This is a genomic window from Roseivivax sp. THAF30 (genome assembly GCF_009363575.1).
Taxonomy (GTDB): Bacteria; Pseudomonadota; Alphaproteobacteria; order Rhodobacterales; family Rhodobacteraceae; genus Roseivivax; species Roseivivax halotolerans.
On the sequence record NZ_CP045389.1, the window covers coordinates 3,363,518 to 3,477,916 of the forward strand.

Consider the following 114,399-nt stretch of genomic DNA (forward strand, 5'->3'; position numbering starts at 1 on the left):
CGCTGGGCGCGGATCCCCGCTTCAAGATTTTCGTTGCGCAACGTCCGACTCGCCCGCGGCGCTGAATCAGGCTAGGGCCACCCCCACCTATTCCGAAGAGGCCAGAGAATGAGCTTTTCGATCGAAGGCAAGACGGCCATCGTGACCGGCGCCGCGAACGGCATCGGCCTCGCCATCGCGCGGCATTTCGCGTCCAAGGGTGCGAACGTGATGTTCGCCGACATGGACGAGGCACGGCTTGCCAAGGAATGCGGCGAGCGCGACGAGACCGACAACATGCGCTATTTCGCGGGCGATCTGCGCGAGAAACTGACGCTGGCCAACCTTCTGTCGGCAACGCTCGATGCGTTCGACCGGGTCGATATCCTCGTCAACGGCTCGCGCCAGGTGATCGAGACCGATCCGTTCTCGATGGATGACGACAGCGTCGAGATGATGCTCCAGCAGAACCTGATGACCGCGATGCGCCTGTCGCAACTCGTGGCCCGCCGCATGATCAAGCAGGGCGAGAACCAGGAAGACGGCCAAATCGGTGCGATCGTGAACCTGTCATCCATTGCCGCACGGCGCACCCATCCGCAGCTCATGGGGTATTCGTTGGCTTGTGCGGCGCTCGACCAGATGACCCGATCGATGGCGGTTGCCTATGCCCCCGAACGGATCCGCGTGAACGCGCTGGCCTTCGGCTCTGTGATGTCCTCAAGCCTCAAATCGACCCTGAAGGATCATCGCGACTACCGCAGCGACATCGAGGAGCATACGCCGCTCGGCCGCATCGCCGCGCCCGAGGAGCTGTCCGAAGCGGTGCAGTTCCTCTGCTCGGATTCCGCCAAGTTCCTGACCGGTCAGATCATGACGGTCGATGGCGGTCGCACCCTGCTCGATCCAGTGAACGCCCCCGCGCACTGACCGTTCTGTCTTGCTCCCCGGCCTCGCGCTTGGCATCACGTGGCCAGCACAACGCAGAGGGGACGCAATGACCGAAGAGCTGACATCCCAGCGCGCCCGCGCGGCAGAGTGGTTCCGCACCCTCCGCGACGAGATCGTCGCCGCCTTCGAGGCGCTCGAGGCCAGCCACGATGCGGGGCCTTACGCCGAAGCGATCCCCGGCACGTTCGAAGTCACCGAAACCAAGCGCCGCTCCGATGACGGCTCCGACGCGGGCGGCGGTCTGATGAGCGTCATGCGCGGCGGCCGTGTCTTCGAAAAGGTCGGCGTCAACGTCTCCGAAGTCTACGGCACGCTCGGCGAGCGGGCGCAAGCGGCCATGGCCGCGCGCAAGGGCATCCCCGGCATGACCGAAGATCCGCGCTTCTGGGCCTCGGGCATCAGCCTGGTCGCGCATATGCAGAACCCGCATGCCCCGGCCGTTCACATGAACACCCGCATGTTCTGGACACCGCATGCCTGGTGGTTCGGGGGCGGCTCGGATCTCAATCCCTGCATTGAGTACGACGACGACACCGCGCATTTTCACGCCCAACAGAAGGCGCATCTCGATCCGCACGGGGCCGAGCATTATCCGCGCCTGAAGGACTGGGCCGACGAGTATTTCTACATCCCGCACCGCAACCGCGCTCGCGGCGTCGGCGGGATCTTCATGGACGATCACTGCACCGGCGACTGGGAAGCGGATTTCGCGCTGACGCAGGATATCGGCCGCGCCTTCCTGCCCGCCTATGTCCCGCTCGTGGAAAAGCGCCGGGCTCAGGAGTTCACCGAAGCCGACCGCGAAACGCAGCTCGTCCATCGCGGACTCTATGCCGAATACAATCTCGTCTATGACCGCGGCACGAAGTTCGGCCTCGAGACGGGCCACGATGCCAATGCGGTCCTGATGTCCTTGCCGCCCCTGGCCAAGTGGATCTGATCCCCCTCTTTGGATTGGCAAAAATACCGCGGAGAGCGCGAGAGGCAGCGCCTCTCGCAGGGCGCGGGCCTGCCCGCGCCCTTTCTCAGACCTCGCGCCACTCGCCGGGCGCGAGCCTGTCCAGTGTCCAGTCCCCGATGCGCCAGCGCACCAGCCTCAAGCACGGAAGGCCGACCGCCGCGCACATGCGCCGGACCTGACGATTTCTACCCTCGGTGATGGTGATCTCGAGCCAGGCATCGGGCACCGACTTGCGAAAGCGCACCGGCGGATCGCGCGGCCAGAGATCGGGCGCGGCGATCTCGCGCGCGGCGGCGGGCCGCGTCGGCCCGTCCTTCAGCGCAATGCCTGCGCGCAGGGCCTCCAGCGCCTCGGCACCGGGCGTGCCCTCGACCTGCACGAGGTAGCTCTTTTCCCGCTTGAATTTCGGGCTCGCGATCCGCGCCTGCAACGCACCGTCATCGGTCAGAACCAGCAGCCCCTCGCTGTCCTTGTCCAGGCGCCCGGCGGGATAGACGCCCGGCAGATCGATGAAATCGGACAGCGTGGCGCGGGGGCTACCCTCGCTGCCCTTGTCGGTGAACTGGGACAGGCAGTTGTAAGGCTTGTTGAACAGCACGATGCGAGGACGCGCGGGACGGGGCCGTGGGGCTCTGCGGGGTTGCGGGCTCATGGATCGGCGCGCCTCTCTTCAAAGAAAGCGCGGAGGAGCATTTCCGCCTCCGCCGCCCCGATTCCGTCATAGATTTCGGGTCGATGGTGACATTGCGGATGCGAGAAGACCCGTGCCCCATGCGCGGTGCCGCCCGATTTCGGGTCCGCCGCGCCGTAATAAAGGCGCGCGATCCGCATATGGGCAATGGCGCCGGCGCACATCGCACAAGGCTCGAGCGTGACGTAGAGATCGCATCCCGTCAGCCGTTCCGATCCCAGGATCCGAGCGCCCGCGCGCAAGACCAGCAGTTCCGCATGCGCCGTGGCATCGCCAAGCTCGCGTGTCCGGTTGCCATCCCGCGCGATAACCGCGCCATCCGGGCCGATCAGAGCCGCGCCGACAGGCACTTCGCCCCGCGCCATTGCGGCGCGGGCTTCCTCGAGCGCGATATCCATGTGACTGCGGAAACTCATGGCTCCGTCCTAGCGCGGCACGCGGGCGATGGACAGGGCGCGCAGGCCGCGCTAAGGCCGCGTCATGACCGAGACACCCCCCGGAGACCGCATCGCCAAGGTGCTTTCGCGCGCCGGCATCGCCTCGCGCCGCGAGGCCGAACGTATGATCGCCGAAGGCCGCGTCGCGGTGAACGGCAAGGTGATCGAGCGCGCCGCCTTGAACGTCACGGCCAAGGACCGGATCGAGGTGGACGGCAAGCCGCTGCGTGCCGCAGAGGCGCCGCGTCTCTGGCTCTACCACAAGCCCTCGGGCCTCGTGACGACCACCAAGGACGAGCAAGGCCGCACGACGATCTTCGACGAATTGCCCGACGATCTGCCGCGCGTGATGAGCGTGGGACGGCTCGACCTCAATTCCGAGGGCCTGCTTCTGCTGACCAATGACGGCGCGATCAAGCGCCAGCTGGAATTGCCATCGACCGGCTGGCTCCGGCGCTACCGGGTGCGCCTGAATGGCAAGCCGACCGATGCGACCTTCCAGCCCTTGCGCGACGGGCTCGAGGTCGAAGGCACCAGGTTCCAGCCCATGATCGTCACGCTCGATCGCCAGCAAGGGGCCAATGCCTGGGTGACGGTCGGTCTTCGAGAGGGCAAAAACCGCGAAATCCGCCGCGCGATGGAAGATCTTGGCCTGAAAGTGAACCGGTTGATCCGGATTTCCTACGGGCCGTTTCAGCTCGGCCAGATGAAACCGGGCGAAGTCCACGAAATCCGCCCCCGCATCATGCGCGATCAGCTTGGACTGGACGAAACGCCAGGCCACGGCGATCCGAAGACGAAACAGGGCCCCGGCAAGCCCCGCGCGACACGGAACCGGCGCACTCGCCCCAAAGGTCGTTAACTACGACTTCTAACGTCGCGAGATTTCCCGCCCCGCGCCGCGTTTTCGCCTGCTTTCGGCAGGAAACCCGAGGGTATGTTGATCACCGTCCTCGCCATCGCGATTTTCGCCCTGTCTTGTTACGTCGTGCTACGCAACGCCCCGATGGTTGCCTCGGACACGGCGCAAACCTTGCGCGCGATGCTCGCCCGTCAATCTGACGGGCACTGGATGCGTCGCGTGGCGCTGACGGCGCTTTACCTTCTGCTTTTCGGCCTTTTCGTCATCCAGGTGCTGCGATGAGCGATATCTCCGACCGTTTCTCGTCGCACTCGGCCAGCTCCAAGGGACAGGGGGAGGCGATGGTCCTCATCCTCGCCGCCTGCCCGCTACTCTTCTGGCTATTTCTGGGCTCGACGCGAGCCGCGATCGCGGCCGTCGTTTATGTCGGGCTTCTGGCGCTCGCCGCTCGGCTCATCGCCAGGGGGCGGCGGCAGGAAGCCAAGTATAAAGCCGCTTCCGTCGCGCGACGGCCACGCGTGCCGCGCAAGCTGATCGGCGAGGCGCTGATCGGGGTGATCGCGCTTCTGCTCGCCGCGCATCAATTCTCGACCTGGACGCCGCCCGCACTCATCGGGACGATCGCCTTCCTTCTCAGCCTCGCAGCCTTCGGTCTCGATCCGTGGCGGGACAAGGGCTTCGACAATCCCGATTACCTGGCCGAGCGCGCGGCGCAAGCGACGCTCGAAATGGCGGATACGCGCATGACCGCGCTTGTCGGCAGGGTCGCGGCCCTCGGAGAGCACGATCTTGCCCTTCGGACGGAAGCGATCCGCAGCGCGATCCTGCGTATGATCCGCGTCCATGCCCTTCGCCCGCAGGAGTTTTTTGCCCTCAAGAAACCCCTCGAGAAATTCATCGATCTTGCCGAAGGCGAAGTCGATGCGCTCGAGACAGGCTGGAAGACAGATGCACCAGGCGCCGCTCACCGCTACATGACGCGAATCGCCGCGCTCTCGGACGGTTTCGAGACTCGTGCACGCAAATGGCGAGCCGAGCGGCAATCGGATGCATACGCTCTGGACGCCGATCTGCTGCTCGACCGGATGGAGCAAAACCGCGCTGCCTGAACAAGTTGCGGCATTCCGTCTAGTAAGTGTCATGTCGAATCTCTAAGTTCTGGTGCGTGTCCAAGGCAAAGGGGGCGCGCATGGCAAGCTCTGGCTTTCAGAAAACCGCATTCGTCGTTTTGCTGATCCTTCAGGTCGGCGTCGCCTTCGGCTGGCTCGGGGGGCTTTGATCGAATGGCCGAACGCTTTGGCGGACGTTACAGCCCTGAGGGCAGGCCGGACGGCGGCAAGGGCGCCCCGCCCGCCTACGAGGCCGCGCGGGTCAATCCGGTCGGCGCACGGGCCAACATGATGTTCCTGCCGCCGGTGGCGCTGGCCTTCGCCTCGCTCGGCGCGGGCGCGACCGGACTTGTGACGGGCCTGGCAGGGGCGGGCATCTGGGCGGCAGGCGCAGTCGTGCTGCGCGAAGGCCTGAAGGCCGAGGCCGAGTATCACGCCCGCAAGATCGCACGCCGCCCGGCGCTGCCGCGCAAATACCTCGCGGCAATGCTTGCGGCCATCGGAACGGGTCTTGCTGCCCTGACGCATGGCGGCGGGCTGATCGAAGGGGCGCTCTTTGCGATCGCGGGCGGCGGTCTGCATATCGCAGCGTTTGGCGGCGATCCGATGCGGGCCAAGGGGCTCGAACATGTGGACGCCTTCCAGCAGGACCGCGTCGCCCGCGTCGTCGACGAAGCGGAGGAATATCTCGCCGCGATGGCCGAAGCTGCCCGCCGAGCGGGTGACCGCGGGGTAGAGGCGCGCGTGGAGGGCTTCCAGACCACCGCTCGGAAGCTGATCCGCACCGTTGAGGACGATCCGCGCGATCTGACCGCAGCGCGCAAGTATCTCGGCGTCTACCTCATGGGCGCGCGCGATGCGGCGATGCGCTTCGCCGACATCTACTCGCGCAGCCGCGATGCCAGGGCGAAGTCCGATTTTCTGGCACTTTTGGACGACCTGGAGAGTTCGTTCGGCAAGAAGACCGAAACACTCCTGATCGATGCCAACAGCGATCTGCAAATAGAGATCGACGTGCTGAGAGACCGGCTCAGCCGGGAAGGTGTGATGCTCGATCGCCAGGCGGATTAAATTTCAAAGAGGGATTAATGACATGTCCGAACAGGTGCGTAACAAGGCGATAGAGACCGAAGCCGAAGTGCAGGAAGTGAGCGAGGCGACTTTGCCGATGCCCAGAAATGCGGATGACCTTGTCGCGCTCGACAAGGCCGACGCCCCCGTTGCCGAAGAGATCCGTGCCCGCATGGACGAGATCGATTTGAGCGACACGAATTCCATCGTCTCCTTCGGCTCCGCCGCGCAGGGCGAGCTGCAGGAAATAAGTCAGTCGATGCTCCAGGGCGTCCGCAACAAGGATGTGGGCCCCGCGGGCGACAGCCTGCGCGGCATCGTCACCACGATCCGCGGCTTTTCGGTCTCCGAACTCGACGTGCGCCGCAAGCGGGCCTGGTGGGAAAAGCTTCTGGGCCGCGCCGCGCCCTTCGCAAAGTTCACCGCGCGGTACGAAGAGGTGCAGGGCCAGATCGACCGGATCACCGACGACCTTCTCAAGCACGAGCACACGCTTCTGAAGGACATCAAGTCGCTCGATCTGCTCTACGACAAGACGCTGCAATTCTACGATGAGCTCGCGCTCTATATCGCTGCTGGCGAAGCCAAGCTCGCCGAACTCGACAGCACCGACATCCCCGCCAAGGAAGCCGAGGTAAACGCCGCGCCCGAGGACGATCAGGTGATGAAGGCGCAGGAGCTGCGCGATCTGCGCGCCGCGCGCGACGATCTCGAGCGCCGGGTCCACGATCTGAAACTGACGCGCCAGGTAACGATGCAGTCCCTGCCCTCGATCCGGCTGGTGCAGGAAAACGACAAGAGCCTTGTGACCAAGATCAACTCGACGCTCGTGAACACGGTCCCCCTCTGGGAGACACAGCTTGCCCAGGCGGTGACGATTCAGCGCTCCACAGAGGCAGCGGCGGCCGTACGCGAAGCCAATGATCTCACGAACGAGCTGCTGACCTCGAACGCGCAGAACCTCCGCGAGTCCAACAAGATGATCCGCGAGGAGATGGAGCGCGGCGTCTTCGACATCGAGGCGGTTAAGAAGGCCAATGCAGACCTGATCGGAACGATTCAGGAAAGCCTGCAGATCGCTGACGAGGGCAAGGCCAAGCGTGCCGCTGCCGAAGAGGATCTCAAGAAGATGGAAGCCGAGTTGCGCGACACTCTGGCCTCGGCCAAGGCGCACAAGACCGGCACCGGCGAGACCGCCGCGACCTCGGTTCCGGCTGGCTGAACAGGTGCGGCGCGGGGCGGGATATCTGGGCTGGATTGCGGGCGCCGCGCTCGCGCTTTCGGGCTGCGCGATGAACGACGCGCAGCCCACTCCGCCCGGCACGCCGCCGCAGGCCCGGCCCGACCGGCCCGCGCCGGAACCCGCTCCCGCCCCGCCGGCAGAACCCTCTGCACGGAGCCTGGAGCTTGCAAGCTACTACGCGCGCATCGAAATGGACCTCGTGGGTCAGGGCCTTCTGAGGACGGATGGCGGCGGCGTCGACACGCCCGTGACCGACACCCAGCTCGCCCGCAATTTCGAGCAGATCGCGCTGGCCGAGGAGTATCGCCGCGGCGCGGGTCTTCAAAGCTCCGGAGGAGAGCTTGGTCCGATCAAGAAGTGGCGTCAGCCGATCCGCGTCGATGCGGAGTTCGGCGCGTCGGTGCCGGAAGAACAGCGCGCACGCAACGAGGCCGAGCTGTCGCGCTACGTCACGCGCCTCGCCCGTGTGACCGACCACCCGATTTCGATGAACGAAAACCGCGCCAATTTCCATGTTCTCTTCATGTCCGAAGATGACCGCGCCGCCATTGCGCCCCGGGTCAAGGCACTGGTGCCAGACATCGACCCGGCGTCGCTTTCGGTCGTCAACAATCTGCCGCGCGCGATCCACTGCCTCGTCGTCGCATTCTCGGACGAGCCGGGCGGATATGCCTATGGCAAGGCCATCGCCATCATCCGGGCCGAGCATCCGAACCTGCTGATGAAATCCTGCATCCACGAAGAGGTTGCCCAGGGCCTTGGACTTGCCAATGACAGCCCGTATGCGCGCCCGTCGATCTTCAACGACGATGATGAATTCGCGCTCCTGACGCGGCATGACGAGATGTTGCTCAAGATCCTTTACGATCCGGCCTTAGAACCCGGCATGTCCCCCGACATCGCCCGCCCGATCATCCGCCGCCTCGCCACCGAGCTTGCAGGCGACCGGATCGCGAGCGCCGGAGCAAATTGATGCCTATGACCGCCTTGGAGTAACCCATGCCCATCTTCGATTTCCTCGCCGGACAATTCATCGACGTCATTCACTGGACCGACGATACGCGCGATACGATGGTCACCCGCTTCGAGCGCGAGGGGCACGAGATCAAGTATGGGGCGAAGCTGACCGTGCGCGAGGGCCAATCGGCCGTTTTCGTGCATGAGGGCCAGTTGGCGGATGTCTTCACGCCTGGGCTCTACATGCTCGAGACGAACAACATGCCGATCATGACGTCTCTCCAGCATTGGGATCACGGCTTCCGCTCCCCCTTCAAATCCGAGATCTATTTCGTCTCCACCAACCGCTTCACCGATCTAAAATGGGGCACGAAGAACCCGGTGATGCTGCGCGATCCGGAGTTCGGACCGGTGCGTCTGCGCGCCTTCGGCACCTACGCGATCAAGGTCACCGATCCGGGCCTCTTCCTGACCGAGATCGTCGGCACGGATGGCGAGTTCACGCGTGACGAGATCTCTTACCAGATCCGCAACATCATCGTGCAGGAAGTCAGCCGCACGCTTGCGTCCTCGGGCATTCCCGTGCTCGACATGGCGGCCAACACTGCCGATCTCGGCAAGCTCGTTGCCGCCGAGGTGTCGAAGACGCTCGCGACTTACGGGCTCGTCATGCCCGAGCTTTACATCGAGAACATCTCGCTGCCGCCCGCGGTCGAGAAGGCGCTCGATGCGCGCACCTCGCGGGGTATCGCGGGCAATCTCGACGAGCACATGAAATGGCGCGCCGCAGAAGCGCTGGCAGAAGGCGGCAGCGCGGGCGGCGCGATGGGAGTGGGAATGGGCGCGGGCCTCGGTATGCAGATGGCCGAAGCCGTTTCAGGTCGGCGTGGCCCCTGGGGCACCGCCCCCGCTCCGGTGCAAGGTGGGGGCCCCGCGGCGCCCCCGCCGCCTCCTGCCGAAAAGGTCTGGCACATCGCCGAGAACGGCGAAACGCAAGGCCCGTTCAGCCGTGCGCGGCTCGGCCGGATGGCGAGCGAGGGAAGCCTCACGCGCCAGACCTATGTCTGGACCGCGGGTCAGGACGGCTGGATGCGCGCGGAGGACGTGACCGAGCTCGCGCAGCTCTTCACCGTCATGCCGCCGCCGCCCCCGGCGCCTTAAACGCCAGATCACGCTGCCTTTGACATTGCATCGCGAGACTGCCTTGGCGAAGGTGCGGCCACGCTCTGCCGAGGACTGACTGCCGTGACCATCGAGGATCATCGCTTTCCCTGCGACCAATGCGGCTCGGACCTGCGTTTCGATCCGGCTGCGGGGCAGCTTGTTTGCGGCCATTGCGGCAATGCGGAGCCGATCGAGGATGGCGGTCCGTGGGCGGGCGGCATCAGCGAGATCGACTTCGACCAGGCGCTCCGCAACCTCCTTCCGATCCAGGACATGGAGGTTACGCGAGTCTCCTCCTGCCCCAATTGCGGAGCGGAGGTGGAGTTCGACCCCGAGGCGCATTCCGCCGAATGCCCGTTCTGCGCGACGCCCGTGGTCAAGGGCACCGGCGAGAACCGGCATATCAAGCCGCGCGCCCTGCTGCCCTTCCAGCTCTCCGAGGATGCGGCGCGCGATGCGATGATCGCCTGGCTCGGGCGGCTCTGGTTCGCACCGAACGGCGTGCAGGAATATGCCCGCAAGGGACGGCGGATGCAGGGCATCTACGTGCCCTACTGGACCTTCGACGCGGACACCAAGTCGCGCTACCGGGGCGAGCGCGGAACGGTCTATTACGAAACCCGCCGCGTCATGCGCGACGGCAAGATGACGACCCAGCGCGTGCAGAAGGTGCGCTGGCGGCCCGCATCGGGCCGGGTCGCACGGTTCTTCGACGATGTGCTGGTTCTGGCTTCCACGTCCTTGCCGAAAAGCTACACCGAGGCGCTTCCGCCGTGGGATCTGTCGGCGCTCGAGCCGTACAGGCCGGAATTCATCGCGGGATTTCGGGCGGAGGCCTACACTGTCGATCTCGATCAGGGCTTCGGCGAGGCACGCGCGGTCATGGACCGGCAGATCCACCGGGACGTCAAATTCGACATCGGCGGTGATCGTCAGCGCGTCCACAATGTCGAGACCGAGGTCAGCGCGGTGACGTTCAAGCACATCCTGCTGCCGGTCTGGATGGCGGCCTACAAGTTCCGGGGCAAGACCTATCGGTTTGTCGTGAACGGACAGACAGGCCGGGTCCAGGGGGAACGGCCCTACTCGGCCTGGAAGATCGCGCTTGCGGTCATCGCCGGTCTGGTCGTGGCCGCCGCCTTCGGATATGTCGCGGCCGTCTACGGCTGAGTGCGAGGAGGCTACGCCCGATGATCCTGTGTTGCGGAGAAGCGCTGATCGACATGTTGCCGCGTGAGGCGCAGGACGGCTCCCCGGCCTTCGCCCCTTTCGCTGGCGGGGCGATCTTCAACAGCGCCATCGCGCTTGGCCGGCTTGGCGCGCCGGTCGCTCTGTTCACAGGCCTCTCGACAGACCTTTTCGGCGAGATCCTCGTGCGCGAGTTGGAGAACAGCCGCGTTGAGACCGGGCAGCTTGCGCGCTCGGACCGGCCGACGACGCTGGCTTTCGTGACATTGACCGACGGTCAGGCGAAATACGCATTCTACGACGAGAACACTGCGGGACGGATGCTGGACACATCCCATCTTCCGGAGCTGTCCTCCGACATCGATGCGCTTCTCTTCGGCGGTATCAGCCTCATCGCAGAGCCTGGCGCGGAGACCTATGCCGCCCTCGCGGCACGCGCCGCGGGCGACAAGCTGGTGATGCTCGACCCGAATATCCGGGCCGGTTTCGTCCAGGACGAGGCCCGGTATCGCGCGCGCCTCGATGCGATGCTGGCAGGTGCGGACATCGTGAAGCTTTCCGACGAAGACATGGACTGGCTCGGCACCGATCCCGAGGCACTCTTCGCGATGGGCGTGGCTGTCGTTCTCATCACGCGCGGCGCGGACGGCGTCGATGCGATCACACCCGAAGGCACGCGCCGCATCGCCGCCGAACCCGCGCAGGTCGTCGACACGGTCGGCGCGGGCGATACGTTCAATGCAGGCTTCTTGGCGGGGCTCCATAAAGATGGACTTCTGACCCGCGCGGCATTGCGCGACGCATCGCTTGAACTGCTGACACCGGCCGTGGCGCTTGGAACGAAGGCCGCCGCGATCACGGTCAGCCGCGCCGGTGCCAACCCGCCCTGGGAGAGCGAGCTGTGAGAGCTCTGCTTCAGCGGGCAACGGAAGCTCGAGTCGAGATCGACGGCGCGGTGATCGGGGAGATTGGCGCGGGCCTTCTTATCCTGGTCTGCGGGATGAAAGGCGACACGGACGAGATCGCCGATACGCTCGCCCGCAAGGTTACGAAGTTGCGTCTCTTCCAGGATGAGAACGGGAAGACCAACCGCGCGATTTCGGATGTCGAGGGCGCTGCGCTCGTGGTCAGTCAGTTCACCTTGTCGGCGGACACGAAACGCGGCAATCGCCCCGGCTTTTCCCAAGCCGCCCCGCCAGACGAGGGACAACGGCTTTACGAGCGGTTCGCGGCGACATTGCAGGGCGAAGGCGTGCCAACAGCAACCGGCCGGTTCGGTGCCGATATGGCCGTGCACCTCGTGAATGACGGCCCGATGACGATCTGGCTGGACACTGACGATGGGAAAACGCAATAGCGATATTGCGTTTTTGAATCGAAACAATCGCGTTTGTGCATAAATCGCAGTCGCTATCCAGACGTTGCCCTTACGGCAGTTCGCGGAGTTTTACACATCTGACATGATTCAGTGTCAGATGTGTCTGACACTCAAGATGTAGTGCTCCGTTGCGTTTGAACCCTAAATAAGCGCAGCCCAATATGGTTACGCAAGGTCGTTATCCGCGAAAGCTACAAGATCGGGTTGTGGACAAGTCGGTGGGAAAAATTCGCCGCTACGGTTCGCGCAGCGCATCTTTCGTCTTGTACAAGGGCTTCAAAAGGTAGGTGAGCACGGTTTTTGCGCCGGTCATCAATTCCACCTGAGCCAGCATACCGGGCCGTAGCGCGATCCGCTCCTGACGCTCGGACAAGGCCGAGCGATCAATGGCGACGGTCACCTTGTAGTGCGGCTCTGCTTTCGGGTCGCGCTCGTCGCGGAACGTATCGGCAGAGACGACCCGCACCTCGCCCTGGAGCGCGCCCCAGATCGTGTAATCATACGCCGACAGCTTGATCGTCGCGGCCTGACCGGGCCGAATATTCGCGATATTCTCGGGCGCGACACGGGCCTCGACGAAAAGCGCCTCTTCCCGCGGGATGATCTGCAGGATCTCCTCGCCGGGGCGGACGACCCCGCCGATGGTCGTGATCGACAGCTTGTTCACCACACCGTCCATCGGGCTCGTCAGTTCGGTCCGGTCGAGTTGGTCGCGCGCGGCGGCAAAGCCCTGGCGCAAGGTCGCAAGCTCGCGCAGCGTCTCGGAATGCGCCTCGGCGCGCGCAAGCTCGGTTTGCGTGACGATCTCCTCGTAGCGGATACGGGCATCCGCATGGGCCTTGCGAGCGCGCGTCACCTCGATCAGCGCGACGACACCCTTGGCATAGAGGTCTTCCATGAGCTTTCGCTCCGCCGCGGCTTCGTCGAGAACGCGGCGCGCGCCATCGGTTCGGCCCAGATAATCAGTTTGTCGCGCGGACAGAAGCTGACGCTCGGCCTCGGCCATGTCCGGGCTCGCCGCGACCAGTCTTTCGGGCAAGGCCAGGTCGCTTGCGCCGTCGATCTCCGCTTCGAGTCGCAGACGCCGCATCTCGAGGGCGGTGATCTGTTCGGCAAGGTCGGCAACGGAGGCTTCGTACTCAGCGGCGTGCAGCCGCGCGAGCACGTCGCCGCGGGCAACCGCATCGCCCTCCTTCACCAGAAGCTCGGACAGGATGCCGCCTTCGAGGTTCTGGATGATCTGGGGCCGCGAGGAGGAGGCGAGCTCCCCCTCGGCCCGCACGATCTCGTCGATCCAGGCGAGCGAGGCCCAGATCAGGAAGATCAGCACCGCCGCCGCCGACAGCCAGATCGTCAGCGACGGACCGCGCAGACGCGTCCCGAGCTCACCGCGCAAATCGGTCGAGGCAAGCGCCATCAACCCTCTCCTTTAGCGGTGCGGGTGAGGTGGGCCATCACCTCCGCGCGCGGGCCATCCACCGCGACCCGGCCATGCGCGAGGATCGTGACGCGCTGCGCCAGAGACAGGATCGGCACGCGGTGCGTCGCGATGATCGCGGTCCGGCCCGAGAGCCATTCGCCCAGCCGCGAGATCAGCGTCGCTTCCAGCGTCTGGTCGAGCGCGGCGGTTGGCTCGTCGAGCAGGCAGATATCGGGATCCTGAAGCCAGAGCCGAGCCCACCCGACGCTTTGCCGTTGCCCCACCGAAAGCCCGCTGCCGCCATCGCCGATGGGCAGGTCGAGCCCGGAGGGATGGGCCTTCACGAATTGCCCCAGCCCCGCAAAATCGAGCGCCGCGTAAAGCCGCGCGTCATCCGCCTCCATCCGGTCGAGCGAAAGGTTGTCGCGCAAGCTTCCCTCGAAGAGCCGCACATCCTGGCCAAGATACCCGATGCCCCGTCTCAGGTCGGCCGGATCGATCTGGGCCATCTCCACCCCGTCGAGCATCAACCGTCCTTCGGCGGGCGCATAGAGACCCGACAGAACGCGCAGGAAGGTCGACTTGCCCGAACCATTCGCGCCCAGAACCGCGAGGGTTTGACCCGCATTGACGGTAAAGCCCGAGAGATCCAGCGCGGGCGCGGCCTCCCCGTATCGATAACTCACGCCCTTGAGGTCATAGCGCCCTGCGAGGCGCGGGCGGCGCAGGTAACGGCGGGCAGGGCGGCGGTCCTGCTCGGCTTCGGCGATACCGTCCAGCATCGTCAGCGCCGTCTTCACGTTCGACCAGCGCGCAAGGATGCCCGACAGCTGCGTCAGCGGGGCCAGCGTCCGCGACGTCAGTATGCCCGTCGCGATGATTGCGCCCACGGTGAACTCGCCTGCGAAAACAAGGTAGGTGCCCGCGATCACAGCGATCACGTAGGTGCCTTGCTGGATTGCTTGCGCCCAAACGGTAAGGTTCGCGGCGAGACGACGCTGCTCGGAGCTTTTCAGGGATTGCAGCGCGACAAGCTCTTCCCAGGCGCGGGCAAACCGGGTCTCGGCCCGCGCGCCCTTGATCGTGTCGAGGTCGCGCACGACCTCTTGCAAGAGCCGAGACTGGCGCACGCCCGCGCCCTGCATCTCTTCGGTCAGGCGCATCATCCGCCGCTGCAGAAACACGCCCGGCACCACCATCAGGATGCCGCCCGCGACCAGGACCCAGACGACCTGCCCGGCGATGGATGCAACGAGCGCGAGGAACAGCAGGATGAACGGAATGTCCGCCAGCGCGCCAACGGTGGAGGCGGTGAAGAACTCGCGCACCGATCCGAATTCGCGCATGGCCGAGAAGAGCTGCGAGGGGCTTTTCGCCGCGATCTCGGAGCGGAGCCCCAAGAGGCGGCTCATAAGGGTCGATTGAACGCCAAGCTCGATCTGCCGCCCCGCCCCGTCGAGAAGCTGAGCCCGCGCGGCCTTCAGGCCGCCTTCGAGCATCAGCGCGAGCCCGGCCCCGGCGGCGAGCACCCAGAGCGTTGCCTCGGATTGATGCGGGATCACCCGGTCATAGACCTGCAGCGAGAAGAGCGCGACCGCGACCGCCAGCATGTTCGCAACGAAGGAGCCGACGGCGACCTCGGCTAAGGGACGCTTGAACCGCGCGAACTCCGACCAGAACCAATGGCCGGGACGCGGCGCAGCTCCAAGCGTCTCTGCGAGCTTGGCAAGCGGCACCGCGCCCGTGAGCATGACGCCCGCGAAATGCGGCTCGAATTCAGCGACGTGGATCTCGACCCGGTGATCGCGAGCCTCTGCCTCGTAAAGCGTGACGGTGTCGGGCGTGACCTTGAGAACGAGCACGGCCTGACCGGAAGTCATCAGCGCGATCGCGGGCTCTGACCGCTCAGTCAGATCGCCCGTGACCTGCGCGGGCGAGAGACCGGCGGCGCGCATCCCGGCGGCAAGCGTGTCGGGGCCGTAGAAGTCCGCGCCACCATCAGCCTCGCGAAGCGCCTCGACGATGTCCGCCTCGGCGGCCTCCACGCCGCGCTGACGCGCGTAAAGGCGGATCAGGCCGGCGCGCGTCTCTGCACGGCCCGATCCGCGCGTCACCCGCTCGCGTGTCGCTCCTGTCGTCTCGGCCGCCACCGTCTTGGCACGCGTCAGGGCTATGACCGGCGCGGCCGTCACACACGATCCCCGGCGGCGAGACCTCCTTGAAGTGCGGCGAGCCGCAGCTCGGCCCGCGCCAGCGCGTATTTCAGCGTGATCGCCTGGGACATCGCATCGGACCACGTCTCGTAGACACCGACGACCTCCATCACCCGGCGTTGCCCGCCTTCATATTGGCGCTGGAAAAGATCGAGATTGCCCTTGGCCTGCTGCGCCAGCCCCTCGGCTTCACTGAGCTGACGGCGGGTCGCTTCGATCTCGCTCGTCAGCCGCGCGACTTCGAGACCATGATCCTCCTGCGCGGCGATGATACGCTCTTCGGCGGCGGTGATATCGGCCTTGCCGGCTTTCAACGACGCGCCCGTGCCAAGCCCGAGCCCGTTCGGGATCGCAGCCGAAAGACCGCCCTGCCCGCTGCGCGCGCTGAGTTCTGCCGAAAGACCGGGCAGGAAGCCCGACCGCGCGATCTCTGCCTCCGCTGCGACGCGAGCCTTTTTGGCTCGTGCCGCGAGCACCGCAACGGGCGGCGCCGATGCGGTCGCGCCACTCAATGCGCCGATCCCGTCCGGTGCCGCATCGGGCGCAAGGCGTTCGAACTGGGCTTTTGCCTCAATGGCGCTGTCTCGGGCGCGGTCCCGGTCGGCGGCGATCCGGGCGAGTTTCTGCCGCAAGACGGTGAGATCGGAGGGATTGGAGACGCCCCCTGCCACCCGCTCGGACATGATCCACTCGAAATGGGCCATGTCCTTGTGCGCGCGCTCGAAATGAGCGGCGGCCTGACGGCCTTCCTCGGCATCGAGGTACAGCCCGATCGCCCGGGCCACCCGCTGATCCGCGCTTTCGACGAGGCGCACCGCGGCGGCATCCACCTCGGCGCGGGCAAGATCGCGCTCGGCGCGCTTTCGGCCATTATCGAAGAGTACCTGGTTCACGACGAGATCGGCGGCGAGATCCCCGAGCGAGGTCAGGGACACGGTCGGCCCGATCGTCGGCAGCCAGTTCCGCCCGGCCGCCGTCTGCCGCAGGCGGGCGGCTTCGAGTTCCGCCGCTTCCACCTGCGCGCCCGAAGAGAGCGCGGCCGCCGCGATACGGTCGTAGCTCGAGCCTGGAACAAAGCCGCCGGACCGCGCCGAGAGCGCCTCCACGATCCCTGGCGCGGCGGGTGTCGTGGCCGGGGCTTCGGGCCCCGGCGATGCGGCAAAGCGTGTTGCGACCTCGGGAACCGGCAGACCCGCACAGCCCGCCAGCGTGGCTGTCGCCACCAGCAAGACTGCCGCGCGCTGCCCTGTCCGTCGCTTCACGTCCGACCTCTTTCTTCGCCGATGGTTGGCGTCAGATGACGACGTTGGTGATGTCGTCCTCGATCTTCACGACCGCATCGCCCAACGAATAGACGTTGAAGGTCTCGCCGTTTTCGGTGACCTGTCCCGCCGCCTGCGCGCCGGTGATCGTCACGGTGTCGTCGACGCCGCCGGTGATCGTCAGCTCGTCGGTCCCTTGCGCGAGCGCGGTGATCTGCGCCTCGGTCAGGGTGAGCTGGCTGTCCTCGGCAAATTGCAGGTCGATCGTCTCGATCTCGAACGCGCCGAGTTGGCCCGCCAGCGCATCGGTCATGCCGACCTGGTTTGTCGCAGGATCGTCGACCACGTGGAAGGTGCCCGCAGTATTCCCTGCCGCGTCCGTCGCCGTGACCACGAGGTGCGAGCCGTCCGGGACCGTTTCGGTGAAGAAATACGAGGTCTCGCCCCGGTTCGGGACATCGAAGGCGTCATAGCCGACGTCTTCGACGCCGCCTGTGCCATCGAGATGCCCTATATAGACCGCATCATCCGTGCTCTCGAGCGACACGCCCGTGAGACCGGAGTGATTACGGGTGTAGTCCGTGACCTCCGGCGCATCGGAGGCCTCGGTGTCGAAGGCCAGCGCGCGTGTCTCGCTGCGCGTGTTGCCCGCCGCGTCAGTGGCCGCGATGGTCACATCTTGCGAGAGCTCGCCTGACGGCAGCTCTGCCGCCGCGAAATCGACGTTCCAGTTGCCGCCGGCATCGACGCTTGCGGCATGGGTGACGCCGTTGAGTGTGACAAGGACCGTCGAGCCCGGCTCGACCTGGCCCGTCAGCGTGAGGCCCTGGGCCGCTTCGGCGGCGTTGACCACGTCATCGCCCGCCACTGGCGACGGCGAGAAGCCGAGCGTCTCGACCTCGGTATCCACCTGGAATTGCGTGCTCGTTTCGCTGGTATTTCCTGCCATATCGGTCGCGACGATCGTGGCCGATGCGCCATAAGTGCCAGATGCGACTGTGCCGGGCCCGAAATTTGCGGACCAATTACCGTTGCCATCCACGTTCGCGGTGCGCGTGACACCGCCAATGGTCACGGTGACGGTGCTGCCCGGTTCGGTCGTTCCGCTAAGCACCACGCCATCCGCCATCTCGGCCGCATTGATGACGCCGTCGCCCTCGACCGGAGCGGCGGAGACGCCGAAGTTCTGCACTTCGGTGTCGACGCGGACGCTGTCGGTGCGCGTCAGGGTGTTGCCAGCACTGTCGGTGATCGTCGCGGTGATCTCGGCAGTATAGGTTCCGGCCGCGATCTGGCCGGGAGCGTAGTTCGCAGTCCAGACCCCGTTGGGTCCGGTGATGACGTTCATGGACACGCCAGCCATCGTGACGGTCACGCTCTGCCCCGGCTCGGACGTGCCGGTCAGGGTCACGCCATCGGAGGCTTCTGCCGCGTTGACAACGTCGTCTCCCTCCACCGGCGCTGCACTGATGGTCAGCGAGCCGGCATCGGTGTCGACCCTCACGTCCTGGGTAATGGTGTCGGTATTGCCGGCGCGATCGGTCGAGCTGGCGCTGATCTGGTAAGCACCGGTGCCGGACGGAATTTCGCCGGCGGCATAGTCGACCGACCAGCTTCCATCTGCGGCCACGTTCGCTGCGCGCGTGACGCCTGCGAATGTGACGGTCACGGTCGCGCCGGGCTCGGTCGTTCCTGTCACGGTCAGGCCCTGCGAGGCCTCTTCGGCGTTGATCGTCGAATCCGCGCCGCCCGCCTGCGAGGTGAATGCGAAGTTGGAGACCAGAGTGTCGACGGCGACGCTGCCGGTTGCCGTGGCCGTGTTGCCCGCCTGATCGATCGAGACTGCCGTCACATCCAGCACCGTCTCGCCCTGCGGCAGGTCGGACGCGGGGTACGTGACGGTCCAGTTACCATCATCGTCCACCGTTGCGGGGAGAGTAACCCCGCCGAGCGTCACATCGACGCTCGAGCCCGGCTCTGCCGTGCCGGTCAGGGTCACGCCACCTGCCGCTTCGCTGCCATTGACCGTGCCATCGCCGCCCACAGAGTCCGTGTCGGCCGTGACAGAGGTGACCGTGTCGATCACGACCGTGCCTGTCACCGAACTGGGGTTACCTGCGGCATCGGTCGCTGTGACCGTGACCTCCTGGCTGTACTCACCTTCCGGGAAGACCGTCTCGTCGAAGGTCACCGACCAGGTGCCGTCCGTAACGGTCGCGTCGTAGTCGGTTCCGTTGATCGTCACGACAACGGTCGAGCCTTCTTCGACATTGCCGGACAAAGTGACACCGCCCTCATGCACTTCGGCGTTGATCGGACTGCTGGTGCCGTTCTGGATGTCCACCTCGGGTGGGGTCACATCGATATCGTAGGTCGCGCCAGTCAGATCGGTGACCGTGCCATCCGCTTCGGTCACGACCGCCGTGACCGTGTAGTTGCCATCCGCGGGGAAATCGTCGCCTTCGAACGCGACCGACCAGGTGCCCCCCTCGTTGGAAACGGTCTCGAGCGTCGTCTCGCCGACCGTGACCTCAATGGTGGAGCCGGGCTCGGCCACACCGGAGACAGTGATCGTCTGCTCGGCATCGCCGTAGATCGTCGCGGAGGTGCCGGCATCGTCGATCGCGGGTTCGATCCGGGTCGGGCCGTTGTCACCGCCACCGCCGGAGCCGCCGTCATCGCCGCCGCCGATCACCCCGGCGCCGATAAGCGCCGCGCCACCCGCCGCCGCAGCCGCAGCACCGGTTCCACTGGCAAGCGTCGTACCGAGAAGCCCGGTCGCCAGCATGGAAACTTCGCCGTCCTCGGCGTCGCCCAGCGCCACGTATCCGGTATCAGAAGCCGTCAGACCGTCATCGTCGAGGAAGATCAGCTCGTCATGCGGGCTCCACTTACCGAAGGTTTCCTCGACCCCGTAAGTGGCAAGCAACACGCCATCGCCCGCATCGGTCAGCACGACCTCGGAAATCCTGCCATTCGCGCTGAGAAACAGTCGCGCGCCTTCAACCTCGAAATAATCCTCGATCAGGATCACTCGCCCGTCCGAAAGCGTGATGAGAAGATCGCCGCCTTCGCGCGTATATCCGCGCAGCGAGGAAGGCTCGAGGTTCAGGGAGATCGAGTGGCCCGGCTGGGCCTCGATAGCGAAGAGATCACCATTGACCGTCGCTGCGTCGAACTGCACGTCACCCGCAGGGGTGCGTACAGCGAAATCAATCGCTTGCATAATTATCACCGCTCTTGCCTCTGCTCCGACGCTCTTCGGCGCCTTTGCTATTATTGCAGGATGTATACAGCGGCTTTGCAGGTGTGGCTACACAATGTTGCCCAATTCTTTTAACCTAGGGTTGAGCCGGGCCGGATCTGTGACTGTGACCCCACACTCCGGACGATCACGAAACGTCAATGCGAGCCGCTTTCAGAGCAGCGGCCGCAGGCTCGGCTTCTCTTCGACCAAGCCGATTTCCTCGAGCGCTTCGATATCCGGAATGGACAGGCGTCCTTCGCTCCAGGTGGCGAGTTGCTGCTCGCGAAGCCGGGCGAGCGTCTTGTTGGTATGCACCAGAGACAGTCCCAGCGCATCCGCTAGGTTCTGCTGAGTGTAGGGCATCGGCACGGTGATCCCATTTCGCATGTTGATCGCCTCGAGACGGCGGTAGAGCCGTGCGAAGGCCCACGCAACGCTTTCCGTTGCGGATTTTTGTCCAATAGTTGCAAGAGCTTCGCCAAGAAACCGCTCTTCCGACGCGGCGATCCAGGTCACATCGAACGCGCGCTCGGCATGGTTTCGGAACAATGACCAGAGCTCCGAGCGGTTGAAAACGCAGAGCGTCATATGCGTCGTGGCCTCGACTGAATGGGTCATCTGCCCCATGACACCCGCCTGCAACCCGATGAGATCACCGGGCAAAACGAAGGACAGAACTTGCTTCTTGCCGTTCGGCAAGAGCTTGTAGCGCAGTCCGAACCCCGACAACGCGGTGAAGAGTTGCGGCGATGTCGAGCCCTCGGACAACAGCGGCGTGCCCGATTGAACGGACATCTCCCCGATCTTGAACCGCTCCATGAACGCGACTTCCCGTTCGCTCATCGGCTTGAACAGCGGCAGCTTCCGGATCGGGCAGTTCGCGCATCTGGTTGCCATTCGGCCCCCGGTCATTTCGAATTTTCGTGAATGCGTATGTCACAGTTTAATGCGCCGCTTGCGCGATTGTTCCAGAAGGCATGATAGGCAGGCCAATCCGCCGTCCGCGACATGCCGCGCCGGACCGGCGGAAACGAGGGGAACCTGCCTCGGAAACGCACGTTGTTTGGGCGTCCAGAATACAGCCGGAGTGTAGGGCTCCGGCCAGGAATCGAAGGTAGTCAGCCAGTTGTCAGGCTGAGGGGCCACGGCAGCTGGTGCCTTCGAAGCGCAAGGGTCGCATCCCGCCGGTGCGGCCCTTGTTGCGTTCCAGATCAGGACGCTTTGAGCAAGTCCCGCACGATCGGCTGCTTGCGCGGCTTCGTGGAGAGAGACATCAACAGCGCGGCAAGATCCGCCTCGGCCACCCGCTTTGCGGCCTGTTTCGGTGTGAACCAGCGGCGCTTGCGCTCGTCACGCTCTTTCCAGCGACGCTTCAGACGTTCGACGATCATCGGGTAGACCCGCACGTGGCAGGGCACGATGCTGCCGTCGTCCATCACCTTGGCATATCGATACATCCCGATTGCGTCGTTGCCGATATGACCCAGAACGCCAGCCTCTTCGAGCGCTTCGATCTCTGCTGCACGCCAGGGCTTTTTGCCGTCCATCTCCCAGCCCTTCGGCATAACCCAGCGACCGGAGTCGCGGGAGGTCACCATCAGGACTTCGACACTGCCATCTTTCTTGAACTTCAAGGGGAGTGCCGCGATCTGCTCACCGATACAGGGCATCTTTTCACCGTGCCTTCCACAGCTCCAAAGCTAGTGATCTGAAGGCTAATCGTCAACTTTTCCTGACAAATCCGGCTGTAAATCGAGGCCGTATCCGTGGCGGAGCGCCGCGAGAAAAGGCGCTGGAGTCAGCACGTCGCGCTCGGGGGCTGGATCGAGACTGAACGGCGTATAACCGCCAAAGCTCCAGCGCCACGCCGAACCGTCCCAGATCAACAGCGCTTCGCCTCCTGGTCCTTCGCAGAAAGCGCCCCTCGGCAGATCGAATGGCCGGACCCGGGCCCGTGGCGCGTCGCTCGTCCGTGCCGCATGCAGGAGCATGTCCATGTCGGCGGCGCGCGGCGCAGGGCCAAGCTCAGGGAAGGCCAGCGCCATTGCGGCGCGGAAGCGAAGAAAGGCAGCGCGGCGGCATTCCGCGCAAGGACGATGCCCTGCCGCGATCGCCACGGCCTCATCGGAAAAGAAAAGCTCGGTATAGCTCTGCTTGGCCATGACCTCGCGATGCCGCTCCTTGAAGTCGAGAACACATGAGATCCACGCCTTCCCGCGCCAGCGCGCTTTGCCGAGACGCTTGTCCGGCCCGTGCAACCTGCCGCGATTCCCCATCAGCCGACCGCGCGCAAGATCGGCAACGATCTCGCCCCACGGCGTCACTCGATTCTGCAGGGTCACCTGGCACCTCCACTCAAAAAGCCGCCCCGGAAGTAAGCTGCGTCAGACGTCCGAGACAGATCTCATCCTCAGCGTAACCGACTTGGGACCATGACCGAGGCCCGAATGGCGAAGCGACCGTGGAACCGCTGACCCCCTCGCATGCCTGCCGGCGCGACCCCGGCCCTCTTGATTCAAAATGAGCCGGTTCTTGTCGAGAGAGACACCCCCAAGAGGAGGCCGCTTAGCCCTTCGTTAGCAAGTCGCATGGTAGCGAACCTTCGGCACGTATTGAACGAATACAGGAAGGGCGTCATGCAGCCACATACCGCAAGCCTGAACGTGGGTGGAATCGGGCAGGCCCATGAGCGGCTTTCCGGCACCCCGATCAATTGGCCGGAGCCAGACGGCATCGACGCAGCTGGCCTTCAATTGCTGATTTCTGCTGTGCGCTCCGGCCATGCCATACCCGAGCGAATTCTGCTTGCGGACGATGTGAAGCAGCAGGCAACGCGCCTATGCATCGAATGGCCCCCTCAACTGCCTGCCAAAACCGTCCCGGAGGCCGCACCATGACGCGCACGGTTCTCGTCGTGGACGATTCTCCATCCGTCAGGCAAATGATGGCAAACACGCTGAAAGGGGCCGGTTTCGTGGTTGTGACGGCCGCGGACGGGCAGGAAGCGCTCGACGTCTGCGGTCGGCTTCGTCCTGATGCAGTGGTCACCGACCAGAACATGCCGCGGCTGGACGGAATCGGCTTTTGCCGCGCGTTCCGGACGACGCCGCAGAACCTCGGCGTCCCGATCATATTCCTGTCGACGGAAAGCGAAGACGCCATAAAGCAGAAGGCGCGCGCTGCCGGCGCCATCGGCTGGATGATCAAGCCCTTCGACCAGGCAAAGCTGCTTGCAGTGATCAACCGGGTGCTCGGCGCATGACTGACGAAGAGCCGAATGCCATCTTTCGCAACGAGGCGGAAACTCTGGTCGAGACACTCGAAGAGCGATTGCTGCGGTTGGAAGCAACGCCGGGCGACGCCGACCTGATCGATGCAGTCTTCCGCGATCTCCATACGCTCAAAGGCTCCGGCGCCATGTTCGGGCGGCACGACGTTGCCAATTTCTTGCACGGGTTCGAAACGGCGTTCGAGGCTGTCCGTGAGGGCCGCGCGAAGGTGAGCGAGCAGTTGATCGCGATCAGCTTGGCCGCGAAGGATCACATTGCCACACTGCTGTCGAAGCCCGGTGCCGATGGCGGCGATGCCATACTCAACCAACTTTCGGTCTATCTGGAGCGCACCCCGGAAACGCCGCAGGACAGCCGCCTCTGGCACCTCACCTTCAAACTTGCGCCAGATACGCTCGCGCTCGGCGGACGGCCAGAAGCGATCATCGACGACCTCCGCAGTCTCGGCTTCCGCGATATCCGCGCGCTTTTAGGGGATGTCCCGCCGCTTTCGAAGATCGACCCGGAACGTCTCTATATTTCATGGGAGGCTTGGATCGATCGGGACATCGGCCGTGACGAGATCCTGACGGCCTTTCTGTTCCACGAGGATGGGCTCGAGCTCACGTTGGCCCCTCCCATCGAGGAGGCGACTGCGCGCGATCTCGAGGATCCGAAGCCTGACTCCACACGCAGTCCAGCAAACGGACGCGGCGGCGCGCTCATGCGCGTTCCTGCGGAACGGCTCGACGAAATGATGGACAGGGTGGGCGAACTGGTGATCGCAGAGGCGAGGCTGCGCGAAGCCGCGGCGCGCATAGGCGAGAGCGGTCTCTCTTCGATCGTCGAGGACATCAGCCGCCTCACATCCGGTATGCGCGAGACCACGATGTCCGTACGCATGACGCCCATCTCTGCGATTACCGGCCGATTCCGGCGCCTCGCGCACGATCTGGCGGGGAAATTGGGGCGGCATTTCGACTTCGTGACCGAAGGAGAAAAGACCGAACTCGACAAGACCGTCGTCGAGCGGCTGGCAGAGCCGCTCATGCACATCATTCGAAACGCCGCCGATCACGGCTTGGAGGATCCATCGCTCCGCAGCGTTGCCGGAAAGCCCGCGATTGGGACGATCCGCCTCGAGGCGCGCTACGCCGGGGCCGAGGTGCTGATCTCTCTGTCGGATGACGGTCGGGGGCTTGATCGCGAAGCGATCCGGAAGCGCGCCGTCGAACGCGGGCTCATAGCCAGCAACGCCACTTTGTCCGACGAAGAGATCTTCGGCCTGATCTTCGAGCCAGGCTTCTCGACGGCCGCCGAAGTCACGGATCTTTCAGGTCGTGGGGTGGGCATGGATGTCGTGCGGCGGACCATCGACGAACTGCGCGGCACCGTGGAGGTGTCCAGCGAACCTGGCTATGGCACCTCTGTCAGCCTGCGCCTGCCCTTGACGCTCGCGATCATCGACGGTCTGCTCGTCGACCTGGCGGGTGAACGGTTTGTCCTGCCCCTTGCGGCAGTGCTGGAGATCGTCGAACTGCCGGCGGAACACGGGCATCCAACCAGCCGCAATGCCTTCCTCGACATCCGAGACACGCTGGTGCCGTTCCTGCGTCTGCGCGACCTTCTCGAGAGTCCGGGTGAGCCCGCCCCGTTCCAGAAGGTCATCGTGGTGTCCAGTGCCGACGGCCGGGTCGGGCTGGTCGTCGACCGGATCATCGGGTCGAACCAGACCGTCATCAAACAGCTCTCGCCACTGCATTCGGGGCTCAAGCTGTTCTCAGGCGCCACGATCCTCGGCGACGGCGGCGTGGCGCTGATCCTCGACATTCCCCAGCTCGTTCATCGCGGGCGCTGCCTTGCAGAACGCGCGCAGGAGGCCGCATGACGACCCATCCCCAAGACACCGACGGCAACGTCGATCTGGTCACCTTCCGGCTCGGCGGAGAGATCTGCGCCGTACCCGCTTCCCAGCTGCGCGAGGTGCTTGAGCCGGTCGCGATGACGCGCGTTCCCGGTGCGGCGGAGTTCGTCGCGGGTCTCATAAACGTACGTGGGACGGTCGTCCCGCTCTCGGACCTGCGCGTGCCTCTCGGGATGCCGCGCGAGCCTGCAGGCGAACACGCTCGGATCATGGTCATGGACATCCCGGTGTCGGGCCAGTCCTGCGTCGTCGGGATTCTCGCCGATGCCGTGCACGAGGTGACCCGTCTCGACCCCGAGAAATGCGAGCAGGTGCCGACAGTCGGCGCACGCTGGCCTCAGCGCTTCGTCAGCGCTGTCGGGCGCTGGAAGGGCGATCTCGTCACGCTGCCCGATCTTGCCACGATCTTCGAAGATTTCCTGGACGGCTTCGACGGCCGGACAACGCTCACTGGCGCCAGGCGCGCCACCAAGATCCAAGAACCGGAGAGAGCCTGATGCGCTTCACGATCAAGTTGAAACTGACCTCGGTCTTCATCGTCCTCATCGGCGGCTCAGCCCTGATAACGCTGATCGCGCTGTCGGACCTCAGCACGTTGAGTGGCCGCCTGAACGCCATCGTGTCGACCGATGCGGAACGTGTGCGGCTGGCAGGGACCCTCGCAAGCGACCTTGTGCGTAACCAGCGGGACCTTCGGAACCACATCCTTGCGGACGCCACGGCGGCGAAAAGGGAGATCGAGCAGTCCATCGTTGACCGGCGCGTCGCTCATGACGCGAACTTCGAGAAATTGAAGACGATCGCGACAGAAGAGGGCCGCCAGGTGCTCGAAGCGTATCTCGAGCTGCTCACCGCGTTCCGGGAGACGGCCGACCAGGCGATGAAGCTCTCTATCGTGGGCAATCAGGCCGAGGCCGTCAGACTCGCCGAAGAGGATGGCCGTGCGCTCTGGCTGCAATTGGAGGAAAAACTGGAAGCGGTCATCGAGAACAACCGGGCATTGATGACCGAAGCCGGTGACGGCGCTGCCGAGACCTATATCGAAGCCCGCAACACCATCATCGCACTGATGGGCATCGCCGCCCTCGTCGGCATCGTCGCGGCCACCTGGATCACGCTCAGCATTTCGAGGGGACTCGCGAGCGGGGTCAGGCTCGCGCGCCAGGTCGGGGCAGGAGATCTGCGCGAAACTGCCGACCTCCGCGGCAACGACGAGGTCAGCGATCTGGTCGGCGCGTTGAACGAGATGGTCGAGAGACTGCGCGGGATCGTGGCCGAGGTTGGCTCCAACGCGGGCAACGTCTCTGCCGGGGCGAGCGAGATGGCCTCCACGTCGGAACAGCTGAGCCAGGGCGCGACCGAACAGGCGGGCTCTACCGAGGAGGCGTCCAGTTCCATGGAGCAGATGGCCTCGAACATCCGGCAGACGGCGGAAAACGCCGCGCAGACCGAGGAGATGGCCCGCAAATCCGCGGCCGATGCCGAGGCCTCCGGCACAGCAGTGTCTGACGCGGTCGTTGCGATGAAGACTATCGCCGAGCGCATCATGGTCGTTCAGGAGATCGCCCGGCAGACCGATCTGCTCGCGCTGAATGCCGCGGTCGAGGCCGCGCGAGCCGGCGAACACGGACGCGGCTTCGCGGTGGTCGCTTCCGAAGTCCGCAAGCTCGCCGAACGCAGCCAGACGGCGGCCGGCGAGATTGGAGCGCTCTCGGGCGATACGGTGCGCGCCGCGGAGCAGGCCGGCAAGATGCTCGGCGATCTCGTGCCCAACATCGAACGGACGGCGAAGCTTGTGAGCGATATCTCCGGCGCCAGCCAGGAACTCGCCACCGGCGCCGACCAGGTCAACATGGCGATACAACAGCTCGACAAGGTCACCCAGGAAAACACGTCCGCCTCTGAGGAGCTGTCCTCTACAGCCGAAGAACTCGCCTCGCAGGCTGAACAGCTCCGCGCGGCCATCGCCTTTTTCCGGGTGTCGGGCGAGGCCGCCGCCCAGCCTATGCCGGTCGCAGCGCCCGCAGCGAAGGCGCGAAAGGAAAAGGGCGGCGGCTTCGCCTTCGACCTGTCGACGCTTGAAGACGACCTCGACGCCGATTTCGTCCGCCGCGGCAAGGTTGCCTGAGCGGTGGATGCCGAAGTGAGAATGGCAGCTTCCGAGAGAACCGGCGTGGTGCTGACTTTCGGCCTTGCGAATGCGCTTTTCGCGCTGCCAGTGGCGCCTGTCGTGGAAATATTGGACGCGCAGCCAGTTGCACCACTTCCGAATGCGCCGGCACATCTGCTTGGCCTGATCGACCGGCGCGGTGTCTCGGTTCCGGTGGTGGATCTGCGGCTGCTCATGGGCATGCCGCCGCGTGCTGACGATCCTGATACGCGGATTGTCGTGCTGCGCCCCGACGCGGAGGAGGCCTCACACATCGTCGGGCTGCGGCTGGATCGCGTGTTCGAGGTGACGGAGCTTGATCATGCAGAAAGTGCGCCGCTGCCCGAGGCAGGTCTGCTCGGTTGGGACGAGGCAATGGTCTCGGGCATCGGCCGGCGCAACGGCGCTTTCATCTCCGTCCTTCGCCTGATGGGGCTTTTCGAATCGCGCCTCAAGCAGGGTGAAACCCCTGTGATGTCCGCGACATGAGGGATCTTCTGCCCGAAAGTGCCACATCAACGCGGGCGTCCGGGCTGATCGAGCGCTTCCGCTCCATCATGGAGACCCGGACCGGGATAAAGCTGCCCGCGTCCAAGGCGCTGATGATCGAGTCGCGGTTCCGCAGGCGCATGACCGAAGGGGGCTACCGCTCGCTGGAGGAGTATCTCGAGTTCCTGCTCGACCAAGGCGGACTGGCGCGGGAGATGCCGGAGATTATCGACGCGCTCACGACGAACAAGACCGATTTCTTTCGCGAGGCGGCGCATTATCGATACCTCATACAGCGGATCGTGCCCGAAAAGCTCGCGAAGTCGCGCACACCCGTCCGCTTCCGTCTCTGGAGCGCCGCGGCCTCCACCGGAGCCGAAGCCTGGTCTGCCGCCATACTCTTGGCCGATGCGGCCCGGAAGGAGCCGCGACTATCCTGGGCAATATACGGGACGGACATTTCCGGCCGGGTGATCGCGATAGCCCGGAGGGCGATCTACCCCGATGCCGAACTCGCTCCCGTTCCACCGGAACTCGCACGCGATTATCTCATGTCGGGAAAGGGGCCACGGGGCGAGACGCTTGGCCGGATCGTGCCGGAAGTACGCGCCCATGTCCGGTTCGAGACGATGAACCTGATGGATCGGCCCTACCCGGTGGAGCACGATCTCGACGTCGTCATGCTACGCAACGTTCTCATCTATTTCGAGCCGGAGGTTCAGGCGCGCGTGACGGCGGAATGCAGCCGCCATTTGAAGACCGGCGGCTATCTTATCGTCGGCCATTCGGAGTCCATGACAGTCGGCCATCCGAATCTGGTGCAGGTCGCACCTGGAATTTTCAGGAAGGAGGACGCTCTCTGATGGCGCCGATCCGCGTCTTCATCGTCGACGACAGCGCATCCGCCCGGCGCGCGCTCTCGGATCTTCTGGGCGGTGATCCCGGCATTGTTGTCGTGGGCACGGCCACCGATCCGTTCGACGCCGCATCGAAGATGCGCGCCGAATTGCCCGATGTCCTGCTCCTCGACCTCGAGTTGCCGCGTATGGACGGGCTCACCTTCCTGCGAAAGATCATGGCACAGCATCCGCTCCCGGTCATCATTTGCTCGAGCCACACTGAATCCGGCTCGCGTGCGGCACTGAAAGCGCTGGAGATCGGAGCCTGCGACGTCATCGGGAAACCGGACCTGTCGACCCGCGCGGCCCGCGAGGAGGCGCAGGTCCTGCTCTGCGACGTCGTGCGCGCCGCCGCCCAGATCCGCAGCCGGACGGGCCCGGGGCGGAATGCCGGTCGCGGTGGCAAGACGGCCGGGCCTTTTTCGGCCGGCCCCAAGCTGACGGCGGACGCGATGCTGCCACCGCTGCTGCCAGGACACAGGGCACCCGCCAATATGCAGAGGATGATCGCCATCGGCGCGTCCACTGGAGGGACCGAGGCGCTGGCGCGTCTCCTGCCCGGACTGGCCCCGGATATGCCCCCGGTGGTGATCGTGCAGCATATGCCCGAGAAATTCACGACCGCCTTTGCCGCCCGCCTCGACGGCCTGTGTTCGGTCCAGGTGCGCGAGGCGCGGAACGGCGACCGCGCCGAGGTCGGGACAGTCCTCGTCGCGCCGGGGAACAGGCACCTTCTGGTGCAGCGCCAAGGACGGGGGTACCGGATCGAGATCCGCGAAGGTCCGCAGGTCTCACGCCACAGGCCCTCAGTCGATGTCCTTTTCCGGTCGGTCGCTTCTGCATCGGGCGGCGCGGCGATCGGGTGCCTCATGACCGGCATGGGAGACGACGGCGCGCGCGGTCTCTCCGAGATGCGCGGCGTCGGCGCGCGGACCTTGATCCAGGATGAAGCGAGTTCGGTCGTCTGGGGCATGCCGGGGGAAGCTCACAAGCTCGGCGCCGCCGAACAGATCGTGCCGCTTAATCGCTTGGCCGTCGAGCTTCGGCGGCTCAGTTTCGAGAAAGGCGCGGCATGAGCCTTGAGGATGCGCGACGATATCTGTCCTCCACCCGGTTGCGGGCCCTTCTCGCCATGATCGAGACAGTGTTCGAGGATGCATCGGCCTGTCTTTTCGCGGCGCAGGCGGAAATAGTCGGTGTGGCGTCAACGGTCGAGACGATCGAGGCCGCCACCGGGCCGGCAGGACAGGAACGTCTTCTGGCGGATACGGAAACGGCGCGTATGCACGTCAACCGTGTCGCCGGCAGGTTCGACTACCTTGCGCAGACAGGGTGCGAGCTTGGACAACAAGCCATGGATCTCCAAAGGCTGTTGTCCGATCAGGCCGGAGACCTTCGCATGGCGAGCATCTTGGCGATCCAATCTCGGGTCGTGAGCGTCAGCGTGGTCGACCATGCGGAAACTCTCTCACGATTTTCAGACACGGCGAGGCATCTGTTGTCCCATGCGGAAACGATATTTGCAGAGCTTCGGACCACGCTCCTGAAGAATGAAGAGGTCCTGAAGGCGACAAGCTTGAAGCTTCAGGAAATGCATCGCCGCGCTCTTGCACTGACCGAGCATGCAGACCGGATGAGCGCGTTGGTCCGGCGCGTTTCCGAGGAACGCGTCATCTCGGATCTCGCGGCAGGCACGCGTGGCGCGGTCGGAGCGACTGATCGAGCGCTTGAGGCGGCGATCCCGCGGTTGCAAGCCGGAGACACGTTCCGGCAACGCATCGAGCATGTGGCCGCAATTGTCGAGATCGCCGACGCTTCGGAGAAGCAGCTCGGGTGCCGCCTTGGCGATCTTGCTGCCCTGCAACTCGCTTCGGCGGCCGAAACGGTGCGGAGCGAGATCGCGTCTACGCTGTGTGCCTTCTCTGACATCTCGGATCATCGCTCAGCCTGTTTCGCGCAACTCCGTGATCTTGCAGCTTCCGAGAAGATGAAAGCTCTCGTCGATATGTCCGGCTTGGCACGCGACTTCGTTGCAGGGCTCGAGGACCTGGAGACTGACCGGACCCACCTCGGCAGCGGTATGGCGGCCGTGGCCGCGCGCTATGCGGAAGCAAGCAAAAAGACGGAAGAGCTGGTAGAAATCCAGGAGCAGATGCATCTTTTGGGTGTCAACGCGACACTGGTCGCCGGGCGCGCGGGAGAAGATGGCTTCGCCATGATGGAGATTGCCCGACAATTGCGCGATGCCACGACTGCGATCGGCCAGCGCACGCGAATGATCGCAGAAAAAATGCACCTCCAGCAGCTCGCCGCTGAGCTTTTCAACACGCCGGGCGAAATACCGGCCGATGCCGACAGCGTTGAGGCAGTTTGCGTCATCACGCGTCACTCAGACAATTTGAGCGACGCTCTTCACCGTGCAATGCAGATCGCCCAATCCAGCGGCACCTCTGAAATCGACGAGGCGGCCAAGCTTCTGACAGACTTCGTTTCGAATGAAATCATCCGTCTCAATCTTCCGCCGACCCCACCGCAATTCGCGATTGCACCGGGAGACTTGGGGGCCGTCGACGAGATCAGATCACTCTATACCATGGCGTCAGAGCGCAACTTGCATGATCACGTCATCGGTCAATCGCCCAGCCTCATCGAAGATTCGACGAAACAGTCCGAGGATGCCGTGCTCGAGGATGTCTTCTTCGCGTAGGATCTTCCTCTGGCGGTCATCTTCGCGTCTCGGTCGGATAGGCGTTCTGAAACGCGTTTCTTCAGCTTTGGAGGAGCGCGCGCGAAGCAGATCAGAGCGCGTCATGAGGCATCTGAGGCAAAAAACCGGCAAATCGCCCTGCAAAGCAAGGCAAACACATCTGAAGCGAGTTCATCCGCAAGGCCGAGACCGCCAGAAATGGTCCGTTACATGACATCTAGGGGGAAATTGGCGGACCGAGGAGGATTCGAGGCGCAGAAAACTCACCTCTAACCTATTGTAATAATTACATATCGTGAATTTGCGTCATGCAAAATGTCATGCAAAATGTCATGCACGAACCAGCCTCTCGATTGATCCACGAAGATGTAAGTCCCTTTTTCTTTGTCACCGCCCCGCCGCAGAGCCTACCGTTGTGGCACTAGACGCACCAACAGGCCTCTTATGACCACCAATTACCAGCACGACGTAGTGATCTATGACGGCGAACCCATGCGCATCGTGAAACCCTACGGCGTTCAGACTTGGCGGGACAGTGGGGAGGATCATCGCGCGCATTACGACTTTATCGGCCACGACCACGACATTCCGCGATACCGTGTACGGTTCGGGGTCGAACGCGACGGCGAACTGCTGCAATTCCTGCTTGTGGATGGCCGAGATCACGCCGAAATAAAGCCGATCATCCTGACTGGGCCGGAAGGCGTGGAAGCGCATAAGCGCGCGCTACAGGCCGACTGACAAGCCGCATTACCCAAACACCTGACACCTAGCGTCTCGCCCCGGCGGGCGTTGTCTTTTTGGCCGTCCAGCGCCCGTGGTGGCAGGCGAACCGACAGGCCAGCACTTGCCCCCGCTGACGCGGGCTTTGCTGAAAGCAGTCACCGAATCGTTTCGCTTGACCGAATCACGGAAAACTTGATTGTCAAGTCAATTTGTGTTATACAATGAAATAGGGTGACACACGCATCATGCGGACCTCACCCCATCCCCCAATATCATCAACGAAAAGAGGCCCCACGACCATGGGCGAACTGTATCTTTCATCCCACCAAACTTGCGAGGCGCTGGGCATCACCGACGCCGACTGGCGCTGCCTGCGCCGTGTATTCCGTCCTCGGATCGAAACGATCCAACCGCGCCGGTCGGCGCATGGGAAGCTGTCCGCGATGTACGCGCTGTGCGACGTGATCGCCTTTGCCGAGACGCTGCCTGGCCTCCTTTCGGTCGAGGCGGAACTTGAACTGCGCGAAGTCGCAACCCCAAACATCTGAGGATCAAGCACATGACGAACGAACAAGAGATCAAGCGCCTCAAGCTGGCCATGGCGGTTGACGACCACCTGCGCGCCACTGTCCACCACAAGGGCGCGCGCGACATCCTCGCCGCCGAGATTGCGAACACGCCCAGCGGTCGCGCCCACGTCGTCGGCACGGCGAAGGCACCGGGTGCCGTTGAGTTGGCGCAAGAGTTGTGGGCCACGCGGACCGGGCAACAATTGCGCGCCATTCTCGCGCAGAACGAAGTGGCAGAGGCCAACGCCTATGCGTCGGAGAGGGACCGTCAGCTTGCCGCTATTCTGGCAATCGAGAACGATGCAGAGCGCATCAACGAGAGCCGCCGGACCGGGATCGGCATGCCGGGGCCGAGGCTGTGAGCAAGAACGCGTCAGAGCCATCGCTACCGCTGACTAACCGGCGGCACGAAAGGTTCGCCCAGAGCCTCGCCGCCGGGAACACTGGACAGCGCGCGTGGCAGCTTGCATCACGCCCCGACGATCCTGACTCCCTCGAAGACGCCGGGGCGCGGTCATCGGCACACAGGGCCAGCAAGCGCCCCGAGATCGCCGCGAGGGTTCGGTGGCTGCGTCAGCAGCGCGCCGGGGACATTGATTGGTCGGAAGGTCCGCCGTCCAAACAGGACCTCTCCGAGATGCTGGAACGTGTCACGGTTGCCTACATTGAACTCTTCAAGAAGGCCGAGGCGGCGGGTGCGAAGGCGTCCGACCTGACGAAGATCAAGCGCGCCATCGGCCTTCATACAGGGCGCGCGGCAAGGGTTTCCGAACTGCGCCCAGCGCCGACGCGGGAGACTTCCGAGATCGACCTGCAAGGGCCGCTGACGCGGCTTTACGTCTGCGAGTGCCAACGGTGACAGACTCCTCCAACGCCGCCCTGACCTTGGTGGTCCAGTCCAGCTTGGCCAGCCTCGAAACGGCGCTGGGCGACATGGACCGGCACCCTAAAGTTGCGCTTCGCCTAGCCCTTGACGAAGCCGAGACACTTTCGAGCGCAACCACCCGCCTCATCAAGTTGCTGGAAGAATCCCCGGACCCGGAGCGGGTATATGATGGGGGCCGCCCCACCGGACCGACCTGCGACATTGAAGCGGTCGCGGACCTCCTATCAAGGCTCCGTAGCGCCGCCGCAGGGGCCTGTCCTGAGTGTGGCGGCGTCATTATGCCCGAAGACGCCTAAGCCGCTCCACTGGCCTCGTGTGGTCTGTGCGGGCGTCCCGCCCGATGCGGCGGTCCTCCGAGATATTGAACAGGGACCCCTGCGTCAGCAGGTCCCCGCCCAAATGCTGCATGGCCCCTCACATGCGACATACCCGACCCCCGACACACAACGAAACGAGGATAACCACGATGGTACACTGAAAATGATCGAACTTACCGACCGCGAGAAAAGCGGAACTTTTTTGGCCCTCCTGCGGGCATGGCAAGTCGCGCCCGAACTTGCGACTTCGCAGGACGTGGCGCGGCACACGACCGCCAAGGTAATCGGCCTGCACCTCGACGATGCGGCACCGATTTTCGCCGCAGCGACGGTGTTGAAGCTGGCCCGCGAAGCGATGATCGCAGCCGGTGCGCAGCACAAGTATTGGGCGGTGGACATGGCGGCGTTGGTGGCGCTTGTCGGGTCCGAGCAAGGCGCGGTCCTTGCCGCCGGTTGTGCCGGGTTCTGGGCGTCAAAGGCGTCTGACGGGGCGGTTGAATGGTCCGACTGCGCATCCGTCGGCGGACCGCGCAATTTGATCGACGTGGCAGAGTTTGGGGGTTGCAGCGATGCCTGAGCAACAACGCCGCGCGCTCTATCTCGACAACAGCTACATCTTCCGCACAAGCGGCGGCGTCGAAACCGACCCCGACTGGGGAGTCGTCCTCTGCGCCACTTGCGTAAAGGGTCGGACCTTCAAGCGTCCCGGTGATCTGCGGATTTTCTTCAAGGCCGTCGGTGTCCCCGACGACGCACTGGACAGGCTGTGCGAGTATTACCTTCCCGCTGGGAAGTCGCCCATGGAATGCAAGTCCTGAAAAAATAACACCGTGCAACTACTGCGGAACGAGGTCCTTTTTCTGACCAAGTCTCCGCAACGCGCGCGGACTTCGCCGATACTTACCACACCAAAAAGCAGAAAAGGCCGCGCTCCCCCAAGCTGTAAGTGCGCGACCTTTTCCTTGATCGAAACCAACCGCTTGCGGCGGATCGTCTAGTTACGTGTATATCACATCTGGGCGTCCGTTGCGAGTTTCTGACACGAACGGAACGCCAGAATATGACCGCCCACGACCCCACCCTACACGCCCAGCCCTCCACCCAAAATTATGACTTCTGGCCGGATGCGACCGTTTACGGCTCCATCGAAAGCGATGAAGCCCAAAAGGTCCTGGACTCATCCATCGCTTGCTTGATGGCTTCCTCACATCGGACCCCCGGCCATAAGTGGGAACGTGCCGAGTCGACGGTGCGCGAGCTGTTGGACGGCCTGTTGGGGTCGCACCCTGTGCGTAGGAACAAGCACGGGCGCACCATCGTCTATTCGGACGCGCAGATGACCGGGAAGACGGTGAACGGACTCCCCTACGCATACCGCCTCAAAAAGCACATCACGGCGATCTCTGCTGTCACTATCGACGTTGACGGGTCAGACAAGGCAACGGCAGTGCGCGACCGGTTGATCGCGCTTGGCCAATTTTCAGTGATCTACACGACCCACAGTCACGCAGCCAAGAGGACGGTCGCGGGCGACCGGTTCCGCGTGGTCGTCTTTCTTGAGACTCCCTACGTTCTGCCGATGGAAGATGCAGCCCGCCGTCAGGCTGTGCGCGAATGGGAAAACCGGTATGCCGGTTTCGCAGAGTTGTTGGGCCTTTCTGAGATCGACGCCAGCGGAATGCGGTTGCAACAGATCATGCACCCACCGGGGCGTCCGTCCGAAGACGCGGAATTTCTGCACTTCATCATCGCGGGCCGCGCGCTGCGCTGGGAAGACATGCCAATGGGCGATGCGAGCAAGTACAAGAAGCCCGGCCCGTCATTCACCGGAACCCGGACGGCTGCAAAGGCCGATTCCGCGCCCGCGATCCTGTCGGATGGGTTCGACTTGCGCGCTTGGTTCGATGAAGCGGGGGAAACGTTTCTTTTGACCAGCTTCCTCGACTATCTCGGCTGGGATGATCGCGGCGATGCCGGGAAAGGTCGGGTGATCCTTTGCCCTAATGACGCAGCCCACACGGACGCCGGGAACGAGGAAGACACCGGGTGCTGGGCGTGTGAGGCGGAGGGTGCAGACGGCGAGTCTTTCGTCATTACCTGCCAGCACAATAGCTGCTCCGGGGTTCACACGTGGGACATGATTAAGCTGATCGAAGACTCCATCTTGGACGGCACCTTCGCCCTGCCGGACGGCTGGGACACGCTTTCGACGATGCTCTGCGATGAGTGTCTCCATGTTAGTGTGGTCGACGGCGAAGAAATTGTTTTTGACCCTGCCGACTTCGGGGCGCGGCGGGAAATCGAGATCGAGTTTATCGGGTCCGTACACAAGGCGAAGCGCGCATTGAAGGGTGTTGTGGAAGACGGAAACGCCGGCGAGGTAGATTTTGCTGCGCTCTACGCTGGCGCGGAGAAGGCGGGGAACAAGATCGCAGTGGTCCAGCATCTTGATGCGGCGCTGAAAGAGCACTTCGACGCCAACACGGCCAAGCGCTTGAAGAAGATGGGCAAGGATATGCTGGCCGATGAACGGTCCGCTTGGGGGCAGCGACAGGCGGCTCAGCGAAAGGAAGCCGTCGTGGAAGCGCTGGCCGATCCGCAGCCTGCCAACGTCTCGCTTGATATTGCCGAACCGCTTGGGGACACGCTGGCCGAGGCGCTTGGCACCCTCAAGCACCGCTTTGTTCTGGCGGATGTTGCAGGCAAGTTTAGGGTGATCCGCCGCCCCGACCTTGCGGCTCTGCGCGACAATGGGCGGACGTTGAAGAGCATCTTGATCGCCCAGACCCCGGAAGACTTCATCAATTTTCACAAGAACCGGAGGGTCAGGCTTATCACCGATGAAGGGGTGCAAGAAGTATCCCCGGCGGCGGAATTTCTGGCCAATGAAAATCGGAAGTCCGGGGTAGTCTTCGAACCAGACGAAACGCGCCTCGGAGATAACGAGTTCAATCTCTATGCGGGGCGCACCTTGGAAGCGGACCCCGACGCCTGCGGTCTGCGCATCGCCCATTTCATCTGGGATGTGATCTGCGACCGGCGGGATGATCTCTTCCGCTGGTTGATCTTATGGATGGCTCACAAGGTCCAGCGACCGGGCGAGAAACCGCAGTCGGCGGTGGTGGTTTGGGGCAAGGGCGGGTGTGGCAAGTCCACACTTGGTTCGATCTTGGAACGTCTGTCGCACCCACACTGCCGGACGCTTGATAAGAGCGAACACGTCGTCGGGCGTTTCGCTGGCGAGCATCTTGCTACCACTATCTGCGCGATTTGCACCGAAGCGGCCTTCGCAGGCGACCCGAAGGTGGCCCGCGAGTTGAAATCGCTTGTCACTTCACCCGAAATCCCGGTGGAGCCAAAGGGCCTCCCGGTGATGCAGATGCCGTCCTTCCTGCGGCTCTATTTTGACAGCAACAGCCCTCACGCGGTGCCTATCGAGGGCAACGGGTCGGAACGGCGGTATCTCGTGATGAAGGTCGCCGAACGGATGTTTGTGGACCTGGAAGAGCCAGAAAGCGAACGGGTGGACTACTGGCGTGACCTCTACGCTGCGATCAACGGGCCTGAGATGGGTGGGTTCCTGCACGCGCTTTTAAAGATCACGCCCGAAGACCTTGGACTCAAGTGGGACGATGTGCGCCGTCCGCCCTCGACCCCGGAACGCGACGGGATGAGGTGGCAGTCACTGCGTCCTGCTCAGCGTGCTTTGGCCCTGATTCTGGAGGCGGGTGAGATTGAATTGATGGGCGCGGACTTTGCGCAGACCCACACGTTTGGCCCGGACGAACCGATCCGGTTGCCCATCGCTGCGCTGCGCGAGTATCTGGTCAGCAAGGGCAATCGCCACAACGCCAACGATAATGATCCTGAGGCGCTGGCCTTGGAGACGTTTGCGGAAATCGTGGCGGGTGATCTTCGGATGGTAACGACTGGGCGCGGGAAGCTGACGGGAATGATTGATGGAAAGCCCGCGTCAGCGGGCAACGACAATGTCCGGTGGATCGAGTTCCCGTCGCGCCGGGTGATGGTGGAGGAGATCGCTTCCCGTTTCAATCGTCCTAGGCCCGATGTCAGCGATTGATCCACCTCCACCAGCCTCCAACAACCTCCAAGGGGCGTGGAGGCTGGAGACCCTTTGATTTTATGGCTCAAACGGCCTTTTCTCTATCAACCTCCACAACCTCCAAGATTTTAGGGGGGTCAAGAATTTCCTTGGGGACACACACGATTGTTTCAAAATGGGTGTGTCCCCCCCGCCGGAAAAGTGGTGAAAACCTTGGAGGCATTGGAGGTTGTAGAGGTAAACAGTGCCTGTACATCCCTCGGATGGCAATCTTGCTCGAAATCAGCTTTGCCGCTCGAGTCCACCTTCGCCGCAACATCTGCCTGCGTCGATCTTGCGTCAGTATTCTGGCCCATCCACGAGTGTCACGGCAGAAAAATTTTGGTCTGACCAGCGCAGGTTTGTTTTTGGTGGAGCGCGCTCGGACGATTCAGCAGCCCAGAGCCGGCAAAACGCCAACACCAACACGCGTGCTTCGATTCCCTTCAACTGCATGGTCTGCCCATGCACCACCGCCGTGACAAAACCACCGCCAAGACTGCACCGCGCCCTCTCACTAGGCACGAGCCATACTATAGGCACAAGGCAGGCAGAGAGATTCCCAAAACATCAGGTCATTTCCGCTTTTGACACCATCTCACTGATTCTTGGCGCGATTGGGAAAGCTCGATGCGCATCATGTCCTAGACGGTGGCTTTGCGGGACGGAGCGGGCCTTCGCTGCGGTGTGCACGCAGGCCGATTTCGGCGAATCCCTCTACCTTCATGCCTTGGAGACTGGATCAGACGGCAAGGCTGGCATCGGCCAGCAAGTTGCATTCTAAATCCGCCGCGCTTGGCGGCAGACCACCAACCGTGGTTTATTGGATGAGTGAATTCCGACGCCAGAGTAGCTTGCCACACGCGGGAGCCTGCCCAACAATTTAGGAATAGCTTACATGACGCATCCAACCCAACCGCTTTCTCTACACAGGGTTGTTTATGGCAGCCTGAACTCCCGTCAGAAGGAAACCTACAACTTTCACCGAGTGGCCGGGCGGCTAGCTGAGTATGGCTATAACAGCATCTTGCTCTCGGACGACTGGTTGGGGGCGGATTTCATTGCCTATCACAATGACGGAGAGCGGTTCTATCGGGTGCAGCTCAAGGGGCGGATGACGATCGACGACAAGTATATCGGCAAGGACCTATATATCGCTTTCGTCGATGATAATGATCGCGTTTATGTCTATCCGCATGATGAGATGGCCAATCGGATCGAAGCCGCCGGCAAAGTCAACTCCTCCGTTTCTTGGAGTAAATTCAGATCATACTCATGGCCCACCGTTCCCAAGTGGCTGCGCGAGCTGCTGACCGAATTTGAGGTGAAGCGATAATTAGGCCGCTACCCCCGTTTCCGTCACCAAACCAACGCATGCCTCACGTCGGGTTCCTCGGACGATCACGTTTCAGCTGCGCATAGGTCAGTTTGGCTCGATCCGACCCTTCGCCGCAAGTGCATGAAGGTCGCCAGGGCGCACAGAACTGCCAGATCAATACATGCGTTCGTCCGTGATCTCCTGATGGGTCGCAATTCCGGCAGTTGCCAAGAAGTCTTTGAGACCCTGATACTTAGTTCTGAATTTGGGTGCCTTGATCACCTTCGGACTGAACTGGAAACCCAACTCAGGAACCCGCATGTCATCATTCTGCCGCCAGAACAGCGGCGACAAGAGGCTCAGCAATGTGTTGGCGGTTGTCATTAGACCCGTGGTCTCTCGGGTGTGGGCATTAATCGCCAACCGTAGCGAGCCCAAAGCGACATCGAGAACGCTGGGAAAGTGGGACTGCCCAATCGCAGAGTAGTGGAAGCCACAAATGTTGGCGAGACGTATTTCCGGGGTATATGGCAAACCTGTTATGCCAACAGTAAACTTGTCGCGAAGATGAGCGTCGATGGCGTTACCCTCATCATTGAAACGGTCGATCAATACCAGCCCGGCCCCACCTAAGCGGTTCAAAATACAATCAAAGTGATAGCAGACAGTATTGATGCCGTTACGGCGCGCAGCGTCTGGATTTGTGGCAATGTCGTGCAGGATCACATAGACGACAAGGCGAGCCCCAAAACGAGCAGCCACCTCAAGCACTTCTTGCTTCAACGCAATAAACTGCTCATGCGTGAAGCCTTCCGGACCCGGATTGAATTTAAGTAGATAGTCACGCGGAACATCGTGTCTTGTCCGCAATTCATCAATTTCCGCCGAAAATTCTTTGGCAGTCGCGCCATTAACAATTAGGCCGCCGTAAATCAGGAAGTCACCCGCCCGGTCTTCGAGGTTGGTTTCGTCGCAGTAGAAAAGGTGCAAACTGATTCCTCCCAAGCGGTTGTCTCGCAATGGTAGGTTAGCTCTCACACGTTGTCTCCATGTCTCGGACGCACGGCTCCGTGGCGGTGCACTCGAAATCCATCATTTGCCGCGTTGCAGAAACTTGGTTGAGTGGGCTCGAAGCGGACTTGCGGCGCTGCAGCGAAGCTATCGTAGCGACAGGCTCTCCGGGATCGAAAGCGACCCGGCATAGCGCCATCTTGGAAGCTACTTGCCGACGCGAGATCGAGTAAGCATTCTGGTCCAATGCGCAATCGAACCCTTGAGGTTGTGGGTTGTACGAAGCCGTTTTGACGGGAACAGGATTCTTATCATTGGCGGCGAGCCTACAGTGGGTAACAGGCAGCGCTTCTGCAAATTCTTGCGGCCATAGCGCACCACAACCGTCTAAGCACAACGAGTTCAGACCAAGCGCGGAGTCGCTTCGGCACGACTGAGCACAAGGTCGCTGCTTGACCGGCTGACCGTCGCACCGCCTCAACGTGATAATCTTCACAGGATCTCGAAGCGTGTGAGTGAACCAAGCTGTTTCGCGCATGTGAGCGATTTTTCATAATGATACCACGTTTTCTTGAAAGCGGCCTTATTTGCCAGAAATGTGGCCGGTGTGCTGTGACCAAAAGAATTTCTGTCCGGTCTCCGCAACGCAGTCAGCGGTATGGCATAACGGTGAAGTCGTTAAACGCAAGAAGGGAAACAATCCATGAATATCATTCGGCTTCCGGTAGAGCAACGCTCACCAATCTGGGTCTTGGAGTCCAACATCGCATATTTCACTTGGAGCGCAATTGACGGTCTGGACGTGTGCCTCGGGACCGGGGAACGGTTCGAATTGGACATGGATTTCAGGATCGATCGTATCCACGAGTATATTACGGAACAGAAGCCAATCAACGAACACAAGGAGCAGTAGCCGAGCCCCCTACTTGGCTTTGGCCGATTTTGAGTCTGTGCCAGCCCGCCGCTTGAATTAATCAAGTGGCGGGCTGTCCGATTTGGGTAAACCCGGACCGTACACCTTCAAACGCCCCAATTGTGTCCGATTAGACTTGCCGAATCAGTTATCTGACACTACCGTTTTGTCGTACACTCGAAACTGACAGGTCGGACGGAAGGATAGCACATGGCGGAGAAAATCGGTTACGCCCGCGTCTCATCGAAGGGACAGAACATCGAACCTCAGATCGACGCGCTGACGCGCGCAGGCGTCGCCTCTGAGCACATCTACGCGGAGAAGGTCACTGGCACCAAGCGTGAGGGCCGCAAGGAACTCGAAGCGCTCCTACACCGTGGCCTGCGTCGTGGTGACAAGCTGGTGGTCACTCGCCTCGACCGTTTGGCGCGCAGCCTGCGAGACCTGCAAAATATCGCACATGAGTTGCGTGAACGCGAGGTCGATCTGGTTGTAACGGAGCAAGCCATCGACACCAGCAGCGCAGAGGGTCGGCTCTTCTTCAACATGCTTGGGGCTATCGGCGAGTTTGAGACCGAACTCCGCAAGGCTCGCCAGCGCGAGGGGATCGACGCCGCACTGGCCAAAGGCGACGACAGCCCGTTCAAGGGCAGACCGGCCACTATCCGGCGGGCAGACGTGGTGCAGGCGGTGCAAGATCACCCGTCTAAGGCCGCAGCAGCTAAGGCCCTTGGGATCAGTCGTGACAGCCTGTATCGCTACTTAGGACAAACTAACGAGCACGAATCCATCGTCTAACGTCGCCTGCTTCTCGATCTCGACCAGAAAGCCCGCTACGGCCATCGGCGGGCATTTCTTTTCCGCGACCAATTGGCCACCCCGCGTGACCTTGCCAGCGAGACAGCGACGGCCCGCGTCAGCGGGATCGGCCTGCTCCAAGGACTGTCAAACACAATGTCAGGGACCCGACCTTGGGGTACGGTTTTTTCCAATACATCCCCACAGGACCTGTCAACCTGCCATTAGGCGCAGTGTCAGCCTGTCAACGCTCGAAGAGTTCGACAGATAAGGTGCCTAGCCAGACACCACGTGCTTTCCCAGGGTCTTTAGTCCAAACAGCGCCTGAGCAATTCTCCCTCAAAGTCGGTTAGCCGATTAGGGAATTCTGTTTCAAACGCTCTTATAGTCTCACGTGCTTCGCGGAAATCCTGTTGCGGCAGATCGGACGCTAACCGTTGAATAATTGGAACGGGCACTCCAAACTCATCCAGCGCCCTCAAATCACCAGGAATGAACAATCCTTGAAGTTGGGCCGCGTAAACCCGATAATCCACCTCCCCCGTACCAATAACGGCATCCACAACGTCATTGAATGCGCGAAGAACTTGCGGGAAGGAATACTCCGCTCCGCGCATAAAGTTAAAGCAACGGTCAATTTCGGCCTGCGCCTCAAGCCCCGTGCCGGAAACGAGACCGTCCATGAATTCACGAATCGAAGAGCTTTTGCGAAGACGATTTGCAAAATGAGCAACTTGACGTGCGCTTCTTAGCCCGTGTTTGCTGAAACGTAAAATACTCCACGGCAGTTCGAAGGTTGCCTCCACCTCTTCAAATTCCGGGATGCCTTTCCAACGCAGAAGTGACTCCTCATTGCTCAACTCTTGGCGAACCATCTCCGCAAGGGAGTTCAACTCATCGACACCGAATTCTGCCCAACGCGCCAACACCTGAGGCGGCAACTCACTGGAGCGAATGATTGCCTGTTTCCGGCGTCGGGCGGGGTCAGACAGTATGTCGTCTTCTAACTGCATGAGAAGCTCTGGCCGCATCATTTCGTCCGGATTGAACAGTGGGACGTGAACTTCGAATTGTTCCGGTACCGGGGGTGGATTGTAGAGGAAAACCTTACCGATATTGTGTTTGAACATCCTCCCCGCGCGGCCTTTGATGTTGTCGAACGTAAAGCGATCCAACTTCGACGTATTGATGTTCCGGTCATAAATGAAGACGTTCTCCGCAGCAGTGTTGATGCCTTCGATCATTGAAGAAGTGCAAACGATAGCGGCGAGGTCTCCATCGTTAAAAAGACTTATCATCAAGTGTGCAATGGAGCGTGGCACCCGGCCATGATGCATTCCGATACCCCGTCTGACGCCTTTAGCTAGGAACCATTCCGGATGAAAGTTCTCGGCAAGCCATTGCGAAAGCTCCGCCGTGAAATCTCCTTTGCGGGACAATCTTGTCCCCAAAAGTTTTTCCATGAGCCGTGAAGCAGACGGGGGTGACTGGACATAGATCAAAGAGTTTGTTCGGCGGACTGACCGAAGGTCTTTCACCAATTGCTTTACGCTTGGGCCGCTTCCTGTCCTGTCGATAATGTCAGCAGTCACAGGACTGTAGCGAGTGCGAACAAATTCGACATCATCTCGGAATGAATTCGCGTTGGGAACCTCGTCGATTGATGGGCCGAGGAAGTAGATTTGCTTCGCGGTCTTACCGTAACGTGCGAGGATCGTATTGAGTGCGAGCGAGCGTTCATCACTGCGCTCAAGGTCTAGCTTGTAGAATTCGTCGATTACAAACAGGTCGATACCTTCTATGCGTTCCCGCTCAAGGAGTCGTTCTTGAGTGCCGATGTATATCGCGAGCTTTTGCGTTGGGATTTCGTTCGTTCGGGTGATGACCTGATACGCTGGGAAACGCCTCTCCATCCGGCGTCGGAACTCATCTAGCAAAGCGATAGTTGGGACCACTGCCACGACGGTAGACGGACGCTTCTGCGAAATCAACGCGTCGATGAGAAGGCTTTTCCCGAAGCTGGTCGGTGCAGACAAAATGATGCTCTTGCCTTGAGCCAGCTTGTTAAACACCAAGGCTTGCTCGATATGAAAGACGTAGTCTTTCATTCCAGGAACACGCATCGTTTCGGTTGCCAATTGGTCCCGCCAACTCCCCTTCTCGCCGATGTAAGGGAAAAGTCCTGCCTCGCGAAGGATGGCGTCAATCATCATCGACGACCCCTTGAGGCAAGTCTCAAGCTCATCCCGTCTGTCTAGCATTCGGATGATGAGGTCCAGCGCCGTCGCGGTGTCGGAGTCCGGGGACTGGAAGTAATAGGCGATGGACCGTAGAAGCCTGAAGACCTCATCGCCGTCTTTGAGATCATCGGAGATCGCTTCTTTGATTTGTTCCGGCGTCATAGGAGATTTTGAACGCGCTCATTGAAGTGCGTTTCCAACTTGGTCTTACAGTCCAGCGGGACAAAAATGAGAACGAAGCGGACCTTGTCCGGCACTCTTTTGTCAAAGTAATTCTTGCATTTCTCGAGTTCCTTCGTGACCGAAGTAATATAGTCTTCGTCCCGCGATGCTGCGCCCTTCGTCGCATCGAAGTCTGCTGCAATACAAATCGGAACGACTATCCGGTCTATGATCTTGTCCAACGAAGTCTGATCAGCGAATAGCCAAGTTAATTCATCCACATAAGCCGCACTTTCCTCTACCTTCGGGCCGATCAGTGCCTTCATTTCCTCAAGGAATTCGGCATCCCAAAGAGGTTCAATCGACTTAAATGCCGATTGGCGTGCTTCTCTGGCGCTCCCATAGAGCTTCGCTTCGCCTAGCCACAGCTCAAGTTGACCCGTCTCTGCATTCTGCAAAACATGAGCCATGTCCACGCTTGTTACGCTGTCATTGCTCCGCATCTTGTAGAACAGGCGGGCGACGAAAGGCGAAGTGTCGTATTCTTGACGACACAGCGCATGTAGTAAAATTTCGCCAATTTCTCCGCGTTTACTAGGATCAGATACATCAAAAACACGGCGACACGCCTTTCCAATCATTTGCATCGGATCGCCGAGCAGAGCACGGCGCTCCTGGGATTTGAGAGCCGCGTCAGGAAGCCAGTCGAATAGATGATCCGACAACTTCTTGTACCGCCAACTTCCAACTTCAAAATCCGGGCATACAGCAATAGACGAGTGGTCGCCTGTTAAATCCACAATGCATTCTAAGAGCTTGGTAGGTATTGGAAACTCGAACGATGGAATTGGCTGGTTCAACTTCGGAGGTTCCTTGCTACTCTGTCTGACACAGTCTAACTACTTTTGGTTGTAGGTAAACGGTTGCGGGATCTTTAGCATCAGCCTTAGCGCGGTCCGCCAATCCACGGCCATACGGGGCCCTCTGAGATAAACGCATCACGAATCCACCCCACTTGACCTTGCCAGCGATGCGACGAAGACCCGTTTAGTGGGATCGGCCTGCGATAACGTTCTTCGAAGGCAATAGTCAGGGGACCCCAAGGGTAGGGTAGAGTTTCCTCGACGAACCCCCACAGGACCTGTCAGCTTGCTACAGTTCGAAGTGTAAGCCTGTTAGCGCTCGCGAACTCAAAGCAGACAGTCTAGCGCGAGGCTTCGATCAGAGCTATCTCACCGGGACTCAGATCGTGCAAACGGTAGACAGTAGCGTTGATACTGTCCTCGAGTTCCGCGATTTCTGCTTCGTGGGTCATCACTTCATCGGCCAGCCGGATGACGTCGTTCATGATGTGATCGTCGGCGCTTAGGCTAATCTTCTTCAGTTCTGACGCAAGTTTTTTGCCCGTTATCCGGGCTGTCACTTCGGTTCGGCTGGCCAGAACCTTCCATTGGGCAAGAATGAACGGGGCCTGTTCTGGTGCCGGGAAAATACCGGTGATTGCGGGTATACCATCTATCAGAAAGCGGAGTTCGCCCCGTTCCAGCATCGCCGACAAGGGCACTCCCGGTTTCAGGTTATACTCCAGCGCGGCGTGTCGCGCCTCCAGCTCTCTTGCAAGGCGTTCCTTCGCCCAATTGCGGCGCTCCGCACCGATCAGTCGTTTCGGCGCGGCGTCTTTCAACTCTTCAAGATCGGGCAGATCGGGGAATAGCCAATCGTCCGGGCGAGGCCGGATGCGGACAGAACCCATGCGGCGCGCGATGTCGTCCAAAGCCTGCCGCAACTGGTCATGCAAGTCTTGAAGGCGTTCGCCGTCACGAGCCAGCGCCGCACTATCTTCCCCCTCCGCGACCGGGATCGGCAGATACTTGATGAACTGCTTGTTTGCCTCGAAGTATCCGTTGTCCTTTGGCTTGGCGGTCTTGCGGAAGTAGAAGTCGCAGGGCTTTGCGTTCAGCGCGCCCAACGTGCCCCACAGGGAAACGCCCCGCGCTGGCATGATGCCGTTCACTCGGACGTTGTTGATGTAGAACGCGCCTTCGCTATCCGCCGAGACCTGCATCGAATTGACCGTTTGGGCGACCAGTAGCTTTGGCTCCTCTTGAATTCCAATGTTCTGGTTTCGCCCGAAGCGATACCATTCGTTGTCGTCAAATTTGCTGTCTTCCCGCTTTCGAAGACTACCCTCATACGATGTCAGATATGCCCAGGCATTCGGAAACTGTGAGCTCATCGCGCTGGCTGGAATGAGAGACGGGCGGTTTCCGCTGACATCGTATGGAAACAGAAGGTGCGTATCGGTCTGAGGCGTCAGGTAACGATTGGCTTCCGCGCCCGATACGAGCGGCTTCATGATTTCGTCTTCGATCTCTACCATACGCCCGCGCCTTTCGCCTTTCGGGGGCTTTTCCTCGTAGCGGTTCGGCCCAAGCCGTTTAAGGTGGTAAATCTGGTCGCCGCTGGTCTGGATGCCAACGAAGATGTTCCGCGACACGGAGGGATCATCCAGCCGCACACCGTTTTCGGTCAGCTTGTCGATTAAGTCACGTTCCGCGCCTGTCACAAGTAACCAACGATCTCCGAACGTCAGACGATCATAGGGCAAGCGGATGTCTTCGGCCTCCCATGGGCTTTCTGCCACGACACCATTTGGAGCCTTCACAACCGCCACTTCGTCATTGGGCCGTTTGGAAAAGAACATGAGCGCGGTGTAGACCGTCGCTTCATCGAAAATCTGGTGCGACCCGAAGTCGATCCAACCCCAGAGGTTGCGCCCCTCTTCGATCACTCCGCGCAGCCCTGCACCGTATTCGTTCATCTGCCAAACAGACGGAGCGATGTAGCCCAAGCGCCCGTCCTCGTTCAAAAGGTCAATGCCCTTTTCCACGAAGGGCAGATACAGGTCGAAGTTTCCGGTCTGGGTGCTGCAATAGGCCCCGCCTTCTTTGGGTGGCTTTTTCAGGTGCGCCGCCATATCGGCGTGAACTTTGCGGAAATTCTGGAGCTTGACGTATGGGGGGTTGCCCACGACAGCGTCAAAGCCGCCCTTTGCTTCCACGCCTGGAAATGCCGCTTGCCAATCGAAGGCGTTGATGCGCTCCACTTCGTCGTCGGAGTAGGGCGCAAGACCATCGTAGAACTCAGGCCCGATCAGGCTGTTGCCATCCCGGATATGTGCATCCAGCGATGACAGCGGACGATCAGACCGGGCCGTGTGTAGCCATAGGGCCAGTTTGGTGATCTCTACCGACGCAGGATTGATGTCTACGCCATAGAGGTTCCGGCGCAGGATTTCACGCACCGCGCCATCCGTCCAATCCTCTTCGGCCATCCGCTGACCTAACTGGCGGCGCACGTCGCGCAGGGCTTTCCATTCGTCCAATAGGTATCCCAGCGTCGTGATCAGAAAGGCCCCAGAGCCACAGGCCGGATCAACAATCCGAATGTCGCGCAATTCTGCTTCATAGGCTTCCACAGCCTCAATTGTTGGAAGGGCTTCCCGACGCTCTGACGGCCAGCCACAAGTGGCTTTCATGTCTTTCAGGCGTCGGCCCACGGTTTCATCCACAATGCGCTCTACGACCCATTCAGGCGTGTAGTAGACGCCATCCCGTTTGCGCTTGCTTTCCTTGTTGACCGACATGCGGCCTTCTTCTTCGGCTTCAAGGATTTCAAGTTCGGTGATCGACTGCTCAAAGATGCGTCCCAATGTGTAGAGGCCGATGCTGCGTTCCGGATCACTCTTGGCAGCAAGGGTCGTGCCTTCGTTGGCAACCCCTTCACCCCAGCTAGAGGCATAGTTGTAATTGGCGGACAAGTAGAGCAGCGTCAGGGTGTTGGCGGCAAGGCTGGCCTCGTTCTGTCCCTGTCCACGTTCACAGAATACCGAATTGGGAACCTGTAGGGCTTCAAGTTCCGGGTCAGCCGCGAACAGGCCGCCATTGAACTGGTTGATCTTGTGATCTCCGAAGGCACGGCCATCGTTCATGGCCCCAAACAGGCGCAGAAGCCATTGCCAGATGTCGTTTCCCTTGGGGTCAAAGTATTGATCATCGGCTTCGCGGATCAGGTAGTCCCGGAAAAGCTGCGGCGGAAAGCCCAAAGCACGCCCCATGTCTTCACAGAAGAATACGAAGATCGCGCGGTCGAGTATTTTTTGCGCCAGCCTGACTAGCCGCCCCTTTGTGCCTGGAAAGCGATCAGTGCCGGGTCCATTGTGTTCCAACAAGGTCCGGTAAAGGTGTTCACGGAAGGCGCGGTATTCCGCATAGAAACGGTTTTCCAACTCGTTCTGCCGGAACCGCTGTTGCCCGATGAGCGACAGCAATTCTGACCGCCCGCTGTTTCCTTGAACGATCAGCGTATCGCGGTGGAAGATGCGGTAGAACAGGAAACGGTCGAAACGTCCCTCCTCTGTCTCGTCCAGAAGGGTTGCCCGTTGCAGCAAGTCCTGCCGTTCAAGGGCAAAGCTGATAAATTGTCGTTCGCCCCGATCAGCCCAATAGAGCCGGAACTCGTTCATGTCAGTGACAAGCGCCCAAGTCGGTATGATGGCCTCGTAGCCGAACATGCCCTTGCGACTTGAAAAGAGGTAGTCGAGACCCTGCTTTACAGGGGAGCGTGAGTTGCCTTTGCGCTTCTGTGGTGCGTCTAGCGCGCTCTTGATGTCCTTGAACTCGACAAGAACTTGAGGGATAGGGTTGCTCCCATCCGGCGTAAAATGCCCAAGTGCCGCGTCCGCCTCGCCCGTGCCACCACGCTGGCCAGCACCAGCGACGGGGAAAGCGGGATAGAGCGTGTAGGCGCTTTCGCCGCCAGCCTGACCCGCTTGCACGTAATCCCATGTAGCGTGAAAGAACTCTTCCAGCAGCGCGGACTGCGCGGTCGTTTCCTTGTGAATGTCACGGTCCGCCCAGCGTTTGAGCCGGTCGAAGAGTGCGGCTTCCTCGTCACTGTCTTTGAACGTTTCGTATTCATGCGCCCAGACAGATCGCAGAAACGATCTTGATATGAACGTGTTTTGCAGTTCGCCCATTACGAGAATCCCTGACGGACAGCCCTACTGTCCCGAACGGGATGTCGGATCACTACGACTATCTTGGCTTTGGCGCTGATTCACAAGTGTTCTCAGGATCATAGGAGTGGCGGCCCGCCCATCGAGGTCCATTCATGAGGCGCGATGGAGCCTCACACAGAACACATTTGAGATCCGCAACGCCGCGTCAGCGGCTGTATCACTGAGTTCATGCAGACCACCCGCCCGACCATCGACCAAATCGAACTCGCGATGATGAAGATCGCCCAGACACTGCCCGACAATCCGGCGCTGGGGCTGATCTGGTCGCGCCTCGAAGCGATCTGGACAGAGGCAAAGGAAGGTCAGGACCGGCAGACAGCCGAACAGGCTAGTGCCGCCGCATGGTTGGCCTCACGTCAGAACGATATGGGGGCCAAAAGATCGGCCATGCCTTGAAGTGGCAGGCCTTTGCCGTAGCGCTCACGGTTAATGTCGTGGCCCATGAGGTCGGCTTTCACCCGTTCCGGGAAGTTGGCCGACAGCATCCTATCCTCGAAAGAGTGGCGCAGCGAATAGATAACGTGATCTTCTGACTCCATTAGGCCATTGGCGCGCATGTATTTTAGCTGCGCCCCCGACAGCGACGAAGGGTTATCACGATACCGAGGGAACCCCTGCGGGTGCGCCCGCGCCGCTTCAAGCGCCACCCCCACAAGCGGAATATCGCGGTTGGCCCGCTTGGTCTTAATCACCCGACCATCCGGCCTAATCTGAATGTGTGGCACGGTCGACTCCAACGCGATCCGTTCCGGCATGAGAGTCGCGACCTCTGAGGGCCGCGCCCCGGTGTTGAGGCAGATTAAAAGGATAGCCTTCGCTTCATCGTTCAACCCGTCCAGCGCGCCCGGAGCGAGGATCACGTCTTTGATCCAGTCAGACGAAAACGGCGGCGGCGAGACTGGATCGACTTTCGGCAAACGCCAGTTGCGTTTCGGTATAGGCAGAACAAGGTCTAGCCCCAGCGCGTCGATCACCGTGTGAAGTGCGTTGGTCAGCTTGTCGAAGTCTTTGTTCGCGGTATTGGGCGTCAACCCTTCGAGGTCCACACGCTCTACCCAATAAGCGCGAAATGCTATGAAATCCTCGCGTCTCAAGTTCGCAATCGCGGTGTCACCGTTGACGTCGATCCACCGGTTTAAGGCCCGCTTGAAGGGGTTCCCCCATTTGCGAATTTGGTCCTTGCTCTTGCCCAACCGCCGGTCGGTTGTCAGCTTGTAAAACTCATCCCAAACCTCCGACATAAGCAAAGGTGGTTCCTCTGCCGTCCCCAGCAGCGCGGCGGTTTCGTCGTGATCGACGCGGCCTTCCGTTGACGTGATCGCAGCAATACGCGCTAGCAACTCTTCATCTGGCAGGGCCGCAACCTCTGCGACCGGCAAATACGAGAACCCCCGGCCCCGCGCGACCTTCCGCACGGCCTCGAACGCTGCACGGGCGTCGGCACCCCGCCCATCCAGTTTGGCCTGCCAGTGCTCACACAGTGCCTTCCAAACATCCTTCGCCCTGTCTTTCGCGTCGGAATGACTATCCGTCTCAAGTGAAATGGACACTAGTCGCTTGCGGGTGTCGACTTCTTTGAAGCGTTCGGGGATACGCCGCACCAGATACCATATTTCGCCCCGTTTGGTCAGCTCCACCTCTTTGGCCACGGGCGAATCTCCTATCGTTCGGCTTTCCTTTCATACCCGGATGTCATGCAAAATGTCATGCAAAATGGCATGCAGCGGAAGAAGCCAAAACAGACAGATCGCCATAATTTCTTGGCTATTCAGGGGCTTATATGGTGATCGAGGGGGAATTTTGGCGGACCGAGGAGGATTCGAACCCCCGACCCCCTGATTCGTAGTCAGGTACTCTATCCAGCTGAGCTATCGGTCCGTGTCCGGGCGATCTATCCGGCGTGCCCAGCGATTGCAAGAGCCGCTTGAGGGAAATTTCTAACGCAGCTCAGTAGTCGCCCATCGGCAGGCAAATGCGGAAGAGTGTGCCGTCTGTGTCCGACCGCACCAGTTCCAGCGTGCCGCCATGCCCCTTTACCAGCTCGGACACGATGGCGAGGCCCAAACCTACGCCGCCCTTGCGCGCGCTGCCCTGAAACGCTTGAAACAGGAATTCCTTCGCCTTGGGCGGCAAACCCGGGCCGGTGTCGCAGACCTCGATGATCCAGTCGGCCTCGCCCGACCTGGCAGAAACCGCGATCTCTCCGGGCTGGCCGCTCCCGGCGATGGCCTGCCGGGCGTTCCGAACGAGATTCGAGATCATGCGATGCACCTGCTCGGGATCGCCCCGAATGGAGAAACTGGCCGGAACATCCGCCGACAGCGAGACATCGTCGTCACCGATGGCAAGCCGTTCGGCCTCGAACACATCCTCGACGAGTTCGGCGAGGTTGAAGCGGGTCATCGTCGGCGAGGGTTCCTCAGCCCGGCCGAAGGCGAGCGTGCTCTCGCAAAGGCTCACTGCGCGCTGAATCGAATTCACGAGCTTGGGTGCCATGCGTTTGACTGTCGGATCCTCCGACGCTTCGATCCGGTCCGTGAAAAGTTGTGCCGACGTCAGGATGTTGCGCAAATCGTGGCTGACCCGTGCCACGGCGCCGCCGAGCTGTGCCAGACGCTCTTTCTGCCGCAAGGATTGCGTGAGCTGCGTTTGAAGCGATTGCAGCGCCTCCTGGGCCTCTCGCACCTCCGTCACGCGCGATGTCGGCTGGATGATCCGGCGGGTATCTTCCGGCGAGGCCGCATAGGCCTGCATGTTCCGCACAACCGATTTGATCGTCTTCACCAAGAGCTGGCGCACCGCGATGAACAACAGGCCCGCCGTGATGACGGAGATCACCAACGACAGAAACAGGATGCGCACACCATATTCTATCATCTCTGCGCGGAGCTCGGTCGTGTCCATCGTCACTTCGATGAGAAGCCCCGCCTCGCGCGAAGGACTGCCTATGACACGCACGAGCGCGGGCTCGGGGTCGAGGAGTCGCTTCACCGCATCCATGATCAGCATCGGCGGGCCAGCTTCGCGCAGATCGTAGGTCTTCTCGATCTCGCCCGGCATCGGCGAGGACAGGACGAGCTGCCGCGCCGCATCGCGCCTCAGGACGATGTTGAAGACACCCGCGTTCAGCAACAGCTCTTCCTCGAGATCGCGATCGATCATGTCGTCGGCCAGAAGCGCGAGCGAGGCGATCTGCGCCCGCTCGAGCCGGTCGAAGAGGTAATCCTGGCGGAAACGGGCAATGGACGGGAAGAAGATAAAAACTTCCGCCAGCATCACGAACAGCACCGTGAGTATCAGAAATCGACCGGATAGCGTTCGCAGCATGAAGTTTGGCGGGCCCTCGAAAGATCAGGGCAGGTAGCGCTGCACCAGACGGACCACACGCTTTACTGCCGAAGAGTCGAACAACTTGGGGGAAAAGTAGGCTCCGGCCACCCTTTTGTTAAGCTCTCCATATGTCGGATACGGCGAAACCATGTTGGTGACCGCTTTCATCTTCACGCCATTGGCGATGGCGAAGGCCCAGAAATTGATATGCTCGCCCGCCTGGTGACCCACGATCGACGCGCCGACAGGCTTGCCGCCCGACACCATCACCTTGACGAACCCGTCGGTCAGCCGCTCGGCCTGCGCGCGATCGTTTCCGTCGTAGTCGAAGCGCACGACGTCGAGCTTCGGTCCGTGCCGCTTGCGCGCCTGTGCTTCGGTGAGGCCGACCTGCGCGAGCTCGGGCTCGATATAGGTCACCCAAGGCAGATGCGCTGTCTTTGCCTTTGCCGGCAGGCCGAAAAGCGCGGATTGGACGACAACGCCCGCGTGGTAACCCGCGACATGGGTGAATTGCAGCCCGCCGGCGGCATCGCCGATCGCGTAGACCCGCTTGTTCGTCGTGCGGAGCCGGTCGTCGACTTTCACACCGGTCCTGGTGGTCTTGATCCCGGCTGTATCCAGGTCGAGCCCGTCCGTATTGGCCCTCCGCCCGACCGCCACCAGAAGGTGCGAGCCTTTGAAGACGCGGCCATCCTCGGCCTCGACCTCGATCGCGCCTGCGGCGCCGCGCACCGTGGCGGCCTTGGTGTTCTCCTCGATCACGAGCCCTTCGCCGCGCAGCCGCTCGAGCGCAATGGCGGCGAGTTCGGGATCATCCTTGCCGAGCGCTTTCTCGCCCTCAAGCACCGTCACCTCGGAGCCGAGACGCCGATGCGCTTGCGCCATCTCCATGCCGATCGGTCCGCCGCCGATCACGATGAGATGCGCGGGCTTCTCGCGCAGATCCCAAAGAGATTCGTTCGTCAGGTAGGGCACCTCCTCGAGGCCGGGAATGGGCGGCACGAAAGGGCTCGAGCCGGTTGCGATGACGATCCGCCGCGCGGTGATCCGGGCATCCCCCGCCTCGACCGTATCCTCGGAGACAAAGCGGCCGTGTTCGCGGATGACGCGCACGCCGAACCCCTCGAACCGCTCCTGGCTGTCATGGGGCGCGATATTCGCGATGACGCCGTGCACATGGTCCTTGACCGCCGCATAGTCGATCTCCGGCTCGGCGGAACCGATGCCGTAGGTCGCCGCGTGACGCATCTCGTGGGCGATCTTGCCCGCCTTGATGATCGCTTTCGAGGGAACGCAACCGTAGTTCAGGCAATCGCCGCCCATCTTGTGCCGCTCCAGCAGCGTGACATCCGCGCCCATTTGCGCCGCACCCGCCGCGACGGAAAGACCGCCGGAGCCTGCGCCGATCACCAGAAGATCTGTCTTGATCGAGTTCATCTTACAGCTCCTTCTTGCCGCGCACGGCTTTCAGCACGATGGGCAGCGCGGCCAGCGCGCAGAGCCCCAGGATCGGAAGCAGGATATGCGGCTCGAAAATGATTCCGAGATCCGGCGTCTCGCCCCGCTCGAAGACCTGGCCAAGCCCAGCACCGACCGAAGTGTAGACCACCGCGCCCGGAATGATGCCGAGGAAGGTCGTCACCGCGAAGCGCCAGAGGGAGACACCGACAAAGGCCGGCACGACGTTCGCCACGAAAAACGGCACGGCGGGAACGAGGCGGATCAGGAAGAGCATCTCCCATTGCGTCTCGTCGATGCCGGTCTTGATGCGGCGCACGAGACCGTCAGAGGCGTTCATCTTCTCGGCCATCTTCTCGCCGAAACCCCATTTCGCGGCGGAAAAGATCGCGGTCGCGCCGATGGTGGCCGCCGTCACGTTGAAGAGCGCACCGGGAAAGGTCGCGAATAGAAAGCCGCCCGTCAGCGTCGCGATGGTCGCGCCGGGCAGCGAGAAAGCGACGATCAGGATATAGGCCGCCATGAAGACCAGAACCGTCGCGACATAATTCTCGTCGCGAAACGCCAGGAGCGCCTCGCGATTCTCTCGTAGAGTGTCGAATGTCAGGTAGTCGCGCAGCGTGAAGGCCCCGACCGCCGCGACCAGAACGATCGCGATCAATGGCAATTTGCGGACGAGCGCACTCGATCCCTTGTCGCGTTCAGTCATGTCGGTCTCCATTTCGAGGCCCCCTCGTGCATGTTGCCTGCCAAGGTACATGCGGCCGCGAGGTGCCGGGCGACAGCGCCTTCACGTCGCATTGATCGCAAGGCTGCAAAACCCCTGCCGTCGCGATGGTTTCTGTAACAATCGGCGCGGTTTTGTTGCACGGGCCAACCGCGTCTGACATGCAAGCCGAGCCGCGCAAGAAATCGCGTCGCCAGGTCAAGGCGGCGTTTGACTTGATCGCGCATCTTGCCTATAGCGCGGGCTTCAAGAGATTCATCGGCCCCGAGGCGTCGCGCCGCCGGGCCCGAGACGACGGAGACAGACACATGTCGAAACGCACGTTTCAACCCTCGAACCTGGTGCGCAAGCGCCGCCACGGGTTCCGCGCGCGCATGGCAACCAAGGCCGGCCGCAAGATCCTGAACGCACGCCGCGCACGCGGCCGGAAGCAGCTGAGCGCGTAAGCGCACCCTGCCTCGGAGACTTATTATGACGCCGCCGAAGGCCCCCGACCCTCAGGACGGGACATCGCCTTCGGCGGCTTTGTCATGCGCGGACGCTCCGACGATCACCACGATCAAGCGCCGGGCTGATTTCCTGCGTGCCGCTCGGGCTGACAAGCAAGGCACCAAGAGCATGCTGGTGCAGGGCAGGATCCGTGCGCCCGGCGAGCCCGTGATCCGCCTTGGCTTCACCTGCTCCAAGAAAGTCGGCAACGCGGTTGCCCGCAACCGCGCGAAGCGGCGCCTTCGGGCCGCCGCGCGCGAGGTCGTGGCCGAATTGGGCCGTCCGGGATGGGATTATGTCCTGATCGGCAAACGCGACGTCACCGCCGAGCGACCCTATGATGCGCTCAAATCCGATCTCGCCTATGCCCTGCACCAGTTGCACGGCAGGGCCGAATGAGCCCCCTCGCCCGCATCGTTGCCCTGCCCGTTCACGGGTATCGCCTCTTCCTGTCGCCCTGGCTCGGACGCTCCTGCCGCTTTGACCCGACATGTTCGACCTATGCGCTCGAAGCGCTCGAAACCCATGGCGCGGTGAAAGGCGGCTGGCTCGCTCTCCGGCGCATCGTGCGCTGCCATCCCTGGGGCGGCAGCGGAATCGATAACGTGCCGCCGCGCCGCAGGCGATAAAGCACCGCGAGCCCACGTTCCCGAATTTTCCTCTAGGTAAAGCTGTCGCGGCAGTGTATGTCGCGCTGAGGATCACCCCACAGCAACGAAGGAGGGGCCATATGTTTTATGCTTTTGACCTCTCCCGCACCGGAGTGTCCTTCGCGCGATCGTTTACCGGCATCCGCCAAGGGTAAACCACGCGCCTGGCAGGCCATCCCCGCCCGCCAAGCTTCGATTTTTCAGCACAGATAAATCCTGCCGCGACTCGACGTCAGACATCCGTCTTGCCCGCGCGCCGTTTCAAGGGAGCCCGCTTTTGGCGGGAGCGCCATGACCAACATTCATTACCTGACCCCGGTCGATACCCGGACGGAGACTGAAATCGACCGCATCATCGCTCGGCATGGGTTGCGGCGCGTTCTCTTGAGGACCGCGGCCAAGGCGTTCGGGTTGAAGCGGCGCAAAGCGCGGCCCATCGCTGAACACGACCTGCCCGCCTACCTGCGCGCCGATCTGGGGCTTGGAGACGGAGCGCCGCGCCCCGACGCCGTCAGGCGCGATATCCAAACCAGGCTTTGGCATAGATGGTAGACCGATAAAAAACGCCCCGGCGCACAGCCGGGGCATTGATCCGTGCAGGACAGGCAGCCCTCAGGATTCTGCCATCTCGACGATGCCGCACGCCACGCGGCCGCCTGCACCGGCCTCGGCCTGATAGCTGTCGGCGTTCTCGTGAATGATAAGGGCAGAGCCGTCGTCATCCATGATCGGCGCGGTGTCGCCGTCCATCGTCAGATGCGCCGCATGGATATCCGCGCGCACCTCGCCTGCATCCGAGGCAAAGATGTTCGGCAGATCACCGGCATGCGCCGAATCGCCGGCGAGCAGCCCGTGCTCGGACCCGTCCGGGTTGTAGTGGTCGCCAGCAGAGGTGAAATCACCCTCGCAGGCTCCGGTCTCGTGCAAATGGAAGCCGTGATAGCCGGGCTCCATGTCCGAGGCGGAGACGCGGAGCAGAAGACCTTCGGTCGCCTCGAAGATCTGCACCTCACCGACCTCCGCGCCATCGGCATTGACGAGCATCGCCATCGCAGCCGGGCTCATCTCGCCTGAAGCATCGCTTTGCGCATGGGCCATGCCAGCGGCGAGCGCAGCGGCGCAGACAAGGGATCTGGTAAACATGAATCTCATCTCCTCATTAAGATAACTCGGACCCAACAACGTGGCGCAGCCTGTGTTCCCATTTCGCTCTTCGCTTCCCTTCGCCTGCGCCTTTTGGCATGAGAGGCGACATGTTCGACAATGCCGATGACATCCATCCGCTCTTCGAGGGCGCGCCGAAATCGACGGAGTTCAAGAAGCTCCGCAAACGCATCGTGCAAGGCGTGCGCGAGGCGGTGGAACACTACGGCATGGTCGAGCCGGCAGCAGAAAAGCAGAAATGGCTCGTCTGCCTGTCGGGCGGAAAGGACAGTTACACGCTTCTCGCGGTCCTGCATGAGTTGAAATGGCGCGGACTTCTGCCGGTCGAGCTTCTGGCCTGCAATCTCGACCAGGGACAGCCCGGATTTCCCGCGACGGTTTTGCCCGAATTTCTTGAACGCATGGGCGTGCCGCACCGGATCGAATACCAGGACACCTATTCCATCGTGAAGGAGAAGGTGCCGGCGGGCCGAACCTATTGCGCGCTCTGCTCGCGCCTGCGCCGCGGCAACCTTTACCGCATCGCACGCGAGGAAGGCTGCACCGCCGTCGTTCTCGGCCATCACCGCGACGACATCCTCGAGACGTTTTTCATGAATCTCTTTCACGGCGGACGGCTTGCAACGATGCCGCCGAAGCTCGTGAACGAGGAAGGCGATCTCTTCCTCTTCCGCCCGCTCGCTCATGTCGCGGAAGCCGATTGCGAGAAGTTCGCCCACGCGATGAAGTATCCGATCATCCCGTGTGACCTCTGCGGCAGCCAGGACGGCTTGCAGCGCCAGCAAGTGAAGCAGATCCTCGACGGATGGGAGCGCAACAGCCCCGGACGCAGGCAGGTCATGTTCCGCGCGCTGATGAACGCGCGCCCGTCTCATCTTCTGGATCCCAAGCTCTTTGATTTCGCCGGTCTCAGCATCGGCACGCCCAAGGAGCAGGAGGCGGAGCCGGAGATCCCCGAGCTGCGTTAATCGGGTCTTCAACGAATCGCGCCTAGTGTCGCCCGGAACAAATTGGAAACATCCAAGGGCCGGCTTTCATGTGGGAACAGATCGCGCGACGGATACGTGTGGCATGGCGCGCGCTCTTTCGCCCGCCGGCCGCTGAAGACGCGCGTGGGGGCCCGGGCCTGGAGGCAAAACGTATCGTCGGTGTGGACGGGTTTCTTTCTCGGGCGGACCTGCTCTGGTCGCGGCCTGGCGGCGCGGGCCTCGTGCCGACCTGTGTCATCCTGGAAATACGCGGACTGGCCGAGGTCGCGACCGAACTTGGCCAATCCGTCTTGCGCGATGCGCGGACACTCTGCCGCGACCGGCTCACCGACATGCTCCGTCCGCATGACGTTGTAGCACTGATCGGGGATGTCCGCTTCGCCATCGCACTGGCCTTGCCCGCCGATCAGGCAAAGCTGTTCGGCCGCCGCGTCGAGGCTGCGCTGGACGAGCCGCTGACACTCTCCGGGCAAAAGTTTCGCCTGTCCGCACGTCTCGGGATCGCGTCGGCACCCGGCAGCAGGCCACCCGCTGCCGATTGCCTCGCCCGGGCGGAGGATGCGCTCGACCGGGCGCTTGTCCGCGGCAATCAGGCCGTCGCCGTCTGGACCCCCGGCATCGCGCGCGACATCGAGGCGCGCCGCGATCTGGCGCGCCAGTTGGCAACCGCGCTCGAGGCCGGTGAAATCGTGCCGTGGTTCCAGCCGCAGATCTGCACCTCCAGCGGACGGGTCAGCGGGGCGGAAGCTCTTGCTCGATGGCAGCATCCCGAACGCGGCGTGCTCCCCCCATCGCAGTTTCTCGATACGCTACAGCGCTCCGGTCGGATCGAGCGCCTCGCGCGGACCATGATCACCGGCACGCTCGAGGCGCTGGCCGCCTGGGATGCCGCGGGGCTCATCGTACCCCGCGTTTCGATCAATCTCGGCGCGGCAGAGCTGACCGACCCCACGCTCGTGACTTACTTGAAATGGGAGCTCGACAGGCACGGGATTTCTGCCGACCGGCTCGCGATCGAGATACTTGAGACCGTCGTGGCAGATATGCGCGACAACGCTGTGACCGGAACCGTGCGGCAACTCGCCGGGATCGGCTGCGGCATCGACCTCGACGATTTCGGGATGGGTGCCGCGCCCCTGACCACACTGCGTGCGCTTCCGATCCAACGCATCAAGCTCGACCGAAGCGTCGTGGCTCAGGTCGACCGCGATCCCGCGCAGCGGCGCATGGTCACGGCCCTTCTCTCACTCGCTGATCGGCTTGGCCTCGAAACTGTCGCCGAAGGGGTGGAGCGCGCGGCGGAACATGCTCTACTGGCGCAGCTCGGATGCGATCACGTTCAAGGCTTCTGCATCGCCCGACCCATGCCCGCGCAGAAGTTCGCGGAATGGCTGCCCGCCCATGAGGCCCAGATCATCAAGGCGCCGCCTCTACCGCGCCGCGCGTGACCGGGCCAAGCCGGCAAAACGCGGTGCCATGGTTGAGCCGCGTGCCCGGCGCCCGGCGCACGCACACGGCCGGCAAGGATAACAAGACCAATGGCACGAGGCCGCGAAGACCTCCGGCGCGCCGACCCGGCGCGTCTTCACAATGGCGCCAGACCCGCCGCTCACCCTGAATCGACTTGACCTTCGGCGGTCCGGGCTGTTGAACCCGACACCACTTGACATGACAGTGTGGGACCGGTCCGACATGGACAATCAGAACAAGAACCTCCTCATCGCGACGGCACTCAGCTTCGCCGTGATCCTCGTATGGTTCCTGCTGTTCCCACCGCCGGAAGAGCCGATCGACCCGAACGCGACCGCCACGCAGGAGACTGCCGACACGGTTCAGGACGCACCGGACACGGCCTCCGTTCCCGATGCCGCGCCCGGTGACGGCACTGCGACCACCTCCGACACCGCGACGGCGAACGAGACAGCCGAAGATGCGCCGCGCATTTCCATCGACACGCCGCGCCTTGCAGGCTCGCTGTCCCTCCGGGGCGGACGGATCGACGATCTGCAGCTCAAGGATTACACCGAAACGATCGAGCCCGACTCCGAGATCGTTCACCTGTTCAACCCGGTTGGCGGCGGCGAGGCCTATTACGCGCTCTACGGTTGGGCCCCCGGCTCGGGCCTTTCGGCAGCAGACGTGCCCGGCCCGAACACCGACTGGCAGATCGCCGAAGGCGAGACGCTGACCGAGAACGACCCGATCCTTCTGGAATGGGAAAGCCCGTCTGGCCTTATCTTCAGACGCAAGATCGCGGTCGATTCCGACTACATGTTCACCGTGACGCAGTCAGTCGAGAACCCGACCGAGGGCAGCCAGCGCCTCGCGCCCTACGGCATCCTCGCCCGCCACGGCGAGCCGGTGAATGCGAAGAACTTCTTCATCCTGCATGAAGGCGGCATCGCCATGACCGACGGCGAGCTGACCGAGATCGGCTGGGGCGACATGACCGACCTGCCGGCGGAGGGCGGCGCGCAGGCCGAACGCTTCCAGGTGAACAATAACGGCTGGATCGGCTTCACCGACCACTATTGGATGGCGACCCTCATCCCAGAGCCCGGTAGCGGGTTCCGCGCCGCTGCGAAATACGATGCGGGCCGCGATATCTACCAGACCGAGGCCGTGCTGCCGACGGTCGAAATCGCCGCCGGTACAAGCTCCGAGGTCACGACCCAACTCTTCGCTGGCGCGAAGGAATGGGAGACGATCCGCGAATACCAGAGCGGCGGCATTGAGCGCTTCGTCGACTCGATCGACTGGGGCTGGTTCTTCTTCCTCACCAAGCCGATCTTCGCCGCGTTGCACTGGCTGAACGCGATCATCGGAAACATGGGCGTCGCGATCATCGCGCTCACGCTCGGCATCAAGGCGCTGCTGCTGCCGCTGGCCTACAAATCCTACGTCTCCATGGCGAAGATGAAAGAGCTTCAGCCGGAGATGGAGAAAATCAAGGAACGCGCCGGCGACGACCGCCAGAAACTCCAGCAGGAGATGATGTCGCTATACAAGAAGGAAAAGGTGAACCCGGCTTCGGGCTGTTTGCCGATCCTTCTTCAGATCCCGATCTTCTTCTCGCTCTACAAGGTGATCTTCGTCACGCTGGAACTGCGCCACGCCCCCTTCTTCGGCCCGTTCCAGGACCTTTCAGCCCCTGATCCGACATCGATCTTCAACTTCTACGGTCTTCTGCCCTGGGGCGCGCCGCCCGAAGGCTCGATCATGGCGCTGATCTTCATCGGTATCCTTCCGCTGCTTCTCGGCGTGTCGATGTGGCTGCAGCAGAAGCTGAACCCGGCCCCGACCGACCCGACGCAGGCGATGATCTTTGCCTGGATGCCGTGGGTCTTCATGTTCATGCTCGGCAGCTTTGCGAGCGGGCTCGTGGTCTACTGGATCGCCAACAACACGATCACCTTTACCCAGCAATACGCGATCATGCGCAGCCAGGGGTATAAGCCAGATCTCCTGGGCAACATCCTGTCGAGTTTCAAGAAGAAGAGCTCGGACGAGACATGACCGCACGCGTCGCCTCGCTCTGGCGGCATCCGATCAAGGGTGTCGGCCGCGAAGAGGTGACGGAGACGTTCCTCGAGCCGGGCAGCACCATGCCCGGCGACAGGCTCTGGGCCATCGCGCACGAGGCGGCCGAGGATGCGGCGCTAAGCGGCAAGTGGGCGATGTGCCGCAACTACCTGCGCGGGGCAAGCTCTCCGTCGCTGATGGCGGTGACGGCTGAATTGCAAGACGACGGACAGCTATCCCTGTCGCACCCGGATGCCGAGTCAATCACCCTCGATCCGGCGCGCGATGCCGAGACGCTTCTCGCGTGGGTTGCGCCGCTAGTCGCTGAAGGCCGGCCAGCCCCGAAGGCGGTCGTCCGCGCCTCGGAGCGCGGCTTCACCGACAATCCCGATTTCACCGTGACGATTTGCAACGCCGCCTCGCACCGCGCGGTCGAGCAGCGTGTCGGACGCACACTTTCGCCCCATCGCTGGCGCGGGAATATCTGGTTGGACGGGCTCGCCCCTTGGGAAGAATTCGACCTTGTCGGCCGCGAGATCCGCATTGGCGAGGCGCGTTTCAAGATTGGTGAGCGCACGGGCCGCTGCCGCGCGACCGAAGCGAACCCTGACACCGGCCTCCGCGATGCCGACACGCTCGGCGCGCTCCGCAGCTGGGGACATACGGACTTTTCGGTACAGGCGAGCTGCACCCTACCGGGGCGGATCGCCACCGGCGATACAATGGTGATCCTATGAGCCTGCCCTTCCCCGCCGCCGAAGAGCCCGATCCGCAGGTCGCCGAAGATGCGCGCCGCCTCTTCGCGGGCGGCACGGACTTCCTCAAGGGCGTCGTCGCGATGGACGGCCTGCCGCCGAGCGATCGGGCCGAGGTCTGCTTCGCCGGGCGGTCCAACGTCGGCAAATCTAGCCTCATCAACGCTCTGACAGGGCGCAAAGGGCTGGCGCGCGCGTCGAACACGCCGGGCCGCACCCAAGAGATCAACTTCTTCACCCTGGGCGAAAGCCACTACCTCGTGGATCTTCCGGGCTACGGCTATGCCAACGCGCCGCTGCCGGTTGTCGAGAAATGGCAGCGCCTTCTCAAGCAGTACCTGTCGGGCCGCGCGAACTTGCGCCGCGCCTTCGTGCTGATCGACGCGCGGCACGGCGTGAAGGCCGTCGACCAGGAAATCCTGACGCTTCTCGACAAGTCCGCCGTCACCTTTCAGGTGGTGCTGACCAAGACCGACAAGGTCAAGGAGAAGGACCGCGCGCGTATCCTCACGCAGGTCCGCGAAGCGCTCGCCAAGCATCCCGCCGCCTATCCCGAGATCGTCCTGACCTCGTCCGAAAAGGGCGACGGCATCCCCACGCTTCGCGCCATCGTCGCAAGCCTCGCCTGAGCCTCGCGCTCTTGCACGCCGGAAGGCAAGGCCCGATAACCCACGCAGACCCCTTTTCCGGGACCGCAGATGAAGACGCAGGACATGAACAGAGACTGGCACGCCACCGCCCGCACCCTTTCAGAGGCGCTTCCCTACATGCAGCGCTATTCGGGCGCTGTGGTCGTTGTGAAGTTCGGTGGCAACGCGATGGGCGACACCGCGGCCATGGCCGAATTCGCCCGCGACATCGTTTTGATGCGGCAGGTCGGCATCAACCCGGTCGTCGTGCATGGCGGCGGACCGATGATCAACGAAATGCTCGAGAAGCTCGGCATCGAGTCGAAATTCCTGCGTGGCAAGCGCGTCACCGACCAGGCCACCGTTGACGTGGTCGAGATGGTCCTGACGGGTCTTGTGAACAAGCGTATCGTGCAGGCGATCATGGATGAAGGCGGCCGCGCGGTCGGGCTCTCGGGCAAGGACGATGATCTCATCGTTTGCGAAGCCGACGATCCCGAACTTGGCTGGGTCGGGCGGCCGATCGAGACCAACGTTCAGGTGCTGCGCGACCTCATGGGCGCGGGCATCATTCCGGTGATCGCGCCTGTGGCGACCGGCATGGACCCGGCGGAAACCTATAACGTCAATGGCGACACCGCTGCGGGCGCGGTCGCGGGTGCGCTGAAGGCCGACCGGCTTCTGCTTCTGACCAACGTGCCGGGGGTGAAGGGCGCCTCTGGCGAGATCGTGACGGCGCTCACCCCCGAAGAGGTGCGCGCGATGATCGAGGATGGCACCATAGCAGGCGGCATGATCCCCAAGGTCGAGACCTGCCTCGATGCGCTGGAGCGCGGTGTGCGCGGCGTCGTCATCCTTGACGGCACGGTGCCGAATGCCTGCCTGCTGGAGCTTTTCACCGAACACGGTGCGGGCTCGCTCATCCGGCACGCGAACCTTCCCAAACACGGGGCGGAGTGACCTCATGCGTCGTCTGATCCTCATGCGCCACGCCAAGTCCGACTGGCATCAAGGGCTCGAGGATCACGAACGCCCGCTCAACAAGCGGGGCCGGGCCTCCTGCACGGCGCTTGCAGCCTGGCTCCGGGAAACCGGGCTGACGCCGGATGCGGCGCTTCTTTCCTCGTCGATGCGGACGGTTGAGACGTTCGGGCGGCTCGATCTCGACTGCGAAGTGAGGACGACCCGCGCGCTTTATCTGGCCGAGCCGGACGAAATCGTCGCGGAACTGCGCGAGGAAACCGCCGAAACCGTTCTGCTGATCGGGCACAATCCCGGTATCGGGATCACCGCGGGCGATCTTGTCGCGGAGGCACCGAGCCATTCTCGCTTCGCCGATTATCCGACCGGCGCGACGCTGGTCGCTGAGTTCGATATCGATGCCTGGTCGGAGCTGACCCTCGGCACGGGCCGGGTCGTGCATTTCGCGATCCCGCGAGAATTGCCGGGCATGGAATAGAAACGGGCGCCCGCGAGGGCGCCCGTTCACTCTGGCAAGACGTCTTTGTCAGTGGCCGAGGATCTGGCTCAGGAACAGCTTCGTCCGCTCGTTCTGCGGATTGTTGAAGAACTCTTCGGGCTCGTTCTGCTCCACGATCTGGCCCTGGTCCATGAAGATCACCCGGTTCGCGACCTGCCGGGCAAAACCCATCTCGTGCGTCACGCAGAGCATCGTCATGCCTTCCTCGGCAAGCTCCACCATCGTGTCGAGCACTTCCTTGATCATCTCGGGATCGAGCGCCGAGGTCGGCTCGTCGAAAAGCATGATCCGCGGCTTCATGCAGAGCGACCGGGCGATCGCGACGCGCTGCTGCTGACCGCCCGAGAGCTGGCCGGGATACTTGTCCGCCTGCTCCGGGATCTTCACCTTCTCGAGGAAGTGCATCGCGGTTTCCTCGGCTTCCCTCTTGGGCGTCTTTCGCACCCAGATCGGGGCCAGCGTGCAGTTCTCGAGGATCGTGAGATGGGGGAAGAGGTTGAAGTGCTGGAACACCATCCCGACCTCGGAGCGGATCGCGTCGATGTTCTTGATGTCCGAGGACAGAACAGTGCCATCCACCTCGATCCGGCCCTTCTGGTGCTCTTCCAGCGCGTTGATGCAGCGGATGAGCGTCGACTTGCCTGAGCCTGACGGCCCCGCGATGACGATCCGCTCGCCGCGATAGACGGTCAGGTCGATATCCCGCAAAACGTGGAACGAGCCGAACCACTTGTTCATGTTCTCGATCGAGATCGCGACCTCGTCAGAGACCTGCATCTGACCCGGCGTGACGGAGGGGGTCTCTAGGGCTGTATTTGTCATTTGGATGCTCCCTTACCGGCGGTCCGTGGACAGCTCTTGTTCGAGCCACTGGGAATATTTCGAGATGCCGAAGCAGACGACGAAGAACAGGAGCGCGGCAAAGCCCAGAAGCTCCCAGTAGACGCCATTCCACTCGGTGGAGGCGAGGATCGGCCCGCGGATCATGCCCACGAGATCGAACATCGAGATGATCGAGACGAGGGTGGTGTCCTTGAAGAGGCCCACCGCGACGTTGACGATGCCCGGGATCGAGATTTTCAGCGCCTGCGGCAGGATGATCAGCCGCATGGATTGCGCGTAGTCGAGCCCGAGGCTGTCACCGGCTTCATACTGGCCCTTCGGCAGCGCGGCGAGGCCACCCCGGATCACTTCGGCAATATAGGCCGAGGCGAACATCGTGATCATGATGATCACCCGGAGGATCAGGTCGAAATTGGTGCCCGGCGGCAGGAAGTAAGCCAGGACCACGTTCGCCACGAAGAGAAGCGTGATGAGCGGCACACCCCGGACGAACTCGATGAAGATGATGCAGATCCACTTGATCGCCGGCATGTCCGATTGCCGCCCGAGGGCCAGCGCGATGCCGAAAGGAATGGAGAGCGACACGCAGACCGTTCCGAGAATGAGGTTCAGCATGAACCCGCCAAGGTTCCGCGACGCAACCGGCTCGAGCGCGATGATCCCCTCGGTCGGTACGATGCCGATCACCCACCAGAAGACGAGAGCCGCGAGGATGCCGCCGAAGAAACCCATCGCGAAGCTCTGCGCGACGAGGCGGGAATAGACCACGTAGCCTGCGACGAAGCCCAGCGCGGCGAAAACCGGCACCAGGATCGAGCCGCCCCAGATCAGCCAATAGGCGAGGAACGGGTAGATTGCCGTGAAGACCAGCATCTGCGCCGGGAAGCGCTTGCGGAAGAGCACCGGGGCGATGGCGATGAACAGCAGCAGGAAGGCCAGCGAGGGACGCCAGTACAGCTCCGACGGGTACTGGAAGCCGAAGAGAAGCTGGTTCCAGCGCTCGGTCAGCACCGCGAAACAGCCGCCGACCTGCCCATCGAGGATCTCCCGGCACGCGCGGATCGAAGGCGCATCCCAGATGCCGTTGGCGAACCAGGGCAGCACCGAAGAGATCAGCCACCAGATGCACCAGAGCGCAGCCAGCGTGAGGATCCCGTTGGGGATGGTCGAGAAAAGGTTCTCCCGCATCCATTTGACGATGCCGCGCTCGGTCGTGGGCGGTTCCGCCTGCGGCAGCATGGTCTCGCGGACGAAGCGGACGGAATGGGCGTGCATATCGGCCATCTCAGCGCTCCTTCAGCGAAACTGCATTGTTGTAGACGTTCATGATCGCCGAGATCGAAAGGCTGATCGCGAGGTAGAACGCCATGAGCAGCAGGATGCACTCGATCGCGCGGCCCGTCTGGTTGAGCGTGATCCCCCCGAGCGTGCCGGTCAGATCCATGTAGCCGACGGCAATGGCGAGGGAGGAGTTCTTCGTGATGTTGAGGTAGTGCGAGATCAGCGGTGGCACGATCACCCTGAGCGCCTGCGGCAGCACGACAAGGTTCATGATCCGTCGCGGGCGCAGGCCGAGCGAGGCCGCGGCCTCCGTCTGTCCCTTGGATACCGACAGGATGCCCGCGCGCACGTTTTCCGCGATGAACGCGCCCGTATAGATCGCCAGCGCAAACCACAGCGCGATCAGCGAGCCAAGGATGTTGATCCCCCCGGTGAAGTTGAAGCCGCCGAGCTCCGGATATTCGAGGCTTATCGGCTGGCCCAGAAGGTAAAAGACGAGGATCGCCGGCACGAAAGCGATAAGCAGCGCCGGCCACCCCATCGGCAGCAGCTTGCCCGTCGCATAAAGAAGCTTCGTCGCATAGCGCCGATAGGCGAACGCGCCGATGACGCCCGCAAGAAAGACCAACATGACCGTCCAGCCGCCCGGCCCGAAGATCGGCTTCGGGATGTAGACGCCGCGGTTGGTGAAGGCGACCGAGCCGAAAATCATCGACGCGGTGGCATCCTCGCCCCGGAACGCGCGCGGCGCGGGCAGGACGGCGGTCATGATCGTGAAGATGATGATGATCCAGATCAGGACCGGGACGTTGCGGAAGGCTTCGACATAGGCCGACATCAGCTTTCGTACGAGCCAGTTGTTGGACAGGCGCAAAACGCCTGCAACGACGCCGATGATCGTAGCGGTGATACAGGCCAGGAACGAGACCAGGAGCGTATTGAGAACGCCGACCAGCGAGGCCCGCCAATGGTCCATCTGGTTGTTGTATTCGATCAGTGTCTGGTTGATGTCGTAATTCGCCGGCTCACCCAGGAAATCGAAGGAGATAGTGAGCCCCGCCGCCGCCAGGTTGCGCTGCAGGTTCAGGCCCAGATAGGCGAAGAGCGCGGCAACCAGAACGATCGCGATGAACTGGAACGTATATCCTCGATACCGCGTATCGTTCAGCAGCATCGACGGCTTGAACGACTCACGCGGCGGATCGCTGAGTGTCGACATTTGGGTATCCCTGGAGTTTTCGAGGACCTCTTGCCGCCCGGTTTGTCCGGGCTGACGGGCCTCGATCGTTTATGGTCCGACTATACGGAAAAGCGAAGGGGCGCGGGAGTGCCGCGCCCCTTGCTGGAGTGTCTTAGCGGAACGGCGGTGCGTAGAGCAGGCCACCATCGGTCCACTGTGCGTTCAGACCGCGCGACAGGCCGATCGGGGTCGACTCGCCGATATGGCGGGCGAAGAGCTCACCGTAGTTGCCGCCTGCGCCGATGGCACGGCGTGCCCATTCCGCGTCAAGGCCGATCATCTCGCCGAGGTTGCCCTCGGTGCCGAGGATCCGCTTCACTTCCGGGCCACCGTTCTGCGCCATCTCGTCGAGGTTGGTCGACGTGATGCCGTATTCCTCGGCCGCGATCAGTGCGTTGAGGGTCCAGCGGACGATATCGCCCCACTCGTTGTCGCCGTGGCGGACGAGCGGACCCAGCGGCTCTTTCGAGATGATTTCCGGCAGAACGACGTGGTCGCCCGGATTCTCGAACGCAGCGCGGGTCGCGGCGAGGCCGGACGCGTCGGTGGTGTAGACGTCGCAGGCACCGGCAAGGTACTGCTGCTGCGCCTCTGCGTTGGTCTCGATCGGAACCGGCGTGTATTCCATGTTGTTCCGGCGGAAGTAGTCCGCGAGGTTCAGCTCGGTCGTGGTGCCCGTCTGGATGCAGACGGTCGCCCCCGCAAGCTCGGTCGCCGAGGAGACGCCGAGCGCCTTCGGAACCATGAAGCCCTGACCGTCATAATAGTTGATGCCCACGAACTCGAAGTTGAGGTCGTTGTCGCGGGTGAAGGTCCAGGTCGTGTTCCGTGCGAGCATGTCGATCTCGCCGGAGGACAGCGCCGTAAAGCGTGTCTTGCCGGTGGTCGGCACGAACTCGACAGCGGTCGGGTCTTGCAGAACGGCTGCGGCAACAGCGCGGCAGACGGCGACGTCGAAGCCGTCCCACTCGCCGTTGGCGTCGGGTGCCGCGAAGCCGACAAGGCCGGTCGTGACACCGCAGTTCAGCGTCCCGCGATCTTGCACGTCATTCAGCGTCTGGGCGCTGGCGGCACCGGCAGCAAGGCCGGCAACGGTCAACGCGCCAAGAAATACGGTCTTTTTCATACTTACCTCTTCCTGTTGTCCGCCCCTGATTGAAGCGGTTGAGTCGACCTGAATCGGCCGAACTTTTCCGGTAGCTTGAACGGCATTGCGCTCAGCATGTGAAACTTTGGTCGGATTCTTCCGGTGAGGTCAACCCAAACTGCCTTGAAAACAGGCATGGGGAAGTGTGTGCCTAAAGCGCGTGCAGGCTTTATGCGCGCCCCAGGCGGGACAGACGCCAGGCCCGGATCGCATCGAAAAAGCTCTGTCTCTTGAGCTCTGCAAGCTCCGTCGCCTCCTCATCCGCGCCCCAAAGCTCCGCCTGCCAATCCTCGTCGAGTCGCGAGGCTGACCAGATCGCCTCGGCATCCTGCTTGGCGGTCGCCGCAAGCCCGAGAACGAGCGAGCCAGTCAGCGAGACAAGATCGTGAAAGGCGGCGAGACCGAAAATGTCCATCGCATGAACCTCCGACCTCAGCCGCTCCAGCGCCGTGGGGTCTTGCGGCCTGTGCATCAGCCCCGTGCGCGGCTCGAGCCGTGCGTCATAGCGAGACGCGGCCCAGTCGAGATAGGGATCCCAGGTTTCCGCCTGGCGCAAGACCAGCTCTTCGGGGCTGTCCGCGCGGTAGCACAGAAGGTCGCTGTCCCCGTAATCGGCAAGCATGTCCGCAACCTCGGCATGCTGCACCGACAGCTTGTCGATCGCGGCATTCGCGCTGCGCGTCATCGGCATGGAAGTCGGGTCGATCGTCTCATCCTGCGCCTGCCACTCCTCGGCAATCGCCGCGGCGTAGTCGCGTGTCGGCAAGAGAAGCTGCGCCTTTGCTGGCGTGCGAACCGGCTTGCCGTCGAGGGTCACGCGGTAGCCGCCCGCCACCTCCTCGGCTTCGGCTGCGCTCCAGAAGCGCCGCATCGCCCATCCGCTGCTCATCGCTCGCTCCATATCTCGTTCAATAGCCCGGGCAGCGCGCCGATCTCATCGATCAGATAGTCAGCGCCCGCAAGGCGTTTGCGCGGGTGATACCCCCAGGTGACGCCGATGAAAACCAGCCCGGCGGCGCGGGCCATTTCCATATCGTATTCGGTATCGCCCACCATGACCGCGTTCTCCGGGTCGAGGCCCGTCTCCGCCAGCGCGGCATAAAGCATCGCGGGATGGGGCTTGGACGGGTGATCGTCGGCGACCTGCTCGGTCACGAAACGCCCCGAGAGCCCCATGCTCGTCAGGAGTGCGTCGAGACCCCGACGCGACTTGCCGGTGGCGACGCCCATCAGCCAGTGCGGGACGGCGTGTATATCGTCCAGCACCTCGGACACACCCGGATAGAGAGGCGAACTCGCCGCCGATCCGGCCGCAGCGCGGCGCGCGGCGTAGCTGTCCTTGTAGGCCGCCACCATCGCGGCGAGCCTGTCACCATCCGCGCCCGAAAGACGCGCGATGGCCTCGGGCAAGGACAGACCGACAATGCCAAGGATCTCCGCGCGCGCCGGGGCGGAACGGCCCACGGCGGCGAAGGCATCGCCCATCGCGCCAACGATATCGGCCTGGCTGTCGACGAGCGTGCCATCGACATCGAAGACGACGAGCCGCAGATCGCTGCTCATCCATCCTCCGCGAAAGGATCGGTCGGCACGTCGCGCGCGTCCCAGGCGACGTAATCCCAGGTTTTTTCCATGTGCTCGGGCAAGGGCGCCGTGATGTTCAGGCGGATACCGGTCACCGGATGCGTGATACTCAGCGCCCGCGCGTGAAGGTGCAGCTTTCGGCTGATCTCTCCGCCAAGCTGCGCGCCCCAGCCATCGCCAAGGTTTTCCTGCCCCGAGCCGCCGTATTTGCCGTCTCCGACGATGGGATGGCCCAGCGCCGCCATATGCGCGCGCAACTGGTGCGTGCGTCCCGTCACCGGCACAAGCGCCACCCAGGCGGCGCGTTTGCCAAGCTCGGACAGGACCGCGTAATCGGTCGTCGCGTTCTTCGCGCCTTCGGTGGTCTTCACCTCGTCGGGATGGACGGGCAGCATCTTCTCGCCTTCGCCGCCCTTGCCGTGACCTGGGGCTTTCACGAGGCCCATCTGGATCGTGCCCATGCGCGGGGCCGGCACGCCTGCGACGGCGGCCCAGTAGATCTTGCGCGTCTCGCGCGCCCGGAAGGCGGCGGTCAGATCCTTCGCGACCTCCCGCGTCCGCGCCAGCAGGAGAACGCCCGACGTGTCCTTGTCGAGCCGGTGCACAAGGCGCGGCTTCTCATCGAGCCCGAAGCGCAGCGCCTCGGCGAGCCCGTCCACGTGCTTGGTCTGCTTCGAGCCGCCCTGCGTGGGCAGTCCCGGCGGCTTGTTGAGCGCAATGATGTGCTCATCGCGGAACAAAACGCAGGCCCGGATCATCTCCGCATCGGCATCCGACACGGTGGGCTTGGGGCGCGACTTGACCTCGCCGGGCTCCGGGATCGGCGGGATGCGGACTTCCGCCCCGACTTCGAGGCGATGGTTGGCCTTCACCCGGCCGCCGTCGACGCGCAGCTCGCCCTTGCGGCACATCTTCTCGATCCGCCCCTGCGCGAGGTGCGGGAAGAGCCGCTTGAGCCAGCGATCGAGCCTCTGGTCGCCGTCGCCAGGTCCGACCGCGATGGTCTGTACGCCGCTCATTGCACAATGCTCCTAGCCAGGATCAGGCCCGCGGCGATCGCCGCGAGGGACAGCACGACCGAAGCCGAGACATACAAGGCCGCCGCGCCCACCGCGCCCCGCTCATAGAGCGATACCGCATCGAGCGAGAAGGCCGAAAACGTGGTGAACCCGCCAAGAAGCCCGGTCATCAGGAAGGGCGCGAAGCGGTTGCTGCCGAATTGCGCCAGCATCACGACGAGGATGCCCATCAGGAACGAGCCCGCGATATTCACGATCAGCGTGCCCCAGGGCAGGCCAGGACCGAGCGCGCGGACCGCAGCCAGCCCGGTCAGGTACCGGGCCGTCGCGCCCAGAGCGCCGCCGAGTGCCACCTGGATGAGCGTGCCTGTCATGGATCGCGCTTCGCCGCTTCTCTCGGACTTGTCAAGGCGCGAGGGCTGCGCTGCGTTTCATCCGCCCCCGGCCAACTGTATGGTGATCCGGCAATCGGAGTTACCCTCATGCTGTCACGTCGCTTCTTCCTCCAGGCCCTAGGCGCAGCCGGGACGATTCCCGCCCTGCCACGAGGGGTGCGTGCCGCACTGCCCGTGCTCGAAGCGGGTGCGAGCCGCGTGCAGATCGCGCCCGAGGGATATTCCGATACGGCGCTCTGGACCTTCAACGGCAGCTTTCCCGGCCCCGAGCTACGCTTCGCGCAGGGCGAGCGCTTCGCCTGGCGCGTGGAGAACCGGCTCGAGACGCCAACCGCGGTGCATTGGCACGGCATCCGCATCGACAACGCGATGGATGGCGTGCCTGGCGTCACCCAAGATCCGATCCTGCCGGGCACGGGGTTCGATTACGACTTCGTGCTGCCGGATGCCGGGACATACTGGTATCATTCGCACGCGCAGAGCGTGGAGCAGGTCGAGCGCGGCCTGTATGGCGCTCTCGTCGTCGAAGAGACCGATCCCCCAGAGGTCGACGCGGACATCACGCTCGTGATCGACGACATCCGGATCGGGGACGATGCCCAGATCGTGCCCGATTTCGACAATATGCACGATCGCTCTCATGCCGGGCGGATCGGCAACGTCATCCTGACCAACGGTCGGCCTCAGGCAGAGTACCAAGTCCGTCGGCACGATCGGCTGCGCCTGCGCCTCATCAACGCCTCGAACGCGCGAATTTTCGAGCTCGGACTTTACGGGCTCGCCGGCTGGATCGTGGCGCTTGACGGGATGCCCCTCGCCGAACCCGAGGCGGCGCTCGACACGCTCACGCTCGCCCCGGCGCAGCGCATGGATCTCATCGTCGATGTCATGGGTGAGGACGAAGCCTTCCTTTTGCATTTCGACCGGACGGGCGGCTACGCGCAGGCGAGCTTCCGCATCGGCTCGGGCACCCGCGCGCGCAGAGAGCCACCCGCGGCTTTGCCGCCCAACCCTGACTTCCCCATCGACCTTGCGAATGCGGTTCCGCAGCGCGTTCTGATGGAAGGCGGCGCGATGCGCGGTCTCTCCGAGGCGATGCATCTTGGTGAAGTGCTCACGGGGCGCCAGCTGGCCGAAAAGGGTCTGTTCTGGGCGTTGAACGGTCAGGTGGGCCGGGACATGCTGCCTCTTCTCGAAGTTTCGCGCGGTCAAAGCGTGCGGCTCGGCATCGTCAACGACACCGCCTTTCCGCACGCGATGCATCTTCATGGCATGCATTTCGCCGAAGTATTGCCGGATGGCGCACTCGGGCCGCTGCGCGACACCATCCTCTTGGCGCAAGGCGAGACCAAGGAACTTGCCTTCGCCGCGCACAATCCCGGCGACTGGCTCTTTCATTGCCACATGCTCGGGCATCACGCGGCAGGGATGGGCACCTTCATCCGCGTGACCGGCTGAGCAGGTCTTGCAAGACTCGGCGGCTTCGGCCACGTTTTATCAATTGATCAAATTCTGCCAGCCGGGAGGCTCCCCATGGACGGCACTCTGAGCGCGAACGACCTGTCGCACATCGTCACCGCCGACAAGGCGCATGTCTGGCATCACCTGAGCCAGCACAAGCCGTGGGAGACATCGGACCCCAATATCCTCATCGAGGGCAAGGGGATGCGGGTCTGGAACCAGAACGGCAAGGAACATCTCGACGCCGTCTCTGGCGCGGTCTGGACAGTGAACGTGGGCTACGGACGCGAGGAAATCGCGCGCGCTGTCTACGAGCAGCTCTGCAAGATGAACTACTTCGCAGGCGCGGCGGGCACTGTGCCGGGCGCATTGTTCGCCGAGAAGCTCATCGAGAAGATGCCGGGCATGAGCCGGGTCTATTACTGCAACTCAGGCAGCGAGGCGAACGAGAAGGCCTTCAAGATGGTCCGCCAGATCGCGCACAAGCGCTATGGCGGCAAGAAGCACAAGATCCTTTTCCGCGACCGCGACTACCACGGCACCACGATCGGCTGTCTTTCGGCCGGCGGGCAGGACGAGCGCAACGCGCAATACGGCCCCTTCGCGCCGGGTTTCGTGCGGGTTCCGCATTGCCTCGAGTATCGCCGCCACGAACAGGACGGCGCACCGGTCGAGAATTACGGCGAGTGGGCCGCGAACCAGATCGAGGAAGTTATCCTGCGCGAAGGTCCGGACACGGTGGGCGCGCTCTGCCTCGAGCCAGTCACCGCAGGCGGCGGCGTTATCGCCCCGCCCGAAGGCTACTGGCCCCGCGTGCAGGAGATCTGCCGCAAGTACGACATCCTTCTGCATATCGATGAGGTCGTCTGCGGCGTCGGGCGCACCGGAACGCATTGGTTCGGCTACCAGCATTACGGGGTCGAGCCAGACATGGTCACGATGGCCAAGGGCGTCGCCTCGGGATACGCGGCGATTGCCTGCCTGACGACGACGGAGGCGGTCTTCGATCTCTTCAAGTCGGACGAGACCGATCCCATGGATTACTTCCGCGACATCTCCACCTTCGGGGGATGTACTGCCGGTCCCGCCGCCGCGCTCGAGAACATGGCGATCATCGAGCGCGAGGATCTGCTCGAGAACACGACGCGGATGGGCGACTACATGCTCGGCCGCCTGAACGAGCTGAAGGACAAGCACCGCATCATCGGCGATGTGCGCGGCAAGGGTCTGTTTCTCGGTGCCGAGCTTGTCACTGACCGCGACACGAAAGAGCCGGCCGAGGAAGCCCGCGTCAAAGCCGTCGTCGGCGACTGCATGAAGCAGGGCCTGATCATCGGCGCGACGAACCGCTCCGTGCCCGGCAAGAACAACACGCTCTGCTTCTCGCCAGCGCTGATCGCCAAGAAGGACGATATCGACGAGATCATCGAGGGCGTGGACGGCGCGCTGAGCCGCGTCTTCGGGTGAGCGAGGCGAACACGTTCGGCCAGCCGGTCGGGGACAAGGTCGAGATCGCCCTGCCCCGGCCGCGTCCGCCGCGAGAACCGATGCAAGGCCGAACCTGTGCCTTGATGCCGTCCGTCCCGGACCACGCGGAGGCACTTTTCGCAGCCTATGCGGAGGATAGAGACGGGCGGAACTGGACCTACCTGCCGAATCCTGCTCCGCGTGACGCTGCGGAGATGCGCGCCCGGCTCGAGGAGATGGCCGAGAGCGACGACCCCCAGTTCTATACGGTTCTGGACGGCGACGGGCAGCCCTTGGGCACCGCCAGTTACCTCAGGATCAACCCCGAAGCGGCCAGTATCGAGGTCGGCTGGATCAGCTTCTCGCCGCGCCTTCAGCGGACGATCATGTCTACCGAGGCAATGGCGCTGATGATGACGCGCGCCTTCGATGAACTGGGATACCGGCGCTATGAGTGGAAATGCGATGCGCTGAACGCGCCGTCGCGTGCGGCAGCCGAACGGCTGGGCTTCACCTATGAGGGAACGCACCGACAGGCGACCGTCGTGAAAGGGCGCAACCGTGATACGGCGTGGTTCTCGATCCTCGATCAGGAATGGCCCCGGATCAAGCGCGGCCTCACCGCCTGGCTGGATCCGGGAAATTTCGATGAAAAGGGGCGCCAAATGACGCCCCTCTCCGATCTATTCCGCCGGTGACGGTTCTGCGCCCCCGTCGCGCCTGCCGTCGATGCGGTCGGTCGTCGGCAAGGTTGCGCCCTCGCCGTGCAGATCCTCCGCTGTCGGCCGTGTGCCCACGGTGATGTAGTCGATATCCTCTGCCGCCAGCCCGATCGCGAGCGACGGGATCATCATGAACACCAGGCAGAAGATCGGGAGCCCGACCACGGTGATGACCTGCTGCAAGGCTGTCAGGCCCGCTTCACCCGCCAGCATGATGAGCAGCACCGCGATGGTCCCTTCCGAGATACCCCAGAACAGACGCTGCTGAACGGGGCCGGCATGGGCCTCGCCGGTGCAGAGCATATCCACGACGAGCGATGCGGAGTCCGACGAGGTGGCGAAGAAGATCGCCACGATGATGACCGCAAAGCCCTGGATCAGCGTCGTGAACGGGAAGTTCTCGAAAAAGGCGAACATCGCCAGCGGGATAGAGTTAGACACCGCCTCCGACAATTGACCGGCCGCGTCGCCCATCTGATCGCGCGCTGCGGCGCCGATGCCGTCGAGCTCCATCGCCTGCCAGCCGAAGATCGCGAACCAGATCAGCGTGAAGAGCGACGGTGCCAGAAGGACGCCGAGCACGAATTCGCGGATCGTCCGGCCTTTCGAGATACGCGCCACGAAAAGGCCCATGAACGGCGACCAGGTCACGGTCCAGGCCCAATAGAAGACCGTCCAGGAACCCTGCCAGCCCCATTCATCCGTATCGGGCCGCACATCGGACAGCATGTCGTTCCAGAACGCGAGACGCGGCAGGTTGTGCAGGTAGAGCCCTGCGGTCTCCACGATCCCGCGCAACAGGAACAGGGTCGATCCGGTCACAAGGACGAATATCATCAGGGCTACCGCCATGCCGATATTGATGTTCGACAAAAGCTTAACGCCGCTGTCGAGGCCCGCCACGATCGAGCCGACCGCAACTGCGGTCAGCGCAACGATGATGAGGATCTGCACGAACGGCCCGTCACCGGTTCCGAAAAGCTCATTAAGGCCCGCAGCGACCTGGCTGGAGCCGAGACCAAGCGAGACGGCGACGCCGAACAGCGTGCCGAGGATCGCGACGACGTCGATGGTCTTGCCGATCGGCCCGGAAATCTTGTCACCGAGAAGCGGATAGAACACCGAGCTCACGCGGACCGGCAGCTTGTAGCGATAGATGAAATAGGCAAAGGCGAGGCCCGGAAGCGTGAAGATCGTCCAGGTGTGAAGCCCGAGGTGATAGAGCGCGATTGAGATCGCGTCCTGCGCGGCCTCGGGTGAATGCGCCTCGACGCCAGGCAGCGGTGGCGTCGCGAAATGGCTCATCGGCTCGGCCACGCCCCAGAACATCAGAACGGTCCCGATCCCGCCCGCGAAGAGCATCGTGAACCAAGACACGAACGTATATTCCGGCCTCGAATTTCGCCCGCCAAGGCGAATATGCCCGTACCGCGATGAGGCGACCCAGATCAGGAAGCCAAGCCAGACATTCACGCCAAGTACGAAGAACCAGCCGAGATTGGTGACGATCCAGGCGCGCGCCGCTTCGAAGGCGGATCCGATCGGACCTGGAGCGATGATCAGCGCCAGGGCGAAGACCACCATGAAAATAGCTGAGAAAAAGAAAATAGTCGGGTCGGTCCTGAGACCGAAACGGCGGGCGAGGGATTCCATCGCACATCCTTCCTGCGGCGGAACCGCCCGCCACTTTGGAGTGAGTGATAAAGTCTTACGCCACGGAAACAGATTTGGTTCCCGTTAGAGTTCAGCGAATTTCAAGATCTACGCGGGGAGCCTTTTGTCGCACCGGCCCGTGTCTCGGGCTGCAAATTCGCCATTTCAACGAGCCCGGCCGGTCGTTGGACCGTTTGGCGATGACGCCGCGATGAAGACACGGCCTACACTGAAAGCCTTTGCCAGCCGCGTTTTCGGGATAGCGAACAGGATGAGCGGGCCCGCACATTCGCCAAGGAGGGATCAGGCAGTCCGGGCTCTCGCGTTGCGTCAGCCGATACCCGCCGCCGAACGAAACACGCATCTTCACCGAGGATGCGATGTTTCAGGCGACCCAAACGCAAAAGGCCGCGCCCGGTGGCACGGCCTTCAGCTTGCTCGGCGCGTAACGCCGATCAGTCGTTCACGCTGTCCTTGAGGGCCTTTGCAACGGTCACCTTGACCTGCTTGTCAGCCTCTTTCTTGAACTGCTCGCCGGTCGCGGGGTTGCGGACCATGCGCTCGGGGCGCTCGCGGCAGTAGAACTTGCCGACACCGGGGAGCGTCACGGCACCGCCGCCGGACACTTCGCGCGTGATGATATTCACCAGCGAGTCGAGCGCGGCCGTCGCGGTCTTCTTGTCGCTGTCCATCTCTTCTGCCAGCGCGGTCACGAGCTGGCTCTTGGTCATCGGCTTCGCCATTCCTGTCTCCTTCGTCATCCCCTATTGGGGGCTCAATACGTTATATGAACCGCATATTGCGTGAGAACACAACAATTAGGGTTCGCTTTCCCCAACAAAACAAGCTCTTTTTTAGCATTACACGCCGTCAAAGGAAGGCCGTTTCATCGAAACTACGCAACTTTCGGCTGTGCACGCGGGCGAGGGGCATCTCGCGGAGGATCTCCATCGCGCGTATGCCGATCATCAGGTGGCGGGCAACCTGTGTCCGGTAGAAGTCCGACGCCATGCCCGGCAGCTTGAGTTCTCCGTGCAAGGGCTTGTCCGAAACGCAGAGAAGCGTGCCGTAGGGCACGCGGAAGCGGAAGCCGTTTGCCGCGATGGTCGCGCTTTCCATGTCGAGCGCGATGGCACGGCTCTGGCTGAGACGCTGAACCGGCCCATGTTTGTCGCGCAGCTCCCAGTTGCGGTTGTCGACGCTGGCGACAGTGCCGGTCCGCATGATGCGTTTGAGATCGTAGCCCTTGAGTTCCGTCTCGGTCGCCACCGCCTCCTCGAGAGAGGTCTGGATCTCGGCGAGCGCCGGGATCGGCACCCAGACCGGCAGATCGTCGTCGAGCACGCGGTCCTCGCGGAGATAGGCGTGGGCCAGCACGAAATCGCCGAGCGACTGCGAATTCCGAAGCCCCGCGCAATGCCCGACCATGATCCAGGCATGTGGACGCAGAACCGCGATATGGTCCGTGGCGGTCTTGGCGTTCGACGGACCGACTCCGATGTTCACCAGGGTGATACCCGACCCGTTTGCACGCTTGAGGTGATAGGTCGGCATCTGCGGCATCTTTGGTGATAGGGGCAGATCGCCGTCGGGCGTCGTGATCTCGTGGTTGTCCGTCGCAACGAAGCTCGTATACCCGCTTTCCGGATCGGCGAGCGCGGCACGGGCATAGGCTTCGAACTCCGTCACATAGAACTGGTAGTTCGTGAAAAGCACGTGGTTCTGAAAGTGCGCCGGGTCCGTGGCGGTGTAATGCGCGAGACGGGCGAGCGAGTAATCCACGCGCTGTGCGGTGAACGGGGCGAGGGGCTCGGTGCCGTCCTCGGCCGCCTTGGCGACGCCGTTGACGATATCGTCGTTCGTTGTCGTGAGGTCGGGCACGTCGAAGACATCGCGCAGGATAAAATCCGCCGCGCCTTCCTGAGGGACGGTAACGCCCGCGCGGCTGGAGACGGCGAAGTGCACCGGCATCGGCGTCGCCGACAGGCCGATCCGAACCGGAACGCCGTGGTTCTCGATCAGAAGACCGATCTGCTGCTCAAGATAGGCGCGGAACAGATCCGGCCGGGTGATCGAGGTCGCATGCATGCCGGGCGCCGCGACATGTCCGAAGGCAAGCCGGCTGTCGACCTTGGCGAAGGTCGCCGTGGCGATACGCACCTCGGGATAGAACGCCCGGTAGCGCACGCCCGGATGCCCCTCCTCCATCGCCGCCTGGAAGCGGTCGCACAAAAATCCGGTTGCGATATCGTAAAGCTCGCAAAGACGCGCCACCGCTGCGGCGGGGTCGTCGAACGTGGCCTCTTCCGGCACTGTCGGGGTGACCAGTTCAACACCACCCATGAAATCCTGCATCCTGTCCTCACGCGATCGATTGCGCGCAAACTGACACCGGCGCATCGCGGGATCAAGCAAGGCTGATCGTCATCGGCGGAACCCCGGGCCGATCGCCGGGGTTTGCCGCAGATGCAGAACATCCCCGATCTCGTTTACTTCCCCGACGACCGCCCCGGCATCACTCGCCGGAAGCGAGGACGTGGCTGGAGCTATACCGCACCCGACGGCACCCTGATCGCGGACAAGAAGGAACGCGCCCGGCTCGATGCGATGGCAGTGCCGCCGGCCTATACCGATGTCTGGATGTGTCCCGACCCGCTCGGCCATCTGCAGGCGACGGGGCGGGATGCGCGGGCGCGCAAGCAATATCGCTACCACCCCGATTGGACCGCCTTTCGGGCGCGGCAGAAATTCGATCACCTACGCGCATTCGGCACCGCGTTGCCGTCGATCCGCCGACGCATCCAGCGCAACCTGCGCGACGGTGAGGCGGGCGATCAGAGCTTCGCCATCGCCGCGATCCTGGCACTGCTCGACCGGGCGAACCTGCGGGTCGGCAATCCCGACTACGCCCGGCAGAACCGCACATTCGGTGCCACGACACTGCGCCCCCGTCACCTGTCGCTCGAAGGCGGAAAGGTGCACCTCACCTATCGGGCCAAGGGCGGCGATCTCGTGGAGAAGGAGCTGCGGGATCAGACGCTGAACCGCGTGCTCGACCGGCTCGACGATCTGGGCGGGCCGACGCTTGTGTCCTGGGAAGACGAAACCGGCACCGCGCGCGCCGTAACCTCCGCGGAGGTCAACGCCTATCTCGCCGGGCAGACGGACAGCGATGCCATCACCGCCAAGACCTTCCGCACGTGGAACGGCACCGTGACCGCGTTCGAGGTCGCCATGCGCGAGGAGAGCCTGACGATCAAATCCATGACCGAAGCCGCTGCGGAGCGCCTGCACAATACGCCCGCGATCTGCCGATCGAGCTACATCCATCCCGATGTGATCGCACTCGCGGAAACACCTCTCGCGGAGCGTCGCCGCCTGATCGAGACTGCTCCCGAGACGCGCGGACTCCGGCAGTCGGAAGCGGGGCTTCTGAACCTGCTCTAGCGCATCTGGCGTTCCTCTGCCGCTCCACCTAACCTCTGATCTCGACAGCGACAGGAGGGTCAGATGGGCGAAAGAAAAACCGCGCGCGGCGTCGAGCTGCCCGGCTTGCGGGCATGACGATAACGATCCGCGAGGTCGATCCGCGCGCACCCGAGGCGCTAGCCTGTTTGCAGCGTTACTACGCCGAACTCGATGCCCGCTTCGACGGCGGCTTCGACGTGACGCTCTCTGCAGATCCCGAAGCGCTACAGATGATGCCCCCGCTCGGCAGCTTCCTGATCGCCGCGCGCGAGGGTCGCGATCTCGGCTGCGTCGGTCTCAAGGGCGACGGAACTGTTATCGGAGAGGTCAAGCGCCTCTGGGTCTCGCCCGAGGCGCGCGGTGCCGGGCTTGCCCGCCGCCTGATGGACGCGCTCGAAGACCGGGCGTGCGGCCTCGGCATCTCGGTGCTCCGTCTCGACACGAACAGCGCATTGCCAGAGGCGGTCGGACTCTACCGAAATTCCGGCTGGCGCGAGATCCCGCGTTTCAACAGCGATCCCTACCCGGATGTGTTCTTCGAGAAGGCAGTGCGGCAGACCGGCTGAGGCCGGCCCGCCCGTGCTTCAGCGGATGCGCTGACCGTTGGCCAGAACCTGGCCGTCTTCGGTCACGCGGATCGTCGAGCTCAGACTGTCCTCGCCGTCACCCGGCACGGTGAACATCGACATCATCATTCGCGCACCCATCGCGTCCTCGTTCGACAGGATACCCATGGAGATCAGGCTGTCGATGAGCGCATTCGCGCCGGTCAGGTTCAGCGTGGCCTCTCCCGAAGGCGCGGGCATGCCGCCGAAGGCTTCGGTGTTCTCGTTGTCGAAGGTGAAGGCCCCTTCGCCGGCCAGTTCGGCACCGGCCGCCGAGAGCCGCAGCTCGTCGATCGTGACCGCGTTGATCTCGGCAGGCGCCTCGCCCGAAGCTTCCATCGCCTCGGGATCGAAGAAGCTCGCCGTCGGCGTCGCCTGCCCCGACAGATCGATCACCAGAGTCGCGGGATCCCGCGGCAGGTTACCTTGCGGGTCGAACATCGACCACAGCATCTCGGATACTTCGAGCCCGTCGAGCCGGATCAGCGCCTCGAAATCCTGCGGCTCCTCCGACGCGGTGACCGGCATCAGCAGGGACGTTTCGGTGGACGCGGCGGAGGCCGAGATCGGGAAGGGCACGTCCGGCGAGGAAATGTCGAATTGCAGCTCCTGCGCCGCGACACCGTAGGCAAGCCCGGCTCCCGACATCGATACCGTGAGGCTGCCGCCGCCCGAGGACGACGCCATTTCAAACGGCGCGCCATCGCTCGTGCCGGACAGTTGCGATTGCCCGCTTTCAAAGGCGATCTCGCCGGTCACGTCGAGCCCCGCCTCGATCATCTCGTCGGCCATCATCTGATCGTCGAGCTCGGGCACCGCGCCGCTGCCCGTCATCGCAACGCCCGTCAGAGCGTTCGAATAGCTGCCGGTGTCGCCGGTCTCTGGATCGGTGAAATTGAAGTCGATGCTCATCTCCTCCGCCCGGATGTCCTGATCGAAGGTCATCGGATCGGAATAGACGAGATCGAAGCCGCCGCTCATCGCGGTGAAGGCGACCTGACCGCTAGCCTGATCGTCAGGGAGGGCCTCGCCGTCCACCGAAACCTCGCGCAGGACGATGCCGAGCTCGGGCGCATCGACCGTGTAGGTCATCTCGCTGTCATCCCCCGAGGCGACAAGCGACATGTCCGTATGCGTGTAATCGAGTGACAGGACCGTCTCCTGCCCCTCTTCGGTGAAGGAGACCGTGATCGGCATGGTCTCCGGGAATGTGATGAGCACCGTGCCGTCGCCCTGATCCGCGAAGGTGACGTCGCCGCCTTCCCAGACGAGGCTGCCATCGCTGTCGGACATGTCCATCCGGGCCACGAGGCCCGCGGCGGTGAGCGCGTCTCCGCTCTCGGAGACATTGGCCGTCACCTCGTAGCCCGATGTCTCGAGATAGCTGCGAAACCCGTCCCAAACCTCGCTTGGGGTGACGTCGGCCAGCGCGGGCGCGCCGGAGGCGACAAGAGCCAAGGCACTGACCCCGGCGATATGGCGAATGCGGTCGGTCTGCATGGGCATGTCCTTCCCTCGGGGCGATCTTGCGGTTGGCCGGAGCATCCTTCCTGCCCGGTGAGAGGTCAAGGGGCTGGACCGTCCGGGCCGGCCGGATTACGCCTTTGCCCGATCCGTTTTTCAGGAGGCCCTCCCATGGACATGACCGGCAAGGCCGTTTTCATCACCGGCGCGAGCCGCGGCATCGGCGAGGCCGCCGCGCGCGAATTCGCCAATGCAGGGGCGCGCGTCGCCCTCATAGCTCGCAGCGCCGACCGCATCGCCGAGATCGCGGGCGAGATCGGCGAGAACGCCATCGCCATTCCCTGCGACATCTCCCGTTTCTGGGAAGTCGAGCAAGCGGTCGAGAACACCGTCCGCACCTTCGGAAGCCTCGACGTGGTCATCAACAATGCCGGCGTGATCGAGCCGATCTCCCGTCTGGCCGACGCCGACCCTGATGCCTGGGGCAATGTCATCGACATCAATCTCAAGGGTGTCTTTCACGGCATGCGCGCCGCGCTGCCGGTGATGCGCGCGCAAGGCTCCGGCACGATCCTGACGATCGGCTCCGGCGCGGCACATGGGCCCCTCGAAGCATGGTCGCATTATTGTGCGTCGAAGGCTGGCGCGCTGATGCTCACGCGGATGGCCGACAAGGAGAATTCCGAAGCGGGGATCCGCGCGCTCTCGCTCTCGCCCGGCACGGTGGCGACCGAGATGCAGCGCGAGATCAAGGCGTCCGGCGTCAATCCGGTCAGCAAGCTCGACTGGTCCGATCACATCCCGCCCGAATGGGTCGCCAAGGCGCTTCTGTGGATGTGCGGGTCCGAGGCCGATGACTGGAAAGGCGACGAAATCTCGCTGCGCGATCCCGGTATACGCGCGAAGGTCGGCCTCACGTGATCCGTGTCGAGGATGCCGGCGGTCTCCGGCGCATCACGCTCGACCGCCCGGACAAGGCCAACGCGCTCACGCCCGAGATGCTGTCGGATCTCGCCGATGCCGCGGAAGCCGCAGAGGAGATACCGGCGCTGATCCTGACTGGCACCGGCCGCGTCTTCTCTGCCGGTGCCGATCTCGACGCCGCGAAGGCAGGCATGGCCGTGTCACCCGATTGGGAGCGGCTGTCGCGCGCCATTGCCGCCCATCCCGGTCTCACCATCGCCGCGCTGAACGGCACGGCCGCCGGCGGCGCGATGGGCATGGTTCTCGCCTGCGACATCCGCCTGGCCGTGTCCGAGGCGAAATTCTTCTACCCGGTGATGAAACTCGGCTATCTGCCGCAACCCTCTGATCCTGCGCGCCTTGCCGCTTTGATCGGGCCGGCGCGAGCGAAGATGATCCTGATGGCAGGGCAAAAGATCACGGCAGGCGAAGCCCTGAGCTGGGGTCTCGTAGACCGGATCGTGGACGCGCCCGCCAAGGAGGCGGAAGCGCTTGTGGCCGATGTGCTTGCTGCAGGCACCTCCCATGCCAGCGCGATCAAGGCCATGATCGGCTGACGCCGCCCTGTCTTTGGGTTGGGACAAATACCGCGGGGGTGTGGGGGCAGAGCCCCCACTCGCCCTGGGCCGCCTTACGCGGCCTTCTTCATGTAGACCGACTTCGCGTTGACGAATTCCTTCATGCCGAAGCCGCCATGCTCGCGGCCATAGCCTGAATCCTTCACGCCGCCGAACGGCATGTTGGGGATCGCCACGTTGAACCCGTTCACGCAGACCATGCCGGTGTCGAAATAGGTCGCGGCGAGCTTGCGGGCATAGTCCTCATCCTTCGAGAATATGCCGCCACCGAGACCGTAGCGGCTATCATTCGCGATACGCATCGCGTCCTCGTCATCCTTGGCCTTGATGACCGAGGCGACAGGACCGAAGAGCTCGTCGTCATAGGCCGGCTGACCGGGTGCCACGTCGACGAGAACCGTGGCGGGGTAGAACGCGCCCGGCCCGTCCGGTGCTTCGCCGCCGCAAAGAACGCGCGCGCCCTTCGCGACGCTGTCCTTCACCTGATCGGCCAGTTCGTCGCGCAAATCGATCCGCGCCATAGGCCCGAGCTTGGTGGTCTCGTCCGACGGGTCGCCCGTCTCGATCGCGCCCATCTTCTCCGAGAAGCGCTCGACGAAGGCATCGTAATTCTTCTCGGTCACGATGAAGCGCTTGGCATTCACGCAGGTCTCGCCGTTATTGTAGATCCGGCCCGCGACACAGGAGTCGACCGCGAGATCAAGGTCGGCGTCGTCAAGGATCAGGTAGGCATCGTTCGAGCCGAGCTCGAGCACGCTTTTCTTCAATACCGACGCGGCCTTCTCGGCCACCTTGCGGCCTGCGCCATCGCTGCCGGTGAGCGTCACGCCGCGCACGCGAGCGTTTTCGATGACCTTGTCGGATTGCTCGTGGCTGATCCGCAGAACGGTGAACAGGTTCTCCGGCAAACCCGCCTTCTGCATCAGATTCTCGAGGAAGAGGCCGCTGCCGGTGCAGTTCTCCGCGTGCTTCAGCAGGACGCCATTGCCTGCCATCAGGTTCGCGATGGCATAGCGGACCACCTGGTAACAGGGGAAGTTCCAAGGCTGGATACCGTAGATCACGCCGAGCGGCGCGTAGGTGATCACGCCCGTGCCACCCGGAATGTCGCGCTCTTCCTCAGCGAGCTCTTTCGGGCCGTTATCGGCAGTGAAGTCGCAGATCGCGGCGCATAGCTCGATCTCGTCGCGGCTGTCGCCAATGAGTTTTCCGACCTCGCGGGTCATCAGCTGGGCGAAGTCTTCCTTGTTGTCCCGCAAGGCCTGGCCGACCGCGCGGATCTTCTCCGCGCGCGCCTCGAGGCTCTGGAGGCGCCAGTCGAGAAAGGCGTTGTGGCACGCCTCGACGGCATCGCGCGCCTCGGCATCACTCATGTAGGAATATTCGGCAATCGGTTCGTCATTGGCCGGATTGATCGTCTGAATGTCGGCGGACATGTACTGCTCCTTGATTATCAGTCCCCGCTCAACGCGACCAGCCGACCAGGTTTCCATCCTCACGTGAATGTGGCGCGCCACGCCCCCTTTCTTTGGATTGGCCCAAATACCCGCGGGGAGCGCGAGGGGCTGGCCCCTCGCTCCCTCCCGCTGTACCGCTCGATACATTGCCCCTTGCAGACTCGGGGCAAGCTCCGTATATCCCAATCTAACAGCGGCGCGCTGGGGTCCACACCCGGCGCCCACCGGATCACATGACGGGCCGCGGGCCCGTTTTTTTGTGTCCGCGTCCCAAACTACGCCAAGCAGGACCTTATGTCTGACCTGATCGCAAAAACCTCGATGGACCGCCGGATCGCAGAGATCGCCGGCCCCGTGATCGAGGATCTCGGCTTCGAGCTGGTGCGCGTGCGTCTCCAGGGCGGCAAGTCGCCGCTCTTGCAGATCATGGCCGAGCGCCCCGATGGCGGGATCGAAGTCGATGAATGCGGCGAGATATCGACGGCCGTTTCCGCCGTGCTCGACGTGGAAGATCCGATTCTCGACGCCTATACGCTCGAAGTCTCCTCGCCCGGTATCGACCGCCCCCTGACGCGCCTGAAGGATTTTGATACCTTCGAGGGTTACGAGGCCAAGCTCGAAACGCATGACCTCATCGACGGGCGCAAGCGCTTCAAGGGCGTTCTGGCCGGTGTCGAGGGCTCCGAAGTGCTCATCAATATCGAAGAAGGCACGGTGGGGCTGCAATTCGACTGGCTCGCCGATGCCAAGCTCGTCCTCACCGACGAGCTGATCCGCGAGATGCTGAAAGCGCGCAAGGACGCGGGCACCGAGCCCGACGACTTCGACCAATCCCGATTTGACGAAATCCTGGCCGATGATGGCGGCCCCGAGGAGGAGTAAGACGAATGGCAATCACCTCTGCCAACCAGCTTGAGCTTCTGCAGACCGCCGAGGCGGTCGCGCGCGAGAAGATGATCGACCCCGGTCTCGTGGTCGAGGCGATGGAAGAGAGCCTCGCCCGCGCCGCCAAGTCGCGCTACGGCTCCGAGATGGACATCCGCGTGAAGATCGACCGCCGCACCGGCCGGGCGACCTTCACCCGCGTCCGCACCGTCGTCGACGAGGAAGAGCTGGAAAACTACCAGGCCGAGATGACCGTCGAGCAGGCCAAGCAGTACCTCGCGGACCCTCAGATCGGCGATACCTACGAAGAGGAAGTTCCGCCGGTCGAGCTGGGCCGGATCGCCGCGCAAAGCGCCAAGCAGGTGATACTGCAGAAGGTCCGCGAAGCCGAACGCGACCGCCAGTTCGAGGAATTCAAGGATCGCGCCGGCACCATCATCAACGGCGTCGTCAAGCGCGAGGAATACGGCAACGTCATCGTCGATATCGGCCGCGGCGAGGGCATCCTGCGCCGCAACGAGAAGATCGGCCGCGAAGCCTACCGCGCCAATGACCGCATCCGCTGCTACATCAAGGATGTGCGGCGTGAGACGCGCGGGCCGCAGATCTTCCTGTCGCGCACCGCGCCTGAATTCATGGCCGAGCTCTTCAAGATGGAAGTGCCCGAGATCTACGACGGCATCATCGAGATCAAGGCCGTCGCCCGCGATCCGGGCAGCCGCGCCAAGATCGCCGTGATCTCCTATGACAGCTCGATCGACCCCGTGGGCGCCTGCGTCGGTATGCGCGGCTCCCGCGTGCAGGCGGTCGTGAACGAACTTCAGGGCGAGAAGATCGACATCATCCCGTGGAACGAGGATGTGCCGACCTTCCTCGTGAACGCGCTGCAGCCGGCCGAGGTCTCGAAGGTCGTTCTCGACGAGGATGCCGAGCGGATCGAGGTCGTCGTGCCCGATGAGCAGCTGTCGCTCGCCATCGGTCGGCGCGGCCAGAACGTGCGCCTCGCCTCTCAGCTCACCGGTCTCGACATCGACATCATGACCGAGGAGGAAGAGAGCCAGCGCCGGCAGAAGGAATTCGAGGAGCGCACGCAGCTCTTCGTGGACGCGCTCGACGTGGACGAGTTCTTCGCCCAGCTCCTGGTCTCCGAAGGCTTCACCAATCTCGAAGAGGTCGCCTATGTGGAGATCGACGAGCTGACCGTCATCGACGGGGTGGACGACGAGACCGCCGAGGAGCTGCAGGCCCGTGCCCGCGACGTCCTCGAGGCGCAGGCCGCCGAAGCGCTGGAGCGTGCCCGCGCGCTCGGTGCGGAGGACAGCCTCATTGAATTCGAGGGGCTGACACCCCAAATGGTGGAGGCACTCGCGAAGGACGACGTGAAGACGCTCGAGGATTTCGCGACCTGCGCGGATTGGGAACTGGCCGGCGGCTGGACCACGGTCGACGGACAGCGCACCAAGGATGACGGCGTTCTGGAGCCCTTCGAGGTCAGCCTCGAGGAAGCGCAGAACATGGTCATGACCGCGCGCGTTCTTCTGGGCTGGGTCGACCCGACCGAGATCGAGACCGAGGCGGAAGGCGACGACGCCGCCGACGAAGGCTCCGAAGAGACCGAGGAGGCATAAGCGGCCATTGACCCGAGGCGGACGCAGCAAAGACCGCAGTGCCGGACCCGAACGGCGCTGCATCGCGACTGGAGAGGTTCTGCCTGTCGAGCGGCTGATCCGCTTCGTGGTGGGCCCCGATGGCTCGATCGTGCCCGACATTGCCGGCAAGCTGCCGGGCCGGGGCATCTGGGTCTCTGCGACGCGCGGGGATATCGACAAGGCGGCGGGCAAGAACCTCTTTGCCCGCGCCGCCAAGACAAAGGTATCGGTGCCCGAGGGGCTGGCCGACAATGTGACGGATATGCTGGCCGAACGCGTGGTCAACCTTATCAGCCTCGCCCGCAAGTCGGGTGATGCCGTGGCGGGCTACGAGAAGGTGAAGGACTGGCTTCAGAAGGAAGAGGCCGAAGTCCTGATCCAGGCCGAGGACGGCTCAGCCCGCGGCAAGACGAAGCTGTCGACTCCCCATTTCGGCACCTATATCGGGTGGCTCGGGGCTGACGAGCTCGGGCGCGCCTTCGGGCGAGATAAAGTGATACATGCCGCGCTCGGCGCTGGCGGACTCACGAAACGTGTTGTAGAGGATGCCCGACGCCTGAAGGGCATGCGCACAGCCGGACTGGCGCAAGACGCGGCAGCAGGGGCTGCCGGAAAGGATAAGAGAGCTTCATGAGCGAAAACGACGGCAAGAAGACATTGGGTGTACGCGGTGGTCCCCGTTCGGGATCGGTGAAGCAGAGCTTCAGCCACGGACGCACCAAGAACGTCGTGGTGGAGACCAAGCGCAAACGCGTCGTGGTGCCCAAGAGCAGCACGGGACCGGCATCCAAGTCCGGCTCCGGTGATGCCGGGCAAAGCGCCGCGCAGCGAGCCGCGGCTTCGGCCAAGCGCCCCGCCGGTATTTCCGATGCGGAGATGGAACGGCGTCTGAGAGCGCTGCAGGCCGCCAAGGCACGCGAGGCCGACGAACAGGCCCAGCGCGAAGCCGAGGAAAAGGCCCGCGCCGAAGAGCGCGAGCGCATGCGCGCCGAGAAGGAACAGAAAGAGCGCGAACAGCGTGAGGCCGAAGAGCGCGCCAAGGCAAAGGCCGAGGACGAGGAACGCCGCAAGCGCGAGGAGGCCGAAGCGGCCGAACGCGCCAAGGCCGCGCCCGCCCAGCCCGCGCCCGACGCCGATCCACAGAGTGCACGTGGCAAGGCAGCGCCCAAGACCACGAACAAGCCCGAGCGTGAGCGCGAGGATCGCAACCGCGCGCCGAAGGCTCGTGACGGCGGCCGCCGCTCCGGCAAGCTGACCGTCAGCCAGGCCCTTTCGGGCGGGGAAGGCGGACGCCAGAAATCCATGGCCGCGATGAAGCGCAAGCAGGAGCGTGCGCGCCAGAAGGCTATGGGTGGTCCCGTCAACCGCGAGAAGGTGATGCGCGAGGTCAAGCTGCCCGAGGCGATCACCGTGGCCGAGCTGGCCAACCGCATGACAGAACGGGTCGGTGACGTCGTAAAGGCGCTCATGCAGAACGGCGTCATGGCGACGCAGAACCAGACCATCGACGCCGATACCGCAGAGCTCATCATCGAGGAATTCGGCCACACCGTGACGCGTGTGTCGGACGCGGATGTGGAGCAGGTCATCGAACAGGTCGAGGACAATCCCGAGGATCTGAAGGACCGCGCGCCGATCATCACCGTCATGGGCCATGTCGACCACGGCAAGACCTCGCTTCTGGACGCGATCCGGAACGCGAAGGTGACCCAGGGCGAGGCCGGCGGCATCACCCAGCATATCGGCGCCTACCAGGTGCAGACCGAAGGCGGCACGACGCTGACCTTCCTCGACACGCCGGGCCACGCGGCCTTCACCTCGATGCGCTCGCGGGGCGCACAGGTGACGGATATCGTGATCCTCGTGGTCGCTGCCGATGATGCGGTCATGCCGCAGACCATCGAGGCGATCAATCACGCCAAAGCCGCCGAAGTGCCGATGATCGTTGCGATCAACAAGTGCGACAAGCCCGATGCGAACCCGACCAAGGTCCGCACCGATCTGCTCCAGCACGAGGTTGTCGTCGAAGAGATGTCCGGCGACGTGCAGGACGTGGAGGTCTCGGCGAAGAGCGGCAAGGGCCTCGACGAGCTGCTCGAAGCCATCGCACTGCAATCGGAAATTCTCGAGCTCAAGGCCAACCCCGACCGCGCCGCGCAAGGCGCCGTCATCGAGGCCAAGCTCGACGTGGGCCGCGGCCCCGTCGCGACCGTTCTCGTGCAGAACGGCACGCTGCGCCAAGGCGACATCTTCGTCGTCGGGGAGCAGTGGGGCAAGGTCCGCGCGATGGAGAACGATCAGGGCGCGCGCGTCAAGGAAGCCGGTCCGTCGGTTCCGGTGGAGGTTCTGGGCCTCAACGGCACGCCCGAGGCGGGCGACGTTCTGAACGTCGTCTCGACCGAGGCGCAGGCCCGCGAGATCGCCGAGTACCGCCAGCAGGTCGCCAAGGACAAGCGCGCCGCAGCCGGTGCGGCGACGACGCTCGAAGCGCTGATGCAGAAAGCCAAGGACGACGAGAACGTCACCGAGCTGCCGGTGCTGGTAAAAGCCGACGTGCAAGGTTCGGCCGAGGCGATCGTTCAGGCGCTCGAGAAGGTCGGCAACGAAGAGGTGCGCGTGCGCGTCCTGCATTACGGCGTCGGTGCGATCACCGAAACCGATGTGGGCCTCGCCGAAGCCTCCGAAGCGCCGATCCTCGGCTTCAACGTTCGAGCCAATGCCTCGGCGCGCAACTCGGCCAACCAGAAGGGCGTGGAGCTGCGCTATTACAGCGTGATCTATGACCTTGTGGACGACGTGAAAGCGGCGGCCTCCGGCCTTCTCTCGAACGAGATCCGCGAGAACTTCATCGGCTATGCCAAGATCCTGGAGACCTTCCGCGTCTCGGGCGTCGGCACCGTCGCGGGCTGCCTCGTGACCGAAGGCGTGGCACGCCGGTCGGCCGGTGTGCGTCTCTTGCGCGACGACGTGGTGATCCACGAAGGCACGCTGAAGACGCTCAAGCGCTTCAAGGACGAGGTGGCCGAGGTCATCTCGGGCCAGGAATGCGGCATGGCGTTCGAGAACTACGATGACGTCCGCAAGGAGGACGTGATCGAGATCTTCGAGCGTGAGGAAATCGCCCGCACGCTGAGCTGATTGTCTTTCGGAGAAAACAAAACGGCCCGCCAATCGGCGGGCCTTTTTCGTTTCTCGGGGCAGCCTGGACGCCGCTAGAGCCAGTCGCGCAGGATCGGGACGATCGGCACGTCGGCCGGCGGCATGGGATATTCCGCAAGCGCATTGGCCCGCACCCATTTCAGGGTCTGCCCTTCCTTCGGATGCGGAATGCCCTCCCATTTGCGGCAGGCGAAGAGCGGCATCAGCAGATGAAAGTCGTCATAGCTGTGCGAGGCGAAGGTCAGCGGCGCGAGGCAGGAGGACCATGTGCCGATACCAAGCTCCTCGGAAAGCTCGCGGATGAGCGCCGCTTCGGGCGTCTCGCCCGGCTCGACCTTGCCACCGGGAAACTCCCAAAGCCCGGCCATCGACTTGCCCTCGGGCCGCTGCGCGAGAAGGACGCGGCCCTCTGCATCAATGAGGGCAACAGCCGAGACGAGCACCACCTTCATGGCCGCGCGCCCGTGGATCGGGCAGGAGCGAGGGGCCAGCCCCTCGCGCTCCCCGCGGTATTTTCGCCAACCCAAAGACACATGCGCGTCACGAGCGGTAATCGGCGTTGATCGAGATATAGCCGTGCGTGAGATCGCAGGTCCAGACCGTCGCCGCGCCGTCCCCGAGGCCGAGATCGACGGCGACCGTGATCTCCGGCTCCTTCATCACGGCCGCGCCCATCTCTTCGCGATACTCGGGCGAGACCCAGCCTTTCTCCGCGACCAGAACGTCGCCGAAGCGAATCGACAGAAGGTCGCGGTCTGCCGCCGCGCCCGACTTGCCGATCGCCATGACGATGCGGCCCCAATTCGGGTCTTCGCCCGCGATGGCGGTCTTGACGAGCGGCGAATTGGCGATGGCAATCGCATGGGTGCGCGCATCGTTGTCGGAGGCGGCGCCGGTAACTTGGACGGTCACGAATTTCGTCGCGCCTTCTCCGTCCTTGACGACCTGATGCGCCAGATCGAGGAAGACGCTTTCGAGCGCCGTGGCAAAAGCGGTGTCGGACTTGGCGACGCGCACACCCGACGCGCCGGTCGCCCCCATCAGGAGCGTGTCCGAGGTCGAGGTATCGCTGTCGACGGTAATGCAGTTGAAGCTGCGCTCATTGATCCCCGAGACCAGCGCCTGCAGATCATCCTTCGCGATGGCCGCATCGGTGAAGACGTAGACCAGCATCGTCGCCATGTCGGGCGCGATCATGCCGGAGCCTTTCGCGATGCCAGCAATCCTGACTGTCTGTCCGTCGATCTCGATCTCCGCAGACGCGCCTTTCGGGAAGGTATCGGTCGTCGTGATCGCATTGGCCGCGCCCGCGATATTCTCTTCGTCGAGCCCCGCCACAAGGTCGGCCACCTTCGCCACGATGCGCTCGTGCGGCAGAGGCTCCCCGATCACGCCGGTCGAGGAGGTGAAGACGCGGCTTGGGGGCAGGTCCATCGCGGTCGAGACCGCCTCGCAGAGCGCCTGAACCGACGCATCCCCGGCGCGCCCCGTGAAGGCGTTGGAATTGCCGGAATTGACCAGGATCGCCGCGCCGTCGCCCGCCTCCGGCTCGAGCGCGATCTTGGCCTGGCAATCGAGCACATTGGCCGAGCGGGTGGCAGAGCGTGTGAACACGCCCGCCACGGTCGAGCCCGGCGCGAGATGCGCGAGCATCACATCGGTGCGCCCGGCATAGCGAACGCCCGCCGCCGCAGTGGCAAAGCGGACGCCCTTGATCACCGGCAGCGCCGGGAAGGCATCGGGGGCCAGCGGCGAGCGGCTGGTGATCTTCGCCATCTTACTCGCTCATCAGAAGATCGGTGCGGCCCAGAACCGCCGGATCGAGATCCTCGCCGGGGCGCGTGACCTCGGAGCCAGCGACCAGCTCTTCGATTGCGGCCTCGACACGTGCCTGTGCGAGCTGCTGTTCGATCTGGTCACGCACCTCCTCGAGGGCGGGCGCTTCTTGCTGCCGGGTCTCGTTCAGCTTCACGACATGCCAGCCGAACTGCGTCTCGACCGGCTCCGAGATCGCGCCGGGTTCAAGCGTTTCGACGGCGTCCTGGAAGGGCTGCACCATCTGGCCGGCCGCGAACCATCCAAGATCGCCGCCATTCGCGCCGGACGGGCCGGTGGAGCGTTCCTGCGCGAGCGTCGCGAAATCGGCGCCGCCGTTCAGCTCCTCGATGAGAGCCTGCGCCTCTTCCTCGGTCTCGACGAGGATATGCGCCGCGTTGTATTCGGTCGCGCCGCCCTCGTTGCCAAATTGCTCGTCATACGCATTCTGGATGTCTTCTTCGCTCACTGCGTCACGGGACAGCCCGGCGACGGCTTCGGAGGCGAGAAGCGCGCGACGCTCGTTTTCGAGCGTCAGGCGCACGCCGGTCGTCTCTTCGGCGGAATCCGATTGCGCCAGCGCTTCCTGCTGGATCAGCTGATCGAGGATGCCCTCGAACAGAACATCCGGGGGAAGCTGCTGGTATTGCTCGGGAAGACCTGCGCGCACCATGATCATGTGGCCCAGCGTGATCTCTTCGCCATTCACCGTCGCGACGACTTCGGACAGATCCGCGTCGGGCGCGGTTTCGGATCCGGCGGTCTCATCCTGGGACCATGCCGGGCCGGCAAACGCGAGGAGCGCGGCAACGGCGGTGAGTTTCAGGCTCGGTCGGGACATCTTCACCTCTTTCTGCCACCCGTGCGGGCAGCGTTGACACTGTGAGGACCGGCCCTTACATCGCTCGTGGCTCTGTGCAGCCAGTCTTTCCCCCGTTTGTCTATGGGCTCGGTGCAGGACGGGCAAGCAGATGCCGCCACACGAGACGGTGACAGGCGAAAGAGAGCGTATGCTAGGGTTCGGAACACTCACGAAAAAGGTCTTCGGCACGGCGAACGACCGGAAGATCAAGTCGACCCGGCCCCTGATCGAGAAGATCAACGCTCTGGAGGCCGAGTATGAGGCCCTGGACGACGCGGGCCTGAGGGCCAAGACGGACGAGTTCCGCAAGCGCTTCGAAGGTGGCGAAAGCCTCGACGATCTTCTCCCCGATGCCTTCGCCAATTGCCGTGAGGCCGCCAAGCGGGCGCTCGGTCTGCGCGCCTTCGACGTGCAGCTCATGGGCGGGATCTTCCTGCACCAGGGCAACATCTCGGAGATGAAGACCGGCGAGGGCAAGACGCTGGTCGCCACCCTTCCCGCCTATCTCAACGCGATTTCCGGCAAGGGCGTGCACATTGTCACGGTGAACGACTACCTCGCCCGCCGCGATGCCGACTGGATGAGCAAGGTCTACGGTGCGCTCGGCCTGACGACTGGCGTGGTCTATCCGCGCCAGCCCGAAGACGAGAAGAAAGCCGCCTACCAGGCCGACATCACCTACGCCACGAACAACGAGCTTGGCTTCGATTACCTGCGCGACAACATGAAGTCCGAACTGGACCAGATGTATCAGCGCGGGCACAACTTCGCGATCGTGGACGAGGTCGATTCCATCCTGATCGACGAGGCACGCACGCCGCTCATCATCTCGGGTCCGAGCCAGGACCGCTCGGAGCTTTATACCGGGATCGACAAGCTGCTGCCGGATCTTACCGAGGAACATTACGAGCTCGACGAGAAGACGCGCAGCATCTCCTTCACCGACGAGGGCAACGAGTTCCTTGAAGAGCGGCTGCGCGAGGCCGGGTTGATGCCCGAGGGACAGACGCTCTACGACCCCGAATCGACCACGCTCGTGCATCACGTCACGCAGGCGCTCCGGGCACACAAGCTCTACCAGCGCGACAAGGACTACATCGTGCGCGACAACGAGGTCGTGCTGATCGATGAATTCACGGGCCGCATGATGGCGGGCCGCCGCCTGTCTGACGGTCTGCATCAGGCCATCGAGGCCAAGGAAGGCTGCCAGATCCAGCCCGAGAACGTCACGCTCGCAAGCGTGACCTTCCAGAACTACTTCCGCCTCTACAACAAGCTGTCGGGCATGACCGGCACCGCCACCACCGAAGCCGAGGAATTCGCGGAAATCTACGGGCTCGGCGTGGTCGAAGTGCCGACCAACCGGCCGATCGCGCGGATCGACGAAGACGACAAGGTCTACCGCACCGCGCAAGAGAAGTACGAAGCCATCGTCGAGGAGATCCGCCTCGCCCACGAGAAGGGCCAGCCCGTCCTCGTCGGCACCACCTCGATCGAGAAGTCCGAGATGCTGAGCCAGCTGCTCCAGAAGGCCGGGCTCAAGCACAATGTCCTGAATGCGCGCCAGCACGAGCAGGAAGCCCAGATCGTCGGCGATGCCGGCCTGCCGGGCGCCGTGACGATCGCGACAAACATGGCCGGGCGCGGCACCGACATCAAGCTCGGCGGCAATTTCGAGATGAAGGTGCAGGCCGCGCTCGATGCCGACCCCAATGGCAATCCCGAAGAGATCCGCGCGCGGATCGAAGCCGGGCAGGCCGAGGCCGAGGACAAGGTGAAAGAGGCCGGTGGTCTGTTCGTTCTGGCGACCGAACGGCACGAAAGCCGCCGGATCGACAACCAGCTGCGCGGCCGCTCGGGCCGTCAGGGCGATCCGGGCCGCTCGTCCTTCTTCCTCTCGCTCGACGACGACCTGATGCGGATCTTCGGCTCCGAACGGCTCGACAAGGTGCTCTCCTCGCTCGGGATGCAGGAAGGCGAGGCGATCGTTCATCCGTGGGTGAACAAGTCGCTCGAGCGCGCGCAGTCAAAAGTGGAAGCGCGCAACTTCGACATCCGCAAACAGCTTCTGAAGTTCGACGACGTGATGAATGACCAGCGGAAGGTCATCTTCGGTCAGCGCCGCGAGATCATGGAAGCCGAGGATCTCTCGGAAGTCACCGAGGATATGCGGGAAGAAGTGATCGACGATATCGTCGATACGTGCGCCCCGCCAAAGAGCTACGCGGATCAGTGGGACGTCGAAGGGCTTGATGCCGATATCAAGGACAAGCTCAATATCGCGCTCCCGGTCGCGGAGTGGGCAGAAGAAGACGGCGTCGACCAGGATGTGCTGCGTGAACGCATCGCCGAAGCCTCCGACAAGCTCATGGCGGAAAAGGCCGAGGCGTTCGGCCCCGAGGCGCTGCGCCAGATCGAGAAACAGGTTCTCTTGCAGACCATCGACTCCAAATGGCGTGACCACCTCCTGACACTGGAGCATCTGCGTTCGGTCGTGGGTTTCCGCGGGTATGCACAGCGCGACCCGCTGAACGAATACAAGACCGAGGCATTCCAGCTCTTCGAATCGATGCTGGACAGCCTGCGTAGCGAGGTCACGCAGAAGCTGGCCCAGATCCAGCCGATGAGCGAGGAGCAGCGCAAACAACTCCTCGACCAGCTACGCCGCGAACAGGCGCAGGCCCAGATGGCGGCTGCACAGGCCCCTGCGGGCGCGACGAATCCCGAAAGCGAAGCGGCAGGTCCGGCGGTCGCCGCGAAGGAACCGCTGATCGACGGCTTCGACGAGACAGATCCCTCCACCTGGGGCAATCCGGGACGCAACGCGCCCTGCCCCTGCGGATCGGGCCAGAAGTTCAAGCATTGCCACGGTCGCCTCGCCTAAATGATCCTTGCCCGTGACGGCGCGGTCGTCGCGGGCAGTTTTCGTCGCATTGTTCCTATCCCGGAAACGCCTCGGGCTCTCCACGCCTTTGCCGCAAGCTCGCCAAGTTTGCGGATCATACGATTGTTGAAAGAAACCGTATGGTGGAGGCTCTTATGGCCCAACCCAAGACCTATGCGCTCGCTGCCGGAACAGTCTTTACCGCGTTCGCGATCGGCTACGTGATGCAATTTGGCCTGCCCGGCTTAAACGACCCATCCGAACCCATTGAAGTCAGCGGGATCGTAGACACCGCCGCGCCTGCAGGGCTTGAGGACAGTGCGCCTGCCCTGGCGACCGCGGGCGCGTTCCCCACCCTTCCGCAAGAGTCGCGGCCTGCCCCCGCACTTCAGCGGGCGAGTGTCGAAGTCGCGGCGGTCGAAGGCCAGAGCACAAGCGACGCGATCCTGCCCAAGGACGTGCCGAGCGCCGGGTTCGACTGTGCGATCAGTGCCACCGCCGAACCGGGTGCGGCAGCGATGGTCATGCTGGCGCTTGATGCGCCCTGCCACGGGTCGGAACGCGTGACCGTCCACCACAATGGCTTGATGTTCACCGAAACCGTGCAGCCCGATGGTACGCTCAGCCTCGATGTGCCCGCACTCGCGGAAACCGCGGTTTTCATCTTCTCCTTCGGCTCCGGCGATGGCGCGATCGCGCAGGCTCAGGTCTCCTCGCTGGCGTTCTACGACCGCGTAGCGCTGCAATGGCGGGGCGATTCGGGGCTTGGACTTCACGCCCGCGAAGCTGGTGCCGACTACTTTGCCGACGGCCATGTCTGGGCCGGATCGCGCGGCACGATCGAAGCTGCGGCGCGCGGCGAAGGTGGCTTCCTGGCGCGGCTGGGAGACACCCACGCGCCCGAAGCTTTGATCGCAGAGATCTATTCCTTCCCCGCTGGTACGGCGCCGGCCGAGGCAGAGGTCGCATTGTCGGTGGAAGCCGAAATCACGGCATCGAATTGCGGTCAGGATCTCGACGCGCAGATGATCGAGCGGCGAGGCGAGGCGGCACTCAGCGTGCAGGACATCGAACTGGCCATGCCCGAATGCGATGCCGTGGGTGACTTCCTGGTGCTGGACGCCATGGTCCGCGACATCGAGGTCGCATCGAACTGACCCTCGACGCTCCGGCTATTGAAATTTCGCCGCGCGGCACGAACAGTCGCGCGGCGTGTTTCATGCACCGGAGGGGTCCGTCATTCTACCGACACGAGTTCTTGCGTGCCGCATCCTGGCTGCGGCCAGTCTCTGCCTGACTGCGCTGTCTCTGCCTGCCGTGGCGCAATCGGATGATGTGACGTTACGCTCCTATGACGGGGGCGTCTCGCTGTCCGGCACGCTTCTGGGCTTTGACGGCGAATTCTACCGCATCGACTCCGAATATGGCGAATTGACCGTGGATGCCTCTGGCGTCTCCTGTGCGGGCGTGGCCTGCCCATCGCTGACAGATTTCGTCGCAGAGTTGCGGATCTCCGGTTCCGACACGATTGGACGGGTTCTTTTGCCGGCTCTCATCGAAGGCTTCGCGCTGCGGGAAGGTTACGAGTCCTCGCGCGAGGAAAGCGGCCCGGATGCCACGCTTTACACGCTGACCAGCACGGAGACGGAGCGTACCGTCGCACGGTTCTACATCTCGAGCACTACCTCCGATTCGGGGTTTGCGGATCTTCTGGCGGACGAAGCAGACCTCGTCATGTCGCTGCGCGAGATCCGGGCCGAGGAGGCAGAAGCGGCGCGCGACGCCGGGCTCGGCGATCTGACGGAGGCGAAATGGTCCCGCGTGTTGGCCCTAGACGCGATGGTGCCCGTCGTCTCATCGCAAAACCCGGTGGAGACCATCTCCCTGCGGACGCTGACCGACATCCTCGCCGGGCGAACAAGGAACTGGCAGGCACTCGGCGGGCCCGATGCACCTGTCGTTTTGCATCTGCCAACGGAAAGCTCCGGACTTGCCCAGTCGATCGGAGACCGGCTGGCGCGGGCTCTGCCCGAGGCCGCCGAAGGCCAGGTGCTGCGCCATGACAGTCAGGAGGCGCTTGCGGCTTCCGTGGCCGTGGACCCCTTCGGGCTTGGCATTGCGAGCTTTTCGGAGATCGGTCTGTCCAAGCCGCTTTCCGTGGATGGTCCTTGCGGCTTCAGCCTCTCGGCCGAGCGCGGAACGATCAAGACCGAGGACTGGCCGCTGACCGCGCCGATGTTCCTCTACCTGCCTGCGCGCAGATTACCGAAACTCGGCCGCGACTTTCTGGCCTATACCGCATCGGAGCCCGCGCAGAACGTCATCCGGCGCGTCGGCTTCACCGATCAGGCCGTGGAGGATGTGCCCATCGCGCATCAGGGCTCGCGCCTTGCGAACGCCATTGCCGTCGCGGATGGCGAGGAAGGTCTTGCAGAGCTCAAGCGCCTGCGTACCGAGCTGGCCCCGCTCAACCGCCTGACATTGTCGTTCCGTTTCGAACCCGGCTCGACACAGCTCGACGCGCAATCCCGCGCCAATGTCGCGCGGCTGGCCGCCGACATAGAGGCGGGCCTTTACGATTCGAGGACCATGCTTTTCGCCGGTTTCTCCGACGGGGCCGGACCCGCTTCGGCCAATCTCGTGATCGCGCGAAACCGCGCGGAGGCTGTTCGCGACGCGGTCATCGCCGCTGCCGAAGCCGCAGATCCCGAGCGGCTCGATATCCGCACGGACGGCTTCGGCGAGGCCATGCCGATGGCCTGCGACGATACGGTCTGGGGCCGGAAGGCCAATCGCCGCGTCGAGGTCTGGCTCGACTGATCCGCTCTACAGATACCCCTCAGAGCGAAAGCTGAGTTCACGGCATTTTCCGATCACCAGGTGATCGTGCAACGTCACGCCCATCACCTCGCCTGCGCGCGCGACCTCGTTCGTCATCGCGATATCGGCGTCGGAGGGCGATGGATCACCGGAGGGATGGTTGTGCACGAGGATGACCGCCGAGGCGTTCAGCTCGAGCGCGCGCTTTATGACTTCGCGGGGGTAGACCGGCACGTGATCCACCGTGCCACGCGCCTGTGCCTCGTCCGCGATCAGCACGTTCTTGCGGTCGAGGAAGAGGACGCGGAATTCCTCGATATCCTTGTGGGAGAGCGCCGCGTGGCAGTAATCGATCAAGGTTTGCCAGCTCGAGACGATGGGACGATGCATGACCTTGCCACGCGCCAGACGCTGCGCGGCGGCCTCCACGATCTTCAGCTCGCAAATCACCGCAGCGCCGACCCCGTCCATTTCGAGAAGCCGCGCGCGCGGCGCCGAGAGAACCCCCGCGAAATCGCCAAAAGCGTCCAGAAGCCGGCGCGCGACCGGCTTCACATCGCGGCGCGGGATGGCACGGAAGAGCACAAGCTCCAGCATCTCGTAGTCGGGCACGGCATCGGCGCCGCCGGAGACGAACCTGTCGCGCAGACGCTGGCGGTGATCGCGAATGTAGGAAGGAAGTGCCACCGGCCCGCCAGTATCGCGCGGCGGCGGATCGAAAAGCGCGCCTTGCGCGTCTGAAAAACCGGTCTGGATCATGGCCTGGACGCTAGCGCACGCAGGCTTAATTCGGCGTTAACGCCACCCGTTCATTTGCCTGCTCGACGTTCACCAAGTCTTTACGTCTTCGGCGCAGATTTGTCGCGACCTCCAAAGGCAAGGTCGCTCGTTTCCCCAAGCGAGGCGCGCGCCGCGATCCCCCGACACCGCAGCGCGCGTTCAAGAGCTTTATTCCGCGGCGTCGCGCCGTGGCAGCACCCAATCGGGGCGCGGGAAGTGACAGGTATAGCCATTCGGGAACCGCTCAAGATAGTCTTGGTGTTCCGGCTCCGCCTCCCAGAAGTCACCCACGGGCTCGACCTCGGTTACCACCTTGCCCGGCCAGATACCAGAGGCCTCGACATCCGCGATCGTGTCTTCGGCAACCGCTTTCTGGTCCTCGTCGACGTAATAGATCGCCGAGCGATAGCTCATGCCGATGTCGTTGCCTTGGCGGTTCAGAGTCGTCGGGTCATGGATCTGGAAGAAATATTCAAGGATCCGGCGATAGGAGATCCGCGCAGGATCAAACCAAAGCTCCAGACCCTCCGCGTGGGTCCCGTGATTGCGGTAAGTCGCGTTCGGCACGTCCCCGCCGGTATAGCCCACACGTGTCTTCTCGACCCCGTCGAGCTTGCGGAAGAGGTCTTCCATACCCCAGAAACAGCCGCCTGCCAGAACGGCGCGTGTCAGATCGCTCATGCTCTTTCCTCCACCTGGTCGAGATACTTGCCGTAGCCTTCGGCTTCCATGTCGTCGCGATGCACGAAGCGTAACGCGGCCGAGTTGATGCAGTAGCGTAGTCCGCCGCGATCGGGCGGTCCGTCCGGGAAGACATGTCCAAGATGGCTGTCCCCGTGACGCGAGCGCACCTCGGTGCGGATCATACCCATCGTGGTGTCGCGCAGCTCGGTGATGTTGTCCGGCTCGATCGGCTTCACGAAGCTCGGCCAGCCGCAGCCCGATTCGTATTTCGTCGACGACGCGAAGAGCGGCTCGCCCGAAACGATGTCGACATAGATCCCCGGCGCCTTGTTCTCGAGATACTTCCCGGTGCCGGGGCGCTCGGTGCCGTTTTCCTGCGTGACGCGATAGCTCTCGGGATCGAGTGCGGCCACCGCGTCCGGGTCTTTGCGATACTCGCTCATGTGGCTCTCCATGCTCGGAATGTCTGTGGTTCAAGATGGGGATGCAGACGACAAAGACAACGGTCCTGCGACAGGCGACCCCTCGCCCATCCCTGACGTCTCGATGAGCGGAGGAGCGCGGCATGCCACTCGAGGCAGGGAACCGGCGGTGGATCGCCCGCCCCGGACGCCCCGTCGAGCCGGGCGCCGCCGATACTTCGTGCGCCGCGCGCAGCGCGCAGACAAAGCCGCGCGACGCCCCCATGTCTCTCATGTCGGCGCGCCCAGAAATGCCCGCCGACCCCCGTGCGAGACTGCGAAAAGGAGACCTCGATGAGCACGCGCACCAAGACCCTCGGCATGACCGCCCTGCTGGCCGCCTCGACTTCGGTCGCGGCGGTGGCTCAGACCGCGCCCGAAGAAGGCGGCCCGCCCACAGAGCCCGCACTCGAAGCCGCCCCGGAGGTCGGGATGACCCCTGATACCGCCGCGCCGGGCATGACAAGCGGTGCGCCCGACACCTTCAGTGAACTCGTCTCCATCTTCGAGGAGGGGATGCCGGAGATGGCGGATCCCGCCGTGATCGACACAGGATATGTCATCGACACGCTGACTCTCTCCGACATCCCGGATCAAGCGGCAGGTGAAGGCGAAAGTCTCGATCTCGCGCTGGCCGATGTGGAGGGCGAACTCGCCGCGATGCAGGACGAAATCGCGGCAAACGACATGCTTGCGGACCTGCTCGAAGCGCAGGGCTTCGCCGCTGAGGATGTCATCGGCATCTTTGCCGCTGCCCCGGACCGGGTCGAGCTTCTGGTCGACGACCGCGCCTGACGGGCGGGGGGGCGAGCGTGGCCTCCGCATCTCCCCAGCGGAGGCCACATCTCACGCCGGCAGCCGCGCCAAGGCCCAAAGCGCCGCATCGCGGACGGTCTCGTCGGGATCCTCGGCCAGCGCGGCCGCCGCGGGCCGCAGCCGCGCACTGCCCGAGTTCCCGATGGCATAAGCGACGTTCCGCACGAAGCGGTCGCGCCCGATCCGCTTGATCGGCGAGCCCGAGAACCGCGCCCGGAAACCGGCATCGTCGAGCGACGCCAGTTCCGCGAGATCCGGTGCCAGCAGGTCCTCCCGCGCGGCATAGCGGATATCGCTGGCCTCGGCTGCAAACTTGTTCCACGGGCAGACCGCCAGGCAATCGTCGCAGCCATAGATCCGGTTGCCGAGACCTTCGCGCAGCTCTTCGGGCACGGGCCCCTTGTGCTCGATGGTCAGGTAGGAAATGCAGCGACGCGCATCGAGCTGGTAAGGTGCCGGAAACGCATCGGTCGGGCAGATGTCGAGGCACCGGCGGCACGAGCCGCAATGATCCGTTTCGGGCGTGTCACGCTCCAGCTCGAGCGTCGTGAAGATCGAGCCGAGAAAGAACCAAGATCCCATCTCCCGGCTGACGAGATTGGTATGCTTGCCCTGCCATCCAAGGCCCGCGGCTTCCCCGAGAGGTTTCTCGGCCACCGGCGCGGTGTCGACGAAGACCTTGATCTCGGCCTCCTCTCCCGCCGCCTCGGCCTCGGCGATGAGCCATCGCCCGAGCCGCTTCAGCCTCTTCTTGACGATGTCGTGATAGTCCCGGTTCTGTGCGTAGACCGAGATCGCGGCACGTTCGGGCGCGCCCAGGATCGCCATAGGGTCATGATCCGGCGTGTAGCTCTCCCCAAGCATGATGATCGACCGGGCCTCGGGCCAGAGCACCTGCGGATCGCCGCGCCAGGAGGCGCGATCCTCGAGCCAGCCCATCTGGCCGTGCCGCCCCTTCTCCAGGAACGCGCCGAGCCGCTCCGGTACCTTCGGGATGTCACCCGGCCCGCAGATCCGGCACATGGTGAACCCGGCGGCCTCCGCCTCGGCCTTGAGGCGCGCCGTCAGGGACATGCGCGAAAGCTACGCTCTTTGGGTTGGCCCAAATACCGCGGCCGTCCGATGCCACGAGGCGCCACGATTTCAGAAGTCGAGATCGGCATAATGCGGCGGCGGCGGGAAGCCCGGAAGCTGATCGGCCAGGATCGAACGGAAGGCCGGGCGCGACTTGATCTTCGCGTACCAGTCCTTCACCGCCGCCTGCCGATTCCAGTCCACGTCCGAGATATAATCGAGGGAAGACAGATGCGCGGCGGCGGCGAAATCGGCGAGCGTCATCACGTCGCCCGCAAGCCAGCGCCGATGATCGAGCAGCCAGGCCATGTAATCGAGGTGATATTTGACCGCCTTGGCCCCGGCTTTCACGTTGGTGCTGTCCGGGAAGCCGGCCTTCATCACCTTCTTGTTCACCCGCTCATAAAGCAGCTTCGACGTCACTTCGCTGTGAAACTTGTCATCGAACCACCCGACCAGCCGGCGCACCTCGAAGCGTGCATCGGCGCTCTTGGGCATCAGAGCGGGCTCGGGATATTTCTCCTCGATCCACTCGCAGATCGCGGCGGATTCCGCCATCGTCTTGCCGTCGATCTTCAGGACCGGCACCTTCGCCGCCGGGTTGCGTCGGATGAAATCGGGATCCTTTTCCCAATAGCGTTCTTCGGCGAGTTCCACCTCGATCTTCTTTTCGGCAAGGCTCAGTCGGACCTTGCGGCAGAAGGGGGACAGGGGAACGTGATAGAGCTTGGCCATCTGGGGCAGATCCAATGAATGAAAGCGAACGCGTGGTCGTCTCTAGACCCGCAACCGCTCCGACTTCAACAGGCAGCGCGGGGCGCGGGCAAGCTCACGCCGGCTCGAAGCAGGATGCGCGGCCATCCCGCTGGATCGTCGCGGCCCCGTCCATGATCGAGGCCGCGCGCCGCCGCACGAAATTCGAGGGGTCGGACGCGGATCGGCCCTTGGGGTCCGGCAGGATGGCCGCGAGGCGCGCCGCTTGCGTCGGAGTCAAATCCGCCGCCGAGACGCCGAAATAGTGCCGCGCCGCCGCTTCGACACCGAACACGCCTTCATCGAATTCGATCATGTTGAGATAGACCTCGAGGATACGCCGCTTCGGCCAGACCGCCTCCATGCCGGGCGTGATGACAGCCTCGAGCGCCTTTCGCGGCCAGCTTCGACCCTGCCAGAGATAGACGTTCTTCACCACCTGCTGCGAGATCGTCGAGGCGCCACGATTGCCGCCATCCTCGATCGCATCGCGGATAGCGCTCATGTCGAAGCCCCAATGCCGGCAGAAATTGGCATCCTCCGCCGCGACGGCGGATCGGTACATCACGGGCGCGATGGCATCGGAATTCACCCATTGCCGCTCCACCCCGCCGAGACGCCGCGCTTCGGACATGATGTAGGGTGTCGTCGGCGGGGCCACGACCCGATAGAGCCCGATCCCCAGAGCGATCAGCACCACCAGCGCCAGCACGGCGCGGAAGAGCCACTTCGCCAGGAAGCGGCCAGGCCGAATCTTCGTTTTCGTCTTGCTCGATTTTTTCGCCATAACGCCGTGATACCGCCCCGTAGGCGACCGGGAAAGCGGCTCTGCATGACGTGGGAAAGTCTGACGCGAACAGGTCACGCGCAGTCGGGACGGGACAGGTCTTGCCGCCGCCGCACGTGCCTTTTACGGCAAGCTTTTGAATGAGTGCCGAGAATCACATGTCACAGCGAGATTTCATCCGTCACGTCGTCTTTTTCACCGCCCGGGACGAAGCCGATATCCCCCGTATCATCGAGGGGCTGAAACAATTGGGCGATATCCCGCACGTCACGCATTTCGAGGTCCGCGAATGCGCCCGCATGGACCAGATCGCGAATGACGTCGACGTCGTCGTCTATGCCGAGTTCGCCGATCGGGCGGCATTCGACGCCTACAAGGCGCATCCGATCTACCAATCCTCCATAGACGTGGTGCGGCCCCTTCGGGACACCCGGGTCGCCGCGGATTTCTAAGCCGCATGTCGGCCCGCAGCATTCGCTTCGATACCGGCCCGCTGGGGCACGGCACGGAATTCCGCGCGCCGCTCCGCGTTCTGTCCGCGTGGAAGGCTGAAGACGTTGCACCTCTGCTGGCAGAGATGGAGAGCTGGCGACGCGCGGGCTACTGGCTGGCGGGTCATGTCGCCTACGAGGCCGGATATGCGCTGACGCCGAAACTGGCCGATGCGATGCCCGCTGAGAGGTCGGGTCCGCTTCTGCAGTTTGGTGTCTTCGATGCGCCGCAGGCACCGTCGCAACACAGCGTGATGCTGCCCTTCACGCTCGGCGCGACCGTGCCGCTCTGGTCGCAAGACGAGTATCGCGCGCGGTTCGACCAGGTGCGGGACTACATCGCGGCGGGCGACATCTATCAGGCCAACCTGACCTTCCCGTTCAAGACTGAGCTCTATGGCACGCCCGAGGCGCTTTATGCCGCGCTTCTTCTTCATCAGCCGGTCAGATACGGAGCCTATGTCGATCTTGGTGGGCCGGTGATCCTGTCCCGCTCGCCCGAGCTGTTCTTTCGCTGCGATGCGTCCGGCAGCCTGACCGCGCGACCGATGAAGGGCACTGCCCCGCGCGGCGCGACCGCCGAGGGGGACACGGCGCAGGCGGCGTGGTTGCAAAGCTCCGAAAAGAACCGTGCCGAGAACCTCATGATCGTGGATCTTCTGCGGAACGATCTCGGCCGGATCGCACGGATCGGAAGCGTCGCCGTGCCTCAGCTCTTCGAGATCGAGACCTACGCGACACTGCACCAGATGACATCGACCGTCACAGCTGAGCTGCGCGAGGGTGTCACGCTACCCGAACTCATCGAGGCGCTCTTTCCCTGCGGGTCGATCACCGGGGCGCCAAAGATCCGCGCGATGCAGATCCTTGCCGAGCTGGAGGCAGGGCCGCGCGGGGTCTATTGCGGCTCAATCGGGTGGATCGCCCCTGACGGCGCGATGGAATTCAACGTCGCGATCCGGACGCTCACCTGCCACGAAGACGGCACGGTGCGGTTCGACGTGGGCGGCGGTATCGTCTACGACAGCACCGCAGAGGCGGAATACGACGAAGCACTGCTCAAGGCGCGGTTTGTCGACATCGCGCCGCAGCCTCAAGCCGCCGAATAACCACCGGAAACCCGCGACGGAACGTGAAAAGGGCCGGACGCAGTGTCCGGCCCCTTCTGGTTATTCGGCCGGCACCGCCTCGGCCTCAAGCCCCACGGGATGCGAGAGCTTGTCGAGCATCTCGGTCGGGCAGACCTGCAGGAAGTTGCCCCGCTCTTCCTCCCAATGTTGGAGGATATCGGCGGCCTTGCGGCTTCCCGTCTCGGCATGGTGCCGCTCGATCAAGCCGCGCAGCTCGGCTTCCCAGTGCTCGACCGTGACCGGCCCCATAACGAGGCTCTCGGGATTGATATAATCCCGCGCCACGCCGTCGGGATCGTAGAGATAGGCCATGCCGCCGGTCATCCCGGCCCCGAAATTCGCACCGATCGAGCCAAGGATCACAGCGACCCCGCCGGTCATGTATTCGCAACCGTTGGAGCCGCAGCCTTCGACCACTACATGCGCGCCCGAGTTTCGCACCGCAAAGCGCTCCCCCGCGCGGCCCGCGGCGAAAAGATACCCCGCCGTCGCGCCGTAAAGCACCGTGTTGCCGATGATCGTGTTCTCGGCTGCCACCAGCGGCGAGGCCATCGGCGGACGCACGACGACGATCCCGCCGGAAAGGCCCTTGCCGACGTAATCGTTGGCATCGCCCGATACCTCGATCTTGAGGCCCGGCGCAGCGAAAGCACCCAGCGACTGACCGGCGGACCCCGTCAGCTTGATATGCAGGTGATCGGGCTGCAGGGCGTTCCGCATTCCGAATTTCTGCACGATATGGCTCGATGTCCGCGTGCCGACGGTGCGGTGCGTGTTCTGCACCGCGTAGGACAGCTGCATCTTCTCGCCTTCGTTCAGGAAGCGCGCGGCGTCCTTCACGATCTCGGAATCGAGCGTGTCGTCAACCTCGTTGCGCGGCCCATTACGGTCGAGGCGCACCTCGTCGGCCCCGTCCACGCGGATCAAGAGCGGGTTGAGGTCGAGATCATCCAGATGATCCGAGCCGCGGCTGACCTGGCTCAGAAGGTCCGCACGGCCGATCACGTCATCAAGCGAGCGTGCACCGATTTCGGCCAGAAGCTCCCGCACTTCCTGCGCGTAGAAGGTGATGAGGTTCACGACCTTGTCGGCGTTGCCGGTGAACTTCTCGCGCAGGCGATCATCCTGGGTGCAGACGCCAACCGGGCAGGTGTTCGACTGGCACTGACGGACCATGATGCAGCCCATCGCGATAAGCGCGGCGGTGCCGATGCCGTATTCCTCCGCGCCGAGCATCGCCGCCATGACGATGTCGCGCCCCGTTCTGAGACCGCCATCGGTACGCAGGGTCACGCGGCTCCGCAGGTTGTTCATGGACAGAACCTGATGCGCCTCGGTGAGGCCCATCTCCCAAGGCAGACCCGCATACTTGATGGAGGTCGCAGGGCTCGCTCCCGTACCGCCATTGTGGCCCGAGATCAGGATGACGTCGGCCTTGGCCTTGGCAACACCCGCCGCGATGGTCCCGACGCCCGAGGAGGCGACCAGCTTTACCGTCACCTTCGCGACCGGATTGATCTGCTTCAGGTCGTAGATGAGCTGCGCAAGATCCTCGATCGAGTAGATATCGTGATGCGGCGGCGGCGAGATCAAAGTCACGCCGGGCGTCGAATGGCGCAGCTTCGCGATGAGTTGCGTGACCTTCATGCCCGGAAGCTGGCCCCCCTCGCCGGGCTTGGCGCCCTGCGCGACCTTGATCTCGAGCTCTTCGCAATTCAGCAGGTATTCCGCCGTCACGCCGAAACGGCCCGATGCAACCTGTTTGATCTTGGCCGAGCGGTTGTCGCCGTTCGCGTCGGGCGTTGAATCCTTGGGATCCTCGCCACCTTCGCCGCTGTCGGACTTCGCGCCGATCCGGTTCATCGCGATGGACAGCGTGCGGTGCGCCTCAGGCGACAGCGCGCCGAGGGACATGCCCGGCGTGACGAACCGCTTGCGGATCGAGGTGATGCTCTCGACCTCCTCGATGGGAAGCTTCGGCCCCATCGGCTTGATATCGAGCAGATCACGCAAGTGGATCGGCGGATTTGCCCGCATCGCCTTCGAATACTGCTTCCATGTCTCGTAGGAGGCCCGGTCACACGCCGATTGCATCAGGTGCATGGTCTGCGCGCCCCAGGCATGGGTTTCGCCAGATTTGCGCGCCTTGTAGAAACCGCCGATGGGCATGACGTCGCGCCCGCCCCGGAAGCCCAGCGCGTGGATCTCCTCGACCTTCTTCTGAATGCCGGAGACGCCGATCCCGGAGATCCGGGAAATCATGCCGGGGAAGTATTCGGCGCACATCGCGCGGGAGAGACCCACGGCCTCGAAGTTGAGGCCGCCGCGATAGGACGAGACGACCGAGATGCCCATCTTCGACATGATCTTCAGGACGCCAAGGTCGACCGCGTCGCGATAACGCTTCATCGCGTCGGTCAGCGAGCCGTCGAGAAGGCCGCGCCGGATGCGGTCCGCGATCGTGTCCTCGGCAAGATAGGGGTTCACCACGGTCGCACCCGCACCGATCAGAACCGCGAAGTAATGCGGATCGATGCATTCCGCCGAGCGCACGTTGAGCGAGCAGAAGGTCCGCAGGCCCTTGCGCGTCAGGTGGCTGTGCACCGCGCTCGTGGCCAGGATCATCGGCATCGCGACCTTGCTCTCGTCGGCATGGTGATCGGTCAGCGTGATATGACCCGCGCCAGAGCGCACCGCGTCCTCCGCTTCAGCGCGGATCCGCTCGAGATTTTCCTTGAGCGTGTTGCGCCCGCCGCCCGGAGGGAAGGTGCAGTCGATCTCCACCATCTCGGCGTTGAAATGAATCTTGAGCGCGTCGAACTGGGCGTTACCGACGAACGGTGTATCGAGCACGAGGATCTCGGTCTGCGCCGAGCTCTCGTCGAGCACGTTCTTGAGGTTGCCGAAGCGCGTCTTGAGGCTCATCACGCGGAATTCGCGCAAGCTGTCGATCGGCGGGTTCGTCACCTGGCTGAAGTTCTGCCGGAAGTAATGCGACAGTGGCCGGTAGCGCTTTGACAGGACTGCGGAGGGCGTGTCGTCGCCCATGGAGGCCACGCTCTCCTTCGCATCCTCGGCCATCGGCACGAGGATCTGCTCGATCTCCTCGACGGTATAGCCGGCCGCGATCTGGCGGCGGCGAAGCTCACCGGCTTCGAAGAGCGGCGCTTCCTCGACCTTGGAAAGCGGCTCGTCAAGCTCGGTGATCTTGCCGACCCAGTCGCCGAACGGCTGCGCGGCCGCGAGCTTGTTCTTGATCTCGACGTCGTGGAAGAGTGCGCCTTCCTTCATGTCGACGGCGATCATCTGACCGGGGCCGAGCGCGCCCTTCTCCTTCACGCTGGCCTCTTCGGTCGGCACCATCCCGGCCTCGGAACCTGCGATCAGCAGATCGTCGCCTGTCACCACGTAGCGCATCGGCCGAAGGCCGTTCCGGTCGAGGCCGCCGCAGACCCAGCGACCGTCGGTCATGGCGAGCGCCGCCGGGCCATCCCAGGGCTCCATCACCGAGTTGCAGTAGGAATACATGTCGCGCCACGCTTGCGGCAGCTCCTCGGCCTGCTTGGACCAGCTTTCGGGCACAAGCATTGTCTTGGCCATCGGCGCATTGCGGCCCGCCCGCACCAACACCTCGAACACGGCGTCGAGCGCCGCCGAATCCGACGCGCCGTTCGCGATGATCGGCTTGATGTCGCCCGCCATGTCTCCGAACGTGGCCGACGCCATGCGGATCTCGTGGCTCTTCATCCAGTTGGTGTTGCCCTTGAGCGTGTTGATCTCGCCGTTATGGGCGAGCATCCGGAAGGGCTGCGCGAGCCACCATTGCGGGAAGGTGTTCGTGGAATAGCGCTGGTGGTAGATTGCAAACGCGCTCTCGAAGCGCTGATCCTGGAGGTCGGGATAGAACTCCGCGACATCCTGGGCGAGCATCATGCCCTTGTAGATGATCGACCGGCAGGAGAGCGACGCAATATAGAGCTGCGCCACGCCCGCGGCGGCGGCGGCTTTCTCGATCCGGCGGCGGATCACGTAAAGCTCGCGCTCGAAGGTTTCCTCATCGACGCCGCGCGCGTTCGAGATCAGGATCTGCTCGATCTCGGGGCGGGTTGCGTTGGCCTTCTCGCCAAGACAGTCGACGTTCACCGGCACGTGCCGCCAGCCGTAGATATAATAGCCCATCCGCAGGACTTCGGTCTCTACGATGGTCCGGCAGGTTTCTTGCGCGCCGAAATCGGTGCGCGGCAGGAAGACCTGGCCCACGGCCATCAGCTCATCCTTGCGCGGGTCATGGCCCGTCCGCTCGATCTGGTCGTAGAAGAAGGAAACCGGGATCTGCACATGGATGCCAGCGCCGTCGCCGGTCTTGCCGTCCGCATCGACCGCGCCCCGATGCCAGATCGCCTTGAGCGCGGTGATCCCGGCATCCACGACCTTGCGCGAGGGCGTTCCATCGATGGAGACGACAAGGCCGACGCCGCAGGAGGAATGCTCCTCGGCTTCGGAATAGAGCCCGTTCTCGGCCAGCCATTGGCGCTTGGCCTCCATCTCGGCGGCCCAGTTGGCGTCGTATTTGGTCATGGCAGGTTCTCCTTCGGCACAAAGGCATTCTCAGCTTCGTATTCGGCCCGGGTGCGGCGCGGGTGATCCCCCGCGAGGCTCAGCGCCTTCAGCGCCCGGTCCACATATATCTCGCTCGTGAGCGGCAACGACGCGGCCGCGTCGAAGAGCCCCGGCATCAATTCGTAGTCGGCCCCGTCATCCCGCAGCCAGAGATGGCTGCCACAGGTACCGCAGAAGGCGCGTTCGGCGAAGGACGAGCTGCGATAGCGGCGCACCGGCCCTTCGATCTTCACGTCTTCCGGCGCGGCCGGCACCATGACATAGACCCCGCCCGTCCAGCGCTGACACAGGCGACAGTGACAGGCGTGAACGCCGCCCTCGTGGTGGGCGACGCTCAGGGTCACGGCGCCGCACAGGCACGCGCCGGTCATGGAGGTCTCGGCGCCGACCATCCTATTCCGCGGCGATGGCGCTGGCGCCGTCGAACTGGCTCAGCACCGCCTCGGCGCAGTCGCGCCCATCGCGGATCGCCCAGACGACCAGGCTTGCGCCGCGCACGATGTCGCCGACGGCATAGACACCATCGAGGCTGGTCTTGCCGCTGGTGAACTCCGCCTTGACCGTGCCCCAACGGGTGACTTCGAGCCCTTCCTGCCCCCACAGCGTCGGCAGCTCCTCGGCTTCAAATCCGAGCGCCTTGATCACGAGGTCGGCGGGCTCATCGTATTCCGCACCCTCGATGGGCTCGGGGCTTTGGCGACCTGTCGCGTCGGGCGCGCCCAGGCGCATCTTCTGAACGACGACCGCATTGACCGGGTCGCCCTTGAAAGCCTTCGGCGCGGTCAGCCACTCGAACTCGACGCCTTCCTCCTCGGCATTGGCAACCTCGCGTTGAGAGCCGGGCATGTTCTGACGATCGCGGCGGTAGAGGCACTTCACGCTGGTCGCGCCCTGCCGGATAGAGGTGCGGACGCAATCCATCGCGGTGTCACCGCCTCCGATGACCACCACGCGCTTGCCCTTCGCGTTGAGCTCACCGCTTTCGAATTCCGGCACGTGGTCGCCGAAATTCACCGCGCGGTTCGACGCGGTGAGGAAGTCGATCGCCCGCACGATCCCGTCCGCACCGGCCCCCGGCCCCTTGAGATCACGGCTCTTGTAAACGCCGGTCGCTATGATGACCGCGTCATGCTTCTCGCGGATCTCGTCGAAACCGATGGTCTCGCCGACATTGCAGTTCATCACGAAGGTCACGCCGCCTGCTTCGAGCTGCTCGTTCCGGCGCATGACGACGGGCTTTTCGAGCTTGAAGCCGGGAATGCCGTAGGTCATCAGCCCGCCCGCGCGGTCATATCGGTCATAGACCGTGACCTGCACGCCGGCGCGTCGCAGGACATCGGCAGCAGCAAGCCCGCCCGGTCCTGCACCTATGATGCCGACGCTTTCGGGACGGTCGGCGGCAGGTTCGATCGGCTGGACCCAGCCCTCTTCCCAAGCAGTGTCGGTGATGTACTTCTCCACCGCGCCGATGGTCACGGTGCCATGGCCCGATTTCTCGATCACGCAATTGCCTTCGCAAAGACGGTCCTGCGGACAGATCCGGCCACAGATCTCAGGGAAGGTGTTGGTCGCCTGGCTGACCTCGTAGGCCTCTTGCAGGCGTCCTTCGGCGGTCAGCTTCAACCAATCGGGGATGTTGTTGTGGAGCGGGCAGTGCGACTGACAATAGGGCACGCCGCACTGCGAACAGCGACCGGCTTGCTCCGCGGCCTTTTGCTCCGCGAACTCGGCATAGATCTCCTGGAAGTCCTCGCGGCGCTCCTCTGCGGTGCGCTTGTCGGGCATGTCGCGACCAACGGTCACGAATTTCAGCATCGGCTGCTTGGCCATGTCGATAATGTCCTCGGAATTCCTCTCGTCGGCGTCATATAGCTGCGTTCGGAATAATAAAAGTCAGTAATGCTGACATATATTCAAAAAATAGCCTTCAGGAAGTCGAAAAGCACACCGGCACACAGCATATTTAGGTCCGGTTTGCGATATATATTCCCCCTTCCCTCTGGAATCACTCTGATTATAGGGAAGGCAGGCGTCCCGTTACCCAAGGCCATCTCATGTCCCTCTGGCACCTCGTCCTTCTGGCCCTCATCCAGGGCATCACTGAGTTTCTGCCGGTTTCCTCCTCGGGCCACCTGATTCTCCTGCCCGGCCTAACCGGGGCCGAGGATCAGGGACTGGCGCTCGACGTGGCGGTGCATATCGGCACGCTCGGTGCGGTGATCCTCTATTTCTGGTCCGATGTGCGCGTGGCGCTCGGCGGCACGCTGCGACTGGCGCAAGGAAAGATCGACACCAAGGGCGCGTTTCTCGCACTGTGCCTTCTGATCGCGACGATCCCCGTCATGGCCGCGGGCCTGGCCTTGCGCCTCACCGGCCTCGACGACGCGCTGCGCTCCGTCGCGGTGATCGGCTGGGCGATGATCGTCTTCGGCCTCGTTCTTTACTGGGCGGATCGCACCGGCGCTGAGACTCGCACCGCGCCCGAATGGACGCT

Annotated in this window: 105 protein-coding genes and 1 tRNA gene (2 of these 106 only partly in view); 61 read left to right on the forward strand and 45 right to left on the reverse strand. The window is 63.2% G+C overall.

The window, feature by feature from the left end:
- From FIU91_RS16310 to hemF, 3 genes are all read left to right on the forward strand, one after another.
- Positions 1-65, forward strand: partial view of a class I SAM-dependent methyltransferase gene (locus FIU91_RS16310; protein WP_152463273.1) — the 3' portion only. It extends 925 nt beyond the left edge of the window; 65 of the gene's 990 nt are visible here — the last part of the coding sequence; the start codon falls outside the window, past its left edge; the stop codon is at positions 63-65.
- 43 nt (positions 66-108) lie between these two features.
- Positions 109-909: an SDR family NAD(P)-dependent oxidoreductase gene (locus FIU91_RS16315; protein WP_093008808.1), complete on the forward strand. Its 801-nt coding sequence runs from the start codon at positions 109-111 to the stop codon at positions 907-909.
- 67 nt (positions 910-976) lie between these two features.
- The gene (hemF, locus tag FIU91_RS16320; RefSeq protein ID WP_152463274.1) at positions 977-1,870 is read left to right on the forward strand and encodes an oxygen-dependent coproporphyrinogen oxidase; all 894 of its coding nucleotides are present in this window, start codon (positions 977-979) and stop codon (positions 1,868-1,870) included.
- A gap of 85 nt (positions 1,871-1,955) precedes the next feature.
- On the opposite strand, the gene FIU91_RS16325 is transcribed toward hemF, so the two are convergent.
- Positions 1,956-2,543 carry a pseudouridine synthase gene (locus tag FIU91_RS16325; protein WP_152463275.1) on the reverse strand — a complete coding sequence of 196 codons (588 nt, stop codon included), beginning with the start codon at positions 2,541-2,543 and terminating at the stop codon, positions 1,956-1,958.
- Positions 2,540-2,998, reverse strand: a complete 459-nt coding sequence (locus tag FIU91_RS16330; protein ID WP_152463276.1) for a nucleoside deaminase — start codon at positions 2,996-2,998, stop codon at positions 2,540-2,542. The genes FIU91_RS16325 and FIU91_RS16330 overlap by 4 nt, the downstream gene beginning before the upstream one ends.
- Positions 2,999-3,062: 64 nt before the next feature.
- On the opposite strand from FIU91_RS16330, the gene FIU91_RS16335 reads away from it, so the two are divergent.
- From FIU91_RS16335 to dtd, 10 genes are all read left to right on the forward strand, one after another.
- Positions 3,063-3,881 (forward strand): pseudouridine synthase, encoded by an 819-nt coding sequence (locus FIU91_RS16335; RefSeq protein WP_152463277.1) that lies wholly within the window; start codon positions 3,063-3,065, stop codon positions 3,879-3,881.
- Positions 3,882-3,956: 75 nt separating this feature from the next.
- Positions 3,957-4,163: a hypothetical protein gene (locus tag FIU91_RS16340; protein ID WP_093008813.1), complete on the forward strand. Its 207-nt coding sequence runs from the start codon at positions 3,957-3,959 to the stop codon at positions 4,161-4,163.
- Positions 4,160-4,990: a hypothetical protein gene (locus FIU91_RS16345; protein WP_152463278.1), complete on the forward strand. Its 831-nt coding sequence runs from the start codon at positions 4,160-4,162 to the stop codon at positions 4,988-4,990. The genes FIU91_RS16340 and FIU91_RS16345 overlap by 4 nt, the downstream gene beginning before the upstream one ends.
- Before the next feature lie 174 nt (positions 4,991-5,164).
- Complete coding sequence (locus FIU91_RS16350) at positions 5,165-6,061, forward strand: 5-bromo-4-chloroindolyl phosphate hydrolysis family protein (RefSeq protein ID WP_152463279.1); 897 nt, start codon at positions 5,165-5,167, stop codon at positions 6,059-6,061.
- Between the two features lie 22 nt (positions 6,062-6,083).
- The gene (locus tag FIU91_RS16355) at positions 6,084-7,283 is read left to right on the forward strand and encodes a toxic anion resistance protein (RefSeq protein WP_152463280.1); all 1,200 of its coding nucleotides are present in this window, start codon (positions 6,084-6,086) and stop codon (positions 7,281-7,283) included.
- A gap of 4 nt (positions 7,284-7,287) precedes the next feature.
- The gene (locus tag FIU91_RS16360; protein ID WP_371418196.1) at positions 7,288-8,277 is read left to right on the forward strand and encodes a DUF2927 domain-containing protein; all 990 of its coding nucleotides are present in this window, start codon (positions 7,288-7,290) and stop codon (positions 8,275-8,277) included.
- A gap of 26 nt (positions 8,278-8,303) precedes the next feature.
- Positions 8,304-9,422 carry an SPFH domain-containing protein gene (locus FIU91_RS16365; protein ID WP_152463281.1) on the forward strand — a complete coding sequence of 373 codons (1,119 nt, stop codon included), beginning with the start codon at positions 8,304-8,306 and terminating at the stop codon, positions 9,420-9,422.
- A gap of 84 nt (positions 9,423-9,506) precedes the next feature.
- Entirely contained in the window at positions 9,507-10,595 is a 1,089-nt protein-coding gene (locus FIU91_RS16370) for a TFIIB-type zinc finger domain-containing protein (RefSeq protein WP_254701989.1), read from the forward strand.
- A gap of 20 nt (positions 10,596-10,615) precedes the next feature.
- Complete coding sequence (locus FIU91_RS16375; protein ID WP_152463282.1) at positions 10,616-11,518, forward strand: carbohydrate kinase; 903 nt, start codon at positions 10,616-10,618, stop codon at positions 11,516-11,518.
- Positions 11,515-11,970: a D-aminoacyl-tRNA deacylase gene (dtd, locus tag FIU91_RS16380; protein WP_152463283.1), complete on the forward strand. Its 456-nt coding sequence runs from the start codon at positions 11,515-11,517 to the stop codon at positions 11,968-11,970. The genes FIU91_RS16375 and dtd overlap by 4 nt, the downstream gene beginning before the upstream one ends.
- A gap of 256 nt (positions 11,971-12,226) precedes the next feature.
- Here the strand turns inward: dtd and FIU91_RS16385 are convergent, their stop codons facing one another.
- The 7 genes from FIU91_RS16385 to FIU91_RS16415 all read right to left on the reverse strand — a co-directional run bounded on the left by FIU91_RS16385 (position 12,227) and on the right by FIU91_RS16415 (position 22,475).
- Entirely contained in the window at positions 12,227-13,408 is a 1,182-nt protein-coding gene (locus FIU91_RS16385) for an HlyD family efflux transporter periplasmic adaptor subunit (protein ID WP_152463284.1), read from the reverse strand.
- Positions 13,408-15,603, reverse strand: a complete 2,196-nt coding sequence (locus FIU91_RS16390) for an ATP-binding cassette domain-containing protein (RefSeq protein WP_254701990.1) — start codon at positions 15,601-15,603, stop codon at positions 13,408-13,410. The genes FIU91_RS16385 and FIU91_RS16390 overlap by 1 nt, the downstream gene beginning before the upstream one ends.
- Entirely contained in the window at positions 15,600-16,886 is a 1,287-nt protein-coding gene (locus FIU91_RS16395) for a TolC family protein (RefSeq protein ID WP_152463285.1), read from the reverse strand. The genes FIU91_RS16390 and FIU91_RS16395 overlap by 4 nt, the downstream gene beginning before the upstream one ends.
- A gap of 31 nt (positions 16,887-16,917) precedes the next feature.
- Positions 16,918-20,112, reverse strand: coding sequence for an Ig-like domain-containing protein (locus FIU91_RS16400; RefSeq protein WP_152463286.1), 3,195 nt, complete (start codon positions 20,110-20,112; stop codon positions 16,918-16,920).
- Positions 20,113-20,304: 192 nt separating this feature from the next.
- A complete protein-coding gene (locus FIU91_RS16405) occupies positions 20,305-21,030 on the reverse strand; it encodes a Crp/Fnr family transcriptional regulator (RefSeq protein WP_152463287.1) in 726 nt (241 codons plus the stop codon).
- Between the two features lie 314 nt (positions 21,031-21,344).
- Entirely contained in the window at positions 21,345-21,803 is a 459-nt protein-coding gene (locus FIU91_RS16410) for an NUDIX hydrolase (protein WP_093008825.1), read from the reverse strand.
- Between the two features lie 45 nt (positions 21,804-21,848).
- Positions 21,849-22,475, reverse strand: coding sequence for a hypothetical protein (locus FIU91_RS16415; protein WP_152463288.1), 627 nt, complete (start codon positions 22,473-22,475; stop codon positions 21,849-21,851).
- A 294-nt stretch (positions 22,476-22,769) separates the two neighbouring features.
- On the opposite strand from FIU91_RS16415, the gene FIU91_RS16420 reads away from it, so the two are divergent.
- Genes FIU91_RS16420 through FIU91_RS16455 form a run of 8 tightly spaced genes read left to right on the forward strand, consistent with a single transcriptional unit; the run spans position 22,770 to position 29,939 of the window.
- Entirely contained in the window at positions 22,770-23,030 is a 261-nt protein-coding gene (locus tag FIU91_RS16420; protein ID WP_152463289.1) for a hypothetical protein, read from the forward strand.
- Complete coding sequence (locus FIU91_RS16425; protein ID WP_093008828.1) at positions 23,027-23,395, forward strand: response regulator; 369 nt, start codon at positions 23,027-23,029, stop codon at positions 23,393-23,395. The genes FIU91_RS16420 and FIU91_RS16425 overlap by 4 nt, the downstream gene beginning before the upstream one ends.
- Entirely contained in the window at positions 23,392-25,290 is a 1,899-nt protein-coding gene (locus FIU91_RS16430) for a chemotaxis protein CheA (protein WP_152463290.1), read from the forward strand. Before FIU91_RS16425 ends, FIU91_RS16430 begins: the two co-directional genes overlap by 4 nt.
- Positions 25,287-25,823: a chemotaxis protein CheW gene (locus FIU91_RS16435; protein ID WP_152463291.1), complete on the forward strand. Its 537-nt coding sequence runs from the start codon at positions 25,287-25,289 to the stop codon at positions 25,821-25,823. Before FIU91_RS16430 ends, FIU91_RS16435 begins: the two co-directional genes overlap by 4 nt.
- Positions 25,823-27,454, forward strand: coding sequence for a methyl-accepting chemotaxis protein (locus FIU91_RS16440; RefSeq protein WP_152463292.1), 1,632 nt, complete (start codon positions 25,823-25,825; stop codon positions 27,452-27,454). The genes FIU91_RS16435 and FIU91_RS16440 overlap by 1 nt, the downstream gene beginning before the upstream one ends.
- 21 nt (positions 27,455-27,475) lie before the next feature.
- Entirely contained in the window at positions 27,476-27,964 is a 489-nt protein-coding gene (locus FIU91_RS16445; protein ID WP_152463293.1) for a chemotaxis protein CheW, read from the forward strand.
- Positions 27,961-28,827 carry a protein-glutamate O-methyltransferase CheR gene (locus tag FIU91_RS16450; RefSeq protein ID WP_152463294.1) on the forward strand — a complete coding sequence of 289 codons (867 nt, stop codon included), beginning with the start codon at positions 27,961-27,963 and terminating at the stop codon, positions 28,825-28,827. The genes FIU91_RS16445 and FIU91_RS16450 overlap by 4 nt, the downstream gene beginning before the upstream one ends.
- Complete coding sequence (locus FIU91_RS16455; protein ID WP_152463295.1) at positions 28,827-29,939, forward strand: chemotaxis response regulator protein-glutamate methylesterase; 1,113 nt, start codon at positions 28,827-28,829, stop codon at positions 29,937-29,939. The genes FIU91_RS16450 and FIU91_RS16455 overlap by 1 nt, the downstream gene beginning before the upstream one ends.
- A gap of 128 nt (positions 29,940-30,067) precedes the next feature.
- Here FIU91_RS16455 and FIU91_RS19570 read toward each other — a convergent pair whose 3' ends face one another.
- The gene (locus FIU91_RS19570) at positions 30,068-30,319 is read right to left on the reverse strand and encodes a hypothetical protein (RefSeq protein ID WP_216651614.1); all 252 of its coding nucleotides are present in this window, start codon (positions 30,317-30,319) and stop codon (positions 30,068-30,070) included.
- A 291-nt stretch (positions 30,320-30,610) separates the two neighbouring features.
- Between FIU91_RS19570 and FIU91_RS19575 the strand changes: the two genes are divergently transcribed.
- The 9 genes from FIU91_RS19575 (at position 30,611) to FIU91_RS16500 (ending at position 39,506) form a co-directional block, all read left to right on the forward strand.
- Positions 30,611-31,570, forward strand: a complete 960-nt coding sequence (locus FIU91_RS19575) for a hypothetical protein (RefSeq protein ID WP_216651615.1) — start codon at positions 30,611-30,613, stop codon at positions 31,568-31,570.
- A 444-nt stretch (positions 31,571-32,014) separates the two neighbouring features.
- Positions 32,015-32,311, forward strand: a complete 297-nt coding sequence (locus FIU91_RS16465; protein WP_152463297.1) for a hypothetical protein — start codon at positions 32,015-32,017, stop codon at positions 32,309-32,311.
- 284 nt (positions 32,312-32,595) lie between these two features.
- Complete coding sequence (locus FIU91_RS16470) at positions 32,596-32,844, forward strand: hypothetical protein (RefSeq protein ID WP_152463298.1); 249 nt, start codon at positions 32,596-32,598, stop codon at positions 32,842-32,844.
- A gap of 11 nt (positions 32,845-32,855) precedes the next feature.
- Positions 32,856-33,227 (forward strand): hypothetical protein, encoded by a 372-nt coding sequence (locus FIU91_RS16475; RefSeq protein WP_152463299.1) that lies wholly within the window; start codon positions 32,856-32,858, stop codon positions 33,225-33,227.
- Positions 33,228-33,502: 275 nt separating this feature from the next.
- Positions 33,503-33,724 carry a hypothetical protein gene (locus FIU91_RS16480; RefSeq protein WP_152463300.1) on the forward strand — a complete coding sequence of 74 codons (222 nt, stop codon included), beginning with the start codon at positions 33,503-33,505 and terminating at the stop codon, positions 33,722-33,724.
- Positions 33,725-34,231: 507 nt separating this feature from the next.
- Positions 34,232-34,645: a hypothetical protein gene (locus tag FIU91_RS16485; protein ID WP_152463301.1), complete on the forward strand. Its 414-nt coding sequence runs from the start codon at positions 34,232-34,234 to the stop codon at positions 34,643-34,645.
- Positions 34,638-34,886 (forward strand): hypothetical protein, encoded by a 249-nt coding sequence (locus FIU91_RS16490; RefSeq protein WP_152463302.1) that lies wholly within the window; start codon positions 34,638-34,640, stop codon positions 34,884-34,886. The genes FIU91_RS16485 and FIU91_RS16490 overlap by 8 nt, the downstream gene beginning before the upstream one ends.
- 242 nt (positions 34,887-35,128) lie before the next feature.
- Entirely contained in the window at positions 35,129-38,149 is a 3,021-nt protein-coding gene (locus tag FIU91_RS16495; RefSeq protein ID WP_152463303.1) for a primase-helicase family protein, read from the forward strand.
- A 919-nt stretch (positions 38,150-39,068) separates the two neighbouring features.
- Positions 39,069-39,506, forward strand: a complete 438-nt coding sequence (locus tag FIU91_RS16500) for a hypothetical protein (protein ID WP_152463304.1) — start codon at positions 39,069-39,071, stop codon at positions 39,504-39,506.
- A gap of 156 nt (positions 39,507-39,662) precedes the next feature.
- Here the strand turns inward: FIU91_RS16500 and FIU91_RS16505 are convergent, their stop codons facing one another.
- Positions 39,663-40,478 carry a DUF3800 domain-containing protein gene (locus FIU91_RS16505; protein WP_172975037.1) on the reverse strand — a complete coding sequence of 272 codons (816 nt, stop codon included), beginning with the start codon at positions 40,476-40,478 and terminating at the stop codon, positions 39,663-39,665.
- A gap of 1,144 nt (positions 40,479-41,622) precedes the next feature.
- Here FIU91_RS16505 and FIU91_RS16510 point away from each other — a divergent pair.
- On the forward strand, positions 41,623-42,210 hold the full coding sequence (locus FIU91_RS16510) for a recombinase family protein (RefSeq protein ID WP_152463306.1): 588 nt from the start codon (positions 41,623-41,625) through the stop codon (positions 42,208-42,210).
- Between the two features lie 308 nt (positions 42,211-42,518).
- Here the strand turns inward: FIU91_RS16510 and FIU91_RS16515 are convergent, their stop codons facing one another.
- The 3 genes from FIU91_RS16515 to FIU91_RS16525 all read right to left on the reverse strand — a co-directional run bounded on the left by FIU91_RS16515 (position 42,519) and on the right by FIU91_RS16525 (position 49,650).
- A complete protein-coding gene (locus tag FIU91_RS16515; protein ID WP_152463307.1) occupies positions 42,519-44,612 on the reverse strand; it encodes a DEAD/DEAH box helicase in 2,094 nt (697 codons plus the stop codon).
- Positions 44,609-45,472, reverse strand: a complete 864-nt coding sequence (locus tag FIU91_RS16520) for a DUF1837 domain-containing protein (RefSeq protein ID WP_152463308.1) — start codon at positions 45,470-45,472, stop codon at positions 44,609-44,611. Before FIU91_RS16520 ends, FIU91_RS16515 begins: the two co-directional genes overlap by 4 nt.
- A gap of 344 nt (positions 45,473-45,816) precedes the next feature.
- Positions 45,817-49,650: an Eco57I restriction-modification methylase domain-containing protein gene (locus FIU91_RS16525; RefSeq protein ID WP_152463309.1), complete on the reverse strand. Its 3,834-nt coding sequence runs from the start codon at positions 49,648-49,650 to the stop codon at positions 45,817-45,819.
- A 210-nt stretch (positions 49,651-49,860) separates the two neighbouring features.
- Here FIU91_RS16525 and FIU91_RS16530 point away from each other — a divergent pair, with 210 nt between their 5' ends.
- Positions 49,861-50,088, forward strand: coding sequence for a hypothetical protein (locus tag FIU91_RS16530; RefSeq protein WP_152463310.1), 228 nt, complete (start codon positions 49,861-49,863; stop codon positions 50,086-50,088).
- Here the strand turns inward: FIU91_RS16530 and FIU91_RS16535 are convergent.
- The 5 genes from FIU91_RS16535 to FIU91_RS16555 all read right to left on the reverse strand — a co-directional run bounded on the left by FIU91_RS16535 (position 50,049) and on the right by FIU91_RS16555 (position 55,192).
- Positions 50,049-51,341 carry a DUF6538 domain-containing protein gene (locus FIU91_RS16535; RefSeq protein ID WP_152463311.1) on the reverse strand — a complete coding sequence of 431 codons (1,293 nt, stop codon included), beginning with the start codon at positions 51,339-51,341 and terminating at the stop codon, positions 50,049-50,051. The genes FIU91_RS16530 and FIU91_RS16535 overlap by 40 nt on opposite strands.
- Before the next feature lie 152 nt (positions 51,342-51,493).
- Positions 51,494-51,570 (reverse strand) — tRNA-Arg (locus tag FIU91_RS16540).
- Positions 51,571-51,639: 69 nt separating this feature from the next.
- Complete coding sequence (locus tag FIU91_RS16545) at positions 51,640-53,019, reverse strand: HAMP domain-containing sensor histidine kinase (protein ID WP_152463312.1); 1,380 nt, start codon at positions 53,017-53,019, stop codon at positions 51,640-51,642.
- 24 nt (positions 53,020-53,043) lie between these two features.
- The gene (locus FIU91_RS16550; protein ID WP_152463313.1) at positions 53,044-54,462 is read right to left on the reverse strand and encodes an NAD(P)/FAD-dependent oxidoreductase; all 1,419 of its coding nucleotides are present in this window, start codon (positions 54,460-54,462) and stop codon (positions 53,044-53,046) included.
- Between the two features lies 1 nt (position 54,463).
- The gene (locus FIU91_RS16555) at positions 54,464-55,192 is read right to left on the reverse strand and encodes a TVP38/TMEM64 family protein (protein ID WP_152463314.1); all 729 of its coding nucleotides are present in this window, start codon (positions 55,190-55,192) and stop codon (positions 54,464-54,466) included.
- Between the two features lie 326 nt (positions 55,193-55,518).
- Between FIU91_RS16555 and rpmH the strand changes: the two genes are divergently transcribed.
- The 4 genes from rpmH (at position 55,519) to FIU91_RS16575 (ending at position 56,901) form a co-directional block, all read left to right on the forward strand.
- Positions 55,519-55,656, forward strand: a complete 138-nt coding sequence (gene rpmH, locus FIU91_RS16560; RefSeq protein ID WP_093009249.1) for a 50S ribosomal protein L34 — start codon at positions 55,519-55,521, stop codon at positions 55,654-55,656.
- A 25-nt stretch (positions 55,657-55,681) separates the two neighbouring features.
- Positions 55,682-56,098, forward strand: coding sequence for a ribonuclease P protein component (rnpA, locus tag FIU91_RS16565; RefSeq protein ID WP_152463315.1), 417 nt, complete (start codon positions 55,682-55,684; stop codon positions 56,096-56,098).
- Positions 56,095-56,328, forward strand: a complete 234-nt coding sequence (gene yidD / locus FIU91_RS16570; RefSeq protein ID WP_093008837.1) for a membrane protein insertion efficiency factor YidD — start codon at positions 56,095-56,097, stop codon at positions 56,326-56,328. Before rnpA ends, yidD begins: the two co-directional genes overlap by 4 nt.
- A gap of 312 nt (positions 56,329-56,640) precedes the next feature.
- On the forward strand, positions 56,641-56,901 hold the full coding sequence (locus tag FIU91_RS16575) for a hypothetical protein (RefSeq protein WP_152463316.1): 261 nt from the start codon (positions 56,641-56,643) through the stop codon (positions 56,899-56,901).
- A gap of 60 nt (positions 56,902-56,961) precedes the next feature.
- Here FIU91_RS16575 and FIU91_RS16580 read toward each other — a convergent pair whose 3' ends face one another.
- Positions 56,962-57,492, reverse strand: coding sequence for a superoxide dismutase family protein (locus tag FIU91_RS16580; RefSeq protein ID WP_254701991.1), 531 nt, complete (start codon positions 57,490-57,492; stop codon positions 56,962-56,964).
- Between the two features lie 110 nt (positions 57,493-57,602).
- Here FIU91_RS16580 and ttcA point away from each other — a divergent pair, with 110 nt between their 5' ends.
- The 7 genes from ttcA (at position 57,603) to FIU91_RS16615 (ending at position 64,867) form a co-directional block, all read left to right on the forward strand.
- Positions 57,603-58,481, forward strand: coding sequence for a tRNA 2-thiocytidine(32) synthetase TtcA (ttcA, locus tag FIU91_RS16585; protein ID WP_152463318.1), 879 nt, complete (start codon positions 57,603-57,605; stop codon positions 58,479-58,481).
- A gap of 68 nt (positions 58,482-58,549) precedes the next feature.
- Positions 58,550-59,950 (forward strand): EAL domain-containing protein, encoded by a 1,401-nt coding sequence (locus tag FIU91_RS16590; RefSeq protein ID WP_152463319.1) that lies wholly within the window; start codon positions 58,550-58,552, stop codon positions 59,948-59,950.
- 244 nt (positions 59,951-60,194) lie between these two features.
- Positions 60,195-62,018: a membrane protein insertase YidC gene (yidC, locus tag FIU91_RS16595; RefSeq protein WP_152463320.1), complete on the forward strand. Its 1,824-nt coding sequence runs from the start codon at positions 60,195-60,197 to the stop codon at positions 62,016-62,018.
- Entirely contained in the window at positions 62,015-62,761 is a 747-nt protein-coding gene (locus tag FIU91_RS16600; protein WP_152463321.1) for an MOSC domain-containing protein, read from the forward strand. The genes yidC and FIU91_RS16600 overlap by 4 nt, the downstream gene beginning before the upstream one ends.
- Positions 62,758-63,408: a ribosome biogenesis GTP-binding protein YihA/YsxC gene (yihA, locus tag FIU91_RS16605; RefSeq protein WP_152463322.1), complete on the forward strand. Its 651-nt coding sequence runs from the start codon at positions 62,758-62,760 to the stop codon at positions 63,406-63,408. Before FIU91_RS16600 ends, yihA begins: the two co-directional genes overlap by 4 nt.
- Before the next feature lie 69 nt (positions 63,409-63,477).
- Positions 63,478-64,368: an acetylglutamate kinase gene (gene argB, locus FIU91_RS16610; RefSeq protein WP_093008845.1), complete on the forward strand. Its 891-nt coding sequence runs from the start codon at positions 63,478-63,480 to the stop codon at positions 64,366-64,368.
- A 4-nt stretch (positions 64,369-64,372) separates the two neighbouring features.
- Entirely contained in the window at positions 64,373-64,867 is a 495-nt protein-coding gene (locus FIU91_RS16615; protein WP_152463323.1) for a histidine phosphatase family protein, read from the forward strand.
- Between the two features lie 48 nt (positions 64,868-64,915).
- Here FIU91_RS16615 and FIU91_RS16620 read toward each other — a convergent pair whose 3' ends face one another.
- From FIU91_RS16620 to crcB, 8 genes are all read right to left on the reverse strand, one after another.
- Complete coding sequence (locus tag FIU91_RS16620; RefSeq protein ID WP_093008847.1) at positions 64,916-65,710, reverse strand: amino acid ABC transporter ATP-binding protein; 795 nt, start codon at positions 65,708-65,710, stop codon at positions 64,916-64,918.
- Positions 65,711-65,722: 12 nt separating this feature from the next.
- Positions 65,723-67,015 (reverse strand): amino acid ABC transporter permease, encoded by a 1,293-nt coding sequence (locus FIU91_RS16625; protein WP_152463324.1) that lies wholly within the window; start codon positions 67,013-67,015, stop codon positions 65,723-65,725.
- A 1-nt stretch (position 67,016) separates the two neighbouring features.
- Entirely contained in the window at positions 67,017-68,231 is a 1,215-nt protein-coding gene (locus FIU91_RS16630; RefSeq protein WP_152463325.1) for an amino acid ABC transporter permease, read from the reverse strand.
- Positions 68,232-68,364: 133 nt separating this feature from the next.
- Positions 68,365-69,378 (reverse strand): amino acid ABC transporter substrate-binding protein, encoded by a 1,014-nt coding sequence (locus tag FIU91_RS16635; protein ID WP_093008850.1) that lies wholly within the window; start codon positions 69,376-69,378, stop codon positions 68,365-68,367.
- Positions 69,379-69,568: 190 nt separating this feature from the next.
- Positions 69,569-70,288, reverse strand: a complete 720-nt coding sequence (locus FIU91_RS16640; RefSeq protein WP_152463326.1) for an ATP12 family chaperone protein — start codon at positions 70,286-70,288, stop codon at positions 69,569-69,571.
- Positions 70,285-70,962, reverse strand: coding sequence for an HAD-IA family hydrolase (locus FIU91_RS16645; protein WP_152463327.1), 678 nt, complete (start codon positions 70,960-70,962; stop codon positions 70,285-70,287). Before FIU91_RS16645 ends, FIU91_RS16640 begins: the two co-directional genes overlap by 4 nt.
- Positions 70,959-72,002 carry an RluA family pseudouridine synthase gene (locus tag FIU91_RS16650; protein WP_152463328.1) on the reverse strand — a complete coding sequence of 348 codons (1,044 nt, stop codon included), beginning with the start codon at positions 72,000-72,002 and terminating at the stop codon, positions 70,959-70,961. The genes FIU91_RS16645 and FIU91_RS16650 overlap by 4 nt, the downstream gene beginning before the upstream one ends.
- The gene (gene crcB, locus FIU91_RS16655; protein ID WP_093008853.1) at positions 71,999-72,376 is read right to left on the reverse strand and encodes a fluoride efflux transporter CrcB; all 378 of its coding nucleotides are present in this window, start codon (positions 72,374-72,376) and stop codon (positions 71,999-72,001) included. Before crcB ends, FIU91_RS16650 begins: the two co-directional genes overlap by 4 nt.
- Before the next feature lie 108 nt (positions 72,377-72,484).
- Between crcB and FIU91_RS16660 the strand changes: the two genes are divergently transcribed.
- From FIU91_RS16660 to FIU91_RS16670, 3 genes are all read left to right on the forward strand, one after another.
- Positions 72,485-73,855 carry a multicopper oxidase family protein gene (locus FIU91_RS16660; protein WP_152463329.1) on the forward strand — a complete coding sequence of 457 codons (1,371 nt, stop codon included), beginning with the start codon at positions 72,485-72,487 and terminating at the stop codon, positions 73,853-73,855.
- Positions 73,856-73,930: 75 nt separating this feature from the next.
- Complete coding sequence (locus tag FIU91_RS16665; RefSeq protein WP_152463330.1) at positions 73,931-75,325, forward strand: aspartate aminotransferase family protein; 1,395 nt, start codon at positions 73,931-73,933, stop codon at positions 75,323-75,325.
- Positions 75,322-76,023: a GNAT family N-acetyltransferase gene (locus FIU91_RS16670; protein WP_254701992.1), complete on the forward strand. Its 702-nt coding sequence runs from the start codon at positions 75,322-75,324 to the stop codon at positions 76,021-76,023. The genes FIU91_RS16665 and FIU91_RS16670 overlap by 4 nt, the downstream gene beginning before the upstream one ends.
- Here FIU91_RS16670 and FIU91_RS16675 read toward each other — a convergent pair.
- The 3 genes from FIU91_RS16675 to FIU91_RS16685 form a co-directional block, all read right to left on the reverse strand.
- Complete coding sequence (locus FIU91_RS16675) at positions 76,009-77,700, reverse strand: BCCT family transporter (protein WP_152463331.1); 1,692 nt, start codon at positions 77,698-77,700, stop codon at positions 76,009-76,011. The genes FIU91_RS16670 and FIU91_RS16675 overlap by 15 nt on opposite strands.
- Positions 77,701-78,155: 455 nt before the next feature.
- On the reverse strand, positions 78,156-78,443 hold the full coding sequence (locus FIU91_RS16680) for an HU family DNA-binding protein (protein ID WP_093008857.1): 288 nt from the start codon (positions 78,441-78,443) through the stop codon (positions 78,156-78,158).
- A 127-nt stretch (positions 78,444-78,570) separates the two neighbouring features.
- Complete coding sequence (locus FIU91_RS16685) at positions 78,571-80,043, reverse strand: AMP nucleosidase (protein ID WP_371418200.1); 1,473 nt, start codon at positions 80,041-80,043, stop codon at positions 78,571-78,573.
- A gap of 123 nt (positions 80,044-80,166) precedes the next feature.
- Between FIU91_RS16685 and FIU91_RS16690 the strand changes: the two genes are divergently transcribed.
- The gene (locus FIU91_RS16690; protein ID WP_152463332.1) at positions 80,167-81,147 is read left to right on the forward strand and encodes a DNA topoisomerase IB; all 981 of its coding nucleotides are present in this window, start codon (positions 80,167-80,169) and stop codon (positions 81,145-81,147) included.
- A gap of 113 nt (positions 81,148-81,260) precedes the next feature.
- Positions 81,261-81,734, forward strand: coding sequence for a GNAT family N-acetyltransferase (locus FIU91_RS16695; protein ID WP_152463333.1), 474 nt, complete (start codon positions 81,261-81,263; stop codon positions 81,732-81,734).
- A gap of 18 nt (positions 81,735-81,752) precedes the next feature.
- Here FIU91_RS16695 and FIU91_RS16700 read toward each other — a convergent pair whose 3' ends face one another.
- Positions 81,753-83,273: a DUF2125 domain-containing protein gene (locus tag FIU91_RS16700; protein ID WP_172975038.1), complete on the reverse strand. Its 1,521-nt coding sequence runs from the start codon at positions 83,271-83,273 to the stop codon at positions 81,753-81,755.
- A gap of 135 nt (positions 83,274-83,408) precedes the next feature.
- Here FIU91_RS16700 and FIU91_RS16705 point away from each other — a divergent pair, with 135 nt between their 5' ends.
- Positions 83,409-84,158 carry an SDR family oxidoreductase gene (locus tag FIU91_RS16705; protein WP_152463335.1) on the forward strand — a complete coding sequence of 250 codons (750 nt, stop codon included), beginning with the start codon at positions 83,409-83,411 and terminating at the stop codon, positions 84,156-84,158.
- Entirely contained in the window at positions 84,155-84,757 is a 603-nt protein-coding gene (locus tag FIU91_RS16710) for an enoyl-CoA hydratase/isomerase family protein (protein ID WP_152463336.1), read from the forward strand. The genes FIU91_RS16705 and FIU91_RS16710 overlap by 4 nt, the downstream gene beginning before the upstream one ends.
- Before the next feature lie 74 nt (positions 84,758-84,831).
- Here FIU91_RS16710 and FIU91_RS16715 read toward each other — a convergent pair whose 3' ends face one another.
- Entirely contained in the window at positions 84,832-86,214 is a 1,383-nt protein-coding gene (locus tag FIU91_RS16715; protein WP_152463337.1) for an NAD-dependent succinate-semialdehyde dehydrogenase, read from the reverse strand.
- 315 nt (positions 86,215-86,529) lie between these two features.
- On the opposite strand from FIU91_RS16715, the gene rimP reads away from it, so the two are divergent.
- Genes rimP through infB form a run of 4 tightly spaced genes read left to right on the forward strand, consistent with a single transcriptional unit; the run spans position 86,530 to position 91,907 of the window.
- Positions 86,530-87,117, forward strand: coding sequence for a ribosome maturation factor RimP (rimP, locus tag FIU91_RS16720; RefSeq protein WP_093008865.1), 588 nt, complete (start codon positions 86,530-86,532; stop codon positions 87,115-87,117).
- Between the two features lie 5 nt (positions 87,118-87,122).
- Positions 87,123-88,748 (forward strand): transcription termination factor NusA, encoded by a 1,626-nt coding sequence (gene nusA / locus FIU91_RS16725; RefSeq protein ID WP_152463338.1) that lies wholly within the window; start codon positions 87,123-87,125, stop codon positions 88,746-88,748.
- A 7-nt stretch (positions 88,749-88,755) separates the two neighbouring features.
- Positions 88,756-89,403 carry an RNA-binding protein gene (locus FIU91_RS16730; protein ID WP_093008867.1) on the forward strand — a complete coding sequence of 216 codons (648 nt, stop codon included), beginning with the start codon at positions 88,756-88,758 and terminating at the stop codon, positions 89,401-89,403.
- Positions 89,400-91,907, forward strand: a complete 2,508-nt coding sequence (infB, locus tag FIU91_RS16735; protein ID WP_093008868.1) for a translation initiation factor IF-2 — start codon at positions 89,400-89,402, stop codon at positions 91,905-91,907. Before FIU91_RS16730 ends, infB begins: the two co-directional genes overlap by 4 nt.
- Before the next feature lie 74 nt (positions 91,908-91,981).
- Here infB and mutT read toward each other — a convergent pair whose 3' ends face one another.
- From mutT to FIU91_RS16750, 3 genes are all read right to left on the reverse strand, one after another.
- On the reverse strand, positions 91,982-92,380 hold the full coding sequence (gene mutT, locus FIU91_RS16740) for an 8-oxo-dGTP diphosphatase MutT (protein WP_152463339.1): 399 nt from the start codon (positions 92,378-92,380) through the stop codon (positions 91,982-91,984).
- Between the two features lie 88 nt (positions 92,381-92,468).
- The gene (gene argJ / locus FIU91_RS16745; protein WP_152463340.1) at positions 92,469-93,704 is read right to left on the reverse strand and encodes a bifunctional glutamate N-acetyltransferase/amino-acid acetyltransferase ArgJ; all 1,236 of its coding nucleotides are present in this window, start codon (positions 93,702-93,704) and stop codon (positions 92,469-92,471) included.
- 1 nt (position 93,705) lies between these two features.
- The gene (locus tag FIU91_RS16750; protein ID WP_152463341.1) at positions 93,706-94,584 is read right to left on the reverse strand and encodes a peptidylprolyl isomerase; all 879 of its coding nucleotides are present in this window, start codon (positions 94,582-94,584) and stop codon (positions 93,706-93,708) included.
- Between the two features lie 169 nt (positions 94,585-94,753).
- Here FIU91_RS16750 and secA point away from each other — a divergent pair, with 169 nt between their 5' ends.
- The 3 genes from secA (at position 94,754) to FIU91_RS16765 (ending at position 100,309) form a co-directional block, all read left to right on the forward strand.
- Positions 94,754-97,489 carry a preprotein translocase subunit SecA gene (gene secA / locus FIU91_RS16755; RefSeq protein WP_152463771.1) on the forward strand — a complete coding sequence of 912 codons (2,736 nt, stop codon included), beginning with the start codon at positions 94,754-94,756 and terminating at the stop codon, positions 97,487-97,489.
- 155 nt (positions 97,490-97,644) lie between these two features.
- Positions 97,645-98,646 carry a translocase gene (locus tag FIU91_RS16760; protein WP_152463342.1) on the forward strand — a complete coding sequence of 334 codons (1,002 nt, stop codon included), beginning with the start codon at positions 97,645-97,647 and terminating at the stop codon, positions 98,644-98,646.
- A 55-nt stretch (positions 98,647-98,701) separates the two neighbouring features.
- The gene (locus tag FIU91_RS16765) at positions 98,702-100,309 is read left to right on the forward strand and encodes a phosphate ABC transporter substrate-binding/OmpA family protein (protein WP_371418201.1); all 1,608 of its coding nucleotides are present in this window, start codon (positions 98,702-98,704) and stop codon (positions 100,307-100,309) included.
- Between the two features lie 6 nt (positions 100,310-100,315).
- Here FIU91_RS16765 and radC read toward each other — a convergent pair whose 3' ends face one another.
- From radC to msrB, 3 genes are all read right to left on the reverse strand, one after another.
- The gene (radC, locus tag FIU91_RS16770; protein WP_152463343.1) at positions 100,316-101,068 is read right to left on the reverse strand and encodes a DNA repair protein RadC; all 753 of its coding nucleotides are present in this window, start codon (positions 101,066-101,068) and stop codon (positions 100,316-100,318) included.
- Between the two features lie 189 nt (positions 101,069-101,257).
- The gene (msrA, locus tag FIU91_RS19580; protein WP_216651616.1) at positions 101,258-101,770 is read right to left on the reverse strand and encodes a peptide-methionine (S)-S-oxide reductase MsrA; all 513 of its coding nucleotides are present in this window, start codon (positions 101,768-101,770) and stop codon (positions 101,258-101,260) included.
- Positions 101,767-102,216 (reverse strand): peptide-methionine (R)-S-oxide reductase MsrB, encoded by a 450-nt coding sequence (gene msrB / locus FIU91_RS19585; RefSeq protein ID WP_093009255.1) that lies wholly within the window; start codon positions 102,214-102,216, stop codon positions 101,767-101,769. The genes msrA and msrB overlap by 4 nt, the downstream gene beginning before the upstream one ends.
- Positions 102,217-102,528: 312 nt before the next feature.
- Here msrB and FIU91_RS16785 point away from each other — a divergent pair, with 312 nt between their 5' ends.
- Positions 102,529-103,029, forward strand: coding sequence for a hypothetical protein (locus FIU91_RS16785; protein ID WP_152463344.1), 501 nt, complete (start codon positions 102,529-102,531; stop codon positions 103,027-103,029).
- 51 nt (positions 103,030-103,080) lie between these two features.
- On the opposite strand, the gene queG is transcribed toward FIU91_RS16785, so the two are convergent.
- The 3 genes from queG to mtgA form a co-directional block, all read right to left on the reverse strand.
- Positions 103,081-104,124, reverse strand: a complete 1,044-nt coding sequence (gene queG / locus FIU91_RS16790; protein ID WP_152463345.1) for a tRNA epoxyqueuosine(34) reductase QueG — start codon at positions 104,122-104,124, stop codon at positions 103,081-103,083.
- A 69-nt stretch (positions 104,125-104,193) separates the two neighbouring features.
- Entirely contained in the window at positions 104,194-104,859 is a 666-nt protein-coding gene (locus FIU91_RS16795) for a glutathione S-transferase family protein (RefSeq protein WP_093009256.1), read from the reverse strand.
- A gap of 94 nt (positions 104,860-104,953) precedes the next feature.
- Positions 104,954-105,664: a monofunctional biosynthetic peptidoglycan transglycosylase gene (gene mtgA, locus FIU91_RS16800; protein ID WP_152463346.1), complete on the reverse strand. Its 711-nt coding sequence runs from the start codon at positions 105,662-105,664 to the stop codon at positions 104,954-104,956.
- A 158-nt stretch (positions 105,665-105,822) separates the two neighbouring features.
- On the opposite strand from mtgA, the gene FIU91_RS16805 reads away from it, so the two are divergent.
- Entirely contained in the window at positions 105,823-106,116 is a 294-nt protein-coding gene (locus FIU91_RS16805; RefSeq protein WP_152463347.1) for a Dabb family protein, read from the forward strand.
- A gap of 5 nt (positions 106,117-106,121) precedes the next feature.
- Positions 106,122-107,264: an aminodeoxychorismate synthase component I gene (locus FIU91_RS16810; protein ID WP_152463348.1), complete on the forward strand. Its 1,143-nt coding sequence runs from the start codon at positions 106,122-106,124 to the stop codon at positions 107,262-107,264.
- Between the two features lie 60 nt (positions 107,265-107,324).
- Here FIU91_RS16810 and gltB read toward each other — a convergent pair whose 3' ends face one another.
- Genes gltB through FIU91_RS16825 form a run of 3 tightly spaced genes read right to left on the reverse strand, consistent with a single transcriptional unit; the run spans position 107,325 to position 113,735 of the window.
- A complete protein-coding gene (gene gltB / locus FIU91_RS16815) occupies positions 107,325-111,863 on the reverse strand; it encodes a glutamate synthase large subunit (protein WP_152463349.1) in 4,539 nt (1,512 codons plus the stop codon).
- On the reverse strand, positions 111,860-112,297 hold the full coding sequence (locus FIU91_RS16820) for a GFA family protein (RefSeq protein WP_172975039.1): 438 nt from the start codon (positions 112,295-112,297) through the stop codon (positions 111,860-111,862). The genes gltB and FIU91_RS16820 overlap by 4 nt, the downstream gene beginning before the upstream one ends.
- 1 nt (position 112,298) lies before the next feature.
- Positions 112,299-113,735, reverse strand: coding sequence for an NAD(P)-dependent oxidoreductase (locus FIU91_RS16825; protein WP_093008881.1), 1,437 nt, complete (start codon positions 113,733-113,735; stop codon positions 112,299-112,301).
- Positions 113,736-113,959: 224 nt separating this feature from the next.
- Between FIU91_RS16825 and FIU91_RS16830 the strand changes: the two genes are divergently transcribed.
- On the forward strand, positions 113,960-114,399 hold the 5' portion of the coding sequence (locus FIU91_RS16830; RefSeq protein WP_152463351.1) for an undecaprenyl-diphosphate phosphatase. 364 nt of this gene lie beyond the right edge of the window; the window shows 440 of its 804 coding nt (coding positions 1-440); it begins with the start codon at positions 113,960-113,962; its stop codon lies off the right edge, out of view.

Bases quoted from the DNA above. Each gene is read 5' to 3' on its own strand.
- FIU91_RS16315 (WP_093008808.1), top strand. From the start codon at position 109: ATGAGCTTTTCGATCGAAGGCAAGACGGCCATCGTGACCGGCGCCGCG.
- hemF (WP_152463274.1), top strand. From the start codon at position 977: ATGACCGAAGAGCTGACATCCCAGCGCGCCCGCGCGGCAGAGTGGTTC.
- FIU91_RS16325 (WP_152463275.1), bottom strand. From the start codon at position 2,543: ATGAGCCCGCAACCCCGCAGAGCCCCACGGCCCCGTCCCGCGCGTCCT.
- FIU91_RS16330 (WP_152463276.1), bottom strand. From the start codon at position 2,998: ATGAGTTTCCGCAGTCACATGGATATCGCGCTCGAGGAAGCCCGCGCC.
- FIU91_RS16335 (WP_152463277.1), top strand. From the start codon at position 3,063: ATGACCGAGACACCCCCCGGAGACCGCATCGCCAAGGTGCTTTCGCGC.
- FIU91_RS16340 (WP_093008813.1), top strand. From the start codon at position 3,957: ATGTTGATCACCGTCCTCGCCATCGCGATTTTCGCCCTGTCTTGTTAC.
- FIU91_RS16345 (WP_152463278.1), top strand. From the start codon at position 4,160: ATGAGCGATATCTCCGACCGTTTCTCGTCGCACTCGGCCAGCTCCAAG.
- FIU91_RS16350 (WP_152463279.1), top strand. From the start codon at position 5,165: ATGGCCGAACGCTTTGGCGGACGTTACAGCCCTGAGGGCAGGCCGGAC.
- FIU91_RS16355 (WP_152463280.1), top strand. From the start codon at position 6,084: ATGTCCGAACAGGTGCGTAACAAGGCGATAGAGACCGAAGCCGAAGTG.
- FIU91_RS16365 (WP_152463281.1), top strand. From the start codon at position 8,304: ATGCCCATCTTCGATTTCCTCGCCGGACAATTCATCGACGTCATTCAC.
- FIU91_RS16375 (WP_152463282.1), top strand. From the start codon at position 10,616: ATGATCCTGTGTTGCGGAGAAGCGCTGATCGACATGTTGCCGCGTGAG.
- FIU91_RS16385 (WP_152463284.1), bottom strand. From the start codon at position 13,408: ATGGCGCTTGCCTCGACCGATTTGCGCGGTGAGCTCGGGACGCGTCTG.
- FIU91_RS16400 (WP_152463286.1), bottom strand. From the start codon at position 20,112: ATGCAAGCGATTGATTTCGCTGTACGCACCCCTGCGGGTGACGTGCAG.
- FIU91_RS16405 (WP_152463287.1), bottom strand. From the start codon at position 21,030: ATGGCAACCAGATGCGCGAACTGCCCGATCCGGAAGCTGCCGCTGTTC.
- FIU91_RS16410 (WP_093008825.1), bottom strand. From the start codon at position 21,803: ATGCCCTGTATCGGTGAGCAGATCGCGGCACTCCCCTTGAAGTTCAAG.
- FIU91_RS16420 (WP_152463289.1), top strand. From the start codon at position 22,770: ATGCAGCCACATACCGCAAGCCTGAACGTGGGTGGAATCGGGCAGGCC.
- FIU91_RS16425 (WP_093008828.1), top strand. From the start codon at position 23,027: ATGACGCGCACGGTTCTCGTCGTGGACGATTCTCCATCCGTCAGGCAA.
- FIU91_RS16430 (WP_152463290.1), top strand. From the start codon at position 23,392: ATGACTGACGAAGAGCCGAATGCCATCTTTCGCAACGAGGCGGAAACT.
- FIU91_RS16435 (WP_152463291.1), top strand. From the start codon at position 25,287: ATGACGACCCATCCCCAAGACACCGACGGCAACGTCGATCTGGTCACC.
- FIU91_RS16440 (WP_152463292.1), top strand. From the start codon at position 25,823: ATGCGCTTCACGATCAAGTTGAAACTGACCTCGGTCTTCATCGTCCTC.
- FIU91_RS16445 (WP_152463293.1), top strand. From the start codon at position 27,476: ATGGCAGCTTCCGAGAGAACCGGCGTGGTGCTGACTTTCGGCCTTGCG.
- FIU91_RS16450 (WP_152463294.1), top strand. From the start codon at position 27,961: ATGAGGGATCTTCTGCCCGAAAGTGCCACATCAACGCGGGCGTCCGGG.
- FIU91_RS16455 (WP_152463295.1), top strand. From the start codon at position 28,827: ATGGCGCCGATCCGCGTCTTCATCGTCGACGACAGCGCATCCGCCCGG.
- FIU91_RS19570 (WP_216651614.1), bottom strand. From the start codon at position 30,319: ATGGTCGACCACGCTGACGCTCACGACCCGAGATTGGATCGCCAAGAT.
- FIU91_RS16465 (WP_152463297.1), top strand. From the start codon at position 32,015: ATGACCACCAATTACCAGCACGACGTAGTGATCTATGACGGCGAACCC.
- FIU91_RS16470 (WP_152463298.1), top strand. From the start codon at position 32,596: ATGGGCGAACTGTATCTTTCATCCCACCAAACTTGCGAGGCGCTGGGC.
- FIU91_RS16475 (WP_152463299.1), top strand. From the start codon at position 32,856: ATGACGAACGAACAAGAGATCAAGCGCCTCAAGCTGGCCATGGCGGTT.
- FIU91_RS16480 (WP_152463300.1), top strand. From the start codon at position 33,503: ATGCTGGAACGTGTCACGGTTGCCTACATTGAACTCTTCAAGAAGGCC.
- FIU91_RS16485 (WP_152463301.1), top strand. From the start codon at position 34,232: ATGATCGAACTTACCGACCGCGAGAAAAGCGGAACTTTTTTGGCCCTC.
- FIU91_RS16490 (WP_152463302.1), top strand. From the start codon at position 34,638: ATGCCTGAGCAACAACGCCGCGCGCTCTATCTCGACAACAGCTACATC.
- FIU91_RS16495 (WP_152463303.1), top strand. From the start codon at position 35,129: ATGACCGCCCACGACCCCACCCTACACGCCCAGCCCTCCACCCAAAAT.
- FIU91_RS16500 (WP_152463304.1), top strand. From the start codon at position 39,069: ATGACGCATCCAACCCAACCGCTTTCTCTACACAGGGTTGTTTATGGC.
- FIU91_RS16510 (WP_152463306.1), top strand. From the start codon at position 41,623: ATGGCGGAGAAAATCGGTTACGCCCGCGTCTCATCGAAGGGACAGAAC.
- FIU91_RS16515 (WP_152463307.1), bottom strand. From the start codon at position 44,612: ATGACGCCGGAACAAATCAAAGAAGCGATCTCCGATGATCTCAAAGAC.
- FIU91_RS16525 (WP_152463309.1), bottom strand. From the start codon at position 49,650: ATGGGCGAACTGCAAAACACGTTCATATCAAGATCGTTTCTGCGATCT.
- FIU91_RS16530 (WP_152463310.1), top strand. From the start codon at position 49,861: ATGCAGACCACCCGCCCGACCATCGACCAAATCGAACTCGCGATGATG.
- FIU91_RS16545 (WP_152463312.1), bottom strand. From the start codon at position 53,019: ATGCTGCGAACGCTATCCGGTCGATTTCTGATACTCACGGTGCTGTTC.
- FIU91_RS16550 (WP_152463313.1), bottom strand. From the start codon at position 54,462: ATGAACTCGATCAAGACAGATCTTCTGGTGATCGGCGCAGGCTCCGGC.
- FIU91_RS16555 (WP_152463314.1), bottom strand. From the start codon at position 55,192: ATGACTGAACGCGACAAGGGATCGAGTGCGCTCGTCCGCAAATTGCCA.
- rpmH (WP_093009249.1), top strand. From the start codon at position 55,519: ATGTCGAAACGCACGTTTCAACCCTCGAACCTGGTGCGCAAGCGCCGC.
- rnpA (WP_152463315.1), top strand. From the start codon at position 55,682: ATGACGCCGCCGAAGGCCCCCGACCCTCAGGACGGGACATCGCCTTCG.
- yidD (WP_093008837.1), top strand. From the start codon at position 56,095: ATGAGCCCCCTCGCCCGCATCGTTGCCCTGCCCGTTCACGGGTATCGC.
- FIU91_RS16575 (WP_152463316.1), top strand. From the start codon at position 56,641: ATGACCAACATTCATTACCTGACCCCGGTCGATACCCGGACGGAGACT.
- FIU91_RS16580 (WP_254701991.1), bottom strand. From the start codon at position 57,492: ATGTTTACCAGATCCCTTGTCTGCGCCGCTGCGCTCGCCGCTGGCATG.
- ttcA (WP_152463318.1), top strand. From the start codon at position 57,603: ATGTTCGACAATGCCGATGACATCCATCCGCTCTTCGAGGGCGCGCCG.
- FIU91_RS16590 (WP_152463319.1), top strand. From the start codon at position 58,550: ATGTGGGAACAGATCGCGCGACGGATACGTGTGGCATGGCGCGCGCTC.
- yidC (WP_152463320.1), top strand. From the start codon at position 60,195: ATGGACAATCAGAACAAGAACCTCCTCATCGCGACGGCACTCAGCTTC.
- FIU91_RS16600 (WP_152463321.1), top strand. From the start codon at position 62,015: ATGACCGCACGCGTCGCCTCGCTCTGGCGGCATCCGATCAAGGGTGTC.
- yihA (WP_152463322.1), top strand. From the start codon at position 62,758: ATGAGCCTGCCCTTCCCCGCCGCCGAAGAGCCCGATCCGCAGGTCGCC.
- argB (WP_093008845.1), top strand. From the start codon at position 63,478: ATGAAGACGCAGGACATGAACAGAGACTGGCACGCCACCGCCCGCACC.
- FIU91_RS16615 (WP_152463323.1), top strand. From the start codon at position 64,373: ATGCGTCGTCTGATCCTCATGCGCCACGCCAAGTCCGACTGGCATCAA.
- FIU91_RS16620 (WP_093008847.1), bottom strand. From the start codon at position 65,710: ATGACAAATACAGCCCTAGAGACCCCCTCCGTCACGCCGGGTCAGATG.
- FIU91_RS16625 (WP_152463324.1), bottom strand. From the start codon at position 67,015: ATGGCCGATATGCACGCCCATTCCGTCCGCTTCGTCCGCGAGACCATG.
- FIU91_RS16630 (WP_152463325.1), bottom strand. From the start codon at position 68,231: ATGTCGACACTCAGCGATCCGCCGCGTGAGTCGTTCAAGCCGTCGATG.
- FIU91_RS16635 (WP_093008850.1), bottom strand. From the start codon at position 69,378: ATGAAAAAGACCGTATTTCTTGGCGCGTTGACCGTTGCCGGCCTTGCT.
- FIU91_RS16640 (WP_152463326.1), bottom strand. From the start codon at position 70,288: ATGAGCAGCGGATGGGCGATGCGGCGCTTCTGGAGCGCAGCCGAAGCC.
- FIU91_RS16645 (WP_152463327.1), bottom strand. From the start codon at position 70,962: ATGAGCAGCGATCTGCGGCTCGTCGTCTTCGATGTCGATGGCACGCTC.
- FIU91_RS16650 (WP_152463328.1), bottom strand. From the start codon at position 72,002: ATGAGCGGCGTACAGACCATCGCGGTCGGACCTGGCGACGGCGACCAG.
- crcB (WP_093008853.1), bottom strand. From the start codon at position 72,376: ATGACAGGCACGCTCATCCAGGTGGCACTCGGCGGCGCTCTGGGCGCG.
- FIU91_RS16660 (WP_152463329.1), top strand. From the start codon at position 72,485: ATGCTGTCACGTCGCTTCTTCCTCCAGGCCCTAGGCGCAGCCGGGACG.
- FIU91_RS16665 (WP_152463330.1), top strand. From the start codon at position 73,931: ATGGACGGCACTCTGAGCGCGAACGACCTGTCGCACATCGTCACCGCC.
- FIU91_RS16675 (WP_152463331.1), bottom strand. From the start codon at position 77,700: ATGGAATCCCTCGCCCGCCGTTTCGGTCTCAGGACCGACCCGACTATT.
- FIU91_RS16680 (WP_093008857.1), bottom strand. From the start codon at position 78,443: ATGGCGAAGCCGATGACCAAGAGCCAGCTCGTGACCGCGCTGGCAGAA.
- FIU91_RS16685 (WP_371418200.1), bottom strand. From the start codon at position 80,043: ATGGGTGGTGTTGAACTGGTCACCCCGACAGTGCCGGAAGAGGCCACG.
- FIU91_RS16690 (WP_152463332.1), top strand. From the start codon at position 80,167: ATGCAGAACATCCCCGATCTCGTTTACTTCCCCGACGACCGCCCCGGC.
- FIU91_RS16695 (WP_152463333.1), top strand. From the start codon at position 81,261: ATGACGATAACGATCCGCGAGGTCGATCCGCGCGCACCCGAGGCGCTA.
- FIU91_RS16700 (WP_172975038.1), bottom strand. From the start codon at position 83,273: ATGCAGACCGACCGCATTCGCCATATCGCCGGGGTCAGTGCCTTGGCT.
- FIU91_RS16705 (WP_152463335.1), top strand. From the start codon at position 83,409: ATGGACATGACCGGCAAGGCCGTTTTCATCACCGGCGCGAGCCGCGGC.
- FIU91_RS16715 (WP_152463337.1), bottom strand. From the start codon at position 86,214: ATGTCCGCCGACATTCAGACGATCAATCCGGCCAATGACGAACCGATT.
- rimP (WP_093008865.1), top strand. From the start codon at position 86,530: ATGTCTGACCTGATCGCAAAAACCTCGATGGACCGCCGGATCGCAGAG.
- nusA (WP_152463338.1), top strand. From the start codon at position 87,123: ATGGCAATCACCTCTGCCAACCAGCTTGAGCTTCTGCAGACCGCCGAG.
- infB (WP_093008868.1), top strand. From the start codon at position 89,400: ATGAGCGAAAACGACGGCAAGAAGACATTGGGTGTACGCGGTGGTCCC.
- mutT (WP_152463339.1), bottom strand. From the start codon at position 92,380: ATGAAGGTGGTGCTCGTCTCGGCTGTTGCCCTCATTGATGCAGAGGGC.
- argJ (WP_152463340.1), bottom strand. From the start codon at position 93,704: ATGGCGAAGATCACCAGCCGCTCGCCGCTGGCCCCCGATGCCTTCCCG.
- FIU91_RS16750 (WP_152463341.1), bottom strand. From the start codon at position 94,584: ATGTCCCGACCGAGCCTGAAACTCACCGCCGTTGCCGCGCTCCTCGCG.
- secA (WP_152463771.1), top strand. From the start codon at position 94,754: ATGCTAGGGTTCGGAACACTCACGAAAAAGGTCTTCGGCACGGCGAAC.
- FIU91_RS16760 (WP_152463342.1), top strand. From the start codon at position 97,645: ATGGCCCAACCCAAGACCTATGCGCTCGCTGCCGGAACAGTCTTTACC.
- radC (WP_152463343.1), bottom strand. From the start codon at position 101,068: ATGATCCAGACCGGTTTTTCAGACGCGCAAGGCGCGCTTTTCGATCCG.
- msrA (WP_216651616.1), bottom strand. From the start codon at position 101,770: ATGAGCGATCTGACACGCGCCGTTCTGGCAGGCGGCTGTTTCTGGGGT.
- msrB (WP_093009255.1), bottom strand. From the start codon at position 102,216: ATGAGCGAGTATCGCAAAGACCCGGACGCGGTGGCCGCACTCGATCCC.
- FIU91_RS16785 (WP_152463344.1), top strand. From the start codon at position 102,529: ATGAGCACGCGCACCAAGACCCTCGGCATGACCGCCCTGCTGGCCGCC.
- queG (WP_152463345.1), bottom strand. From the start codon at position 104,124: ATGTCCCTGACGGCGCGCCTCAAGGCCGAGGCGGAGGCCGCCGGGTTC.
- FIU91_RS16795 (WP_093009256.1), bottom strand. From the start codon at position 104,859: ATGGCCAAGCTCTATCACGTTCCCCTGTCCCCCTTCTGCCGCAAGGTC.
- mtgA (WP_152463346.1), bottom strand. From the start codon at position 105,664: ATGGCGAAAAAATCGAGCAAGACGAAAACGAAGATTCGGCCTGGCCGC.
- FIU91_RS16805 (WP_152463347.1), top strand. From the start codon at position 105,823: ATGTCACAGCGAGATTTCATCCGTCACGTCGTCTTTTTCACCGCCCGG.
- FIU91_RS16810 (WP_152463348.1), top strand. From the start codon at position 106,122: ATGTCGGCCCGCAGCATTCGCTTCGATACCGGCCCGCTGGGGCACGGC.
- gltB (WP_152463349.1), bottom strand. From the start codon at position 111,863: ATGACCAAATACGACGCCAACTGGGCCGCCGAGATGGAGGCCAAGCGC.
- FIU91_RS16820 (WP_172975039.1), bottom strand. From the start codon at position 112,297: ATGGTCGGCGCCGAGACCTCCATGACCGGCGCGTGCCTGTGCGGCGCC.
- FIU91_RS16825 (WP_093008881.1), bottom strand. From the start codon at position 113,735: ATGGCCAAGCAGCCGATGCTGAAATTCGTGACCGTTGGTCGCGACATG.